105 protein-coding genes, 13 tRNA genes and 1 riboswitch (2 of these 119 cut by a window edge) are annotated in these 111,139 nt (G+C 66.3%); of the genes, 35 read left to right on the top strand and 83 right to left on the bottom strand.

Annotation, left to right across the window (positions count from 1 at the left end; genetic code table 11):
* From KXV01_RS03205 to KXV01_RS03190, 4 genes are all read left to right on the top strand, one after another.
* Window positions 1-222, top strand: the 3' portion of a protein-coding gene (locus KXV01_RS03205; RefSeq protein WP_263467504.1) for an alpha/beta fold hydrolase. The gene continues 705 nt to the left of window position 1, outside the view; 222 of the gene's 927 nt are visible here — the last part of the coding sequence; its start codon lies beyond the left edge, outside the window; the stop codon is at window positions 220-222.
* Window positions 213-289, top strand: a tRNA-Arg gene (locus tag KXV01_RS03200). Before KXV01_RS03205 ends, KXV01_RS03200 begins: the two co-directional genes overlap by 10 nt.
* A gap of 58 nt (window positions 290-347) precedes the next feature.
* A tRNA-Arg gene (locus KXV01_RS03195) sits at window positions 348-424 on the top strand.
* Window positions 425-456: 32 nt separating this feature from the next.
* Window positions 457-533, top strand: a tRNA-Arg gene (locus KXV01_RS03190).
* A 591-nt stretch (window positions 534-1,124) separates the two neighbouring features.
* Here the strand turns inward: KXV01_RS03190 and KXV01_RS03185 are convergent.
* On the bottom strand, window positions 1,125-2,045 hold the full coding sequence (locus tag KXV01_RS03185) for a LysR family transcriptional regulator (protein WP_099495516.1): 921 nt from the start codon (window positions 2,043-2,045) through the stop codon (window positions 1,125-1,127).
* Window positions 2,046-2,184: 139 nt separating this feature from the next.
* On the opposite strand from KXV01_RS03185, the gene KXV01_RS03180 reads away from it, so the two are divergent.
* A complete protein-coding gene (locus tag KXV01_RS03180) occupies window positions 2,185-2,886 on the top strand; it encodes a pirin family protein (RefSeq protein ID WP_099495517.1) in 702 nt (233 codons plus the stop codon).
* Between the two features lie 162 nt (window positions 2,887-3,048).
* A complete protein-coding gene (locus tag KXV01_RS03175) occupies window positions 3,049-4,188 on the top strand; it encodes an MFS transporter (RefSeq protein WP_099495518.1) in 1,140 nt (379 codons plus the stop codon).
* 81 nt (window positions 4,189-4,269) lie between these two features.
* On the opposite strand, the gene KXV01_RS03170 is transcribed toward KXV01_RS03175, so the two are convergent.
* Complete coding sequence (locus KXV01_RS03170) at window positions 4,270-5,388, bottom strand: alpha/beta fold hydrolase (protein WP_099495519.1); 1,119 nt, start codon at window positions 5,386-5,388, stop codon at window positions 4,270-4,272.
* 182 nt (window positions 5,389-5,570) lie between these two features.
* Between KXV01_RS03170 and KXV01_RS03165 the strand changes: the two genes are divergently transcribed.
* The 4 genes from KXV01_RS03165 to KXV01_RS03150 all read left to right on the top strand — a co-directional run bounded on the left by KXV01_RS03165 (window position 5,571) and on the right by KXV01_RS03150 (window position 12,451).
* Window positions 5,571-6,917 (top strand): cytochrome c, encoded by a 1,347-nt coding sequence (locus KXV01_RS03165; RefSeq protein ID WP_049439055.1) that lies wholly within the window; start codon window positions 5,571-5,573, stop codon window positions 6,915-6,917.
* Window positions 6,914-7,840 (top strand): c-type cytochrome, encoded by a 927-nt coding sequence (locus tag KXV01_RS03160; RefSeq protein ID WP_049414029.1) that lies wholly within the window; start codon window positions 6,914-6,916, stop codon window positions 7,838-7,840. Before KXV01_RS03165 ends, KXV01_RS03160 begins: the two co-directional genes overlap by 4 nt.
* 115 nt (window positions 7,841-7,955) lie before the next feature.
* On the top strand, window positions 7,956-10,334 hold the full coding sequence (locus KXV01_RS03155) for a TonB-dependent receptor (RefSeq protein WP_263467503.1): 2,379 nt from the start codon (window positions 7,956-7,958) through the stop codon (window positions 10,332-10,334).
* A gap of 8 nt (window positions 10,335-10,342) precedes the next feature.
* A complete protein-coding gene (locus KXV01_RS03150; RefSeq protein ID WP_263467502.1) occupies window positions 10,343-12,451 on the top strand; it encodes a phospholipase C, phosphocholine-specific in 2,109 nt (702 codons plus the stop codon).
* 108 nt (window positions 12,452-12,559) lie between these two features.
* On the opposite strand, the gene KXV01_RS03145 is transcribed toward KXV01_RS03150, so the two are convergent.
* The 4 genes from KXV01_RS03145 to KXV01_RS03130 all read right to left on the bottom strand — a co-directional run bounded on the left by KXV01_RS03145 (window position 12,560) and on the right by KXV01_RS03130 (window position 18,774).
* Window positions 12,560-14,155 carry an alkaline phosphatase D family protein gene (locus tag KXV01_RS03145; RefSeq protein ID WP_099495522.1) on the bottom strand — a complete coding sequence of 532 codons (1,596 nt, stop codon included), beginning with the start codon at window positions 14,153-14,155 and terminating at the stop codon, window positions 12,560-12,562.
* 10 nt (window positions 14,156-14,165) lie between these two features.
* The gene (locus tag KXV01_RS03140) at window positions 14,166-17,099 is read right to left on the bottom strand and encodes a TonB-dependent receptor (protein ID WP_263467501.1); all 2,934 of its coding nucleotides are present in this window, start codon (window positions 17,097-17,099) and stop codon (window positions 14,166-14,168) included.
* A 140-nt stretch (window positions 17,100-17,239) separates the two neighbouring features.
* On the bottom strand, window positions 17,240-18,262 hold the full coding sequence (locus tag KXV01_RS03135) for a FecR domain-containing protein (protein ID WP_263467500.1): 1,023 nt from the start codon (window positions 18,260-18,262) through the stop codon (window positions 17,240-17,242).
* Window positions 18,259-18,774, bottom strand: a complete 516-nt coding sequence (locus KXV01_RS03130; protein ID WP_049412859.1) for a sigma-70 family RNA polymerase sigma factor — start codon at window positions 18,772-18,774, stop codon at window positions 18,259-18,261. Before KXV01_RS03130 ends, KXV01_RS03135 begins: the two co-directional genes overlap by 4 nt.
* A gap of 321 nt (window positions 18,775-19,095) precedes the next feature.
* Here KXV01_RS03130 and aceE point away from each other — a divergent pair, with 321 nt between their 5' ends.
* A complete protein-coding gene (gene aceE / locus KXV01_RS03125) occupies window positions 19,096-21,771 on the top strand; it encodes a pyruvate dehydrogenase (acetyl-transferring), homodimeric type (RefSeq protein WP_111096401.1) in 2,676 nt (891 codons plus the stop codon).
* 51 nt (window positions 21,772-21,822) lie between these two features.
* Here aceE and KXV01_RS03120 read toward each other — a convergent pair whose 3' ends face one another.
* The gene (locus KXV01_RS03120) at window positions 21,823-22,305 is read right to left on the bottom strand and encodes a hypothetical protein (protein ID WP_049412863.1); all 483 of its coding nucleotides are present in this window, start codon (window positions 22,303-22,305) and stop codon (window positions 21,823-21,825) included.
* A gap of 221 nt (window positions 22,306-22,526) precedes the next feature.
* Here KXV01_RS03120 and KXV01_RS03115 point away from each other — a divergent pair, with 221 nt between their 5' ends.
* Window positions 22,527-24,857, top strand: a complete 2,331-nt coding sequence (locus tag KXV01_RS03115) for a TonB-dependent receptor (RefSeq protein WP_263467499.1) — start codon at window positions 22,527-22,529, stop codon at window positions 24,855-24,857.
* A gap of 120 nt (window positions 24,858-24,977) precedes the next feature.
* On the opposite strand, the gene KXV01_RS03110 is transcribed toward KXV01_RS03115, so the two are convergent.
* From KXV01_RS03110 to rlmE, 15 genes are all read right to left on the bottom strand, one after another.
* A tRNA-Ser gene (locus KXV01_RS03110) sits at window positions 24,978-25,070 on the bottom strand.
* A 78-nt stretch (window positions 25,071-25,148) separates the two neighbouring features.
* Window positions 25,149-25,352, bottom strand: coding sequence for a carbon storage regulator CsrA (csrA, locus tag KXV01_RS03105; RefSeq protein ID WP_004152909.1), 204 nt, complete (start codon window positions 25,350-25,352; stop codon window positions 25,149-25,151).
* 147 nt (window positions 25,353-25,499) lie between these two features.
* Complete coding sequence (gene alaS, locus KXV01_RS03100; protein WP_263467498.1) at window positions 25,500-28,148, bottom strand: alanine--tRNA ligase; 2,649 nt, start codon at window positions 28,146-28,148, stop codon at window positions 25,500-25,502.
* A gap of 109 nt (window positions 28,149-28,257) precedes the next feature.
* Window positions 28,258-28,749, bottom strand: coding sequence for a recombination regulator RecX (gene recX / locus KXV01_RS03095; protein ID WP_049412869.1), 492 nt, complete (start codon window positions 28,747-28,749; stop codon window positions 28,258-28,260).
* A gap of 110 nt (window positions 28,750-28,859) precedes the next feature.
* Entirely contained in the window at window positions 28,860-29,897 is a 1,038-nt protein-coding gene (recA, locus tag KXV01_RS03090; protein ID WP_049412870.1) for a recombinase RecA, read from the bottom strand.
* Between the two features lie 204 nt (window positions 29,898-30,101).
* Window positions 30,102-30,737 carry a transcriptional repressor LexA gene (lexA, locus tag KXV01_RS03085; protein WP_005412936.1) on the bottom strand — a complete coding sequence of 212 codons (636 nt, stop codon included), beginning with the start codon at window positions 30,735-30,737 and terminating at the stop codon, window positions 30,102-30,104.
* Window positions 30,738-30,940: 203 nt separating this feature from the next.
* Window positions 30,941-32,623 carry a 2-polyprenylphenol 6-hydroxylase gene (gene ubiB, locus KXV01_RS03080; protein WP_111097231.1) on the bottom strand — a complete coding sequence of 561 codons (1,683 nt, stop codon included), beginning with the start codon at window positions 32,621-32,623 and terminating at the stop codon, window positions 30,941-30,943.
* A gap of 34 nt (window positions 32,624-32,657) precedes the next feature.
* On the bottom strand, window positions 32,658-33,152 hold the full coding sequence (locus KXV01_RS03075) for a nicotinamide-nucleotide amidohydrolase family protein (RefSeq protein ID WP_049412881.1): 495 nt from the start codon (window positions 33,150-33,152) through the stop codon (window positions 32,658-32,660).
* 119 nt (window positions 33,153-33,271) lie between these two features.
* Window positions 33,272-34,582: a ribosome rescue GTPase HflX gene (hflX, locus tag KXV01_RS03070; RefSeq protein ID WP_111097230.1), complete on the bottom strand. Its 1,311-nt coding sequence runs from the start codon at window positions 34,580-34,582 to the stop codon at window positions 33,272-33,274.
* A 14-nt stretch (window positions 34,583-34,596) separates the two neighbouring features.
* The gene (hfq, locus tag KXV01_RS03065) at window positions 34,597-34,872 is read right to left on the bottom strand and encodes an RNA chaperone Hfq (protein WP_004152891.1); all 276 of its coding nucleotides are present in this window, start codon (window positions 34,870-34,872) and stop codon (window positions 34,597-34,599) included.
* Between the two features lie 97 nt (window positions 34,873-34,969).
* Complete coding sequence (miaA, locus tag KXV01_RS03060; protein ID WP_049439900.1) at window positions 34,970-35,923, bottom strand: tRNA (adenosine(37)-N6)-dimethylallyltransferase MiaA; 954 nt, start codon at window positions 35,921-35,923, stop codon at window positions 34,970-34,972.
* A complete protein-coding gene (gene folP, locus KXV01_RS03055; RefSeq protein ID WP_049412877.1) occupies window positions 35,923-36,819 on the bottom strand; it encodes a dihydropteroate synthase in 897 nt (298 codons plus the stop codon). The genes miaA and folP overlap by 1 nt, the downstream gene beginning before the upstream one ends.
* Before the next feature lie 590 nt (window positions 36,820-37,409).
* Window positions 37,410-37,595 (bottom strand): hypothetical protein, encoded by a 186-nt coding sequence (locus tag KXV01_RS03050; protein WP_049412782.1) that lies wholly within the window; start codon window positions 37,593-37,595, stop codon window positions 37,410-37,412.
* Between the two features lie 102 nt (window positions 37,596-37,697).
* Window positions 37,698-39,632, bottom strand: a complete 1,935-nt coding sequence (gene ftsH, locus KXV01_RS03045) for an ATP-dependent zinc metalloprotease FtsH (protein ID WP_005416038.1) — start codon at window positions 39,630-39,632, stop codon at window positions 37,698-37,700.
* Window positions 39,633-39,701: 69 nt separating this feature from the next.
* Entirely contained in the window at window positions 39,702-40,334 is a 633-nt protein-coding gene (gene rlmE, locus KXV01_RS03040) for a 23S rRNA (uridine(2552)-2'-O)-methyltransferase RlmE (RefSeq protein ID WP_005409014.1), read from the bottom strand.
* Window positions 40,335-40,399: 65 nt separating this feature from the next.
* Here rlmE and yhbY point away from each other — a divergent pair, with 65 nt between their 5' ends.
* Complete coding sequence (gene yhbY, locus KXV01_RS03035) at window positions 40,400-40,705, top strand: ribosome assembly RNA-binding protein YhbY (protein WP_005416037.1); 306 nt, start codon at window positions 40,400-40,402, stop codon at window positions 40,703-40,705.
* A gap of 13 nt (window positions 40,706-40,718) precedes the next feature.
* Complete coding sequence (locus KXV01_RS03030; protein WP_263467497.1) at window positions 40,719-41,093, top strand: Mth938-like domain-containing protein; 375 nt, start codon at window positions 40,719-40,721, stop codon at window positions 41,091-41,093.
* A gap of 168 nt (window positions 41,094-41,261) precedes the next feature.
* On the opposite strand, the gene KXV01_RS03025 is transcribed toward KXV01_RS03030, so the two are convergent.
* Genes KXV01_RS03025 through surE form a run of 4 tightly spaced genes read right to left on the bottom strand, consistent with a single transcriptional unit; the run spans window position 41,262 to window position 44,127 of the window.
* Window positions 41,262-42,044, bottom strand: coding sequence for a peptidoglycan DD-metalloendopeptidase family protein (locus tag KXV01_RS03025; protein WP_049412787.1), 783 nt, complete (start codon window positions 42,042-42,044; stop codon window positions 41,262-41,264).
* Complete coding sequence (locus KXV01_RS03020) at window positions 42,041-42,655, bottom strand: YqaA family protein (protein WP_005416033.1); 615 nt, start codon at window positions 42,653-42,655, stop codon at window positions 42,041-42,043. Before KXV01_RS03020 ends, KXV01_RS03025 begins: the two co-directional genes overlap by 4 nt.
* A gap of 18 nt (window positions 42,656-42,673) precedes the next feature.
* A complete protein-coding gene (locus KXV01_RS03015) occupies window positions 42,674-43,351 on the bottom strand; it encodes a protein-L-isoaspartate(D-aspartate) O-methyltransferase (RefSeq protein ID WP_049412789.1) in 678 nt (225 codons plus the stop codon).
* Entirely contained in the window at window positions 43,348-44,127 is a 780-nt protein-coding gene (gene surE, locus KXV01_RS03010; protein ID WP_049412791.1) for a 5'/3'-nucleotidase SurE, read from the bottom strand. Before surE ends, KXV01_RS03015 begins: the two co-directional genes overlap by 4 nt.
* Window positions 44,128-44,336: 209 nt before the next feature.
* Here surE and KXV01_RS03005 point away from each other — a divergent pair, with 209 nt between their 5' ends.
* Window positions 44,337-44,876 (top strand): Smr/MutS family protein, encoded by a 540-nt coding sequence (locus KXV01_RS03005; protein ID WP_099495004.1) that lies wholly within the window; start codon window positions 44,337-44,339, stop codon window positions 44,874-44,876.
* Between the two features lie 69 nt (window positions 44,877-44,945).
* Here KXV01_RS03005 and truD read toward each other — a convergent pair whose 3' ends face one another.
* The 10 genes from truD to KXV01_RS02955 form a co-directional block, all read right to left on the bottom strand.
* Window positions 44,946-45,977: a tRNA pseudouridine(13) synthase TruD gene (gene truD, locus KXV01_RS03000; protein WP_111097233.1), complete on the bottom strand. Its 1,032-nt coding sequence runs from the start codon at window positions 45,975-45,977 to the stop codon at window positions 44,946-44,948.
* Window positions 45,974-46,471: a 2-C-methyl-D-erythritol 2,4-cyclodiphosphate synthase gene (gene ispF / locus KXV01_RS02995; protein ID WP_005409005.1), complete on the bottom strand. Its 498-nt coding sequence runs from the start codon at window positions 46,469-46,471 to the stop codon at window positions 45,974-45,976. The genes truD and ispF overlap by 4 nt, the downstream gene beginning before the upstream one ends.
* Window positions 46,472-46,505: 34 nt before the next feature.
* Entirely contained in the window at window positions 46,506-47,204 is a 699-nt protein-coding gene (gene ispD / locus KXV01_RS02990; RefSeq protein ID WP_005409004.1) for a 2-C-methyl-D-erythritol 4-phosphate cytidylyltransferase, read from the bottom strand.
* Window positions 47,201-47,554, bottom strand: a complete 354-nt coding sequence (gene ftsB / locus KXV01_RS02985; protein ID WP_005412924.1) for a cell division protein FtsB — start codon at window positions 47,552-47,554, stop codon at window positions 47,201-47,203. Before ftsB ends, ispD begins: the two co-directional genes overlap by 4 nt.
* 4 nt (window positions 47,555-47,558) lie before the next feature.
* Window positions 47,559-48,851, bottom strand: a complete 1,293-nt coding sequence (gene eno, locus KXV01_RS02980; RefSeq protein WP_005409002.1) for a phosphopyruvate hydratase — start codon at window positions 48,849-48,851, stop codon at window positions 47,559-47,561.
* Window positions 48,820-49,113: a hypothetical protein gene (locus KXV01_RS02975; protein ID WP_181452416.1), complete on the bottom strand. Its 294-nt coding sequence runs from the start codon at window positions 49,111-49,113 to the stop codon at window positions 48,820-48,822. The genes eno and KXV01_RS02975 overlap by 32 nt, the downstream gene beginning before the upstream one ends.
* On the bottom strand, window positions 49,113-49,460 hold the full coding sequence (locus KXV01_RS02970) for a hypothetical protein (protein WP_049412798.1): 348 nt from the start codon (window positions 49,458-49,460) through the stop codon (window positions 49,113-49,115). The genes KXV01_RS02975 and KXV01_RS02970 overlap by 1 nt, the downstream gene beginning before the upstream one ends.
* Window positions 49,457-50,287: a 3-deoxy-8-phosphooctulonate synthase gene (kdsA, locus tag KXV01_RS02965; protein WP_010485995.1), complete on the bottom strand. Its 831-nt coding sequence runs from the start codon at window positions 50,285-50,287 to the stop codon at window positions 49,457-49,459. The genes KXV01_RS02970 and kdsA overlap by 4 nt, the downstream gene beginning before the upstream one ends.
* Before the next feature lie 89 nt (window positions 50,288-50,376).
* Window positions 50,377-52,041, bottom strand: coding sequence for a CTP synthase (locus KXV01_RS02960; RefSeq protein WP_005416023.1), 1,665 nt, complete (start codon window positions 52,039-52,041; stop codon window positions 50,377-50,379).
* A gap of 400 nt (window positions 52,042-52,441) precedes the next feature.
* A complete protein-coding gene (locus KXV01_RS02955; RefSeq protein ID WP_049435736.1) occupies window positions 52,442-52,675 on the bottom strand; it encodes a hypothetical protein in 234 nt (77 codons plus the stop codon).
* 171 nt (window positions 52,676-52,846) lie between these two features.
* Here KXV01_RS02955 and parE point away from each other — a divergent pair, with 171 nt between their 5' ends.
* The 3 genes from parE (at window position 52,847) to KXV01_RS02940 (ending at window position 57,048) form a co-directional block, all read left to right on the top strand.
* Complete coding sequence (gene parE, locus KXV01_RS02950; RefSeq protein ID WP_049416636.1) at window positions 52,847-54,736, top strand: DNA topoisomerase IV subunit B; 1,890 nt, start codon at window positions 52,847-52,849, stop codon at window positions 54,734-54,736.
* 126 nt (window positions 54,737-54,862) lie between these two features.
* Complete coding sequence (locus KXV01_RS02945; protein ID WP_111097232.1) at window positions 54,863-55,441, top strand: GNAT family protein; 579 nt, start codon at window positions 54,863-54,865, stop codon at window positions 55,439-55,441.
* 110 nt (window positions 55,442-55,551) lie between these two features.
* A complete protein-coding gene (locus KXV01_RS02940; protein WP_032954081.1) occupies window positions 55,552-57,048 on the top strand; it encodes a S10 family peptidase in 1,497 nt (498 codons plus the stop codon).
* Between the two features lie 463 nt (window positions 57,049-57,511).
* Here the strand turns inward: KXV01_RS02940 and KXV01_RS02935 are convergent, their stop codons facing one another.
* Both KXV01_RS02935 and KXV01_RS02930 read right to left on the bottom strand, forming a co-directional pair.
* Window positions 57,512-58,633, bottom strand: coding sequence for an inorganic phosphate transporter (locus KXV01_RS02935; protein ID WP_019658889.1), 1,122 nt, complete (start codon window positions 58,631-58,633; stop codon window positions 57,512-57,514).
* A gap of 13 nt (window positions 58,634-58,646) precedes the next feature.
* Complete coding sequence (locus KXV01_RS02930) at window positions 58,647-59,273, bottom strand: DUF47 family protein (protein ID WP_004152833.1); 627 nt, start codon at window positions 59,271-59,273, stop codon at window positions 58,647-58,649.
* A 292-nt stretch (window positions 59,274-59,565) separates the two neighbouring features.
* On the opposite strand from KXV01_RS02930, the gene KXV01_RS02925 reads away from it, so the two are divergent.
* Both KXV01_RS02925 and KXV01_RS02920 read left to right on the top strand, forming a co-directional pair.
* Window positions 59,566-60,870 (top strand): hemolysin family protein, encoded by a 1,305-nt coding sequence (locus KXV01_RS02925; RefSeq protein ID WP_049410714.1) that lies wholly within the window; start codon window positions 59,566-59,568, stop codon window positions 60,868-60,870.
* A complete protein-coding gene (locus tag KXV01_RS02920; RefSeq protein ID WP_263467496.1) occupies window positions 60,854-61,513 on the top strand; it encodes an exopolysaccharide biosynthesis protein in 660 nt (219 codons plus the stop codon). The genes KXV01_RS02925 and KXV01_RS02920 overlap by 17 nt, the downstream gene beginning before the upstream one ends.
* A gap of 112 nt (window positions 61,514-61,625) precedes the next feature.
* Here the strand turns inward: KXV01_RS02920 and KXV01_RS02915 are convergent, their stop codons facing one another.
* The 4 genes from KXV01_RS02915 to KXV01_RS02900 form a co-directional block, all read right to left on the bottom strand.
* Window positions 61,626-62,123, bottom strand: coding sequence for a pyridoxamine 5'-phosphate oxidase family protein (locus KXV01_RS02915; RefSeq protein ID WP_005416015.1), 498 nt, complete (start codon window positions 62,121-62,123; stop codon window positions 61,626-61,628).
* A gap of 69 nt (window positions 62,124-62,192) precedes the next feature.
* A complete protein-coding gene (locus KXV01_RS02910) occupies window positions 62,193-63,188 on the bottom strand; it encodes an LLM class flavin-dependent oxidoreductase (protein ID WP_049438818.1) in 996 nt (331 codons plus the stop codon).
* Window positions 63,189-63,379: 191 nt separating this feature from the next.
* A complete protein-coding gene (locus KXV01_RS02905) occupies window positions 63,380-64,147 on the bottom strand; it encodes a sulfurtransferase (protein ID WP_049410727.1) in 768 nt (255 codons plus the stop codon).
* Window positions 64,148-64,437: 290 nt separating this feature from the next.
* Window positions 64,438-64,803, bottom strand: coding sequence for a DUF6164 family protein (locus KXV01_RS02900; protein ID WP_049414256.1), 366 nt, complete (start codon window positions 64,801-64,803; stop codon window positions 64,438-64,440).
* Window positions 64,804-64,873: 70 nt separating this feature from the next.
* On the opposite strand from KXV01_RS02900, the gene KXV01_RS02895 reads away from it, so the two are divergent.
* Both KXV01_RS02895 and KXV01_RS02890 read left to right on the top strand, forming a co-directional pair.
* Window positions 64,874-65,308 carry an FKBP-type peptidyl-prolyl cis-trans isomerase gene (locus KXV01_RS02895; protein ID WP_049414258.1) on the top strand — a complete coding sequence of 145 codons (435 nt, stop codon included), beginning with the start codon at window positions 64,874-64,876 and terminating at the stop codon, window positions 65,306-65,308.
* Window positions 65,295-66,542, top strand: coding sequence for a TIGR03862 family flavoprotein (locus KXV01_RS02890; protein WP_049414260.1), 1,248 nt, complete (start codon window positions 65,295-65,297; stop codon window positions 66,540-66,542). Before KXV01_RS02895 ends, KXV01_RS02890 begins: the two co-directional genes overlap by 14 nt.
* 39 nt (window positions 66,543-66,581) lie before the next feature.
* Here KXV01_RS02890 and KXV01_RS02885 read toward each other — a convergent pair whose 3' ends face one another.
* The 4 genes from KXV01_RS02885 to KXV01_RS02870 form a co-directional block, all read right to left on the bottom strand.
* Window positions 66,582-67,043 (bottom strand): GNAT family N-acetyltransferase, encoded by a 462-nt coding sequence (locus KXV01_RS02885; protein WP_111096521.1) that lies wholly within the window; start codon window positions 67,041-67,043, stop codon window positions 66,582-66,584.
* A gap of 105 nt (window positions 67,044-67,148) precedes the next feature.
* Entirely contained in the window at window positions 67,149-68,771 is a 1,623-nt protein-coding gene (locus tag KXV01_RS02880; RefSeq protein ID WP_049414263.1) for an FMN-binding glutamate synthase family protein, read from the bottom strand.
* 55 nt (window positions 68,772-68,826) lie between these two features.
* A complete protein-coding gene (locus tag KXV01_RS02875; RefSeq protein ID WP_049438824.1) occupies window positions 68,827-70,113 on the bottom strand; it encodes a nucleotide sugar dehydrogenase in 1,287 nt (428 codons plus the stop codon).
* Between the two features lie 142 nt (window positions 70,114-70,255).
* Entirely contained in the window at window positions 70,256-70,690 is a 435-nt protein-coding gene (locus KXV01_RS02870; RefSeq protein WP_099495007.1) for a BLUF domain-containing protein, read from the bottom strand.
* 131 nt (window positions 70,691-70,821) lie between these two features.
* Here KXV01_RS02870 and KXV01_RS02865 point away from each other — a divergent pair.
* Window positions 70,822-70,908, top strand: a tRNA-Leu gene (locus tag KXV01_RS02865).
* Window positions 70,909-70,929: 21 nt separating this feature from the next.
* On the opposite strand, the gene hemN is transcribed toward KXV01_RS02865, so the two are convergent.
* Both hemN and KXV01_RS02855 read right to left on the bottom strand, forming a co-directional pair.
* Window positions 70,930-72,339, bottom strand: coding sequence for an oxygen-independent coproporphyrinogen III oxidase (gene hemN, locus KXV01_RS02860; RefSeq protein ID WP_049414268.1), 1,410 nt, complete (start codon window positions 72,337-72,339; stop codon window positions 70,930-70,932).
* 44 nt (window positions 72,340-72,383) lie between these two features.
* The gene (locus KXV01_RS02855; RefSeq protein ID WP_049414270.1) at window positions 72,384-72,824 is read right to left on the bottom strand and encodes a group III truncated hemoglobin; all 441 of its coding nucleotides are present in this window, start codon (window positions 72,822-72,824) and stop codon (window positions 72,384-72,386) included.
* A gap of 179 nt (window positions 72,825-73,003) precedes the next feature.
* Between KXV01_RS02855 and KXV01_RS02850 the strand changes: the two genes are divergently transcribed.
* Complete coding sequence (locus KXV01_RS02850) at window positions 73,004-73,291, top strand: hypothetical protein (RefSeq protein ID WP_099488513.1); 288 nt, start codon at window positions 73,004-73,006, stop codon at window positions 73,289-73,291.
* A complete protein-coding gene (locus KXV01_RS02845; protein ID WP_099488515.1) occupies window positions 73,288-74,337 on the top strand; it encodes a 4Fe-4S dicluster domain-containing protein in 1,050 nt (349 codons plus the stop codon). The genes KXV01_RS02850 and KXV01_RS02845 overlap by 4 nt, the downstream gene beginning before the upstream one ends.
* Before the next feature lie 9 nt (window positions 74,338-74,346).
* On the opposite strand, the gene KXV01_RS02840 is transcribed toward KXV01_RS02845, so the two are convergent.
* Window positions 74,347-74,583 carry a hypothetical protein gene (locus KXV01_RS02840; protein WP_005416001.1) on the bottom strand — a complete coding sequence of 79 codons (237 nt, stop codon included), beginning with the start codon at window positions 74,581-74,583 and terminating at the stop codon, window positions 74,347-74,349.
* Between the two features lie 358 nt (window positions 74,584-74,941).
* A complete protein-coding gene (locus KXV01_RS02835; RefSeq protein WP_014646673.1) occupies window positions 74,942-75,145 on the bottom strand; it encodes a hypothetical protein in 204 nt (67 codons plus the stop codon).
* 111 nt (window positions 75,146-75,256) lie between these two features.
* On the opposite strand from KXV01_RS02835, the gene KXV01_RS02830 reads away from it, so the two are divergent.
* Window positions 75,257-75,658: a helix-turn-helix transcriptional regulator gene (locus KXV01_RS02830; protein ID WP_005415999.1), complete on the top strand. Its 402-nt coding sequence runs from the start codon at window positions 75,257-75,259 to the stop codon at window positions 75,656-75,658.
* Window positions 75,659-75,680: 22 nt separating this feature from the next.
* Window positions 75,681-75,744: riboswitch (Fluoride riboswitch) on the top strand.
* Between the two features lie 81 nt (window positions 75,745-75,825).
* Window positions 75,826-76,218, top strand: coding sequence for a fluoride efflux transporter CrcB (gene crcB, locus KXV01_RS02825; RefSeq protein WP_049414276.1), 393 nt, complete (start codon window positions 75,826-75,828; stop codon window positions 76,216-76,218).
* A gap of 3 nt (window positions 76,219-76,221) precedes the next feature.
* Here the strand turns inward: crcB and KXV01_RS02820 are convergent, their stop codons facing one another.
* The gene (locus KXV01_RS02820; protein WP_049414277.1) at window positions 76,222-77,055 is read right to left on the bottom strand and encodes an AraC family transcriptional regulator; all 834 of its coding nucleotides are present in this window, start codon (window positions 77,053-77,055) and stop codon (window positions 76,222-76,224) included.
* Window positions 77,056-77,241: 186 nt separating this feature from the next.
* On the opposite strand from KXV01_RS02820, the gene KXV01_RS02815 reads away from it, so the two are divergent.
* Complete coding sequence (locus KXV01_RS02815) at window positions 77,242-78,318, top strand: hypothetical protein (protein WP_111096520.1); 1,077 nt, start codon at window positions 77,242-77,244, stop codon at window positions 78,316-78,318.
* 22 nt (window positions 78,319-78,340) lie between these two features.
* Here KXV01_RS02815 and KXV01_RS02810 read toward each other — a convergent pair whose 3' ends face one another.
* Window positions 78,341-78,610: a hypothetical protein gene (locus KXV01_RS02810; RefSeq protein ID WP_005415995.1), complete on the bottom strand. Its 270-nt coding sequence runs from the start codon at window positions 78,608-78,610 to the stop codon at window positions 78,341-78,343.
* Between the two features lie 218 nt (window positions 78,611-78,828).
* Complete coding sequence (locus KXV01_RS02805) at window positions 78,829-79,743, bottom strand: ADP-ribosylglycohydrolase family protein (RefSeq protein WP_111096519.1); 915 nt, start codon at window positions 79,741-79,743, stop codon at window positions 78,829-78,831.
* A 454-nt stretch (window positions 79,744-80,197) separates the two neighbouring features.
* On the opposite strand from KXV01_RS02805, the gene KXV01_RS02800 reads away from it, so the two are divergent.
* On the top strand, window positions 80,198-80,344 hold the full coding sequence (locus tag KXV01_RS02800) for a hypothetical protein (protein WP_238378423.1): 147 nt from the start codon (window positions 80,198-80,200) through the stop codon (window positions 80,342-80,344).
* Window positions 80,345-80,691: 347 nt separating this feature from the next.
* Here KXV01_RS02800 and KXV01_RS02795 read toward each other — a convergent pair whose 3' ends face one another.
* Complete coding sequence (locus tag KXV01_RS02795; protein WP_258390899.1) at window positions 80,692-81,567, bottom strand: hypothetical protein; 876 nt, start codon at window positions 81,565-81,567, stop codon at window positions 80,692-80,694.
* A gap of 252 nt (window positions 81,568-81,819) precedes the next feature.
* On the opposite strand from KXV01_RS02795, the gene KXV01_RS02790 reads away from it, so the two are divergent.
* Window positions 81,820-82,143: a transposase gene (locus tag KXV01_RS02790; RefSeq protein WP_099495013.1), complete on the top strand. Its 324-nt coding sequence runs from the start codon at window positions 81,820-81,822 to the stop codon at window positions 82,141-82,143.
* A 560-nt stretch (window positions 82,144-82,703) separates the two neighbouring features.
* Here KXV01_RS02790 and KXV01_RS02785 read toward each other — a convergent pair.
* The 3 genes from KXV01_RS02785 to KXV01_RS02775 form a co-directional block, all read right to left on the bottom strand.
* A tRNA-Cys gene (locus tag KXV01_RS02785) sits at window positions 82,704-82,777 on the bottom strand.
* 66 nt (window positions 82,778-82,843) lie between these two features.
* Window positions 82,844-82,919 (bottom strand) — tRNA-Gly (locus KXV01_RS02780).
* A 142-nt stretch (window positions 82,920-83,061) separates the two neighbouring features.
* Window positions 83,062-83,137: transfer RNA gene (locus KXV01_RS02775), tRNA-Gly, on the bottom strand.
* A 133-nt stretch (window positions 83,138-83,270) separates the two neighbouring features.
* Between KXV01_RS02775 and KXV01_RS02770 the strand changes: the two genes are divergently transcribed.
* Window positions 83,271-83,720, top strand: coding sequence for a hypothetical protein (locus tag KXV01_RS02770; protein ID WP_049414481.1), 450 nt, complete (start codon window positions 83,271-83,273; stop codon window positions 83,718-83,720).
* Between the two features lie 4 nt (window positions 83,721-83,724).
* On the opposite strand, the gene KXV01_RS02765 is transcribed toward KXV01_RS02770, so the two are convergent.
* The 6 genes from KXV01_RS02765 to KXV01_RS02740 all read right to left on the bottom strand — a co-directional run bounded on the left by KXV01_RS02765 (window position 83,725) and on the right by KXV01_RS02740 (window position 89,638).
* Complete coding sequence (locus KXV01_RS02765) at window positions 83,725-84,645, bottom strand: HlyD family efflux transporter periplasmic adaptor subunit (RefSeq protein WP_111096517.1); 921 nt, start codon at window positions 84,643-84,645, stop codon at window positions 83,725-83,727.
* Window positions 84,642-85,370: an ABC transporter ATP-binding protein gene (locus tag KXV01_RS02760; protein WP_111096516.1), complete on the bottom strand. Its 729-nt coding sequence runs from the start codon at window positions 85,368-85,370 to the stop codon at window positions 84,642-84,644. The genes KXV01_RS02765 and KXV01_RS02760 overlap by 4 nt, the downstream gene beginning before the upstream one ends.
* A 10-nt stretch (window positions 85,371-85,380) precedes the next feature.
* Window positions 85,381-86,520, bottom strand: a complete 1,140-nt coding sequence (locus KXV01_RS02755) for an ABC transporter permease (protein WP_111096515.1) — start codon at window positions 86,518-86,520, stop codon at window positions 85,381-85,383.
* Window positions 86,517-87,980, bottom strand: a complete 1,464-nt coding sequence (locus tag KXV01_RS02750; protein WP_111096514.1) for an efflux transporter outer membrane subunit — start codon at window positions 87,978-87,980, stop codon at window positions 86,517-86,519. Before KXV01_RS02750 ends, KXV01_RS02755 begins: the two co-directional genes overlap by 4 nt.
* A 360-nt stretch (window positions 87,981-88,340) precedes the next feature.
* Window positions 88,341-88,416 (bottom strand) — tRNA-Gly (locus KXV01_RS02745).
* Between the two features lie 115 nt (window positions 88,417-88,531).
* Complete coding sequence (locus tag KXV01_RS02740; RefSeq protein ID WP_111096513.1) at window positions 88,532-89,638, bottom strand: NAD(P)/FAD-dependent oxidoreductase; 1,107 nt, start codon at window positions 89,636-89,638, stop codon at window positions 88,532-88,534.
* Window positions 89,639-89,998: 360 nt separating this feature from the next.
* Between KXV01_RS02740 and KXV01_RS02735 the strand changes: the two genes are divergently transcribed.
* Window positions 89,999-90,448: a hypothetical protein gene (locus KXV01_RS02735; RefSeq protein WP_111096512.1), complete on the top strand. Its 450-nt coding sequence runs from the start codon at window positions 89,999-90,001 to the stop codon at window positions 90,446-90,448.
* A gap of 149 nt (window positions 90,449-90,597) precedes the next feature.
* Here the strand turns inward: KXV01_RS02735 and KXV01_RS02730 are convergent.
* The 13 genes from KXV01_RS02730 to KXV01_RS02670 form a co-directional block, all read right to left on the bottom strand.
* A tRNA-Gly gene (locus KXV01_RS02730) sits at window positions 90,598-90,673 on the bottom strand.
* A 250-nt stretch (window positions 90,674-90,923) separates the two neighbouring features.
* Window positions 90,924-91,550 (bottom strand): CDP-diacylglycerol--glycerol-3-phosphate 3-phosphatidyltransferase, encoded by a 627-nt coding sequence (gene pgsA / locus KXV01_RS02725; protein ID WP_099495020.1) that lies wholly within the window; start codon window positions 91,548-91,550, stop codon window positions 90,924-90,926.
* A gap of 18 nt (window positions 91,551-91,568) precedes the next feature.
* Window positions 91,569-93,413: an excinuclease ABC subunit UvrC gene (uvrC, locus tag KXV01_RS02720; RefSeq protein WP_111096511.1), complete on the bottom strand. Its 1,845-nt coding sequence runs from the start codon at window positions 93,411-93,413 to the stop codon at window positions 91,569-91,571.
* Entirely contained in the window at window positions 93,410-94,822 is a 1,413-nt protein-coding gene (locus KXV01_RS02715; protein ID WP_111096510.1) for a hypothetical protein, read from the bottom strand. Before KXV01_RS02715 ends, uvrC begins: the two co-directional genes overlap by 4 nt.
* The gene (locus KXV01_RS02710) at window positions 94,819-95,307 is read right to left on the bottom strand and encodes a low molecular weight protein-tyrosine-phosphatase (protein ID WP_111096509.1); all 489 of its coding nucleotides are present in this window, start codon (window positions 95,305-95,307) and stop codon (window positions 94,819-94,821) included. Before KXV01_RS02710 ends, KXV01_RS02715 begins: the two co-directional genes overlap by 4 nt.
* Window positions 95,304-96,077, bottom strand: a complete 774-nt coding sequence (gene kdsB, locus KXV01_RS02705; protein ID WP_111096508.1) for a 3-deoxy-manno-octulosonate cytidylyltransferase — start codon at window positions 96,075-96,077, stop codon at window positions 95,304-95,306. The genes KXV01_RS02710 and kdsB overlap by 4 nt, the downstream gene beginning before the upstream one ends.
* Window positions 96,078-96,152: 75 nt before the next feature.
* Window positions 96,153-97,172, bottom strand: a complete 1,020-nt coding sequence (gene lpxK / locus KXV01_RS02700; RefSeq protein WP_111096507.1) for a tetraacyldisaccharide 4'-kinase — start codon at window positions 97,170-97,172, stop codon at window positions 96,153-96,155.
* Window positions 97,172-98,920 carry a lipid A export permease/ATP-binding protein MsbA gene (msbA, locus tag KXV01_RS02695; RefSeq protein ID WP_100477858.1) on the bottom strand — a complete coding sequence of 583 codons (1,749 nt, stop codon included), beginning with the start codon at window positions 98,918-98,920 and terminating at the stop codon, window positions 97,172-97,174. The genes lpxK and msbA overlap by 1 nt, the downstream gene beginning before the upstream one ends.
* Window positions 98,917-99,339 (bottom strand): biopolymer transporter ExbD, encoded by a 423-nt coding sequence (locus KXV01_RS02690; RefSeq protein ID WP_019658998.1) that lies wholly within the window; start codon window positions 99,337-99,339, stop codon window positions 98,917-98,919. Before KXV01_RS02690 ends, msbA begins: the two co-directional genes overlap by 4 nt.
* Before the next feature lie 3 nt (window positions 99,340-99,342).
* Window positions 99,343-100,005: a MotA/TolQ/ExbB proton channel family protein gene (locus KXV01_RS02685; protein ID WP_049415858.1), complete on the bottom strand. Its 663-nt coding sequence runs from the start codon at window positions 100,003-100,005 to the stop codon at window positions 99,343-99,345.
* Window positions 100,006-100,008: 3 nt separating this feature from the next.
* Complete coding sequence (locus tag KXV01_RS02680) at window positions 100,009-102,408, bottom strand: DNA internalization-related competence protein ComEC/Rec2 (RefSeq protein ID WP_111096506.1); 2,400 nt, start codon at window positions 102,406-102,408, stop codon at window positions 100,009-100,011.
* Between the two features lie 59 nt (window positions 102,409-102,467).
* Complete coding sequence (locus tag KXV01_RS02675) at window positions 102,468-103,811, bottom strand: HAMP domain-containing sensor histidine kinase (protein ID WP_049415864.1); 1,344 nt, start codon at window positions 103,809-103,811, stop codon at window positions 102,468-102,470.
* A 1-nt stretch (window position 103,812) separates the two neighbouring features.
* Window positions 103,813-104,484 (bottom strand): response regulator transcription factor, encoded by a 672-nt coding sequence (locus tag KXV01_RS02670; protein WP_049415866.1) that lies wholly within the window; start codon window positions 104,482-104,484, stop codon window positions 103,813-103,815.
* Between the two features lie 176 nt (window positions 104,485-104,660).
* Here KXV01_RS02670 and KXV01_RS02665 point away from each other — a divergent pair, with 176 nt between their 5' ends.
* Window positions 104,661-104,945 (top strand): hypothetical protein, encoded by a 285-nt coding sequence (locus KXV01_RS02665; RefSeq protein WP_049415868.1) that lies wholly within the window; start codon window positions 104,661-104,663, stop codon window positions 104,943-104,945.
* Window positions 104,946-105,041: 96 nt separating this feature from the next.
* Here KXV01_RS02665 and KXV01_RS02660 read toward each other — a convergent pair whose 3' ends face one another.
* The gene (locus tag KXV01_RS02660) at window positions 105,042-105,182 is read right to left on the bottom strand and encodes a hypothetical protein (RefSeq protein WP_167692840.1); all 141 of its coding nucleotides are present in this window, start codon (window positions 105,180-105,182) and stop codon (window positions 105,042-105,044) included.
* Between the two features lie 182 nt (window positions 105,183-105,364).
* On the opposite strand from KXV01_RS02660, the gene KXV01_RS02655 reads away from it, so the two are divergent.
* Window positions 105,365-105,667: a hypothetical protein gene (locus KXV01_RS02655; RefSeq protein WP_049415873.1), complete on the top strand. Its 303-nt coding sequence runs from the start codon at window positions 105,365-105,367 to the stop codon at window positions 105,665-105,667.
* A gap of 126 nt (window positions 105,668-105,793) precedes the next feature.
* On the opposite strand, the gene KXV01_RS02650 is transcribed toward KXV01_RS02655, so the two are convergent.
* The 3 genes from KXV01_RS02650 to uvrB all read right to left on the bottom strand — a co-directional run bounded on the left by KXV01_RS02650 (window position 105,794) and on the right by uvrB (window position 108,172).
* A tRNA-Val gene (locus tag KXV01_RS02650) sits at window positions 105,794-105,868 on the bottom strand.
* A 98-nt stretch (window positions 105,869-105,966) separates the two neighbouring features.
* Window positions 105,967-106,041, bottom strand: a tRNA-Val gene (locus KXV01_RS02645).
* Window positions 106,042-106,147: 106 nt separating this feature from the next.
* Window positions 106,148-108,172: an excinuclease ABC subunit UvrB gene (gene uvrB, locus KXV01_RS02640; protein WP_049412758.1), complete on the bottom strand. Its 2,025-nt coding sequence runs from the start codon at window positions 108,170-108,172 to the stop codon at window positions 106,148-106,150.
* Between the two features lie 128 nt (window positions 108,173-108,300).
* Here uvrB and KXV01_RS02635 point away from each other — a divergent pair, with 128 nt between their 5' ends.
* Complete coding sequence (locus KXV01_RS02635) at window positions 108,301-108,837, top strand: GspH/FimT family pseudopilin (protein WP_258390898.1); 537 nt, start codon at window positions 108,301-108,303, stop codon at window positions 108,835-108,837.
* A gap of 73 nt (window positions 108,838-108,910) precedes the next feature.
* Here the strand turns inward: KXV01_RS02635 and KXV01_RS02630 are convergent.
* From KXV01_RS02630 to KXV01_RS02620, 3 genes are all read right to left on the bottom strand, one after another.
* Window positions 108,911-108,987, bottom strand: a tRNA-Asn gene (locus KXV01_RS02630).
* An 80-nt stretch (window positions 108,988-109,067) separates the two neighbouring features.
* Window positions 109,068-109,490 (bottom strand): type IV pilin protein, encoded by a 423-nt coding sequence (locus KXV01_RS02625; RefSeq protein WP_049416370.1) that lies wholly within the window; start codon window positions 109,488-109,490, stop codon window positions 109,068-109,070.
* 38 nt (window positions 109,491-109,528) lie between these two features.
* Window positions 109,529-111,139, bottom strand: partial view of a PilC/PilY family type IV pilus protein gene (locus tag KXV01_RS02620; protein WP_111096504.1) — the 3' portion only. Its footprint extends 2,136 nt past the window's final position; 1,611 of the gene's 3,747 nt are visible here — the last part of the coding sequence; its start codon lies off the right edge, out of view; it ends in the stop codon at window positions 109,529-109,531.

Here is a 111,139-nt window from a genome sequence, read left to right as displayed (position 1 = left end):
TCGATGCAGGCGTTGCTGGCGAAGCTGCCGAACGTGGACGCACAGCTGTGCGTGCTGTCGGCGCAGGAGCTGGGCACGCGCGCCGATCATTTCGCCTGGCTGAAGGCCCCGGACGCTGTGGCTGACCGATTTTTCATTCAGTTGGATGAAAATTTTCACAAAACTGTTGACGATCCGCGCCGACATCCGCATAATTCCGCTCCTGTCGCAGGGCGCCCGTAGCTCAGTTGGATAGAGTACCTGGCTACGAACCAGGCGGTCGGGAGTTCGAATCTCTCCGGGCGCACCACTCGACAGGTTTTCAGCATCCGCCGCTGGAAATGCTTTAAAATTTGATTGTGTACCGCGCGCCCGTAGCTCAGTTGGATAGAGTACCTGGCTACGAACCAGGCGGTCGGGAGTTCGAATCTCTCCGGGCGCACCATACACAGTCAACACAACAAGTTTATGTAATTGGCGCCCGTAGCTCAGTTGGATAGAGTACCTGGCTACGAACCAGGCGGTCGGGAGTTCGAATCTCTCCGGGCGCACCATTACACCGAAACAGCAGGCCTCGGCCTGCTGTTTTTTTATGTGTGTTTTTCGGCAGGGCTGCGCCCTGCACCTGCAGAGGCCACAGCCAGAGCCGGAGCAACAGCAACAGCGCGCATTCCGTGGGATGGCGGGGCGGTGTCGGAGTGCGGGGACGCCGCAAGTATGTCCATGCAGGCTTGGCAGCCGCATCCATGCGGCTGACACCCCGCACTCCGACACCGCCCCACCTCTGACAGATTTCCGCGATCTGATGGATCCACGCCATGCGTGGATGGATCTCCATCGAGTTCGAACATTTCGACAATTGATCGAAGAGCATCCACGCATGGCGTGGATCTACCGTGTCGACCAAGGTCGACACCCACCGACCGCACCAGCACCGACAGATCGCCGGAAACTGTCGAAGGCGGGGTGGGTCCGGTTGCGGGGGCGTGAGCCGCATGGATGCGGCGACCGAGACTCCATGGGCGGATTCACGGCGTCCCCCGCAACCGGACCCACCCCGCCATCCCTCAGGAAACCAGCTGTTGCTGTTGCTGTTGCTGTTGCTCTGGATCGTAGCGGGTGCAGGGCGCAGCCCTGCCAAACCCCTACCCCCTGGCCATCGCCTGCCACCACTCCGACAGCAGCTCCGGCCTGCGCAGGCGCTCCCGCCACCAGCGCAGGGCAGCGCCCTCCTCACCGGTGCGCCAGGCCAACCAGAACGTCTCCTCCGGCTTGTGTTCCTCCACCTCGCGGATCACCAGCTGGCCACGCGCCACCGCGGCGCGTGCACAGGGCTCGGGCAGGAAACCGAAGCCCACGCCTTCGCACTGCAGCTTCAATTTACTGGCCATGTCCGGCACCGTCAGCATCTCCTGCCCCATCAACAGGCCCACCGTGCGCGGCAGCAGCCTGCGCGCGGAATCGGAAACGGCGATCGCACAGTGCTCGGCCAGCTGTTCGCGACCGAGCACGCCGGGCACCGCGGCCAACGGATGCTCGGGTGCCACCGCGAACACGAACGCCACCGTGCCCAGCGGCTCCACCACGTAACCGCCGCCACTGGGTCCCTCGCCCGGCGCACCGACCAGCAGGTCGGCACGCCGGTCCAGCAGGGCCTCCCAGGTGCCGGACAGCGCCTCGCCGATCAGTCGCAACCGGGTCGGCGCCTCGGCTCGTCGAAATGCGGCGATATCCGGCCCAAGCAGCCAGGTCGGGAACACCGAATCCACCGCCAGGGTCAGTTCGGTCTCCCAACCCGACGCCACCCGGCGCACCCGCAGCTCCAGCTCGCGGGCCGCGCGCAGCAGGTGCCGGCCTTCGTCCAGCAGCGCGCGCCCGGCCTCGGTCGGCTCGGCGCGCGGGCCAACGCGGTCGAACAGCTGGACGCCCAGATCCTCCTCCAGCTTGGCCACGGTATAGGAAATCGTCGAGGGCACCTTGTGCAGGGCCTTGCCGGCGCCGGCAAAGGAGCCACGGCGGTCGATGGCATCCAGGATCTGCAGGGCATCGAGGCTGAGCTTTAGCATTCGAATTTTTCGATGATGACTGTCAAAACTATCCGTTTTTCAAACCCCGGGCGCAAGCGGATACTTCTCTCCAACGGGGAAACACAGCGGTAACCGACCACCCCGCCCCATCGAAACCATCGAACAAGGAGATTCCATCATGCTGCAGATCCGCAAGAGCGCTACCCGTGGCCTGGCCGAGCATGGCTGGCTGTCCTCGCGCCATACCTTCTCCTTCGCCAACTACTACGACCCCCGTTACGTCAGCTTCGGCCCGTTGCGGGTGATCAACGAAGACAAGGTGATCGGCGGCCAGGGCTTCGGCACCCACGGCCACAGCAACATGGAAATCATCTCCTACGTGCTGGGCGGTGCACTGGAACACAAGGACTCGATGGGCACCGGTTCGGTGCTGCGCTACGGCGACGTGCAGCGCATGAGCGCCGGCAGCGGCGTCACCCACAGCGAGTTCAACCACTCCGCCGACGAGACCGTGCATTTCCTGCAGATCTGGATCTTCCCGGACAGCGAGAACATCACCCCGTCGTACGAGGAGACCCACTTCTCGCCGGACAGCAAGCGTGGACAACTGCGACTGATCGCTTCGCCTGACGGTGCCGACGGCTCGCTGCGCATCCACCAGGACGCGCGCATCTTCGCCACCATCCTCGATGGCGGCCAGAAGCTGCACCATTCGCTCGGCAACGGGCGTGGCGCCTATGTGCAGGTGGCGCGTGGCCAGCTGCAGGTCAACGGCATCACCCTGGAAGCCGGTGATGCGCTGCAGGTCAGCGACGAAGCCCAGCTGACCCTGGAAAACGGCAACGACGCTGAAGTGCTGGTGTTCGACCTGCCGCTGTAAACACGCCCTGTCCTGAAGACGTGGCCCGGCGATGCGGAAAGGCATCGCCGGGCCCGCTGCGCATGGGCCGCAATCGTATTCGGCCTTCGGTGACCCGAATGCCCCTTGCCCGACACGACTGGAAACGCTTTCATGGCAGCGTTTATCCGGACCCGCCCTCGCATGACGCCTTCATCCCCGCGTGCCCAGCAGCACGCCACCCGTGCCGCCTTCTTCATTCCTGGATTCGCTACCGCCGCGTGGGCGCCGATGGTGCCTTACGCCAAGGCCAAGGCCGGGCTGTCCGACGCCAGCCTCGGCGCCGTGCTGCTGTGCCTCGGGCTCGGCTCGCTGCTGGCGATGCCGCTGGCAGGTGCACTGACGGGGCGGCTGGGTTGCCGCCGGGTGATGGTGATCACCTGCGCGATGATGCTGTGCGCCCTGCCCTTGCTGGTGCTTGCACCCTCGCCGGTGTCGCTGGGCGCGGCGCTGTTCGTGTTCGGTGCCGGCGTCGGTGCACTGGATTGTGCGATGAACATGCAGGCGGTGGCGGTCGAGCGCGATGCCGGGCGCGCGATGATGTCCGGCTTCCACGCCTTCTACAGCATCGGTGGATTCGTCGGTGCTGGCTGCATGACCGGGCTGCTGATCCTCGGCACGCCGCTGTGGCTGGCCGCGCTGCTTTCGGTGGTGGCACTGCTGCTGGTTGCGGTGCTGTCGGCGCCGCACTGGCGTCCGCAACGCATCCTGCACGAAGGACCTCTGCTGGCGCTGCCGCACGGCGTGGTGCTGTTCATCGGCGTACTGGCCTTCGTGGTGTTCCTCGCCGAGGGCTCGATGCTGGACTGGAGCGCCGTGTTCCTGGCCGAAGTGCGGCAGGTGCCGCGTGACCAGGCCGGGGCCGGCTTCGCGTTGTTCACCCTGGCGATGACGGCAATGCGCCTGTTCGGTGACGGCATCGTCGAGCACCTCGGCCGCACCTGCACCTTGGTCTTCGGCGGTATCACGGCCGCGGCGGGCTTCACCCTGGCCACGCTGGTGCCCTCGTTTCCGGTGGCGCTGGCCGGCTACGTACTGGTCGGGCTGGGCTGCGCCAACATCGTGCCGGCGCTGTTCTCGATGGCAGGCCAGCAGCGGGTGATGCCGGAAAGCATCGCCATCACTGCAGTGACCACACTGGGTTATGCCGGCATCCTCGCTGGCCCGGCGGCGATCGGCGCAGTGGCACATGCGACCAGCCTCGGCTTTGCCTTCCTGTGCGTCGCCATACTGCTGCTGGGGGTAGCCGCCTCCGCCCGCTCACTGGCACGACGCGTGACCTGACAGAAAAAGGGGACGGAGGGGATTAAGTCGCATCTGCCCCGAGTGTGCTGCAAACGACTTAATCCCCTCCGTCCCCTTTTTTCAGCCGTGTGCCAGCCATTCGGCCTGGGCCGGCAGCTGTGGGGCTGGGCACGCGCTCTGCGGGTGGTGCTCGTCGCGCGCCATCCAGTCATCGACCACGCCGGCCAGCAGGTCCAGCCGCAGCGGCAGGGTAATGTGGTCTTCGCCGCGCATCTCGATGTAGTGCGCGCGCGGGTTGGCCAGGGCGAGCTGCCGGCCCTGGCTGACCGGAATATGCTGGTCACCCTGCCCGTGCAGCAGCAGCACGCAGGCGCGGGTATCGGCCAGCGCACGCGCGACGTCGACGCGGTCCAGATCGACGTCGATGCGGCGGCTGGCGGCGGCGATCACCTGGTTGATGTCCTGGCCCCCATAGCGCCAGCGTGCGTACGACGCCATCGCCTGCGCCTTCAGGCCCTCCGGCTGCAGTCCCATCAGGTGCGGGATCATCGTGCGGATCGCCGCACCGGCATTGGCGAACGATTCCATCGCCACCACGCCGGCCACCTGGTCACCCAGCTTGTCGGCGGTGAACACCGCCGTGGCCGCACCATAGGACACACCGAACAGGTACAGCGGGCCGGTCACTTCGCCGCGCGCGCGCAGCTCGCCGATGACATCGACGACGTCATCCGATTCATAGGTGCCATAGCCGGACGGACCTGCACCGGACTGGCCATGGTTGCGCAGGTCGAGCGTGACCACGCGGTAGCCGGACTCGGCCAGCTGCAGCGACCATGGCAGCATCGAATCACCGTTCATCATCCACCCATGCAGCAGCACCACGGTGCCGCGTGGCGCCTGCGCGCGGAACGGCTGCGGCACGGCCAGACTCAGGCCGGTATCAAGAGGAAGGCCGTTCTCATGACGCTGCGGAAGGTAGTGGTACCGCGCGCCGTAGTCGCCGGGGTCGAACACGCGCCAGAAGATCGGCACGCCATCGCGACCCGCTGCGAAGCCATGGCGGTTGGGCAGCCCGGCAATGGCCGCGGCGATGCGCGGGCGATCGAGCAGGGTCGACACGCCGCCCGGTGCGATCAGCCGGTCGGCAAGCGAGGTGGACGAGGCGTTGATCGAGGATGAGCATGCAGCCAGCCACAGGCCGGCGCACGCCAGCAACAACAGCAGCAGGCGCTTCATGGGCAATCGGGAAAGGATGCGACAGCGTGGCAGGTTAACGACGCGGGCGTGGGCCATCTATCGCGCGTGGATGACGGCTTGATGACAATGCGGGATCGATTCAGGTTGTCACAATGGCGCGATCGACCTCGACATTGATCCGGATCAATGAATACGCCGGCATGCTTGCCCACAGTGCCCCCATGCGCACCTCGTTCAAGCTCGCCATTGCCCTGGCCGCCACGCTGGCCGCCGCCTATGGCATCGCCCGCAGCACGCCCTACTGGTTCGCACCTCGGCAGGCCGCGCAGGTCGACATCCACGACCCGGCGCTGATCGCACAGGGGCAGTACCTGTCGCGCGCCGCCGACTGTGCGGCCTGCCACACTGCGCCGGGCGGCAAGCCGTTCGCCGGTGGCCTCGGCATGCAGACGCCGATGGGAACGATCTACTCGACCAACATCACCCCCGATCCGGAAACCGGCATCGGCGCCTACGACTACGCCGACTTTGAACGCGCGGTACGTCGCGGCATCCGTCACGATGGCCAGCCGTTGTACCCGGCAATGCCGTACGCCTCCTATGTGATTGCCCGCGACGCCGAGATCAAGGCGCTGTACGCCTATTTCATGGGCTCGGTGCAGCCGGTGAAGCAGGACAACGCCGACAGCACGATTCCATGGCCAGCCAACATGCGCTGGCCTCTGGCATGGTGGCAACTGCTGTTCGCACGCCCACGCAGCTTCAGCCCTGATCCGTCGCTGGACGCCGGCCAGCAGCGTGGTGCCGAACTGGTGGAAGGCCTGGCGCATTGCGGTGCCTGCCACACGCCACGCGGGCTGGCGTTCCAGGAAAAGGCGATGGCCGATGATGGCAGCCGCCAGTTCCTGTCCGGTTCGGTGCTGGAAGGCTGGTACGCGAAGAACCTGCGCAGCGAATCGACCGGCCTGGCCAGCTGGCGCGAGGGTGAGATCGTGGACTTCCTGCGCACCGGGCGCACCGATCGATCGGCGGCCTTCGGTGGCATGGCCGACGTGGTCGAGCACAGCACGCAGTACCTGTCCGACGCGGACCTGCTGGCGATGGCCCGCTACCTGAAGCAGCTGCCCGCCCGCGAAGGACGCAGCGCACAGTGGTCGCCCGGTACCGACACCACCACCGCCGCACTGCGCAGCGGTGACTACCGCGTGGCCGGTTCGCTGGCCTATGCCGAGCACTGCCAGGCCTGCCACCGCGCCGACGGCCGCGGCATGCCGCGCGTCTATCCGGCCCTGGCCGGCAACTCGATCGTGTTCGCCGACGATCCCAGCTCGCTGGTGCAGGTGACCCTGATCGGCGGCCGCACACCACATACCCCGCACGACCGCATGGCCTTCACCATGCCAGGCTTCGAGCAGCTGCCGAACGCGCAGCTGGCACAGATCCTGACCTTCATCCGCAGCAGCTGGGGCAATCAGGCCAGCGCAGTGAGCGAGGTCGACGTGGCGCGCATGCGCCGGGTGGTGCGCGACAAGCCGGTGCACTACGTTCCGCAGGAGGCCGCACAATGAAGCGTTCGCGCACGCGTTCCCGCCTGCTGATCGGCAGTGCGATCACCCTGGTGCTGCTGGCCGGCGCCGGTACCCTCGCTTACCGTCATCTGTACCCGGATCTGGATGCCGCCGTGACCGGCACGATCGATATCCTCGATGCACAGGTCAAGGTGGTCGGCGCCTACCATGCGCCCAGCGCCGAAGAAATCGCCGGGCTCGGCAATGCCGAGTCGGTGATGCTCGGCCGCCGCCTCCTCAACGAAACCGCACGACTGCTGCCGGACAACGTCGGCAACGATCTGAACTGCAATTCGTGCCACATGGCCGAGGGCAAGCGTCCCTTCGGCAACCACTACTTCAACACCGGTGGCGGCGCCTATCCGCGTTACATGCCGCGGCCTGGCAAGGTGATCGGCCTGACCGAACGCATCAATGGCTGCCTGCAGCGTTCGATGAACGGCAGGCCGCTGCCGAAAGATTCGCCGCAGATGCGCGCGATGCTCGACTACATGGCGTGGCTGAGCAGCCCTGTGCCAGCGGGTGCAAAGGTGGCTGCCCCCAGTGAGGGGCCCATCGACAGCACGCTGACCCCGGATCCGAACCGTGGCCAGGCACTGTACGCCGTACAGTGTGCCGCCTGCCACGGCGACAACGGCGAAGGCCGGCGCGACGCCAGTGGTGACATCGCCTTCCCGCCGCTGTGGGGCGACCACAGTTTCAACATCGGCGCCGGCATGGCGCGCCTGTACAAGGCGGCCGGTTTCGTCAAGCACAACATGCCACCGGCAGTGACCCGTGAACCGCCACTGGGCCAGCAGGTGATGCCCGACCAGGATGCGGTGGACATCGCCAGCTATTTCATCAACCAGCCACGGCCGGACTTCGCCAACAAGGGCAAGGACTGGCCGCGCGATCCGAAACCCAAGGACGCGCGTTACTGATGCAGGCGGCAGCTGCCGGCCGTCGCACAACACGATTCCTGCATCGCCGCGTCATGCCGATGTCATTGGCGCTACCGACACTCCGGGACTTCCCTCTTCTGAAGGTCCGGTCTCGATGCGAACGTCTGCGCGCTTTCCCCGTATCTCGCTGCTTGCCCTGCTGATCGCTCCCGCACTGGACGCCCTGGCCAAAGCACCGCAGGGCGGGACGGCCGAAGCGCGCAGCAGCGATGCCCGCACCCTCGACCAGGTGCAGGTGATCGGCCAGGCCACCAGCTACGCCAAGACGTCGGTGCGCGCGGAAACGCTGAACCGGCAGACCGTGATGAGCAGCGTCAACGATGCACTCAACGAGGTGCCCGGCGTGGTGGTCAGCGAAGCCGATGCCACCGGCTCGTCGGTGTGGGGAACGCAGATCAGCATGCGTGGCTTCGTCACCAACCGCGACACACAGCAGATCGGCACTACCATCGACGGCCTGCCCAACGGCGGTTCGGGTTACGGCGGCGGCTCGCTGGCCAACCGCTACATCGACACCCTCGACCTGGAAACGGTGGAAGTCAGCCAGGGCACCGCCGATATCTCCTCGCGCTCGAACGAGGCCCTGGGCGGCACCCTCAACTTCCTCACCAGCGATCCGCTGCAGGACAGCCGCCTGCGCTTCGTGGTCGGCGCCGGTGACAACGAGGCGCGCAAGTACTACGTGCGCTATGACACCGGCCTGCTCGGCGGCCACACCCGCGCCTGGGTCAGTGCCTCGTCGGCGCGCGTGCATGACTGGATCGATGGCAGCGGCAAGACCAGCAATGACCACATCGCCGGCAAGTTCATCACCGAACTGGATCGCTGGACCCTGACCGGCTACCTGTCCTACAACGATGCGGACGAGCCGGAATACACCAGCGTCTCACCGAAGGGCTTCGCGACCAATCCGGATCGCGACAACCTGGTCGGTACCCTCACCGGCATTCCCTACCTGGACCAGAACTACCGTTCCGGCTCGCGTGCGCTGCGCGAGAACACCTTCGGCTACCTGCGCGCCGCCTTCGATGGCGGCAACGGTTTCAAGGCCTCGATGGCCGCCTACGGGCACCGCATGCAGGGCCGCGGTGACTGGCTGCCGCCGTACCTGGCGCAGGTCAGCGATGACGGAGCCGGTCGCCCGGAGTCGGAATACACCGGCGGCAAGACGGTGTACGGCGGCAGCAACCGCGGCCAGATCTTCTTCGTCAATCCCGATGGCAGTGCCGCCCAGCGCCTGGCCAGCTGCACTCCGCGTCTGGGCTTCACCGCCGAGTACGATCCAAACTGCTACGCCGGCAACGTGCTGGGCGCGCAGTCGTATCGCCACACCCACTACGACAACGACCGCATGGGCGTGACGGCCGACGTCGAGTGGCGCCGGACCTTCGGCGCAGTCGACAACACCATCCGTGGCGGCCTGTGGGTGGAGAAGCTGGACCGTTCGGCACGCCGCGACTGGCACCGCCTGCTCAACGTCGGCCAGGACATCGCCTTCGACCACCAGCCGTACTGGGTGCAGTTCGAGGACAAGTACAAGGTCGACGAACAGATGTACTACGTCGAGGACGTGGCGCGGTTCGGGCCGTTCAGCGCACGCCTGGGCGTGAAGCAGTTCTTCGTCGACCAGTCGCGCCGCCGCGTGATCGGTGCCAGCGAGCACGTCACATCCGATTCCAGGTCCGACCCGCTGCTGTCCACCGGCTTGACCTGGGCGCCGGGCGTGCAAGGCATGGAGCTGTTCGCCGGCTTCTCGCAGAACTTCGCCGCGATTCCTTCCGGCGTGCTCGGCGAGACCGACCCGCAGCGCTTCCGCAATGTCGAGCCGGAGACCGCCGACAACATTGAAGTGGGCATGCGCATCAGCCGCTGGCCGCTGACCGCCTCGGTCACGCTGTACAACATCAAGTTCGACAACCGCATCGTCTACCTGCCGGCCGGCTTCGTCAGCGGCATTGACTACCTGGGCGAGACCGACGGTGTGTACGAGAACTTCGGCGGCGTGGAAAGCAACGGCCTGGAAGCGGCGTTCGGCTATGGCTGGGACAACGGCTGGCGCCTCAACGCCGCCTATACCTACAACCGCTCCAAGTACCTGGGCAGTGGCGATGCCGCGCGTGATACCCAGCTGGGCATCGTCGACGGCGCCAAGGTGATCGGCCAACCCGAACAGACCCTCGTCCTGTCGGCGGACTGGCAGGGCGAGAACTGGAACTTCGGCCTGTCGGGCCGTTACCTGGGCACGCGCTATCTCGACGCCGCCAACGTCAACAAGCTGCCGTCGGCCACCGTGTTCAACGCCAACATCGGCTTCGACCTGCAGGGGCTGTCGCCGCGCCTGAAGGGCATGGGTGCCAACCTGGTGGTGAGCAACCTCACCGATAAGCGGTATCTTGCAGGGGTGGACGGGCGCGACAACGCCTTCATCGGCGCTCCGCGCACCGTCGGCATCTCTTTCCGCGTGGACCTGTGAGTGAGCCCGTGACCGATATCGGCCGACGCCGGTTGTTGCAGGCCGGCGTTGCCGGCGGCCTTTCTCCGCTGCTGCCCAGCATCGCCCGGGCCGCAGCGATCGCCCCCGCCGCGCAGGCGCGCAGCCTGGAAGACCTGCAGCACATCGTGGTGTTCATGCAGGAGAACCGTTCGTTCGACCACTACTTCGGCACGCTGCCGGGCGTACGTGGCTTCGGTGATCGGTTCGTCGCCCCGGCCGCCGCGCTGCAAGCAGGTGGCCGCGTCCGCAGCCTGTGGCTGCAGCCCGATGCCAGCGGCAAGCGCGCGATCGCGCCGTTCCCGCTGGATACCGCCGCGCACTTCGGCTACATGCGCGTGGAAGGCACGCCGCATACCTGGCCCGATGCGCAGCGCGCCTGGGACCAGGGTCGCATGGGGCAATGGCCGAAGGCCAAGCAGAACCACTCGATGGGCTACTTCCAGCGCAGCGACCTGCCGTTCCAGTTCGCGCTGGCCGATGCCTTCACGATCTGCGATGCCTACCACTGCGCAATGCAGGCCGGGACCAACCCGAACCGGGTGTTCCTGTGGACCGGCCACAATGATGCGCATGCGCGCGCCGGCGGCCCGGTGATCGCCAACTCGCACGACAATTTTCCTGAACAGGGTGGGCACCCGGTGTCGTACCGCTGGACCAGCTATGTCGAGCGTCTGCACAGGGCCGGTGTTTCCTGGCAGATCTACCAGGACATGGCCGACAACTTCACCGACAACCCGCTGGCGGGCTTCGAGGCCTTCCGCCAGGCCCACCGCGCGGCGCCAGGGCATGACCCGCAGCTGCGCGCGCGCGGCGTCAGCACGCGGGGCCTGGCGCAGCTGCGCCAGGACGTCATTGACGGGCGCCTGCCGCAGGTCAGCTTCATCATCGCCGACGCGGCCGGCAGCGAACATCCTGGTCCTTCCAGCCCGGCACAGGGCGCGGCCTATACCGCACGCGTGCTGGATGCGCTGACCGCCGATCCGGAAGTGTGGAGCCGCACCGCCCTGCTGCTGATGTTCGATGAGAACGATGGCTTCTTCGACCACATGCCGCCACCTGCCCCGCCTTCGCCGGTTGACGGTGGCTGGGCAGGTGCGTCCTCGGTCAGCACCGAAGGCGAGTACCACCGTCACCCGGCACCGGGTGACGAGAAGTACGATCTCGCCGAACTGCGTGGTCGCCCGTACGGTCTGGGACCGCGCGTGCCCCTGTACGTGATCTCGCCGTGGAGTCGCGGTGGCTGGGTCGATTCGCAGGTGTACGACCACACCTCGGTCATTCGGCTGATCGAACGCCGCTTTGGTGTGCCCGCACCGGACATCTCGCCGTGGCGCCGCGCAGTCTGCGGCGACCTCAGCAATGCGTTCGACTTTGCCCAGCGCGATACCCGCCCGTTCGTCCGTGGCCTGCCCGACGTGAGCGCGGTTGCCGCACGCGCCGCTGCCTTGCCGGGGCGCACCGTGCCCACGCTGCCAGAGGGGCTGAAGCCAGCGAAACAGGAAAGCGGTGTACGCCCGGCGCGCGCCCTACCCTATCGACCGCACGCATCGATTGCCGCAGTCGATGCCACGGGTGTGGATCTCACGCTGTCCTGCGAAGGCGCGGCGGCAGTGCTGCATGTCTACGATCGGCTGCGCCTGGATGCGGTACCACGCCGCTACACGCTGCTGCCAGGTGCGCCGCTGCGCGCGCGCTGGCCGCTGGACGCCCAGGGCCGCTATGACCTGTGGCTGCTTGGCCCGAACGGCTTCCACCGCCACTTCCAGGGTGCGGCCAAGGCTCCCGCCGTGCAGGCTTCGATCGAGCGCGCGGACGGCCAGCTGCGGCTGCACCTGCGCAATCTGGGTGACAGTGCACAGCAGGTGCGCGTGCATGGCGGCGCCTATGCAGGACACATGCCCGAACAGACATTGGCGCTGCCCGCGCATGCGCAGACTTCATTGGCGTGGGATGCAACGCCTACCGCCGGCTGGTATGACCTGCGCGCCAGCGCGGGTGGGAGTGTGCTGCGTTTGGCCGGCCGCGCCGAGGATGGTCGCCCCGGCACCAGTGACCCGGCGATGGGCACCGAGCCGCTTCGGTTCGAGCACGATTGAAGAATCCCTGTAGAGCCGAGCCCATGCTCGGCTGCTTTCGCCCCGGTCGCATTGCCCCGAAAAAAGCAGCCGAGCGTGGGCTCGGCTCTACAGCGCAGACCGGTAGACTCAGGCCTCCTGCAGCCCCGGCCGGCCATGCTCCACCGCATAGCGCTTCCAGCTCTGCAGCGCGCCATTGGGCTGCATCACGGTATCCAGCGTCTTCATGTCGCCGATCCACGCATCGCGGGTGACATCACACAGCACGTAGCCACGCTTGTCGGTAGTCGCCTTCAGATAGGGGCTGTGCGCAAGCTGGTTCCTGGCATACGCGTCCACGCCCTGGCCGTCAGCACCGGAAGTGATCGAGGTGGCGAGGAACTCGCTGGAGACCACGCCCGAGTCACGGTGGTCCTGCACCAGATCGCTGGCGTAGTGGCGATGCGCGTCGCCGCAGGCGGTCACCACGTTGCCGAAGCCCATCTTCTGGATGTGATCGAGCAGGCGCCGGCGGCTGTCCAGATAGCCCGACCACTGGTCGTCGGACGACTGCACTACCCCGTCCTTCTCGCGCATGTAATTGCCCAGCGCCACCTGGTGGGCGATGGTATGCCAGCGCGGCGCCGCATCGGCCAGGCCGTCGAACAGCCAGCGCTCCTGCTTCGCCCCCACAATGCTGCGCTCCGGCGATTCCACCTCCTCGCGCAGCGCCATGTTCACCTGCTTGCTGCGGTACTGGCGGGTGTCGAGCAGGTGCAGGTCCATCAGCGTGCCGTAGCGTGCGCGCCGGTACATCTGCATGCGGCCGTCGCGCGGGAACGCCGAACGGCGCAGCGGCATGTTCTCGTAGTAGGCCTGGAACGCCTGCGCGCGGCGCAGCAGGAACACTTCGCTGGGCGTATCGTCCTGGTCTTCGGCGCCGGCCCAGTTGTTGTCCACTTCGTGGTCATCGAAGGTGACGAACCACGGTGCCGACGCATGGGCGGCCTGCAGGTCGGCATCGCTCTTGTACTGGGCGTACCGGCGGCGGTAATCGTCCAGCGTATAGATCTGCGGGCCGACGTGGTTGCGCAGGTTGGTGAACGGCTGGCCGTTCATCTTCCGCAGGCCCGGCTGGCTTTCGCCTTCGTAGATGTAGTCACCGTAGTGGAAGACGAAATCGAGCGGTTCCTCGGCGATGCGTCGCCACGCGGTGTAGTGGCCTTCTTCGTAGTGCTGGCAACCGGCCACCACGAAGCGCACGCGATCCACCGCTGCCGTGGCTGCCGGCAGCGTGCGCGTACAACCCACTGCGCTGGCGTGGCCGCCTACGGTGAAGCGGTACCAGTAGGGCCGTCCGGGCGCCAGCCCGTCCAGCTCCACGTGCACCGCGTGGCCGAGTTCGGGATGCGCCATTGCCGAACCCTGGCGTACCACCCTGCGCATGCCTTCGTCTGCTGCCAGCTGCCACTCGACCACCATCGGCCGGGCCGGAATGCCACCGCCGAACACCAGCGGCTCGGTCGCCAGCCGTGTCCACAGCACCATGCCATCGGCCGAGGGATCACCCGAGGCCACGCCCAGGGTGAAGGGCGTGCTGGCAAAGCGCGGCGAGGCCAGCAGGTTGCGTGGGTTCAGTGCAGTGGCGTCGGACTGCGCGGCCAGTGCGCACGCCGTGCCCATCCAGGCGCCGGCAGCAGACAGGCCGGCCAAGGCCAGGAATCGCCTGCGATTGATCGTATCCACGGCGCTGCCCTCAGTTGTAGATGATGTGGAAGTAGAAGAAGCGGCCGTAGTCGTCGATCTCGGTTCGGAAACGCCCGTTCGGACCGGTGCTGTAGGTTGGCTGGGTGTTGAACAGGTTCTTGGCCTCGTACTTCAGGGTCACGTGCTTGCCGACCTTGTGGCTGAATGCCATGTTGAACGTCATGTATGGGTCGTAGTACGAATCCAGCCATTCGGTGTCACCGAAGTCGACCAGCATCCGGCTGCGGTAGGTTCCGGACAGGCGCAGCTGCGCGCTCCTCCACGGCATGCGCCAGATCACCGAACCATTGAGCGACCAGTCCGGCTGGTACAGCAGGCGATCCAGGCGGCGCGCGGTGCCATCGCTGATGCGGTAGTGGGTCTGGCCTTCCAGACGCGTCGCGTTGAAGTACATGTCGAAGCGCTGGCGGCCCCACTGCAGATTGCGATTGGCGACCGCGAACTCGATGCCACGCAGCGTGGACTCATCGGTGTTCATCGGCTGGGTGACCCGGTAGCGGGTGTCCCCCACGTTCTCGAACGTGGTCAGGGTGTAGATATCGTCCTTGATCACCTTGTCGAACAGCGCCACCGAGATCAGGCCGTTGTTGCCGCTGAAGTACAGGTCCCACGCCAGGTCGATGTTGGTGGAACGGCGCGGCTGCAGGTTGGCGTTGCCCTGCTTGATGGTGCAGAAGCCCCTGCCCTCCTCGTCATCGCCACAGCTGGTGCTGGTGGCCTGGGCGATGTTGCTCGGCGTCGGCCGGCCCAGCGTACGGCTGGCAGAGAAGCGCAGGCGCTGGTCCTCGCTCAGCTTGAACGTCGCATTCAACGAAGGCAGCAGGTTGTTGTAGCCGCCGCTCGTGTTGCGGAAGGCGGAGGTATACGTAGTGCCCCCATCATCGCTGAACGGGCTGTAGGCATCGAAGCGGGTGTGGTCGTAGCGCAGGCCACCGATCAGCAGCAGCCGGTCCCAGGCGTAGTGCGCGGATACATAGGCATTGGCGATGTTCTCCACGTACTTGTAGTCGCTGGTGAAGTTGGCATTCGGATACGCCGCATTGTTGTTGCCCAGCTTCGGCAGCAGTTCCTCGTTCCACTTGCGGTTGTCGATCAGCGGGAAGCCCGGCACGCTGCCCAGCAGCGTCGAACCCGGATACAGGTAATCGTTGAGCGTGGCACTACTCTTGAAGTAGTCGAAGTCGATGTCCTGCCAGATCTTCAGGTGGCGGTACTCGGCGCCGGTGGCCAGGCCGAAGCCACGCGCATCGGCGTCGATGTTGTAGCTGAAGTCCGCGCGCAGGTTGTCGATGCTCTCCTTGGCATCGCGCGGGGAGACATAGGCCTGCGCCGGATTGAGCTTGAACGCGGAGCTGGTCAGCAGGCTGGAATCAGAAACCGCTACCGCGTTTGGGAACCCGTGGCTGTCATTCTCGTAGTCGACGAACAGATTGCTTGGGTAGGCGCGCACTCCCCAGTAGACCTGGTTGTTGTGGAAGGTCTCTTCGGTGTGGCCACCACGCAGGGTCAGGCGCGAACGGTCGCCGATGTCCCAGTTGAAGCTGGCGATGGCGCCACGGTTGCTGCGGTCCCAGCGGTCGTGGCGGTTCTTGATGTAGATGCTGTTGATCTGGGTGGTACCGCTGTCCTCGGTCTGGTTGCGGATCGGAAACCTGGCGTTGCCATACAGATCCGTCTTGTTCATCGTCGAGTTCTCGTAGAACCGGTACGAGTACAGCAGCAGCGATGCGTAGAACGGATCATCCGAGGGCTTCCACTCAAGCTTGGCGGAGCCACCGAAGTTGGTGATGAAGTTGGTGTAGGTGCCGGTACTGAAGTTGCCAGGCGCACGCAGGCCGTTCCAGCCCTTGGCCTCGTCCGGACCCGTGGTGCCGTCGGTGAGGTATTTTCCAGCGTCGTTGTAGTAGTAGTTCGACTCCACCCAGCGCTTGACGCTGTTGCGTGAACGCTGCTCATAGCGTGCCACCGCAACGATGCCGAATCCCTGGTCGGCGCCGAACTGGTTGGAGAACACCATCTTGGCGCTCTTGCCGAAATGGCCCAGGGTCTCGTGGTTGCCGCCAGCGCTGCGCTCGACGTTGGTTTCGGCAGTGGAATAGATGCCTGCCACATCGGCAAAGACGTACTTGCCCGACCGGTCGAAGGCACTGCGGCTGATGATGTCGATCACACCGCCGATCGCATCCGGTGCCTGCTCCGCGCTGAAGCTCTTGTAGATGTCGGTGCGGGTGCCGATGTCGCTGGGAATCAGCTGCAGGTTGTTCATGCGCTCTCCGGAGCCACTGCCACCCACGCTGGCAATCGCGATGCCATCGATGGTGGTGTAGTTGAGGTTGGCCTGCACGCCGCGTACCGTCACATAGCGTGGCTCACCGGCATCCTCCACCGCACTCAGGCCTGGAGCGGCCATCAGGCTCTCGGCCAGGGTCTCGTCGCCGTAGCTGTCCATCTCGTCGTAGACCACCGAATCCTTGATCACCGGCGACAACTTCTTCTGGTCAATGACCTCATGTGCGGCAATCACCTTCACCGTGCCCAGGGTCGGCGCCAGCACCGCCCCGGCCTCGCGCGGCATCGGCGCGGCTGGCTTCGGCGCATTGCGTGCGGGTGCCGGATCGATGGCGATGACATTGCCATCCACCACGGTGTAGCCCAGACCGGTACCCGCCAGCAGTGCATCCAGCGCCTGCTTGACGGTGGCGCCACGCGGCACAGCCCCGGCCATGTGCGCTTCACCGCTGCCCGAGTACAGGAACTGCACGCCGGAACCGCGCGACAACTGCTCAAGTGCACGTGCCAGCGGTTGCGCCGGGATCGCCGCCGACACGCGGGCTTCAAGGCCATCGGCAGCGGCCGCGGCCGCCATTGGCACGCTGCAGGGAGACAGGGCGAGGATGATCGACAGGTAGAGCGTGTTGCGCATCACGGGTCCTTGGAAGAGAAAAGGCTGCGGGGTCGCCGCGTGACTTGGCAGCGGCTTCTTCCAAGTAAGAGCCCGCTTCCACCGAAGTGGAGAACACGGATTCGATGAATTTTTTCTGACAGCCCACGACCACGCAGGCGTCAGCGACTGCCAACCCGCACTGTGTCGCCTTCGCGCCTCACCACGAAGCGTGGGTCGCGTTCGAGGAAGGCCTGCAGCGCACCGATGCGATGCGCATCCAGGCTGCCGGACAACCGTGCCGATGCCGCGCCTTCGTCCAGCACGCGCACCTGCACCAGGTTGTGCCGGTTGAACGCAGCTGCTACCTCGTCCAGCCGCTCATCGAGGAAGGACACCTTGCGCTGCTGCCAATCCAGCAGCATCGACAGCGGCATGTCCACTGCCTCGACGGCATGGCTTCGCGCATCGACCTGCACCACCCGGCCCTGCTCCAACTGGGCCAGGCGGCGGGCACCCGCTCCCTGGCTCCAGACCTCGACCTCGCCGGAGACCACGCCGATGCGCGTGCTCTGCAGCCGTCGCGATACATCGAATACCGTGCCGATATCCCGGATCTCCAGGCCGTTCACTTCCACCTCGAACGGACGGCGGTCGCGGGCGATGTCGAACGTGGCCTCCCCCTGCAGCAGTTCCACCCTCCGGCTGAACCAGCCCATGCGTACCCGCAGTCGGCTGTCCGCGTTGAGCCGCACCTGGGTCTGGTCGGGCAGCACCAGGTCGCGGAGTTCACCATGCCCGGCACTGTGGAGCTGCTGGGTGGGCATCACCTGCGAAACCAGGCCCACGCCGATCAGGGCAACACAGGCCGCGGCAGCGGCCGTCCACCAGCGCACGCGACCGGGACGCAACACAGCGCGGGGCGGCGCCTGCGCACGACCGAACAGCGGCACCACCTTGGCGGCAACCTGCCGCGGTGGCACCAGCGCCTCGTCAGCCAATGGCGATTGCAGCGCTTCGCCCACCTGCCGGTGCAACGCGAGCGCGCGCATGTAGGCGCGAACATGCTCGGGCGAGCGCTTCATCCAGTCCAGGAACGCGACACGCCCGGCCTTGTCCAGCACCCCCTCGCGATTGCACAGGAACCAGTGCTCCGCCTCACGTGCGACCTCGTCGTCAGGCCTGCGTGATGGATACCGGTTCATGTGAGCTCCCTGGCGCCCAGCGCCTTCCTGCAGGCGTCCAGCCCCTTGCCGATATGCTTGCGCACCATGTGCACCGATACCTGCAGCTGCTGGCTGATTCCCGGGCAGTCCAGCCCGTCGCGGTAGTGCAGCTCCATCACCCGGCGCGTGGTCGCCGGCAGTCGTGCGATGGTGCTGCGGATATCGTTCCAGCGCTGCGCACGCTCGAATTCACCTTCGATGTCTTCTTCGCTTTTCAGCACTTCGGCCAGCAGGTCGACGTCTTCCAGAGGCGGCAGCGACGACCGCGCGCGCGCATGCTCGCGCGCCAGGTTGGCCGCCACGGTGAACAGGTAGGCTTCGGGATTGTCGACCGCGTCGGCATCCTCGCCGGTGCTGCGCAGCAGCCGCAGGTAGACCTCCTGCGCCAGGTCTTCGGCATCTTCGCTGGCTGAACCGCGGCGCAGGAAGAAGCCACGCAGCAGCCGGCGCCGCAGTTCGTAGCTCTTCTCCCAGATCCTCACGCTGTTCACGGCCGGCCAACCACCCCGAGGCTGGAAAGCCCAGCAGGGTGACGGCCATTGATGACAGGGGCGTTGCAGCAGACGAACGTACCAGGCATTCCCCGCCCGGCACATCGGCGCATGATACGGCGTGCCACGCCAAGCCTTGCTTGCCAGAGACCCAAGCCGGGCCCGCCTATCGAAGGCGCGAGGCCGGACCTACGCTTGCCTCCTCGGTGGCCGCCACGGCCGCCCTTCGCGTCACGGCTTTGCCGTTGCGACCCCGCTCCAGTGCTGTGCGCCCTGCCGGTGTTGTCGCCCAGGCAGAGCCGGCGCCCTCTGGAGACAGTCATGAACCAATCCCTGATCCCCTTCGATACCGATCCGCTGGAAACCCAGGAGTGGCGTGAATCGCTGCAGGCGGTGACGCAGGCCGGTGGCCGGCCACGCGCGCACTACCTGATCGACCAGCTGAGCGAGCTGGACGCCCAGCAGCACGGCGACCTGCATACCCGCGCATGGACGGCCTACGTCAATACCATCCCGCCCGAACGCCAGCCGGCCTATCCGGGCGACCTGGCCATCGAGCGCCGCCTGAACGCGATGATCCGCTGGAACGCGATGGTGATGGTGCTGCGTGCCGGCAAGCACTCCAACGTCGGCGGCCACATCGCCACCTACCAGTCGGCAGCGGTGCTGTACGACGTGGGCTTCGACCACTTCTTCCGTGGCCGCACCGACACCTTCGACGGCGACATGATCTACATCCAGGGCCACTCCGCGCCGGGCATCTACGGCCGCGCCTACGTGGAGGGCCGCATCGATCAGGAACGGATGGACAACTTCCGCCGCGAAGCCGGTCGCGAAGGCCTGTCCTCGTATCCACACCCACGCCTGATGCCGGAGTTCTGGCAGTTCCCGACCGTGTCGATGGGGTTGGGCCCGCTGACCGCGGCCTACCAGGCGCGCTACATGCGTTACCTGGAATACCGTGGACTGAAAGAACACCAGGGCCGCAAGGTCTGGGCCTTCCTCGGCGACGGCGAGATGGACCAGCCCGAATCGCTGGCGGCGATTTCGCTGGCCGGCCGCGAACGGCTGGACAACATCGTGTTCGTGGTCAACTGCAACCTGCAGCGCCTGGACGGTCCGGTGCGCGGCAACGCCAAGGTCATCCAGGAACTGGAAGGCACCTTCCGCGCAGCCGGCTGGAACGTGATCAAGCTGATCTGGGGCAGTGGCTGGGACGACCTGCTGGCCCGCGACCACAGCGGCCTGCTGCGCCAGCGCATGATGGAATGCGTGGACGGCGACTACCAGACCTTCAAGTCGCAGAGCGGCGCCTACGTGCGCGAGCATTTCTTCGGCCGTTACCCCGAGCTGCTGGAGCTGGTCGCGCACATGAGCGACGACGAAATCTGGGCCCTGGCACGTGGTGGCCACGATCCGCAGAAGGTGTACGCCGCCTACCAGCAGGCGGTGAACACCCGCGGCCGGCCGACGGTGATCCTGGCCAAGACGGTCAAGGGCTTCGGCATGGGCGAAGCCGGTGAAGGCCAGAACATCAACCACCAGCTGAAGAAGATGAGCGCCGACGCGGTGCGCGCCTTCCGTGACCGCTTCAAGCTGCCGGTCAGCGACGAGCAGCTGGAGGAGATGCCCTATCTGCGCCCGGAACCGGGCAGCGCCGAGGCCGCCTACTTCGCCGAGCGCCGCCGCATCCAGGGTGGGCAGCTGCCGGCGCGCCTGGCCAAGGTCGATCCGCTGCCGCTGCCGCCGCTGTCGATCTTCAACACCCAGCTGCAGGGCAGCGGCGATCGCGGCCAGTCCACCACCATGGGCTTCGTACGCATCCTCACCAGCCTGCTGAAGGACCCGGAACTGGGCAAGCTGGTGATTCCGATCGTGCCCGATGAATCGCGCACCTTCGGCATGGAAGGCCTGTTCCGCCAGATCGGCATCCACTCCTACCTGGGCCAGCTGTACACCCCGCAGGACGCCGGCCAGCTGAGCTATTACAAGGAAGCCAAGGACGGCCAGATCCTGCAGGAAGGCATCAATGAATCCGGTGCGATCTGTTCGTGGATCGCCGCCGGCACCGCCTACAGCAACCACGGCCTGGCGACGATTCCGTTCTACATCTTCTATTCGATGTTCGGCCTGCAGCGCGTCGGTGACCTGGCCTGGGCCGCTGCCGATGCGCGGACCCGCGGCTTCCTGCTCGGTGCCACCTCCGGCCGCACCACGCTGATGGGCGAAGGCCTTCAGCACGATGACGGCCACAGCCACGTGCTGTCGTCGGTGATTCCGAGCTGCTTGTCCTACGACCCGACCTACAACTACGAGCTGGCGGTGATCATCCATGACGGCCTGCGCCGCATGTATGTCGACCAGGAAGACATCTACTACTACATCACCGTACTCAACGAGAACTACCCGCAGCCGGCACTGCCCGAAGGCGCCGAGGCCGGCATCCTGAAGGGCCTCTACCTGCTGCATCCGGCAGCCGCCGACAACGCCTTGCAGCCACGCGTGCAGCTGATGGGCAGCGGCTCGATCCTGCGCGAGGTGGAAGCCGCAGCAGAACTGCTGCAGCAGGACTTCGGCATCGCCAGCGATGTGTGGAGCGCGACCAGCCTGACCGAACTGCGCCGCGACGGGCTGTCCGCCGAGCGCTGGAACCTGCTGCATCCGGCCGAAAAACCGCGCGTGCCCTACGTGCAGCAGTGCCTGCAGGGCCATGAAGGCCCGGTGGTGGTGGCCACCGACTACATGAAGATCGTCGGCGACCAGATCCGTCCCTTCATCAACGACCGCCGCTTCATCGCACTCGGTACCGATGGCTTCGGCCGTTCCGACACGCGTGAGTCGCTGCGCACGTTCTTCGAAGTGGATCGCCACTTCATCGTACTGGCGGCCCTGAAGTCGCTGGCCGACGAAGGCCGCATCGAGCGCTCGCGGATGCAGGAGGCGATCGACAAGTACGGCATCGACACCGGCAAGCGCGATCCGGCCGCCGCCGTGTAAGGCCGTTGCATTCACCACGCCTGCCCTGCGGGCGTGGTGAATGCAGCATCGCTACGGCATGCGCTTGAACAGGTTGGTCTGCAGGATCGGCGTACCGTCATGACCGTAGAACGCCTTGGTCTCGGTCATCGTTGCCTGGTCATCGGCGACGGTGTAGATACGGGTGGAGGCCGGCGTGCCGTGGTCCACCAGCTGCATCACCAGCGTGTTCGGCGCCGGCAGTTTCAGGTTGGCCTTGTCCGCGCCATAGGTGCCGGACAAAGGGCCCGGCGTACCGTCCAGCGCCAGCGTGCCGTCGGATTTCATGGTCTTGCCGTCGTGCAGGACGATGTCCACGTGCGAGCTCCAGCGGCCACCACCGGCATCCTTGAACTCGAGCACCACGTGCTTCGGGCGCTGCGCTTCGGGTAGCGCAGACGTGGCGATATCCAGCGACCAGCGCCCCAGCAGTGGGGAAGGCGAAGTCTCCACTGCCAGCGCCGGAACGGCGGGGAGTGAAAGCGCAGACAACAACACAGCGGACAACAGCTTCATACGTTGCTCCGTTCCAGTGAAGAAGATTCTGCGTGACGCGTTGTGGGGCGCAGCGCCTCGGATCGTGCCCGGCATCGTCGCCCGGCACAAGCAGGGCGCTGAACACGCGGCAACCTCATTCGCGCCCCCCGCGATTTCGGTCTGGCGGCAAGGTCTCATCCGTCCTTGCCGATACAAATAGTTACGTTATAACATTTCACTCCGCCTTCACGAGTCCTGCCATGCGTCGCCACCTGCTTGCTGCTGCCATCCTGCTCGCCGTCCACACCGCCCAGGCCGCGGACGAGCCCACCCTCCCCACCCTCCAGGTCCAGGCCTCGCAACCCTCGCGCATCGACAGCCGGGTCACCGTCGACAATCCGCAGGCGCAGAACCGCACCCTCGGCGGCCTGCTCGAGCGCGTCTCCGGTGTGCAGAGCACCGCCTTCGGGCCGAACGCGGGCGCCCCGGTCATCCGCAGCCTCACCGGCAACCGCGTGCAGATCCTGCAGGACGGCCAGTCGATTCTGGGCATGAACGCGATCAGCGGCGACATCAACATCCCGTTCGATCCGCTGTTCGTGCGCAGCGTCACCGTCAACAAGTCCTCGGACACGGTGCGCTATGGCGGCAATGCGATCGGCGGCAGTGTTGAGATCGATTCGGGCCTGATCCCGCGCAGCATGGAAGACAAGGACCAGTCGATGGAACTGGTCCTGCGCAAGGGCTTCAATGCCGCCGACGCGCAGGGCTTCCGCATGAACTTCAACAACCGGCGCAACCTCTCGACCAACCTGCAGGTCTCCCGTCAGCGCATCTCGCACTACGACATCCCGGGCAACAGCAAGGCCGCCGTCTGCAACACCCGCCTGTTCCCGCCGACCGGCGGCGTCAACTCGGCGCTGGCCGACAGCTGCCAGAAGGAAGCACGCGTACAGCAGATCTACAACAAGGCCTCGCAGCCGTACATCGACCAGTTCATGACCGAAAATCCGGACTGGGCCGATGGTGACTTCTCGTTCTACACCAACCATCCGACCTCGGTCTGGCAGCGCCGCACCTACATCAATCCGGCCAACCCGGCCTACGTGCCCGGCACGCCGTCGTACGTGCAGAAGCAGATCAACAACGATGTCACGCCCGACTACCATCACCGGCTGGGCAACAGCTACGCACGCAACTCGCAGGTGGCCTTCGGGTCGACGCTGTTCTTCGACCGCGGCTACGTGGGTGTCAGTATCGATGCCAAGGACAGCGAATACGGCGTACCGGGCTTCTCGATGCAGAACCTGGCGTTCGGTTCCAATTATGCCGATGGCCTGCCGGTGGGCGTGGTGATCAAACAGGAACGCTACGCACTGGAAGCCCTGCTGCGCGATCCGCTGCCGTGGTTCCAGCGCGCGGAGCTGCGTGCATCGAAGCTGGACAACACTTCGGGCGAGCGCCTGGGCAGCACCCGGGCCAATGACTACGACTTCGAGAGCAGCCAGGCCGAGCTCCTGCTCAGTCACCTGCAGCTCGGGCCGCTCAGCGGCCTGCTCGGCTTCAGCCACCAGTCGCGGGAGGTCACCGGCAGCGGTTCACTGCGCTACCTGCCCGACGTCGACACTCGCAGCAACGCGGTGTTCCTGAAAGAGACACTGGACGTCGGCTGGGCCACCTTCGATGCGGGTGTGCGCCACGAGCGCGTCGACCACGAGCTGCAGCCCAGCCGCTTCAGGACCGCGCGCAATGCCGCCAACACGAAACTGGATGATCGCGACTACCGGCTCAACAGCTACAGCCTCGGATCGTATGTCGAGCTCGGTCCGTTGTTCGCCGCCAAGGTGCGCTACTCGTCCTCGCAGCGCGCACCGGAGATCAACGAGCTGTATGCCAGCAACGCACACTATTCGGTGATGACCCAGGAAGAAGGCAACCAGAACCTCAAGCCTGAGCACGCGAAGAACCTGGAGCTGACCGGCCTGTTCCACATCGGCGGTTTCGAGCTGTCGGCCACCGCTTACCGGATGAAGTACGAGAACTATCTGTACCTGGGTCACTCCGGCGTGCAGACGGCCAACCGCCTGCCGCTGAAGTACTGGAAGCAGACCGACACCACGGTGAAGGGCTTCGAGATCGATGCCTCGCAGGCATTGGACCTGGGCCGCTACGGCACGTTGAACGTGTCCGCCTTCGCCGACCTGGTGAAGAACAAGGCCGATAGCCCCGATTCATTGCGCGCCCACAACGATGGCGAGTACCTGCCGAACATGCCGACCAACCGCTACGGTGCCAGCCTGCAGTGGCAGCGCGAAGGCTGGAAGGCGCAGCTGTCGAGCACCTACTACGGCACGCAGAAGTACCTCGGCCGCAACGTCAGCGAGGAAATCCCGCTGGATGCGTTCAACCTGGTCGACCTGCAGGTCAGCCGCGAACTGCCGGTGCGCAACAGCTACATCGCCGGCATGGAAGTGTTCGTCAACGGCAGCAACCTGCTGAATCAAGAAGCGCGTCCACACAACTCGCCGCTGAAATACATCGCGCCGTTGCCGGGGCGTGGTTTCCAGGTGGGTGTGACGCTAAAGCTCTGAGGAGAGCCTGATTCGGTCGCCATCCAGCGATCAATGATCGCTGGATGGCACGCCGGGACCCTGCGTCCGCGCAAAGAAAAACGCCTGCAGATCGAGGATCTGCAGGCGCTTCTTTGTATCTGGCGGAGTGAGAGGGATTCGAACCCTCGATAGAGCTTTTGACCCTATACTCCCTTAGCAGGGGAGCCCCTTCGGCCACTCGGGCATCACTCCGGGGTGTTCTCCGCGTCTGGTGCGTTGCACCTCAGCGGGGCGTGAATCATAACGTTAATCGAGTGCGAAGGTAAAGCGTTATTCGGCAGAATTTTCGCTACCGGTGCCACCGGCTTCATCACCACGCTGGATGCGCTGATAGATCTCTTCGCGATGCACAGCGACGTCCTTCGGCGCAGTGATGCCGATACGCACCTGGTTACCCTTGACGCCAAGCACGGTGACGCTCACCGAGTCACCGATCATCAGGGTTTCGCCGACGCGGCGAGTCAGGATCAACATTTTTGTAAGTCTCCATGGAACCGTGTGGAAGGGTATCCCCCACCGGCTTGACGCTCCGTCAAGAAGCGCTACCACGACAAAGGGAAAAGATTCGCAATGGTACCGTCAGCCGTCCCGCTCCTACAAGGAGGGGGACGGCCAGGTTCATCACAGGCGGGGGCTGACCCATTCGACGACTGCAGCCAGCGCAGTGGCAAGGGCGGGCCCGTCCTCGCCACCACCCTGGGCGAGGTCCGGGCGTCCGCCGCCCTTGCCCCCGATCTGACCGGCGATATGGGACAACAGTTCCCCGGCCTTGACCTTGCCCATTGCGCTGCCGTTCACGCCTGCGACCAGGGCCGCCTTGCCATCCTGGGCGCCGGCCAGCACGATGACCGCGTCGCCCAGCTGCTGCTTCAGGCGGTCCACGGCGTCACGCAGGGCCTTGGCGTCGAAGCCCTCCAGGCGGGCAGCCAGTACCTTCACGCCAGCAACCTCGACGGCCTGGCCGGACAGGTCGGCCGTGGCACCGGCGGCGACCTTGGCCTTCACGGCTTCCAGTTCACGCTCCAGCTGCTTCTGGCGCTGGCCAAGGGCTCGGATCTTCTCGACCACGTCGGTGGCGCTGCCGCCGAGCAGTTCGGCGGCCTCGGCCAGGCGGGCCTCTTCGGCGTCCACGTAATCCAGGGCGCCCTGGCCGGTAACGGCCTCGATGCGGCGCACGCCCGCAGAGACGCCGCCCTCGGAGGTGATCTTGAACAGGCCGATGTCGCCGGTACGGTTGACGTGGGTACCACCGCACAGCTCGGTGGAGTAGTCCCCCATCTTCAGCACGCGCACGTGCTCGCCGTACTTCTCGCCGAACAGGGCCATCGCGCCGAAATCCAGCGCCTCCTGCATGCCCATGGTGTGCACTTCGGCGGCGTTGTTGGCCCGCACCTGCTGGTTGACCTTGCGCTCGATCACGGCAAGCTCTTCCGCGCTGATCGGCTGGAAGTGCGAGAAGTCGAAACGCAGGCGGTCCGGAGCGACCAGCGAGCCCTTCTGCTGCACGTGGGTGCCCAGCACTTCGCGCAGGGCGGCGTGCAGCAGGTGGGTGGCCGAGTGGTTGAGGATGGTGGCGCCACGGCGCTCGCCATCGACCTGGCCGGAGAGCACGTCGCCGACCTTCAGGCGGCCTTCGGACAGGGTGCCGACATGGCCATGGAACTGGCCGGCGAACTTCTGGGTGTCGTCCACCGCCAGGCGCACGCCGTTGCCGGTCAGCACGCCGGTATCACCGACCTGGCCGCCGGACTCGGCGTAGAACGGGGTCTGGTTGGTGATGACGATGACTGCGTCACCGGCATCGGCCGACTGCACCGGACGGCCGTCCTTGAGCAGGGCCAGCACGCTCAGGCCGTCAGCCTGCAGGCGGTCGTAGCCCAGGAACAGGGTCGGGCTCAGCGTTGCCACCAGCTCGGCAGGCAGGGTCACGCCGCCGCCGAACTTGCCGGCTGCCCGTGCGGTTTCGCGCTGCTGTTCCATCGCGGCATCGAAGCCGGCGATGTCGACGGTCAGGTCGCGCTCGCGGGCAATGTCCTGGGTCAGGTCGAGCGGGAAGCCATAAGTGTCGTACAGGCGGAACGCGTCAACGCCCGGGATCACGCCATTGCTGGCCTTGCCGGCCACGTCCTCGAAGATCTTCATGCCGGCGTCGAGGGTTTCGGCGAAACGCTCTTCCTCGGCCTGCAGCGCACGGGTGACGGTGTCCACCGCCGCCGGCAGTTCCGGATAGGCCTCGCCCATCTGCTCGACCAGCGTCGGCACCAGCTTGCTGAAGAACGGCTGGCGCACGCCCAGCATCCAGCCATGGCGCAGGGCGCGGCGGATGATACGGCGCAGCACGTAACCCCGGCCTTCGTTGGAGGGCAGCACGCCGTCGACGATCAGGAACGAGCAGGCGCGGATGTGGTCGGCAATCACGCGCAGTGACTTGTTCTCCAGGTCGGCGGTGCCGGTCAGCTCGGAGGCCTTGCGGATCAGCGCCTGGAACAGGTCAATCTCGTAGTTGGTGTGCACGTGCTGCAGGATCGCAGCCAGGCGCTCCAGGCCCATGCCGGTATCCACGCAAGGCGCCGGCAGCGGCACCAGGGTGCCGTCGGGCTGGCGGTCGAACTGCATGAACACCAGGTTCCAGATTTCGATGAAACGGTCGCCGTCTTCATCCGGCGAACCTGGGGGGCCACCGGCGATATGGTCACCGTGGTCGTAGAAGATCTCGGTGCACGGGCCGCACGGGCCGGTGTCGGCCATCTGCCAGAAGTTGTCCGAGGCGAACGGTGCGCCCTTGTTGTCGCCGATGCGCACGATGCGCTCTTCCGGCACGCCGACCATGTCGCGCCACAGCGCATAGGCTTCGTCGTCGGTCTGGTAGACGGTGACCAGCAGGCGTTCGGCCGGCAGCTTCCATACCTGGGTCAGCAGCTCCCAGGCCCAGGCAATCGCGTCCTTCTTGAAGTAGTCGCCGAACGACCAGTTGCCGAGCATTTCGAAGAAGGTGTGGTGGCGTGCGGTGTAGCCGACCTGGTCGAGATCGTTGTGCTTGCCGCCCGCGCGCAGGCAGCGCTGCACGTCGGCCGCGCGCACGTAGCTACGCTTCTCCGCGCCGAGGAACACGTCCTTGAACTGCACCATGCCGGAGTTGGTAAACAGCAGGGTCGGATCATTGCCCGGCACCAGCGGCGCCGAGGGCACGATGGTGTGGCCTTTGCCCTTGAAGAATTCAAGGAAGTCGCTGCGGATCTGGGATGTCGTGAATTTGGCGGATGCGTTCATTGGGGGCTGGCAGTCTGCGGGCCGGCGGACCCGGACCACCGGCCGTGTTGGCCAGGGTCGCGAGGGACCGCCGAAAACCTAAAGGGTATCAGGCCCGGCGCCGCCAGTCTCAGTCATCCGGGTCGTAGCGGGTCGCACGGCGGATGCTGTCGCCGTCGAAGCCCCGTCGGGCCAGCAGATCGGCGGCCTTGCGCCGCTGCGTCAGATCCTGCGGACCGGCCTCGCCAAAGCGCCGGCGGACCAGATCACGGGCATTTTCCTGCCAGTCGCCATCGTAACTGTCCATCGCCGCGGCAATCGCGGCACTGTCCAGGCCATGGGTGCCCAGCTCGGCACGGACATGGATCGGGCCATAACCCGTATTGGCGCGCATCCGCACCAGGTTCTCGGCAAAACGGGTGTCGTCCTGCCAGCCCGCCTCGGTCAGCCTGGCGACAGCGGCCTGCGCGGCTTCGTCTTCGATGCCACGGGCGGTCAGCTTGCGGGTGAGTTCCTTGCGCGAGTGTTCGCGGCGGACCAACAGGCCCAGCGCCCGTTGCACGGGGGTCTGCTCACGCGGCCGGCGCTTGCGGCCGGTCGGAATGTCTTCGGCGTCGGACATCGGTGCTCCAAGGGTGGCGCCGTCCTTGGCGCCCTGCCCATCCCTGGGCGATTCGAACCTGCGGGACAGGGCGACGTCACTGACGGCGCCGCCCTGCCCCACAGCAAGCCTTACTCGTCGTCGCCTTCGTCGTCGCCTTCCTCGCGGGCCGCTTCGGCCGGCTGGAATTTCTCACGCAGCTCGGCCTCGAGCTTGGCGGCGACGGTCGGGTTGTCGCGCAGGTAGCCACGGGCATTGTCCTTGCCCTGGCCAATGCGCTCATCACCGTAGCTGTACCAGGCGCCGGCCTTCTCGACCAGCTTGGCATCCACGCCCATGTCGATCAGTTCGCCCTCGCGGCTGATGCCTTCGCCGTACAGGATCTCGGTGATGACCTGCTTGAACGGAGGCGCCAGCTTGTTCTTGACGACCTTGATCTTGGTCTGGTTGCCGATGATCTCATCGCCCTTCTTGATCGCACCGATACGGCGGATGTCCAGCCGGACCGAGGCATAGAACTTGAGCGCGTTGCCGCCGGTGGTGGTTTCCGGGCTCTGGCCCGGCATCATCACGCCGATCTTCATGCGCAGCTGGTTGATGAAGATCACCAGGGTGTTGGAACGCTTGATGTTGCCGGTCAACTTGCGCAGCGCCTGGCTCATCAGGCGGGCCTGCAGACCCGGCAGCTGGTCACCCATTTCGCCTTCGATTTCGGCCTTCGGGGTCAGCGCGGCGACCGAGTCGACCACCAGGATGTCGACCGAGCCCGAACGGACCAGCATGTCGGCGATTTCCAGCGCCTGCTCACCGGTATCCGGCTGCGACAGCAGCAGGTCGTCCACGTTCACGCCCAGCTTGGCGGCGTAGATCGGGTCCAGCGCGTGCTCGGCATCGATGAAGGCCGCAGTGCCGCCCATCTTCTGGCATTCGGCGATGGCCTGCAGGGTCAGGGTGGTCTTGCCCGAGGATTCCGGCCCGTAGATCTCAACGACACGGCCCTTCGGCAGACCGCCAATGCCCAGTGCGATGTCGAGCATCAGCGAACCGGTCGGGATGGCTTCGACGGGCTCGACCACGCGGTCGCCCATGCGCATCACCGAGCCCTTGCCGAACTGCTTCTCGATCTGGCCCAGAGCAGCAGCCAAGGCGCGCTTCTTGTTCTCGTCCATCGTATTGGTCCTTGCAGAGGTCATGTCGTTGGGGGTGCTGTCTTTGGGGGTCTTCTTTGCCATGGGTTCACTTTAAGTCGGACGTATCGCACAGGCTGAGATTCTGCCTGGCGCTCTGAAAAGAATTATCGGACATCCGTACCAACCTCAGTGGAACCAGAGAATCGCCACAAAAGACCGCGGGGTAATGCGCTATGGAGCGGGTCAACGATTGGGCCGAAGCAGGCCGCAATAGAGGCCTTCGATCGCAAAATCCTGGTCCGGCAGCACCTCGATCGGCTTGTAATCGGGATTGCGCGGCAGCAGGCGGATGCGGTCCTTGGCGATCTTCAGCAGCTTGACGGTGATCTCGTCATCGATTCGGGCCACCACGATCTGCCCGGAATGTGCGTCGCGGGTGCGGTGTACGCCGATCAGGTCGCCGTCGAAGATGCCCTCGTCGATCATCGAGTCGCCCTGCACCTTCAGCAGGTAGTCCGGCGCTGGCGAGAAGAACACCCGGTCCAGCACCACGAAATCGTCAGAGCCGATGTCGGCACCGATCGGCAGGCCGGCGGCGACCCGGCCCAGCACCGGCAAGCGCAGCACGCTGTCCGGAAGGCCCGGCTCGGCCAGCTTTTCGACCGGCGGTGCCTGCACCAGGCGGATGCCGCGAGCCTGGCCCGGAATGCGACGGATCGCACCAGCCTGCTCCAGGGCTTCCAGGTGGTACTGGGCCGCGCGCACGCCCTTGAAGCCGAACGCACGTGCGATTTCAGTCTGCGAGGGCGGCGCGCCTTCACTCTCGATACGCTCGGCGATCAACTGCAGGATCGCCTGCTGGGTGTCGGTCAGGTCCATGGTTAGTAGTATTACTACTAACGCACACAACTGCAAGTGCCGGGTACGACAAACAGGTGATGGGGATCTGTAGTGCCGAGCCATGCTCGGCAGTTGGGCGAATGGCCGGGCGGCAACGGCAGAAGCAGCCGACCAGCGGTCGGCCCTACAGGAATCGCGCAGCGATTCCGCGGTTCCCGCGGGGAACCGCTGCTGCAAGCACGCTATGTGTGCTTGCCGCTCTTCCAGATCGAGAACAGGATCCACACGCCACAGAAGCCGGCGCCGATGAAACCGCACACCCCCAGCGCCAGCAGCCAGCGACTGGAGACCCCGCCAACGCTGTGCATGACGATCGAGGACCCGATGATCAGCGCGGCAGTGACGATACCCATCACCAGCCGGTTCGCTGCCCGATTCACCTGTTCGCCGAAGCCCTGCAGCGCAGTGGTTTCCACCTTCAGCTGGAGGCGGCCGCGGCGTGCGGCCTGGACCAGCTTGCGCAGGTCGCGCGGCAATTCCCCGGCGAAGTCGACCAGCCCCAGCAGGCTGCGCCGGCCACGCTTGAGCAGCGCCCTGGGCGCATAGCGCTGCAGCACCACACGCTCCAGGAACGGGCGTGCGGCACTGGCCATGTCGAAATCCGGGTCCAGCTGGCGGCCCATGCCTTCCAGGGTCAGGAAGGCCTTGATCATCAGCGCCAGATCGGCCGGCAGGGTCAGGCTGTAGCTGCGCAGCAGCTGGGTAATGTCACCCAGCATCAGGCCGATGCGCAGGTCCTTCAGCGGCACGCCGCGATACTGGTCGACGAACTGGCTGATGTCGTGCTGCAGGCGGTTCTCGTCCACTTCCACGCCGCCGGCCCAGTCCAGCAGCACATCGGCCACGCCCTGCGGGTCCTGCTCGACCAGCCCGTGCAGCAGCTGCGCGACCTGGAAGCGGCGCACTTCGGACAACGCGCCGACCATGCCGAAGTCAATCACGCCGATGCGGCCGTCACGCAGGTAGAGGATGTTGCCGGGGTGCGGGTCGGCGTGGAAGCAGCCGTCCTCCAGCACCATCTTGAGCACGATGTCGGCACCGCGCCGGGCCAGTTCACGCCGGTCCAGGCCCGCCGCATCGACGCCGGCCAGGTCACGCCCGGGAATGCCGTCGACGAAGTCCTGGACGTTCAGGCTTTCGCAGGTCCACTGCCAGTGCACGCTGGGGATCAGGATGTCGTCACGACCACTGAAGTTGCGCGCGATGCGCTCGGCGTTGCGGCATTCGGCGGCGAAATCCAGCTCGCGGCGCAGCGACACGGTGAACTGCTGCACGACCTCGGCTGGACGATAGCGGCGCAGGTCCGGCAGCCGCGCCTCGACGATTTCGGCCAGGCGCGCCAGCAACCGCAGGTCGGCCTCGACCACGTCGCGGATACCGGGGCGCCGCACCTTCAGCACCACCTCGCGGCCGTCATGCAGGCGCGCGCGATGGGCCTGCGCCAGCGAGGCGGCGGCCATCGGGATTTCATCGAGGAAGGCGAACACGTCTGCAGGCGAGGCGCCCAGGTCGGCCTCCAGCTGCCCGCGGATCTCGGCGTACGGCAGGGCCGGCACCGCGTTCTGCAGTTCGGACAGCTCGGCAATCCACTCCGGCGGCAACAGGTCGACGCGCGTTGCCAGCACCTGGCCAAGCTTGACGAAGGTCGGGCCGAGATCCTGCATCGCGCTGCGCACGCGCACCGGCGCGGTCATCCGCAGCAGTTCCTGGCGATCCTCGTTCCAGTGCAGGAGGCGCCCAGCGCGCTCCAGCGTGGTGGCCAGGCCGATGCGCCGCACCACGTCACCGAAACCATAGCGGATCAGGACAACCGCAATTTCCTGCAGTCGGCCCAGGTCACGGACCGTGCCCAGCGTTTCCCACATCATGCGTGCTCCGGACGATTACCGGAGCAGCATGTCACAGCTGGGCGTCGATGCCGCGCAATGCCGCCGCCACGGTTTGCCGGCGGATGGCTTCGCGGTCGCCCTCGAACTGGAACAGCTCGGCGCGGGCGTAGCCGCCACGCCGCTTCCAGCCGATCCAGACGCTGCCGACCGGCTTGCCGGGGCTGCCACCGCCCGGACCGGCGATGCCGGTCACTGCCACCGCGATGCCGGCACCCGAGTTGACCAGCGCGCCGGAAACCATTTCCAGCACGGTTTCGCGGCTGACTGCGCCAAACTGCTCCAGCGTCTGTGCGCGCACGCCGAGCAGGCGCTGCTTGGCTTCGTAGCTGTAGACCACCATGCCGCAGTCGAAGAATGCCGACGAACCTGCGATGTCGGTCATGCACTTTGCAATCCAGCCGCCACTGCAGCTTTCAGCGGTCACCAGCTGCAGCGAGGCCTGCTGCAGGCGCTGCCCGAGCGCGGCGGACTGGGCATTGAGATCGGCGTCGGTGGGGATGGACATCGGCATGACGGTGGGGTGAAGAACCCCGTTGTACCGCAGATGACAGGCGGATGTCGCGCCCCTCCGGCACGGTTGCGTTGCCGGCCAGCGGCCGGCACTACCCGGCATCGGCCGCTACCTCACCACTCCGGCAGTTTTTCCGGCAGCAGCGCGCGGATCGGGGCGCCATCGGCACTGGCGGCCAGCTTTTCGGCTTCGGCGATCGGCAGGTCGACCTGCAGCAGCCAACCGTCCTCATCGGCCTGCTCGCTACGGATCACTTCCAGCTGGTGCAGGCGCGCGCGCAGGCGGCCCGCATCCGGCGGCAGGCGCAGTTCGCCGGTGACGTGCTGCAGTCCCAGGCGCTTGCCCAGCACCGCCTGCAGCAGGTCCAAGCCCTGCCCGTCACGCGCGGAAATCCACACCCGCTCGCGACGCGACTCGTCCGGGATACCGTCCTGGCCATCGTGGCGCACGTCGGCGCCTTCAATGCGGTCGATCTTGTTGAACACCAGCAACTGCGGCAGATCACCGGCACCGACTGCGGTCAGCACCTCGTCGACCTGGGCGATGCGCTCCTCGCGGTGCGGATCGGCGGCGTCGACCACATGCAGCAGGAAGTCGGCCTCGCGCGCCTCGGACAGGGTCGAGCGGAACGCCGCGACCAGATCATGCGGCAGATCGCGGACGAAGCCGACGGTATCGGCCAGCACTACGTTGCCGCCCGGAACCGCGATGCGGCGCACGGTCGGATCCAGCGTTGCGAACAGCTGGTCGGCGGCATAGGCCTCAGCGCCGGTCATGGCGTTGAACAGGGTCGACTTGCCGGCGTTGGTGTAGCCCACCAGGGCCACGCGCGGCAGCTCACTGCGCACACGCGCACGGCGCATCTGGGTACGCTGCACTTCGACCTTTTCCAGGCGCTTCTGCAGCTGCTCCACCCGCTTCTGCAGCAGGCGGCGGTCGGTTTCCAGCTGGGTTTCACCCGGGCCGCGCAGGCCGATCGAACCGCCGCGCTGGCGCTCCAGGTGGGTCCATCCGCGCACCAGCCGCGTGGCCAGATGCCGCAGCTGTGCCAGTTCGACCTGCAGCTTGCCTTCGTGGCTGTGCGCACGCTGGGCGAAGATGTCCAGGATCAGGCCGGTGCGGTCGATCACCCGGCGCTCGAGGAAACGTTCCAGGTTGCGCTCCTGGCCCGGGCTCAACGCATGGTTGACCAGGATCAGGTCGGCACCGCTGGCGTCGGCCGCAGCCTTGATCTCGTCCAGCTTGCCGCTGCCGATCAGGGTCGACGGATTCGGACGGTGCAGGCGCGCAGTGATCGTCGCGGCGATGCTGGCCCCGGCCGAGCGGGCCAGATCACCGAATTCTTCCAGCACATCGTCTTCCAGCTTGCCGAAATGGGGCTGGATCAACAGGGCGTGTTCGCCCTTTTTCGAGCGGTCAAACATTCACCGCTCCGGTATTACTCGTCTGCTTCATCACCTGCCTGACCACCTTCACCCGACTGCACGTACCCACCGCCCGGACCCACCTTCACGTTGCGTGCCGGAACGACGGTGGAAATGGCGTGCTTGTAGACCATCTGACTGACCGTGTTGCGCAGCAGGACCACGAACTGGTCGAACGACTCGATCGTGCCCTGCAGCTTGATGCCGTTCACCAGGTACACCGAAACCGGCACGCGTTCGCGCCGCAGTGCGTTCAAGAAAGGATCCTGCAGCGATTGCCCCTTGGACATTGCACACTCCTGATTATTGTTCTTATTGGGTTGCCGACGGTTGCCGCGGCCCCCGAGCCGCCCGCCGACCGATGGATGTTACACGGCTGGCGGGGATTCAGCGTGCGACGAAGGTCGACACCGCGCCGGCCAGGCGCTCGTGGTCGATATGGGGGTCGAACCAGCGCGCATCAAGCTCGCCGCGCAGCCAGGTCAGTTGGCGCTTGGCCAGCTGCCGGGTGGCGAAGATCGCCTTGTCACGGAAACGGACGGCATCCCCCTCCCCGTCCAGATACTCCCAGGCCTGGCGATAGCCGACCGCGCGCACGGCCGGCAGGTCCAGGGGCGCCGCCACGGCGGCCATTTCCGGCATCGCGCGCAATGCTCGCACCTCGTCGAGAAAGCCCTGCCCCAGCATGGCATCGAAGCGCGCCTCGATGCGCTGGTGCAGAACCGCCCGGTCGCGTGGGGCCAGGATCAGCTTGAGGGTGCGCACCGGCAATGGCGCCACACCCGGCCGGCGCTGCCATTCAGTAATGGGGATACCGGTCAGGCGATAGACCTCCAGCGCCCGCTGGATGCGTTGCGGGTCGGTGGCATGGATGCGTGCGGCGGCGGCCGGGTCGACCTTGGCCAGCTCGGCGTGCAGTGCCGCCCAGCCACGCTCGGCCGCCTCGGCGCTGAGCGCTTCGCGCATTGCCGGCTCGGCCTCCGGCATCGGCGACAGGCCCTGCAGCAGCGCCCGGAAGTACAGGCCAGTGCCACCGGCGAGGATCGGCGTCCTGCCACGCGCCACGATGTCGGCCACGACCCGCCCGGCATCGGCGGCGAACTCGGCCGCCGAGTAGGTCTGCCAGGGATCGCGCAGGTCCAGCAGATGGTGCGGCGCCTGCGCGCGCTCCGTCGTATCGGGCTTGGCCGAACCGATGTCCAGGTGGCGGTATACCAGCGCCGAGTCGACGCTGACGATTTCCCCACCCAGCTGCCGTGCCAGGGCGATCGCAGTGGCGGTCTTGCCACTGGCGGTCGGCCCCATCACGGCGATCGCCAGTGGCCGCCGATCGATAGCCATCAGTCTTCGTCCGGCCAGCGGATCGTCGGCGCAGCGTCGGCGCGCGGCGTCGGTACGGCTTCCACCGCCTGCCAGATCTTCAGCGCATCAACGGTGGCCGCCACGTCATGCACGCGCACGATGCGCGCGCCACGCTGGACTGCGATCAGGTGCGCGGCCACCGAGGCCGCTACCCGCTCGGACGGCGTATCGCGACCGGTCAGTTCACCGAGACTGCGCTTGCGCGAGAGGCCGGCCAGCATCGGCACGCCCAGTTCCAGGAAGCGCTCCGAACGCGCCAGCAGGGTCATGTTGTGGCCGGTGGTCTTGCCGAAGCCGAAACCGAGGTCGATCAGCAGGTTCTTCTTCGCGATGCCTGCCATCTCGGCAGCGAACAGGCGCTGCACCAGGAAGCCGTGCACCTCGGCGACCACATCGTCGTAGTGCGGATCGGCCTGCATGTGGCCCGGTTCGCCCTGCATGTGCATCAGCACTACCGGCACGCCGGTTTCCGCGGCGGCGTCCAGCGCCCCCTCCTGACGCAGGCCGAAGATGTCGTTGATCATGCCGGCGCCAGCGGCCACGGCCGCACGCATCACTTCCGGCTTGAAGGTGTCGATACTGATCGGCACGTGGGTCCGGACCGCCAGCTGCTCGATCACCGGAATCACCCGGCCCAGCTCCTCCTCGACCGATACCGGCGTGGCGCCCGGGCGGGTCGATTCGCCGCCGATATCGAGAAGGTCCGCGCCCTCCTCGACCAGCTTCAGCCCATGAGCGACTGCGGCCTCGGTGGTGTCGTGCGCGCCACCATCGGAAAACGAGTCCGGGGTGACGTTGACGATGCCCATGACCCGGGCACGGTCGAGGCGCAGGATGCGGCCGGCGCAATCGAGCTGGGGCGAGGTATCGAACATGGGCAATCCTGCAGGGACAACGGCGGGTAGTTTAGTTCGGCAGGGCGGCGCCCTGCACCCGCAGAGGCCAGAGCTACAGCAACAGCCGGAGCAACAGCGGGTTCACTGAAGAATGGCGGGATGGGTCCGGTTGCGGGGGCCGCTGCAAGTACGTCCATGTAAGCTCGGTCGCCGCATCCATGCGGCTCACGCCCCCGCAACCGGACCCACCCCGCCTTCGACAGATTTCCGCGATCTGTTGGAACGAATATCGGGGTCAGATCCGTTTTCCGGAGGAAAACGGATCTGACCCCATATTGATTTCGATATCTGACAGAGATTCATCCACGCATGGCGTGAATCCACCGTGCCGACCAAGGTCGACACCTACCGACAGCGGCCGGAATCTGTCAGAGGTGGGGCGGTGTCGGACTGCGGGGTGTCAGCCGCATGGATGCGGCTGCCAAGCCTACAGGGACGTACTTGCGGCGTCCCCGCACTCCGACACCGCCCCGCCACCCCACGGAATGTTGCTGTTGCTGTTGCTGCTGAGGTTGCCGGCCAGCGGCCGGCACTGCCACGGGTGCAGGGCACAGCCCTGCCGATACCCCTCAACGGCGCCTGCGCCTGCGGTCCACGTACAGGGTCCTGGCGATGCTCAGCACGATGCCGACACCAATACCCACCACGCAGCCCAGCAGCAGATTGTCGGCTCCCAGGCCCACACCCACGCCGACCACGGTGGCGATGACCATTTCGGCGGTGTGGGAAATCGGTTCGGGCTTCGGGGCGGACATGCGGGCTCCAGCGTCAGATCGGTTCTTCGGAATGGGCCGGTAGCCCGGAAACGACGAAGCCGGGTTGCCCCGGCCTCGTCTGGTGTCACGCGCAGCGGGCCGTCAGTGCGATTCGGCCGGGCCTGCGATCGGCGGCAGCGGGCGGGCGTCGCCGCCCTTGTCGTTGCCGCCATCCTTGTTCGACTTGCTCCAGCCGGCCGGCGGCGGCGGATCGCGGCCTTCCATGATGGCGTCGATCTGCGGCGCGTCGATCGTCTCGTACTGCAGCAGCAACTGGGACATCGCGTGCAGCTTGTCCAGGTTGGCCGTCATCAACTCGGTGGTGCGCGCGTAGGCTTCGTCGAGGATCTTGCGCACTTCCTCATCGATGCGACGCGCGGTGTCGTTGGACACGCTCTTGTGCTGGGTGACCGAACGGCCCAGGAACACCTCGTCATCCTCTTCGCCATAGGCGATCGGGCCGAGCTGGTCGGACAGGCCCCACTTGGTGACCATGTTGCGGGCCATCTTGGTGGCGCGTTCGATGTCGTTGGAAGCGCCCGTGGTGACCTTGTCGGCACCGAAGATCAGCTCCTCGGCCACACGGCCACCGTACAGCGAGCACAGCTGCGACTTGATCGCCACGCGGTTCATCGAGTACTTGTCGCCTTCCGGCAGGTACATCGTCACGCCCAGCGCACGGCCGCGCGGGATGATCGTGACCTTGTAGACCGGGTCGTGCTCGGGCACCAGGCGGCCGACGATGGCGTGGCCGGCTTCGTGGTAGGCGGTCAGGGTCTTCTCTTCTTCGCTCATGGCCATCGAGCGGCGCTCGGCACCCATCAGGATCTTGTCGCGGGCACGGTCGAAGTGGTCCATGCGGACTTCCTTCTCGTTGCCACGCGCGGCGAACAGGGCCGCCTCGTTGCAGAGGTTGGCCAGGTCCGCACCGGAGAAGCCCGGGGTACCCCGCGCGATCACCATCGGCTCGACGTCGTCAGCCAGCGGCAGCTTGCGCATGTGGACCTTCAGGATGTGCTCGCGGCCCTTCACGTCCGGCAGGCCGACCACGACCTGGCGGTCGAAACGGCCCGGACGCAGCAGCGCAGGGTCCAGCACGTCGGGGCGGTTGGTCGCGGCGATCACGATCACGCCTTCGCCACCTTCGAAGCCATCCATTTCGACCAGCAGCTGGTTCAGGGTCTGCTCGCGCTCGTCATGACCGCCGCCCAGGCCGGCGCCACGGTGGCGACCGACGGCGTCGATTTCGTCGATGAAGATGATGCACGGGGCGTGCTTCTTGGCCTGCTCGAACATGTCACGCACGCGACTGGCGCCGACGCCGACGAACATTTCCACGAAGTCCGAACCGGAGATCGAGAAGAACGGCACCTTGGCTTCGCCGGCGATGGCCTTCGCCAGCAGCGTCTTGCCGGTACCCGGCGGGCCCACCATCAGCACACCGCGCGGAATCTTGCCACCGAGCTTGGTGAACTTGGACGGGTCGCGCAGGAAGTCGACCAGCTCGCCCACTTCTTCCTTGGCCTCGTCGCAGCCGGCGACGTCGGCGAAGGTGACCTTGATCTGGTCTTCGCCCTGCAGCTTGGCGCGCGACTTGCCGAAGGACATCGCGCCCTTGGCACCGCCGCCACCGCCCTGCATCTGGCGCATGATGAACAACCAGAAGCCGATGATCAGGATGACCGGCAGGAAATTCATCAGGATCGCGCCCAGGGAGATGCCGCTGGACGGCTCCTCCTGCACGATCTCCACGTTCTTGGTGCGCAGCACGTTGATCAGGTCGCGATCGAACGGTGCGGTGATGGTGGATGTCTGCCCGCCGCGGGTGGTGTAGGTCAGCTGGCTGGTGCCGCCGCGCATGTCGCCGCCGAAGGCGACCTTCTGCACGTTGCCGCTGTCCACCTGGTCCAGGAACTGCGAGTACGACGCACCCTGCGCGCCGGCTCCGGAGGACTTCGGCGAGAAGCTCTGGAAGACCACCATCAGCACGACGGCGACGACCACCCATAGCAGGAGGTTCTTGGTCAAGTCGTTCATCCTCATTGGCTCCGGTGTTCCTCTCAGTGCTGGCGTTGCGTGGGGGTCGAACTTGCGTACATTGCGAGCTTACTTCATGTGGGCGCGTTTTCCCTGACCCAAGGCATATACCTCGGGAGAGCGCTTTCGCGAGGCTTCCGGCTTGCGGATGGAGACCTTGTCGTACCGGCGGCGCATGTCGCGCACGTAGTCGTCAAAGCCCTCGCCCTGGAACAGCTTGATCAGGAACGCCCCACCGGTCTTCAGGTGGTTGTCGGCAAAATCCAGGGCCAGCTCCGCCAGGTGCATCATCCGCGGCTGGTCGACCGCGCCCACACCACTCTTATTGGGGGCCATGTCCGACAGCACAAGGTCTACCGGCTGATCCCCGAGCATGGCTTCAAACTGCGATAGGACGGCTTCTTCCCTGAAGTCACCATGAAGGAACTCCACGCCGGCCAGTGGCGGCATGTCCAGGATGTCCAGGGCCAGCACGCGGCCGGTGTCGCCGATCTGTCTCCGAACCTGCTGAGACCAGCCACCCGGCGCCGCGCCGAGGTCGACCACTACCATGTGGGGTTTCAGCAACCGGTCACGTTCCAGCAGCTCTTCGAGCTTGTAGGCGGCGCGCGAGCGCATGCCTTCGGCCTGCGCCTTCTTCACGAAGGGGTCGGAGAAGTGTTCCTTGAGCCAGCGCTGGCTGCTTTTGCTGCGGGTAGCCATTGAAAATAGGGGCTGATGGGGTCCTCATGATACCCTGATCGCCCCATTCAACCGTGTTTTCCTGCATGTCCATCGCCCTGACCGCTTCCCAGACCCGTTTCCTGCGCGGCCAAGCCCACGACCTGAAGGCCCTGCTGCAGACCGGCGGCAAGGGTGTGACCCCGGCCTTCATCGCTGAGCTGAACGAAGTGCTGGAGCGCCACGAACTGGTCAAGGTGAAGGTCGCTGCCGAGGATCGCGACGCCCGTGACGTGATGATCGGCGAGATCGTCGAAGCCACCGAAAGCGCGCTGGTGCAGCGTATCGGCCACGTCGCCGTGCTGTACCGCCCGAGCAGGGAACAGCGCCAGATCGTGCTGCCGCGCGGCTGATCGCCCTACCGTCATGCAGCTGAACCACGAACCGCCGGATTACGCCTATAGCCTCCGTGCCGCCGATGGCCGCTCGGCCAAGGTGAATGACCAGGCGCTGGGCAGCAGTTTCTTCCTGACCCCGGACCAGCTGGTCACGCAATGGCCGGTGGTGAGCGCCGCTGCGCTGCAGCTGGCTGACCTGGAGCCGATCCTGGCGCTGAACCCGGCGCTGATCGTGCTCGGCACGGGTGAACGTCAGGTGTTCCCGCCGGCGGTGATGATGGCCGCCTGCCTGTCACGCGGCATCGGCCTGGAAGTGATGAACAATCCAGCGGCCGCACGCACCTTCAACATCCTGGCCGGCGAAGGCCGCAAGGTCGCGGCTGCTTTCATTCTGGAAGGCTGAGGTGGCGCCGCCGGGCATGGCCCGGGGCTCCCCTGGATCACACATATTCTGCAGCGCCCGAGCCCATGCTCGGGCGTCGTCGTTTGCCAGCGAAAAGCAGCCGAGCATGACTCGGCTCTACAGGTCAGGAACGCCAGGCATGGCCCGGCGCTCCCTGTTCCAACCGCGTCAACGTGCCGGCAGGTACTGCTGCGGATCGACCGGCTTGCCGTTGTAGCGAATCTCGAAGTGGACCATGTCGCGGTTCGCACCGGTGCGGCCCATTTCGGCGATCTGCTCGCCAGCCTTCACGCTCTGCCCTTCATTGACCAGGCGCTTGCGGTTGTGGCCATAGGCGGACAGCCACTGGTCGCTGTGCTTGATGATGATCAGTTCGCCGTAGCCGACCAGGCCGGCACCGGAGTACACCACCACACCGTTGGCGGTTGCCTTGACCGGCTGGCCGCTGGTGCCGGCGATGTCCACGCCCTGCTTGGTCGCGTCACCGGCCACGTAGCGGCCGACGATTGCGCCATCGGCCGGCCAGCGCCAGGCGATGTTGCTCTTCACCGGCCCGACCGGCGCCGGGGCCGGCGCGGTGCTGCCGCCACTGCTGCCAGCCGAACGCGGCGGGGTGACCACCGTGGTCGGCGCACGGCCGCTGGTGGCCCCCTGCGGATACAGGCGGATCACCTGGCCGGGATAGATGGTCGACGGGTTGTCCAGACGATTCCAGGCAATCAGGTCGGCCGGGGTGATGTCATGGATGCGGGCCAGCGCATAGATGGTGTCGCCCTTGCGCACCACCACGGTCTGCCCGGGCTTGGGTACCGAGGTCTTCGGCGTGGCCACGCCGCCGGCGTTGCCGCCGCCCGGGCGGACCACGGTGGCGGTACCGCAGGCGGCCAGTGTGGAAACCAGCAACGCCAGCGCGCCGATGCGCACTCCCTTGCTCAGACGATCAGGATTCATGCGAACTTCGACCTCCATACAAGCCAGGCGATCAGCACCACCACCAGCACGGTGGCGATCCAGCCCAGCGGTTCAATCCAGCGACGCAGCGCCGCTTCGGCACGCGCACCACCGATACGGATGACCGCGGCCAGCACGAACACGCGCTTGCCACGACCGATCAACATGCTCAACAGGTACTGCGGCATCGGTACGCCGACGATACCCGATGCCCACGTGAAGACCTTCATCGGGATCGGCATGAAGCCGCCCAGCACCAGGAAGGTGAACACCGCCCACGGCGATTCGGCCATCTTCGCCTGCACGGTGGTGATGCCCTGCTCAATCGCCGGAAGCATGCCCAGCGCCTCGAACACCGGCTTGATCGCCTCGAAAGCGTAATGACCCAGCGCGTAACCAACCAGCGCGCCGACCATCGAGCCAGCCAGGCTGAGGGTGGCGAACCACCAGCCACGCTTGGGCTGGGCCACGCACATCGGTGCCAGCATCACTTCCGGCATCACCGGGAAGATGATCGCTTCAAAGAAACTCAATACCGTCAGGTAGGTCGGCGCGCGTTCGTGCGCTGCCCACTTCATCGCCCGCTCGTACAGCGGCCCGAAAATCTTCATGCAACCCTGCTCCGTGGATTAGTCGAGCATGCCAGACAGCAGCGGCACGAACGTGACCGGCGCCAGCACGCGCTGTTCGATGCCGCCATCGGGCTTGCGGTCCAGCTGCACCAGCGACTGTCCGCCCGGGCCACCCACCGGCGCCACCAGGCGCCCTCCTTCAGCCAGCTGCCCGACCAGTTCATCGACCAGTGCAGGCGCGGCAGCGGTGACCACGATGGCATCGAACGGACCGTGCTCGGCCCATCCGGCACGACCGTCGTCATGCTTGGTGCGGATGTTCATGCCCAGTGCGCGGAAGCGCTTGCGTGCCTGCCGCAACAGGTCACCGATACGCTCCACGGTGTAGACCTCCAGGCCCAGCGCGCCCAGGATGGCGGCCTGGTAGCCCGAGCCGGTGCCGACTTCCAGCACGCGCTTCGGCGCGACCTGGAGCACTGCCTCGGTCATCCGGGCGACCACCCAGGGCTGCGAGATGGTCTGGCCATGGCCGATCGGCAGCGCGGTGTCCTCATAGGCACGCGAGGCCAGTGCTTCATCGATGAACAGATGCCGCGGCACTACCCGGATTGCGTTCAAGGTGGACTCGTCGACGATGCCCGCTTCGCGCAGGCGATCGACCAGACGGTCACGCACGCGCTGCGAGGTCATGCCGATGCCGACAGCTTCCGGCTGCAGTCGCAGGCGTGGACTCATGCCGGCCGGTCCAGCGCGGCGCTGAGGCCGCCCACCCAGCTGGCCACTTTCTCCAGCGCCTGGTAGCGGGTCAGGTCCACCTGGATCGGCGTGATCGAGATGTGGCCGGTGCGCACCGCGTGGAAGTCGGTGCCCGGGCCGGAGTCCTGCTCACGGCCGGCCGGGCCGATCCAGTACACGTCGTTGCCGCGCGGATCCTTCTGCGCGATGCAGCCTTCGGCACGATGGCGGTTGCCGAGGCGGGTGACCTCGAAGCCCTTGACCTCGCTCCACGGCAGATCCGGCACGTTGACGTTGAGGATGGTGTCGGCAGGCAGCGGATCGGCCTTGAGCCGGGCGACGATCTCCACCGCGGCCCGCGCGGCAGTGTCGAAGTGCTTCGGATCGTGGTTGCGGGTAACCAGCGAGACCGCCACGGCCGGCAGGCCGAGGAAGCGACCTTCCATTGCCGCCGAGACAGTGCCGGAATAGATCACGTCGTCACCGAGGTTGGCGGCGTTGTTGATGCCTGACACGACGATGTCCGGCTCGAATTCAAGCAGGCCGGTCAGCGCCAGGTGCACGCAGTCGGTCGGCGTGCCAGCCACCGAGACGGTGTAATGGTCGATGCGCTTGAGCCGGATCGGCAGGTCCAGGGTCAGCGAGTTGCTGGCACCGGAGCGATCGCGGTCAGGCGCGACCACCGTGACTTCGTGTCCGGCCTCGCGCAGGACCGAAGCAAGCATCCGGATGCCTGCGGCGTCGACACCATCGTCATTACTGACCAGGATTCGCATCTTCGATTTAACCGCTTGATTTTCCAAGAATTCGATTCCGTCACCGTGCAGTGTGGGCGGGACCGTCGTACTCCCCTGCGGAAGCCGTCGACCCTGCAAGGGCATCGTCTATTGTGCCGCATGCGAGCCGCCGGTCCTACCCTGCCGGCGGTCACGACCGACATCGAACCGTCATAGGCAGACCCGCGCCGGCGGTTTACCCTGTGCGCATGTCGCCCCCTGAAGACGAAGATCCCGCCGCACTGTTCCGTGCGGCCATCGGTGAAGTGACGCCGCTGCGCAAGGATGCCGAACCGGCGCCTGCTGCGCCCCGGCCGAAGCCGCGCGCACGCATGGCCGAACGCGACGAGGCCGACGCCGCGGGCGAGTTTGCGCGGCTGCTGCGCGACAGTACGCCGCTGGAAGCGGGCGACGTGGCCAGCTATCGCCGCGACAACCTGCCACCGCGCCTGTTCCAGCGCCTCAAGCGCGGCCAGTATTCGGTACAGGACGAGCTGGACCTGCACGGTGCCACCGCCGCGCAGGCCGAAGCCCTGCTGCGCCAGTTCCTGCTGGAAGCGCATGCCCATGAGTATGGGTGCGTGCGCATCATCCATGGGAAGGGACTGCAGTCCGACGGCGGCGCGCCGGTGCTGAAGAACCTGGTTGACCGCCTGCTGCGGCTGCGCAACGACGTGCTGGCGTTCCATTCGGCGCCGACCGGCCAAGGCGGGACCGGCGCGGTACTGGTGCTGCTGGCACGGCGCTGAAATAAGGGACGGAGGGAATTAAGTCGTTTGTGCCACAAACGACTTAATTCCCTCCGTCCCCTTTTTCTGTCAGGCCTGCGAGGCGTCTTCGAGGGGGCCGAGTTCGTGCAGCACGGCGGTGGCGTAGCAGCCTGGCGGCAACGCGAACGACAGTTCCAGCACGTCGTCGGCCAGCCACTGGTGCTGCAGCAGCGCGGGACGCAGGCGCAACGCGCGGCGCTCCTGCTTCAGGCGCGCGTCTTCCAGGCCAGCGCGCAGCGCCTTCGACTCCTCGTCGTCCAGCGCGGCCAGTTCCAGCTCGCGTGCCGCATCGGCGCTGCGCAGCTCGCCTTCACCCCACAGCGGTGCGCTGGGATGGATGTCGAACCGCGCGAGGCGCTCGGCCAGCACGTCGGTGTACGGCTCCGGGCCGAACACGCTGCGACTGCCGTCCAGCATCCACACCTCGCCGTCCAGTGGCTGATCCCAGTTACCCTGCTCCACGCGCGCGGCCAGCACGCGGTTGAACAGCGCCGAACGGGCTGCAGAGAGCAGCAGCGAACGCTGGTCCTTGCGCATGCGGCGGCCACCGAACATCGCCAATGCCGCAGGCACATTGCCGCCGTCGCGGCCGAAGCGCTGCTCGCCAAACCAGTTCGGCAGGCCGCGCCCGGCGATCTGCTGCAGGCGCTCGCTGATCGCCGCAGCGTCGCCCTGCACCTCGCGCAGCACCAGCCTGAAGCGGTTGCCGGCCAGTGCACCACGCTGCAGCTTGCGGTTGTGCCAGGTCGCTTCGAGCACTTCGATCTCGTCACTGGCCAGCTCGGCCAGGTCCGGCGCAATGCGCTTGGGCAGGTGCACGCTGAAACGCTGGGTGGTGACCGCGTGGCGGTCTTTCATGCCGGCGTAACTCACCGCCATTTCCGGCAGGCCCGCCCACTTGGCCAGCAGCTTGGCCACATGCACGGTGTTGGCGCCACGCTTGCGGATGTGCAGCAACAGGTGCTCGCCTTCACCGGTGGCCTCGAAGGCCGGCAGTTCATCCACCTGGAAATCGTCTGGCGTGGTGCGGATGCGCGCCGTCAACAGCGGCGCACCAAATGCCAACGGCAGCGGGATCATGCCGCCACCAGCAACACGACCGCCTGCGCGGCGATGCCTTCACCGCGGCCGGTGAAGCCCAGCTTCTCCGAGGTGGTGGCCTTGACGCTGACCGCGTCCAGCGGCAGCTGCAGCAACCCACCAATGCGCTCACGCATCGCCAGCGCATGCGGGCCAACCTTCGGCCGCTCGCAGATCACGGTGATGTCGGTGTTGCCAACGCGCCAGCCACGCTCGCGCAGCAGGCTGTCGCAATGGCGCACGAAATCGCTGCTGTCGGCGCCCTTCCAGCGATCATCGCTCGGCGGGAAATGCTGGCCGATATCGCCCAGCGCCAGCGCCCCGAGCATCGCATCGCACAAGGCGTGCAGGATCACGTCGCCGTCGCTGTGCGCCAGCACGCCGCAGCTGTGCGGCACGTTCACCCCGCCAAGCATGATGTGATCGCCTTCGCCGAAGGCATGGACGTCGTAGCCCTGGCCGATGCGGACGGGCGGGAACGGTGCGGTGCTCATGGATGCAACCCTTGCAACAGGGCCACGCGGACGGTCAGCCGGCGCGGCGGGAAAGTACGAATTCGAACCGGTCCAGATCGGCCGGGGTGGTGACCTTGAAGTTGTCCTCGCTGCCTTCCACCAGCAGCGGGCGCTGGCCCTGGCGCTCCATGGCCATGGCCTCGTCGGTGACTTCGACCCCGGCGGCAGCGGCGTCGGACAGCGCGCGGCTGAGCTGGTGGCGGCGGAACAGCTGCGGTGTCAGTGCACGCCACAGCCGCTCGCGCGGTTCAGTGCCATCGATGCCACCGTCGTCGCCCGCGCGCTTGAGGGTGTCGCGCACCGGTGCGGCCAGGATCGCCCCGACCGGATCGGTACGACCGACTTCAAGCAGGCGGCCGAGATCGGCCGGCGACAGGTTCGGCCGCGCGGCATCGTGGACCAGTACGAACTCATCAGCGCGCACCGTCTCCGGCAGCGCCTGCAGCCCGGCCAGCACCGAAGCGGCACGGGTCGCGCCACCGATGCAGGTCAGCACCGGCTTGCCCGCCCACTCGTTCCAGCCGGGCCAGTCGGCGTCGTCCTGGCCAATCACCACCATCGCCCCGGCCACGGCCGGGTGCGCCAGCAGCGCGTCCAGGGTATGGGCAAGCAGGATCTGTCCCCCTGCCTGCAAGTATTGCTTGGGCAACGGCGCGCCGAAGCGGGTGCCACGGCCCGCAGCCGGAACCACGACCCAGATGGCCGCACTCATGGCACGTCCGCCGGGTGGTCGCCAACCTGCGCACTGACACCTGCCGCAGGCTGCGCCGGGTGCACCGGCGCATCCTCGACCACACGATAGAACTTCTCGCCGGGCTTGATCATGCCCAGCTCGCTGCGTGCGCGCTCCTCGATGGCGGACTGGCCTTCCTTGAGGTCCTTCACTTCGGCAGCGAGCGCATCGTTGCGCTGCTGCAGACCCTCATTGTCCCGCTCCTGGTTGGCGACCTGGGCTTCGAGCATCATCACTTCGCCCGAATTGCCCGGACCGAACCAGAAGCGATACTGCAGCCAGCCCAGCAACAGGGCCAGCACCAGCAGCATCCAGCGCCAGTCGCGCATCGGCTCAGCGCTTCAGCGAAACGAACGCGTCACGACCGGCGTAACGCGCGCCGGCGCCGAGGGCTTCCTCGATGCGCAGCAGCTGGTTGTACTTGGCCACGCGATCGCTGCGGCACAGCGAGCCGGTCTTGATCTGGGTGGCGGTGGTGGCCACCGCGATATCGGCGATGGTGGTGTCTTCGGTTTCACCCGAGCGGTGCGAGACCACGGCGGCATAACCGGCGCGGTCGGCCATGGCGATCGCTTCCAGGGTTTCGCTGAGGGTGCCGATCTGGTTGACCTTGATCAGGATCGCGTTGGCGGTGCCCGAGTCGATGCCTTCCTGGAAGATCTTCGGGTTGGTCACGAACAGGTCGTCGCCGACCAGCTGCACCTTCTTGCCGATGCGGTCGGTCAGCAGCTTCCAACCCGCCCAGTCGTTCTCGGCCAGGCCGTCTTCAATCGTGATGATCGGGTACTGCGCGGCCCAGTCGGCGAGGAAGTCGACGAACTGCTCGGAGGTCAGGCGCTTGTTCTCGCCGACCAGGTTGTACTTGCCGTTCTCGAAGAACTCACTGGAGGCCACGTCCAGGCCCAGCAGCACGTCCTCACCGGCGGTGTAGCCAGCCTTGCCGATGGCTTCGAGGATGGTATCCAGCGCTTCGACGTTGCTGCGGAAGTCCGGCGCGAAGCCGCCTTCGTCGCCCACCGCCGTGCTCAGGCCATGGCCCTTCAGTACCGACTTCAGCGAATGGAAGATTTCGGTACCAGCGCGCAGTGCTTCGGAGAACGAGGTGAAGCCCACCGGCAGCACCATGAACTCCTGGAAGTCGACGTTGTTGTCGGCGTGCGCGCCGCCGTTGATGATGTTCATCATCGGCACCGGCAGCGACGGGGTCACGCCGGTCCTGGCGGCCAGGTACTGCCACAGCGCCTGCTTGTTCGATGCGGCGGCGGCGTGCGCGGCGGCCATCGAAACACCCAGCAGCGCGTTGGCACCCAGGCGGCCCTTGTTCTCGGTGCCGTCAAGGTCGATCAGGCGACGGTCGAGGCCGGCCTGGTCGGTGGCCTCGAAGCCCTTCAGCGCGGCGGCAATCGTGGTGTTGACGTTGTCGACGGCCTTGCGCACGCCCTTGCCCAGGTAACGGGTCTTGTCGCCGTCACGCAGCTCGACCGCTTCCTTGGTGCCGGTCGAGGCACCGGAGGGAACCGCGGCGCGACCGAACGAACCGTCCTCCAGGATGACTTCGGCTTCCAGCGTGGGGTTGCCACGGCTGTCGAGGATTTCACGGGCGTGGATGCTGCGGATCGTACTCATGGTCGGGCCGGTTACCTGTCTGGAGAGGGGGCGACAAAACGAATGCCGCGTGATTATCCCCGGCTGCCCGCCACTTGCCAAATGGCGTGGCCAGCATCAGCCCCAGCTGGACCCGATCACGATAAGGACCAGCGAGACCAGCATCACCAGAGCCGGCGGTGAAGGCCAGCACGCCCACCACCAGGGCCATCCAGGTCAACGCGGACAGCGCCAGCGCGATCAGGCCCCAGGGCCAGCCGCGCGCCGATGGGGTCGCATTCATCAAAGCCATCCGTAGAACAGGGTGCCGATCCACAGAGAAAGCAGGATGATCGCCAGCCCTGCCGGCACCTTGCCACGGTTCAATCGCCAGGCCAGCACAGCCGAAGCGACGCATCCTGCACTGGCCAGCAGCTCTCCGACCACAAGCGCAATGAAATACGCCCGAAGATCGAGCGCGCTGCTGCCATCACCCGGTGGCCGCACCGACGCAGCACCGATCAGTACCAGGCAGAACATGCCCACGGTGAACACCACGGACAGCCCCAGCGCGATCAGGCCCCACGGCCATTGTCTCCAGTGCCGGCGGTGACGCTGGGTTTCCAGCGCCACCCACGGGTCACGACTCACGCGAAGCGCGAAAAGCCGTGCTTCTTGGTCACCGCGTCGAGTTCCATCAGAGTCTCGAGCAGGGCCTCCATCTGGTCCAGCGGCCACGCATTGGGACCATCGGACAGGGCCTTTGACGGATCCGGATGGGTCTCGGCGAACAGGCCGGAGATGCCCACCGCCACCGCGGCACGGGCCAGCACCGGCACGTGCTCGCGCTGGCCGCCGGAGCTGGTGCCCTGCCCGCCCGGCAACTGCACCGAGTGGGTGGCGTCGAACACCACCGGGCAACCGGTCTCGCGCATCACCGCCAGCGAGCGCATGTCGCTGACCAGGTTGTTGTAGCCGAAGCTGGCACCGCGCTCGCAGACCATGATCTGCTCGTTGCCGGTGGCCTTGGCCTTCTCCACGACCGGCTTCATGTCCCACGGCGCCAGGAACTGGCCCTTCTTGATGTTGACCGGCTTGCCGGCCGAGCACACCTTGCGGATGAAGTCGGTCTGGCGGACCAGGAACGCCGGGGTCTGCAGCACGTCCACCACCGAGGCCACCTCATCCATCGGGGTGTACTCGTGGACGTCGGTCAGCACCGGCACGCCGATCTGCTTCTTCACTTCGGCCAGGACCTTCAGGCCCTCTTCCATGCCCGGGCCGCGGAATGCGGTACCCGAAGTGCGGTTGGCCTTGTCGAAGCTGGACTTGAAGATGAAGTTGACGCCGAGCTTGTCGGTGATCTCCTTCAGCTTGCCGGCGGTATCGAGCTGCAGCTGCATCGACTCGATCACGCAGGGGCCGGCGATCAGGAACAGTGGCTGGTCCAGCCCGACCTCGAATCCACACAGTTTCATGGCGTTTCCTTGTTGTCCGCAGCACCGGACGGGCCGGTGCGCTGGGGGTTGAAGCATGCAGGATGGGGGCCGAAGCCCCCATTCACAAGTCAGGCGCGCGCTTCGGAAAGCAGCTTGCCACCGGCCTTGCGCTCGCGCGCGGCACGGATGAAACCGATGAACAGCGGATGGCCGTCGCGCGGGGTGGACAGGAATTCCGGGTGCGCCTGGCAGGCCAGGAACCACGGGTGGGCATCGCGCGGCAGCTCGACCACTTCCACCAGGGTGTCGTCCATCGACTTGCCGGCGATCACCAGGCCCGCATCTTCCAGCTGGGTGCGGTAGCGGTTGTTGAACTCGTAGCGGTGGCGGTGGCGCTCGGCGACCACGTCCTTGCCGTACAGCTCGCGGGCCAGCGTGCCCGGCTTCAGGCGCTGCTCCTGCAGGCCCAGGCGCATGGTGCCGCCGAGGTCGCTCTTGTCGTCACGCTTCTCGACATCGCCGCTGGCGGTGCGCCATTCGGTGATCAGGCCGATCACCGGGTTCGGCGACTGGCGATCGTTCTCGGTGCTGTTGGCACCTTCCAGGCCGACCACGTTGCGCGCGTAATCGACCACCGCCGCCTGCATGCCGTAGCAGATGCCGAAGTACGGCACCTGCTGCTCGCGGGCGAACTTCGAGGTCAGCACCTTGCCTTCAAAGCCGCGGTCACCGAAACCACCCGGTACCAGGATGCCGTCGACATCGGCCAGTGCAGCCATGTCGGTGCCTTCCAGGTCCTGTGCTTCCAGCCACTTCAGGTTGACCTTGGTGCGCTGGCGCAGGCCGCCGTGCTTCAGTGCTTCGCCGACCGACTTGTAGGCATCCTGGTGATCGACGTACTTGCCGACCACGGCGATGGTCACTTCATCCAGCGGGTGCAGGGTCGCGTCGACCGCGTCTTCCCACATCGAAAGATCGACCGGACCGGCCTTGTCGGCCAGCTTCAGCTGGTTGACCACGATTTCGTCCAGGCCCTGTGCATGCAGGCCCGACGGAATGCGGTACAGCACGTCGACGTCCGGCACGCTGATCACCGCGCGCTCGGAGACGTTGGTGAACTGGGCGATCTTGCGGCGCTCCGAATCCGGCACCGCCTGCTCGGAGCGGCACAGCAGCACGTCCGGCTGGATGCCGATCGAGCGCAGCTCCTTCACCGAGTGCTGGGTCGGCTTGGTCTTCAGCTCACCGGCGGCGCCGATGTAGGGCACCAGGGTGAGGTGCATGAACAGCGCCTTCTCCGGGCCACGTTCGGTGCGCACCTGGCGGATCGCCTCCAGGAACGGCAGCGACTCGATGTCGCCCACGGTGCCGCCGATCTCGACCAGTGCCACGTCGTAGCCTTCGGTGGCTTCGTCGATGCAGCGACGGATCTCGTCGGTGATGTGCGGAATGACCTGCACGGTCGCGCCCAGGTAGTCGCCGCGGCGCTCCTTGCGGATCACGTTCTCGTAGATGCGGCCGGTGGTGACCGAGTTCTTGCGGCTGAGGCGGGTGCGCACGAAGCGCTCGTAGTGGCCCAGATCGAGGTCGGTCTCCGCGCCGTCGTCGGTGACATAGACCTCACCGTGCTGGAACGGGCTCATGGTGCCCGGGTCGACGTTGATGTACGGATCGAGCTTCATCATCGTGACCTTCAGGCCACGGGCTTCGAGAATGGCGGCCAGCGACGCGGCGGCAATGCCTTTGCCGAGCGAGGACACCACGCCGCCGGTTACGAAAATCAAGGGAGTCATGGCTGCAAGCATCCTGTCTGGAAATGGAAAACGGCAGCACCACGCGCACCCGGAGGGCGGGCATGGTGCTCAGAGGGGGTTTTCCGGTTCGCTGTGGCAGCGAGGGAGGTGCGGATCCGTGCGTCGGCAGGCGCCGGACGGGAACCATCGTGCGAGGTCGGGGCGACCGTGCCGGTCAAATCGACCGTCACCTGCGACCCGCCATGCTGGAAGCCACGCTTGGCCGCTCCAGCCCATTCGCAAAGGGTGGACACGCACTTACTCCCGGAAAGCCATAGTTTACAGATTGATGGCCGCCAACCCAAGGGGCAGACGCCACGTTCCTAAAAAGAAACGCCCCGCTGAGCGGGGCGTTCCGGAGCGCAACCCTTGTCGCAAGGGCGCTTGGCAGGCTGCGGGATCAGCGCTTCTTGCGCGCTTCCTCTTCCTCTTCCTGCTGCGGGGCCGGCTGGCCCTGCGCCTTCATCTGGGCATTGGCCTGGGCCCGACGCTTGGCCTTGGCATCGGCCTCGGCCTGCGCCTTGTCGGCCTGGTCACCCTGCTGCGGGGCCGGCTGGCCGGCGTTCTGCGCCACCACCAGCGGTACTGCAACGGCGGCAGCGGCCAGGATCGCAATGGTCAGCAACTTCTTCATGAGGTCCTCCTCGCGGTATGGCTTGGACGTTCAGACCCAACGGGGCCGCCGGCGTTCAGATTCCAGCGGCTGCCATTTTACCCCCTCTGCGTCGCCGAGACTGAACCGCAGGCGTGCAAAATCCCGTGCCAGACCCCACACTTGCCCGTCGCTCCAAGCTTTCGAAGACAGATGAACGCCCGCTATAACGCCGCCGATATTGAAGTCCTGTCCGGCCTTGACCCGGTCAAGCGCCGTCCCGGCATGTATACCGACACCGCGCGCCCGAACCACCTGGCGCAGGAAGTGATCGACAACTCGGTGGACGAGGCCCTCGCCGGCCACGCCCGTTCGATCGAGATCACCCTGTACAAGGACGGCAGCGTGGAGGTCAGCGATGACGGCCGCGGCATGCCAGTGGACATTCATCCGGAGGAGAAGATCCCGGGCGTCGAGCTGATCCTCACGCGGCTGCACGCAGGCGGCAAGTTCAGCAACAACAACTACACCTTCTCCGGCGGCCTGCACGGCGTCGGCGTCAGCGTGGTCAATGCGCTGTCGACCCTGGTGGAGGTGCACATCAAGCGCGACGGTGCCGAACACCGGATCACCTTCCGCAACGGCGACCGTGCCACGCCGCTGGAAGTGGTCGGCAGCGTCGGCAAGAAGAACACCGGTACCCGCGTGCGCTTCTGGCCGGACCCGAAGTACTTCGATACGCCGAAATTCGCGGTGCGCGCGCTGAAGCACCTGCTGCGCGCCAAGGCAGTGCTGTGCCCGGGCCTGACCGTGAAGCTGACCGATGAAGCCACCGGTGAAGTCGATACCTGGTACTACGAGGACGGCCTGCGCGATTACCTGAAGCTGGAGCTGGGCGATCGCGAGATGCTGCCGGCCGAGCTGTTCGTCGGCAGCCTGAAGAAAGACACCGAGATCGTGGACTGGGCCGTGGCCTGGCTGCCGGAAGGCGAGCTGGTGCAGGAAAGCTATGTCAACCTGATCCCCACCGCCCAGCACGGCACCCACGTCAACGGCCTGCGTACCGGCCTGACCGAGGCGCTGCGCGAGTTCTGCGACTTCCGCAACCTGCTGCCGCGTGGCGTCAAGCTGGCCCCGGAAGACGTGTGGGACCGCGTGTCGTTCGTGCTGTCGCTGAAGATGACCGACCCGCAGTTCAGCGGCCAGACCAAGGAACGCCTGTCCTCCCGCCAGGCCGCCGGCTTCATCGAAGGCGCCGCCCATGATGCCTTCAGCCTGCTGCTCAACCAGAACGTGGAGCTGGGCGAGAAGATCGCGCAGATCGCCATCGAGCGCGCCAGCGCGCGCCTGAAGACCGAAAAGCTGGTCGTCCGCAAGAAGGTCACCCAGGGCCCGGCCCTGCCCGGCAAGCTGGCCGACTGCATCAGCCAGGATCTGTCGCGTACCGAGCTGTTCCTGGTGGAAGGTGATTCGGCAGGCGGCAGCGCCAAGCAGGCCCGCGACAAGGATTTCCAGGCGATCATGCCGCTGCGCGGCAAGATCCTGAACACCTGGGAAGTCTCGTCCAACAGCGTGCTGGCCTCGGAGGAAGTACACAACCTGGCCATCGCCATCGGCTGCGATCCCGGCAAGGACGACATCAGCGGCCTGCGCTACGGCAAGGTGATCATCCTGGCCGACGCCGACTCCGACGGCCTGCACATCGCAACGCTGCTGACCGCGTTGTTCCTGAAGCACTTCCCGGCACTGGTCGATGCCGGCCATGTGTTCGTGGCGATGCCGCCGCTGTTCCGCATCGACGTCGGCAAGCAGGTGTTCTATGCCCTGGACGAGGAAGAAAAGCGCTCGATGCTGGACAAGATCGAGCGCGAGAAGATCAAGGGCGCCATCAACGTCACCCGCTTCAAGGGCCTGGGCGAGATGAACCCGCCGCAGCTGCGCGAGTCGACCATCCACCCGGATACGCGCCGCCTGGTCCAGCTGACCGTGGACGATGGCGAGCAGACCCGCTCGCTGATGGACATGCTGCTGGCCAAGAAGCGCGCGTCCGACCGCAAGGGCTGGCTGGAGTCGAAGGGCGACCTGGCTTCGCTGGAAGTCTGATCCCTCGCGGGGTCGGATCCGTTTCCCGCCGGGAAAGGGATCCGACCCATCCGCCCCGGGGCATTCCGCCCCCATCGGCAAACCCGGCGGCGCCATAATGCGCGTCCATCCGCGTGGACCACCGTATTGGCCAGCCACTCGCTGCTGTTCCCCGACCTGCCGCTGCACAGTGCACGGCTGGTCCTGAGCCCGATCCGCCGTGACGACGCCGCCGCGCTGTTCACGCTGCAGTCCGATCCCGATGTGATGCGCTGGTGGAATCATCCGGCCTGGACGCGACAGGCCGAGGCGCGCGAGCAGATCGACGATGATCTCGCAGCCCATGCCATCGGTACCCAGCTGAAGCTGGCCGTGCGCGAATCACTGGAAGGTCCACTGCTGGGCATCTGCGTGGTGTTTGCAGTGGACCGCACTGCAGCCCGCGCCGAGATCGGCTACCTGCTGGCACCGGACCGCCAGGGCCAGGGCTACATGCACGAGGCCCTGCGGCAGGTACTGGCCTACCTGTTCGGCACCCTCCACCTGCATCGCGTGGAAGCCGAGATCGACCCGCGCAACGCACCCTCCGCGCATGTGCTCGAACGCCTGGGCTTCCGCCGCGAGGGAGTGCTGCGCCAGCGCTGGCGCATCCAGGGGGAACTGGCCGACTCGGCCGTCTACGGCCTGCTTGCCGATGACAAAGCGGCAACCGCCCTGTCCGCTTGACCCAAGCTGGCCAATAGCGGCCGCAACGCCCGGCCATGCCTTTGGACACATACGGCATGGGCGGCCACCGCCCTAGCATCGGAATCCCCTTCCGCTGCCCACCCGGTGCCATGAAGTCCCTGTTGCACACTGCCGCGCTCTGCGTCGGCCTGCTCATCGCCCCAGCCAGCGTGCTGGCCGCGCCTGATGCCGACGCCAAGCCCGATCCGAAAGACGACAAGACCGAGGCACCTGCGTTGCCCGCAGACGCCTCGGCCCGCCAGAGCATGCGCCTGGCCGGCCGCACGCTGGACTACACCGCCACCGTCGGCACCCTGCCGGTACGCGATGCCAAGGGCAAGGTGATCGCCGACGTGGTGTTCACCGCCTACACGATGCCGGGCAAGGACCGGCCGGTGACCTTCGCGCTCAATGGCGGCCCCGGGGCATCGTCGGTCTACCTCAACATGGGCGCGATCGGGCCCAAGGTGGTGACCTTCGGCTCCGAGGGTGACAGCGCGTCGGCGCCGGCCACGCTGCACGACAACCCCGGCACCTGGCTGGACTTCACCGATCTGGTGTTCATCGATCCGGTCGGCACCGGCTTCAGCCGCGCTCGCATCGGCGACGATGAAGCGAAGAAGGCGCTGTACAACCCCAGCGCCGACATCGAATACCTGTCACGCTCGATCTACGACTGGCTGCTGCGCAACCAGCGCATGGCGTCGCGCAAGTACCTGACCGGCGAGAGCTACGGCGGCTACCGCGGCCCGCGCATCACCCACTACCTGCAGACCCGGCTGGGTGTTGCGATGAACGGCCTGGTGCTGGTCTCGCCGTACCTGAGCCCGACCCTGGAAGACAACGCCGATGTTTCGCCGATGGCGTGGATGCAGACCCTGCCGTCGATCGCCGCCGCGCACCTGGAGCGCCAGGGCAAGCTGACCGATGCAGCCATGCGCGAAGTAGTGGAATACACCCGTGGCGACTACGCCACCGCATTGATGAAGGGCCGCAGCGATCCGCAGGCGACCGAGGCGATGCTGCGCCGGGTGACCGAACTGACCGGACTGGACCCGCAGTTCGTGCGCCGTGCCGGTGGCCGGCTGGAAACCCAGGCCTACCTGCGGGAAGTGTTCCGCGACAAGGGCACGCTGGGCAGCCGTTACGATTCCAACGTGACCGCGTTCGATCCATTCCCGAACGATCCGGAGCAGCGCGCCAACGATCCGCTGCTGGACAGCATCATCGCGCCGACGACCACGGCGATGGTCGACTTCGTGACGCGCGTGGTCGGCTGGAAGGTGGACGCGCGGTACCAGGCGCTGAACTACGACGTGAACCGGCTGTGGGACCGCAATGGCGAGCTGCGCGATGGCGCGGTGACCCAGCTGCGCCAGGCCGTGGCGATCGACCCGCACCTGCAGGTGCTGATCGTGCATGGCTGGAACGACCTGTCGTGCCCGTTCATGGGTTCGATCCTGACCGTGGACCAGATGCCGACGATGGGCAGCAATCCGGACCGGGTGCAGGTGCGCAGTTATCCGGGCGGGCACATGTTCTACAGCCGGGCCGACAGCCAGGCGGCGTTCCGCAGGGATGTGCAGGCGCTGTTCCAACGGAATTGAGGAGGGTCGGCCGGGCCTGCGGCCCGGCACCCGCCGGATCAACGGCAACGGCAAAAGCAGGGTTTCCGTGGGCTGGCGAGGTGAGGTGGGGTTGCAGGACACGCCGTAAACCCCGCTCCGCGGCCCGGCCCAGCCGTTGGCGGCTGTGCGTTCGGGCGCTTGCGAAGCAGTGCTTCGCAAGCAAAGCGCCCTCACCCCTGGGGGCTCGATGGCGCCATCCATGGCGCCAACGGTCCTGCAACCCCACCCCACCCCGCCTTGGACAGTTTCCCGCTGCTGCTGGTGGGTGCCGATCGTTGGTCGGCACGGGGGCGGATCCCGTTGCTCGGCAACGGGCTCTGACCCTGGTTCTGCTCTGGTAGGTGTCGACCTTGGTCGACACGATGTGTGCGGAAAAATTCTTGCCCATGAAAAAGCCCGCCTGATATGGCGGGCTTTTCCGTTTGCAACCTTGGCGTGGCGATCAGGTCCAGCCGAACAGCTCGAACAGCTTCAGGATCAGGTACGCACAGCCGCCTGCGGCCGGAATGGTCAGGATCCAGGCCCAGACGATGCGCTCGATCACGCCGAACTTCAGCGAACGCGGGTTCTTGGCGAAGCCGACGCCCATGATCGCGGTGGAGATGCTGTGCGTGGTCGAGACCGGCATGCCGAAGTGGGCCGCCAGGGTCAGGATGGTGGCCGAGCTGGTCTCCGCGGCGAAGCCGTGGATCGGGTGCAGCTTGACCATCTTGTGGCCCAGGGTCTTGATGATCTTCCAGCCACCCGAAGCGGTACCGGCCGCCATCACCACCGCGCAGGTCAGCACGATCCACATGGCGATGCCGTCACCGGCGTGCGCGTCCGGGTGCATGAAGGCCAGCCAGGACGGCAGATCGTTCAGTGCGCCGGTGGCTTCGGCACCAATCAGGGTCATCGCGATGATGCCCATGGTCTTCTGCGCGTCGTTGTGGCCGTGGGCGAAGCCCATGTAGGCCGCCGAGGCGATCTGCGCCTTGCCGAAGAAGGCATTGACGATGCGCGGACGGGCCAGGCGGCCGATGGCGCCACCGACCTTGGCCAGGCCGGCGATCAGCGCCCACAGCAGCACCATCACCACGATGCCGAGCAGGAAGCCGGCGATCGGCGAGGTGATCATCGGCACGAACACCTTCCACAGCAGGCCCTTGTTCTGCGCCCAGCTGCCCAGGCGCTCCGACCAGATCAGCGCGTCCCAGTTGTTGTGGGCCGCGGCCAGGCCGGCACCGCAGAGACCACCGATCAGGGCGTGCGAGGACGAGGACGGCAGGCCCTTCCACCAGGTGATCAGGTTCCAGATGATGCCGCCCAGCAGGGCGCACAGGATCACCTGCGGAGTGACCTCGACCACGTTGGTGTTGAGCAGGCCCGAGGCGATGGTCAGCGCCACCGCAGTGCCGGTCAGCGCACCGATGAGGTTCATGAAGGCGGCCAGCATCACCGCCCAGCCGGGCGAGAGCACCTTGGTCGCCACTACGGTGGCAATGGAGTTGGCAGTGTCGTGGAAGCCGTTGATGAACTCGAAGACGAGCGCGGCCAGGATCACCACCAGGACAAGGGTCAACATGCGGCGGCGTCCGTCAGCTGTTCTTCAACACGATCTGGTACGCCACCACGCCGGCCTCGCGGCAACGGTCGATGGCCTTTTCCAGGATCTCGAAGAATTCCTTCAGCAGGAACATCTGCAGGTTGTCCAGGCGACCGGAGTAGATGTCGCGGTACAACTCGAGCATCAGGCGATCGGCCTCGTTCTCCAGCGAACGCAGCTTCTCGTTCAGCGCGGTCATCCGGTCCAGGTTCATGTGGCGCAGGTCGGCCACCATCTCCACCACTACGCCGGCGGCCTGTTCCAGCATCGCCGCGCGCGGCGCGAAGTCGATGTGCTCCAGGTGGGTCGTGGCCAGCGAATAGCGATCGGCGAACTTCTCGATCTGCTTCGGAATCTTGTACAGGGCCGAACCCAGCGCTTCGATGTCTTCGCGCTCGATCGGGGTCATGAAGCTGTCCACCAGCGCCTGGCTGATCTTGTCCGAGGCCGCGCGTTCGCGCAGGCGGGCCAGCTTGAAGGCGTCCAGCGCGGGCTGGCGGTCGGCCTCGCGCAGCATGGAATGCAGCGCCTTGGCGGCATCGGAAGCCGCGACGGCAGCCTCATCGAGCAGGGTGTAGAACTGTTTGCCGGAACCGAAAATGGTCTGCAGAGAGAACATTGAGAAACCTGTCAGCCGTCGCGGGAAGGACGGCACCAGAGCGAATTATGACGGCTAGATGACCATCACGGGTATCCCCGCACCCTTTCCGGGCTCTTGGAGCCCCAACCTGAACAGGCGGTTGCCACCCTGCCACGCCCCTTTGCTAAGATGCCAGCGCGCCTTCGGGCGCACCTTATGGACGACGACCCTAATCCCCCTGCGCCGCGCCGGACCCCGTTCCTGAGCGCCAGCCGCCATCGCAAGCACCCGCCCTCCCTGCCACCAACCGGGGACGACGCCCGTGTTTGAAATGATCCTGATTGTCTTCGCGCTTGTTCTGCTGAACGGCTTCTTCGCCATGTCCGAGATGTCGGTCATGACCTCGCGCAAGAGCCGCCTGAAGCAGATGGCCGCCACCTCCAAGCGCGCCGCCAAGGCGCTGGAGCTTTCGGAGAAGCCGGAGAGCTTCCTGTCCACCGTGCAGATCGGCATCACCGTGATCGGCGTGCTGACCGGCTACCTCGGTGGTGATGCGATCGGCGACGCGATCGCCGGCTGGCTGCAGGGCCTGATGCCCGGCTTTGCGTACGCGCGCGAGGTGGGCACCGCCCTGGCGGTCTCGCTGATCACCTTCATCACGCTGATCTTCGGCGAACTGGTGCCCAAGCGTCTGGCCTTGACCCGCTCCGAGGCCATTGCCGGCCTGGTCGCGATGCCGATGAGCTGGCTGGCCAGGCTGGCCCTGCCCTTCGTCTGGCTCCTGTCCAAGACCACCCAGCTGGTACTGAAGGTGCTGGGCCTGGGCAAGGACGAGGCCGCGCAGGTGACTGAAGAAGAGATCCGGATGCTGGTGGCCGAGAGCCACGAAGCTGGCGTGATCGACGCCCACGAGCGCGACATGATGAACCGCGTCATGCGCCTGGGCGACCGCACCGCCGACAGCCTGATGACCCCGCGCAACCGGATTGCCTGGCTCGACACCCAGGCCGGGCTGGAGCGCAATCTGGACATCATGGCCGAGCACGAGTTCTCGCGGTACCCGGTGTACCGCGATAACGACATGGACGTGGTCGGCGTGCTGGAGCTGAAATCGCTGGCCACGCGCATGGCGCGCGGCGACAACGCGCTGTTCCAGACCCTGCGCGAACCGCTGTACGTCTCCGAATCGACCCACGCGATGAAGCTGCTGGAGATCTTCCGCGAGGAACAGCAGTCGATGGCGCTGGTGGTGGACGAGTACGGCGAGATCCAGGGCCTGGTGACCATCAGCGACCTGATGGGCGCGGTGGTCGGCCGCCTGCAGGCAGTGGAAAATGCCGACGAGGATGCGCTGGTGGTGACCCGCGAGGACGGCTCGCTGCTGGTGGACGGCTCGCTGCCGATCGAAGACCTGCGCGAGCTGATCGGCAGCAACGAGCTGCCCGATGCCGAAGATGGCGACTACTACACGCTGGCCGGCATGTGCATCCACTACTTCGGCCGCATCCCGCACGCAGGCGAGTACTTCGACTGGGCCGGCTGGCGCTTCGAGGTGGTCGACCTGGACGGTGCGCGGGTGGACAAGCTGCTGCTGCGCACGTTGTCCGACGAGCAGGCCGATGAGCTCACCGCCTGAGGCCGGCCAGGGCCAGGGTGCGGAGCGCCCGACCTACCGCAACGAGGGCATCCGCACCCTGCTGGAGATGTTCGCCTCGGGCGATCCCGCCGAGCACATGCCACTCGGCCAGATCCTCAGCAACCTGCAGCAGAGCGCGTTCGGCGTGTTCCTGTTCGTGGCGATCCTGCCCTCGTTCATCCCGATCCCGGGCATGGGGGGGGCGGTCAGCGGCCCACTGGTGGTCCTGATCGGCCTGCAGATGCTGTGTTGCCTGCGCCGGCCCTGGCTACCCGGTTTCATTGCCCGACGCGGGCCGAAGCGCGGCACCATGCACCGCTTCCTGGACCGTATCGATCACCCGTTGCGGCGGCTGGACAGGATGCTGAAGCCTCGCCTGCCGCAGTTGCTGACACCGCTGCCCGCGCACGCCTTCAGCGGCCTGCTGCTGGTGCTGCTGGGCATCCTGCTGTCGTTGCCGATTCCGTTCACCAACTTCCTGTTCGGCTTCCAGCTGCTGCTGTTCTCGCTGGCGCTGCTGGAGCGCGATGGTGCATTGATGCTGTTCAACTGGATCGCAGCACTGGTGGCGATCGCGTTCTTCGGCTTCAGTTCTGGGCAGCTGGTGGGCTATACAGTGGAGCTGTTCCAGCGCTGGTTCTGAAGCGGCATCCGGTAGAGCCGGCCGCTGGCCGGCTGCCACGCTTCCAGGGTTGCCGGCCAGCGGCCGGCACTACCCGCATCCGCTAGATCCACGCCACGCGTGGATGCGGCAATCACCGAAGGTCGACGAATCCGTTGTCCGCCAGCGGTGCCGGATCATCCTGCACCGCCGACAGCACGAAGCTCAACGCCTTGCCCAGCAAGGTGCCCGGGCCGTCCCAGTATTCGGCGCTATCGGCGCGCACATGGATCAGGCGAAGGTTGGGGTCCTCCTTGCCGGCGGGGAAGAACAGCTTCATCGCCGGCGACCACAGCTCTTCGATCTTCGCGCGATCATCGACAACCCGCGCCCGCCCCGCCACAGACACATAGGTGTTCTTCGATGGCGAGGCATAGGCCACATTGACGCGCGGGTCGAGCGCGATCTCGGCCACCTTCGGGCTGTCGGCGGTGATCACGAACCACAGGTCACCGTCGAAGGCGACCTGCTGGGTGGCCAACGGCCGGCTGTAGAGTCGCCCGTCGACGCCGGTAGTGGTGAACATCGCCACCTCCACGTCCTTGATCAGTTCAGCCAGCTGGGCAATGTGTTCGGCACGGGTCTCGGCCATGGTGGGAACTCCAGAAGTGGGAGCTCCCATCAGACGCGGATCGGCCGCAACGGGCCGTGACGCGATTGTTCAGCCCGCGTGGCGGCCATGCCAGGCGTTCATCGCCAGCTCGAAGGAACGCAGGCGCGCACGGTGGTCATACAGGTTGGCAGTGAGCATCAGCTCGTCAGGCTTGTGCCGCTCAACGAAAGCGGCGATGCCCTCGGCCACCTGCTGCGGATCGCCCAGTACGGTGCAGGCCAGGGCCCGTTCCACGCCGAGCTTTTCGTGCGGCTCCCAGAAGGACTCGATGTCGTCGATCGGCGGCGGGATTTTGCCGGGCCGGCCGCGGCGCAGGTTGACGAAACTCTGCTGTTGGCTGGTGAACAGGCGACGCGACTCGGCTTCGCTGTCGCTGGCAACAACGTTCAGGGCCAGCATCGCGTGCGGCTGCTTCAACGTGGCCGAGGGGCGGAATTCGCGGCGGTACACCGCCAGCGCTTCGTCCATCACGTCCGGCGCGAAGTGCGAGGCGAATGCATATGGCAGCCCCATCGAGGCAGCCATGCGTGCGCCGAACTGGCTCGAACCGAGGATCCAGGTCGGCACTCGCAGGCCGCCCCCCGGAACGGCCTGCACCGCCTGTCCAGGCTGGACCGGCTCGAAGTAGTGCAGCAGCTCGCGCACGTCCTGCGGGAACTGGTCGGCACTGTCGAAATAGCGGCGCAGTGCACGTGCGGTCGGCTGATCGGTACCCGGCGCACGGCCCAGGCCAAGGTCGATGCGGTCCGGATACAGCGAGGCCAGCGTTCCGAACTGCTCGGCCACCTGCAGCGGGGCATGATTGGGCAGCATGATGCCGCCCGCGCCGACACGGATGCGCCGGGTGCCACCGGCAACATGGCCGATCAGCACGGCGGTGGCGGCACTGGCGATGCCGGGCATGTTGTGGTGTTCGGCCAGCCAGTAGCGGCGGTAGCCCAGTGCATCGGCGTGCTGGGCCAGTTCCAGCATGTTGGCGAAGGCGGCGGTGGTGTCACTGCCCTCGCAGACCGGGGCCAGGTCAAGGATCGACAACGGGATCATCAGGCGCTTTTCCGTCACAGGATCACCTCTGCATGGGGGCGGCCGGGCGCAGCGGCCAGTGACGGTGGCGGGATGCTGATTCCCGTAGGGCGGGTTCAGGACCCGCTGCGCTTGGTCCGGTAGAGCCGGCCGCTGGCCGGCGGGCAACGTGCCCTGGCAGCCGGCCAGCGGCCGGCTCTACCGGGCAAGCGTCAGAACGCGCTGGGGCGCGGTTCGGGCAGCGGCTGGTCGACCATCGGCTTCAGCTCGGCATCCAGCGCCACGCGCTCATCGAACACGAAGCAGCGGCCTTCGTAGCCTTCGCCGCCCACCTCCTCGAAGTAGCCGAGGATGCCGCCATCGAGCTGCAGGACATTGTCCATGCCGTCATTGACCATCCACAGCGCGGCCTTCTCGCAGCGGATGCCGCCGGTGCAGAAACTGACCACGGTGCTGTCCCGCAGCGCATCGCGATGCGGCGCCAGCGCCTCGGGCAGGTCGGTGAACTTGCGGATGGGCAACACCAGCGCATCCTTGAAGGTGCCGTACTCCACTTCCTGCAGATTTCGCGTATCGAGCATCACCACCGGCTTGCCGGCATCGTCATGCCCCTGCCGAAGCCAGCGCTGCACGGTGGCAGGATCGACCGACGGTGCACGCGGATAGCCCAGCGGCTGGCCGTCATCGCGGCGGAAGCTGATGATCTCGTCCTTGACCTTGGCCTTCAGCCGCGCGAACGGCTGGTGCTCGCTCAGGCTGGTCTTGACCCGCATGTCGGCGAAACGCGCATCGGCATGCAGCGCTGCATAGAAGCCCTCGACGGCCTCCGGGGCACCCGCCAGGAACAGGTTCAGCCCCTCGCCCGCCACCAGGATCGTGCCCCGCAGCTCCGCCGCCTCGGCGCGCGCCAGCAACTGGTCGCACAGGGCCTGGGGGGCGTCGATGACGGCGAAATGGTAGGCAGCGGTATTGGCGATCATGCCGCCATTTTAGCGCCTCCCGCCCGCACAGACAGATTCAGGGTTCAGTGCCCTCTGCGCAGCAGAGGGATCCGACCCCAAGCCCGGCAGACACCCGGAATCTGTCAGGGGTGGGGCGGTGTGGGCAGGCGGGGGCGCAGAGCACCATGGATGGCGCTCTACGAGGCACGCAGGAGCAGCTTTTGCCGTCCCCCGCCTGCCCACACCGCCCCACCCTCCCACTGAAGCCCGGCTTTTGACGTTGCCGTTGCGTCTGCGGGTGCGGGGTGCAACCCGGCCAGAAGCCCCCTTTACCCCCGCAACAACACGAACGGCAGCAGCACCAGCGCCGCCGCACCGGCCATCGCCAGCAGCACCAGCACCACGAACAGCGGCCGCCGCCGGAACAGGCTGCCGAACGTCTCCGCCGTGCCCTCGCGCAACGCCTGCTCACGCTGGGCACGGATGCGCGGCCCGCGTTCGGCCTGGTATTCCGCCATCAGCGCCTTCGCACGCGGATGATCAGCGTCGTCGCGCAGCCACAGGCCACCATTGGAAATGCCCCACGGGCTGGGTTCGGTGCGATACCAGGCGATGCCGTGCTGGTCGAGCAGCGTGCAGACATCGGCATATTCGTCGTCGCCGACATTGCGCAGATTGAGCAGGAGTTTTGCCATGGCGCCATGATACCCGGCGCCGATGCGCTACCCTTGCCGCCCTCGCCCCGCGCCCTTCTGGAGACGCCCGATGCGCCGCCTGCTGCTTCCCCTGCTGCTGTCCCTCGCCGCCGCTGGCTGCTCGACCGAGCCATCCGGCCCGCCGCCCGGCGGCACGCTGACCACCTTCGAGCGGATCGATACCGTGCCCGGCACCGGCGCCGAAGCCATCGCCGGCAGCAAGGTCACGGTGCACTACACCGGCTGGATCTACGACAACCGTACCGAGACCAGGCACGGCAAGACCTTTGACAGCTCCTTCAAGCACGGCGAGCCGTTCACCTTCGCGCTCGGCGCCGGCCAGGTCATCCGCGGCTGGGATGAGGGCGTGGCCGGCATGAAGGTCGGCGGCAAGCGCACGCTGATGATTCCGCCGGACTACGGCTACGGGGACCGCAAGGTCGGCCCGATTCCAGCGGGCTCGTCGCTGGTGTTCGACGTCGAGCTGCTCGATGTCAAACCGTAATGCCGCCATGCCCCGTCGGGTCGTCGTCATTGGCGGCGGCCCGGCCGGCCTGTTCGCCGCCGAACGCCTGCGTGCCGCTGGGCTGGAGGTCGACCTGTACGAGGCCAAGGGGTCGCCTGGCCGCAAGTTCCTGATCGCCGGCAAGGGCGGCCTCAACCTCACCCATTCCGATCCGCGGCCGTTGTTCGACAGCCGCTACCGCGAGCAGGCCGCTGTGGTCGGCAGCTGGCTGGACGGCTTCGACGCACAGGCACTGCGTGACTGGGCCGCTGGCCTGGGCGTGGAAACCTATGTGGGCAGCTCCGGCCGCGTGTTCCCGGTCGACCGCAAGGCGGCGCCGCTGCTGCGCGGCTGGGTGCGCCGATTGAAGGAACAGGGCGTGCGCCTGCACGCCAACCACCGTTGGATCGGCTGGAGCGACGACGGCGCCCTGCGCTTTGCCACCGATGCGGGCGAAGTCGATGTCCGCGCCAATGCCACCGTGCTGGCGATGGGCGGCGGCAGCTGGCCGCAGCTGGGCAGTGATGGCGCCTGGGTCGTGCCACTGCGGGCGCGTGGCGTGGACATCGCGCCGCTGCAGTCGGCCAACTGTGGCTTCGACGTGGACTGGACGCCGTTCTTTGCCCAGCGCAATGCCGGCGCACCATTGAAGCCGGTGGTCGCGCACTGGATCGACCTAGCGGGACAACCGCGGTCACTGCAGGGCGAGTGCGTGGCCAGCGAATATGGCATTGAAGGCAGTCTGGTCTACGCGTTGGCCGCCGACCTGCGCGAGACCATCAACCGCGATGGCCACGCAATGCTGTGGCTGGACCTGGTGCCCGGTCGCGACGAGGCACGCCTGCTGGCCGACCTGTCACGTCCCCGCAAGGGCCGAAGCTTCGGCGAGCACCTGCGCCGCCAGGCGGGTCTGGATGCGGTGAAGGCCGCACTCGTGTTCGAGATTCTTGGCAGGGAGGCCGGCAACGACCTGCCAGCTGTGGCCGCCACGCTCAAGCGCCTGCCGCTGCGCCTGCTGCGCCCCAGGCCGATGGCCGAGGTGATCAGCACCGCCGGTGGCGTGCGCCTGGATGCGCTGGATGACGGCCTGATGCTGCGGGCCGTTGCTGGCGTATTCTGCGCCGGTGAAATGCTGGACTGGGAAGCCCCCACCGGCGGCTACCTGCTGACGGCGTGCTATGCCAGTGGCCTGCGCGCCGCCGAGGGCGTGATCGGGTGGCTGGCCGGGCGGTGACGCCTGCCGTGTAGCGTCGAGCCCATGCTCGACGGCACATCACCACGGCCTGCGCATGCTCACCGAGGCCAGCGCCACACCGCTGGGATGCGCATAGGCTTCCTCACGCACGCTGACAAAGCCCTGCCGTTGATAGAACGGCACAGCATTGAGCGACGCCGACAGCACCACCTCGCGCTCACGATCGGCCATCGCCAACAGGCGCTGCATCAGCGCCTGGCCAATGCCCTGGCCGCCATGATCCGGATCGACGAACAACGCATCGACTTCATTGGCATCGGCATCAAACACGCCGAAGCCAAGCAGACTACCCTGCCCGTCCTCGGCCACCACGCAACCGCCCTGCCCCAGCAACCGCGCATACTGCGACGGTGGCGGCGAGGCCGACCACGGTGCAATGACCTCGGGAGGGTAATGGCTGCTGCAGGTTTCGCGCACACAGCGCGTGCGCAACGCCCACAGCGTGGCGACATCGTCGATGGTACCGGTCCTGAACTGCATGGCGCCTCCTTGTAGCGCCGAGCCCATGCTCGGCTCGGCTGTTCTTTGTTCCGACCTCGCAATGAGAGAAGCAGCCGAGCATGGGCTCGGCTCTACAAGGTCACGCTACCGCGACTTGCTGGCGCGCAGAGCCTGGATCTTCGGCGGCGGCTGGAACGAGTCGCTGCGCGCATCGGCCCAGAATGCATGGAACACCGCATGGTCGGGCACCGTGTGCAGCAGCTCGCCCGGTTCCAGGTAGCGGTAAAGCGACGCCAGCGAACGGATTTCCACCGGCGACACGCGACGCAGGATGTGCTCCGGCCCCAGCTCGGCAGGATCGTTCAGGCCCGCCGCGCACAACAGTTCCTTCAAGGCATGCAGCGTGTGCTCGTGATAGCTGTACACACGGGTGGCCTTGTCCGGTGCATCCAGATGCTTCCAGCGCGCCGGGTCCTGGGTCGCGATGCCGGTCGGGCACTTGTCGGTGTGGCAGCTCAACGACTGGATGCAGCCCAGCGCGAACATGAAGCCTCGGCCGGCATTGCACCAGTCGGCACCCAGCGCGATGGTGCGCGCGATGTCGAACGCACTGGTGATCTTGCCAGCGGCACCGATGCGGATGCGCTCGCGCAGATCCAGGCCGACCAGGGTGTTGTGCACCAGCAGCAGTGCTTCATGCATCGGTACGCCGACATGGTCGACGAATTCAGCCGGCGCCGCGCCGGTGCCTCCCTCGGCACCATCGACCACGATGAAGTCCGGCAGCAGCCCGGTTTCCTGCATCGCCTTGGCGATGCCGAACCATTCCCAGGGGTGGCCGATGGCCAGCTTGAAACCGACCGGCTTGCCACCGGACAGCTCGCGCAGCCGGGCCACGAACTGCAACAGTTCGACCGGCGTCGAGAATGCCGAGTGACGCGACGGCGATACGCAGTCCACGCCCATCGGAACACCACGGGTCACCGATATTTCGGCGGTCACCTTTGGTGCCGGCAGCACGCCGCCGTGGCCCGGCTTGGCACCCTGCGACAGCTTGATCTCGATCATCTTGACCTGGTCGTGGGTAGCGTTGGCGACGAAGCGCTCTTCGCTGAAACCACCCTTCTCGTCACGGCAGCCGAAGTAGCCCGATCCGATTTCCCAGACCAGATCGCCGCCCATCTCGCGGTGGTAGGGCGAAATCGAACCTTCGCCGGTGTCGTGGTAGAAGCCACCGCGCCGCGCACCTTCGTTCAATGCGCGGATCGCGTTGGCCGAGAGCGAACCGAAGCTCATCGCCGAGATGTTGAACACGCTGGCCGAATAAGGCTTGGCGCAGTTCGGGCCAATCAGGACGCGGAAATCATGCTTGGCAATGGAGGTGGGAGCCAGCGAATGGTTGATCCACTCGTAATCCACCGCATAGGTACTGCGCAGGGTACCGAACGGCACCGTGTCCATTTCGTTCTTTGCGCGCTGGTAGATCAGCGCACGCTGCTGGCGCGAGAACGGCACGTCCTCCAGGTCGCTCTGCACGAAGTACTGGCGGATTTCCGGGCCGATGGATTCCAGGCCATAGCGGAAATGCGCCATCACCGGATAGTTGCGGCGCAGCGTGCTGCGCTTCTGCAGCAGATCCCAGGTCCCCAGCGCCACCATCGCGGCAGTCAGGCCGACGCCCCAGTACCAGGCCGGCCAGATCGTGGCCAACCACAGGCAGATGGGAAACATCAGGATGGCGAGCAGGTAGACGATATACCGGTGCATGGCGTTCCTTGGTTGCAACTGCCTGCGAGTCTACCGCGCCGGCCATCACCGGCGTTTACAGGCGACCGTCAACCACGTTGCGCGGCCAGGCCGATTTCACGTCGTAGACGATGCCGCCGGGCGCCAGCAGCGCCTGGATTGCGGCGTCATCCATGGCTTTGAATCGGGCATGGGCCACCGCCAGAACTACGGCGTCGTAACTCCCCGCCACCGGCTCGGCCAGCCAGTGCACGCCCGCGTCGGCCAAGGCCGCCGGGCCGACCCACGGGTCGCTGACCTCCACCTGTGCGCCGCCATCACGCAGGCGCTGCGCCAGTTCCAACGCACGGCTGTTGCGCAGGTCCGGACAATCCTCCTTGAAGGTCACGCCCAGCACCAGGATACGCGACTGCGCAGGTGCGCGGCCGCGTTCGGCCAGCATTGCCAGCACACGCGACGCCACATGCTCACCGACGCGGTTGTTGACCTGCCGCGCGGTGTGGATCAGGTCCGGGTGGTAACCCACGCTCTCTGACTTGTGCAGCAGGTAGTACGGGTCCACGCCGATGCAGTGGCCGCCGACCAGGCCCGGCCGGAATGGCAGGAAGTTCCATTTGCTGCCGGCCGCGTCGAGCACATCCTGGGTGTCGATGCCGAGCCGGTCGAAGATCAGCGCCAGCTCATTGACCAGCGCGATGTTGACGTCACGCTGGATGTTCTCCACCACCTTGGCCGCTTCGGCCACACGCATCGACGGCGCCGGGAAGGTACCGGCGGCGATGATGCGCTGGTACAGGCCATCAATCACCGCAGCCACTTCCGGTGTCGACCCCGAGGTGATCTTGCGGATATCGGCCAGGCGCCGCTGGCGGTCGCCGGGGCTGACCCGCTCCGGGCTGTAACCACAGTAGAAGTCTTCGTTGAAGCGCAGCCCGGAAAGCTGCTCCAGCAGCGGCACGCAGACCTCTTCGGTGGTGCCGGGGTACACCGTGGATTCGTAGATCACCAGGTCACCCGCACGCAGGTGGCTGGCGATCAGTCGCGTCGCCGAACGCAGCGGCTCCAGATCAGGCTGCTCATAGGCGTCGATCGGGGTCGGCACGGTAACGATGTAGACATTGCAGGCATCGAGCAATGCCGGATCGCTGCCGTACTGCAACTGCTGTGCACTGGCCAGCTCATCGGCCTCCATTTCCAGCGTATGGTCCTGGCCGTCGCGGAGCTCGGCGATGCGATCAGCATCGATGTCGAAGCCCAGCGTCGGCCAGTGCCGACCGAAGGCCACCGCCAGCGGCAGGCCCACGTAGCCCAGCCCGATCACCGCGAAGCGCGGCGAAGCTGCTGCCGCAAGCGGCGCGCTCAACGCCGCATCCCATGCAACGGCTGAAATCGCATGCGTACTGCCATGAGCATGGCCGACCTACTCATTCGCTTTGCCACTCCGGGAAGATCCATGCCAGAAAGGCTACAGCCTAACGGCCCGGGTGCCCGGCCGCCAAGGAGGGTCAGGAGCCCAGTGCGACTGCGGCCGGCTCCAATTCACCATCGGCGCCGGTCCAGGCCTGCAGCAGGCGCTCGAAGCCACCGCTGCCCAGCACGAAGCCCGGCCATGAGGCGTCGACGATCTGTACCAGCAGGTCCGCATCAATGCGCCGGGTCCCCATCGACCAGCGCGGGAATGCCCGCTGCGCCACCGGCGCGCGGCACAGCACCTTCAGGTGTCCATGGCTGCGCGCATTGGCGATGCGCTGGTACACCGAATCGATGCCATCCTCCGGGCCTTCCAGGTACTGCAGGAAACGGCTGCCATCGAACATCAGCACACCCGTGACACCGGCTACTCGGTTGAATGCCGTGGCATCGGCCAGCAGGCGGTCAAGATCGGTTGTCTGCAGGTCGGCGCGGGCCTCGCTGGCATAGGCAATCGCGTGCAGCGACATCGGGTGGCTCCCCCCCTGGGAACGATGCTTTGGACTATGACATGAATGGGAGCGACAGTTAAGCACACCGCCGCTCCACTGCAATCCGGTCGGGATGCCGCAGCTGGGCTACAATCGGCGCCGCGCTGCAGGCCCGGATGGCGAAACTGGTAGACGCATCGGACTTAAAATCCGCCGGGGGCAACCCCATGCCGGTTCGATTCCGGCTCCGGGCACCATCGCACTTTTCACGACGAACGTCAGATCGCACGCGAGTAGCGCGGCTGCTCGCAGGCGGCACGCAGGTACGGGTCGAAGCACATCGCCAGCAGCCGCAGCAACGGCCGTCCAGGCTCGCTGGCGCGCACTACACCGTCACGGTACTCGGCCAGGCCATCTTCCTGCAGCCGCTGCACCGAACGCAGGTCTTCGGCGAAGTACTGCTCGAAATCCACGCCATGGCGCTGGCCCAGCACCGCACCATCCACTTCGCCCTGGCACATCAGCTGCTGGATCAGTTCTGCGCGCAGCTGGTCGTCGGCGCTGAGCGCCACGCCGCGCCACACCGGCAACTGCCCCTGGTCCACGGCATCCTCCCACGAAGGCAGGTCGCGCGGATTCTGGCTGTAGGTGGCACCGATGTGGCTGATCGCACTCACGCCCAGGCCAAGCAGATCGGTATCGGCGTGGGTGGTATAGCCCATGAAATTGCGATGCAGCTGCCCGGCGCGCTGCGCACGTGACAGATCTTCTTCCGGCAATGCGAAGTGATCCATGCCGATGTACTGGTAGCCGGCCGCAGAGAGCTTCTCCACCGCCAGGCCCAGCAGCGCCAGCTTGTCTTCCGGCGAAGGCAAGCGGCGTTCGTCGATCTGCTTCTGTGCGCGGAACAGATGCGGCAGGTGTGCGTAGCCGTACACCGCCAGGCGATCCGGGCGCAATGCCAGCACCCGTCCCAGGGTGCGGCCAAACCCTTCCAGGCTCTGTCCCGGCAGCCCATAGATCAGGTCGACGTTGACCGAACGCATGCCGCTGTCGCGGCATGCCTGCAGGATGTCCAGCGTCTGCTGCACGCCCTGCACGCGGTTGATCGCTTCCTGTACCTGTGGGTCGAAATCCTGCACGCCCAGGCTGGCGCGGTTGAAGCCCAGCCGCGCCAGCATGGCGACATCGCGGGTATCGATGAAGCGCGGGTCGAGTTCGATCGAGAAATCACGCTGCGGCGAATCGCTGAAATCAAAGCGCCGGCGCAGTCCTTCCACCAGCGTGGTCATCGCCTCGGCCTCGAGGAAGTTCGGCGTGCCCCCGCCCAGGTGCAGCTGGATGACCTCACGGCCGTCCTCGAACTGCGGCGCCAGCAGGTCGGCCTCGGCCAGCACGCGCGCGACGTAGCTGTGGCCACGGCCGCGGTCGCGGGTGATCACCCGGTTGCAGCCGCAGTAGAAGCAGGGGCTGGAACAGAACGGCACATGCACGTACAGCGACAGCGCGCGGGCCAGCTGGTTGCTGTCGGCGATTGCCTGGCGCAGTGCCGGCGCATCGAAGCCATCGTGGAAATGAGGCGCGGTAGGATACGAGGTGTAGCGCGGCCCCGGCCGGTCATGCCGGCGCAGCAGGTCGGGGTCGAAGGTCCAGGCAAGACCGCCGGCGGCGGGAGAGAACGTGTCCATGCCGCCAGCATCGCGCCGGGCGGACCCGACCGCCTTGACCCAGATCAATCGCGGGTGGGGATTCCCAGCACCGGCAGGCCGACCTGCGGCCAGCGCAGCATCTGGTAGCGCTTCCAGAAGGTGTCACCGATGCGCGCGGCGACGTCGTTGGCCAGCGCCTGCATGGGCGGGTTGCCGCACTCGGCGGTGGTGATCCGGAACAGCACCAGCCAGCGGTCGAACAGGTCCTTGTCCAACTCGATGGCCATGTGCTTGGACATAGGCGAGCCCTTGAAGCGGCGCGTGCCGCGCAGCATTGCCGACCAGAAATCGACCAGCTGCGCCAGGTGTTCCGGCCAGTCGTGGACGTGTGCCTCGAACACAGGCCCCAACCGCTCTTCCTCGCGCACGCGCGCATAGAAGTCGTGGACCAGGCGGGTTACTTCCTGCTCAGTACACAACCCGGGCGAGGCGACGGGCAGGACAGGCGGGGCTATTGCGTTCATCGGGGCACCCAAAGCTTGCCGGCAGTGTGCCGTAGCCGGCCGGCACCGCCGTTGATCCAGATCAATGTCGGCGCAGTCCGCTGCACCTAGTCTGGCATTCCTGCAGGAAGCATGCCCTGCGGATGCTGCGCCAGCCTCGGCGGAGTATACGCGCCGCCCTCATTCCGATCCGGGACAGCATGAACAGACCCTCTCCCAGCCACCGCCAGCAGCTGATCCACCACTGGGGCGCCATCCTCTGGCCCAGCTTCATCGCTGCAGGCCTGGCCAGCGTGGTGTTCTTCGCCTTTGTCGACCCGCTGCGTCTGCAGGCGATCAGCTTTCCGGGTACGGCGATCAGCCGCGAACTGGGCTATACGGCAGGATTCTTCATGTTCTGGTCGGTGACCGCACTGTCCAGCGCGGTCACCTGGTACCTGCAGCGACCGATGCCAAGCGACGACGACGACGAGCTGCCGCTGGGATGAGTACGCCCTGCACCGGAATCCCACGCCGCTGGCATTGGCGCGGCACGCTCAGCATGCTCTTGCTGGCCCTGTTCTATGCCCTGCCATGGCTGCGCTGGAATGGGCGGCAGGCCCTGCTGCTGGACATCAACGCGCGGCGCTTTGACCTGTTTGGCTGGACATTGTGGCCCGGCGATGTCGGCGTGCTGATCGGGTTGCTGGCGGTGCTGGCGGTGGGCCTGGCGCTGCTCACCCACCTCGCCGGCCGCATCTGGTGCGGCCACGCCTGCCCGCAGACGCTATGGCGCCGCGCCTTCGACTGGATTGCGCGCGCCATGGCCCGGGCCTTGCCAGCACCCGCCGTGCAGCCTGCCACCCAGGTGGCATGGGGGCTGCTGTCGCTGTGGACCGGCATGACGTTCGTCGGCCTGTTCAGCCCGATCGAAGAATTGGTGGCCGCCGCGCCGCATGCCGGCTGGAGCGGCTGGGAAACGTTCTGGGTGCTGTTCTATGCCGCCGCCACCTGGGGCAATGCTGGTTTCCTGCGTGAGCAGGTGTGCCGTTCGCTGTGCCCGTTCGCGCGCCTGCAGCCGCTGCTGACCGATCCGCATACACCACGCATGTTGTACGACGCGCGCCGCGGCGAACCGCGCGGCATGCGTCCGCCGGGGCTGGGGGGCGTGCTCGGACGCGGCCGTGGCCTGCTCGATCCGACCACCGCACAGGACTACGTGTTCCGCGCTGCACATCCGCTGCTGGCCGGACCGATGCCCACCTTCAGCGCCGACCGCCTGGGCGACTGCACCGATTGCGCTGCCTGTGTCAGCGCCTGCCCGATGCAACTGGATATCCGCCAGGGACCTCAGGCCGATTGCCTGGCCTGCGGCGCCTGCCTGGAAGCCTGCTCGCGGCAGCAGCACCAGGCCGGTTTCGGCCCGGGGCTGGTGCGCTACTGCAGTCCGCAGGCCATGGCCGGGCAACCGCGGCAATGGTGGCGACCACGGACCCTGGCACTGCTGTCGATGCTGCTGGCGCTGTTGGCCTGCGGCGCCTGGCGCCTGCTTTGAATCAACGGATCAACGCGGCCCGTTGGCGTGCGGCGGCACCAGCTGCGCACGTCGGACGATGCCCAGCTGCTCGATGATCAGCGCCATTTCATTGGTGACTTCGGTACGCTCGGTCCCCTGCGGGACCAGGCGGTCCAGCACCTGCTGGTAGGTATCCCAGAACGCCGGACCGCATCCGTGTTTGTGATAACTGGCTTCCAGTTCGCGGCGTACCCGTTCAGCCAAGCCATGCATGCCGTATTCCATACGACCTCCGTTGGACTTGTTCTGCATCGTTGACGGTCTACCGACTCACTTGCGAGCTACTGAAAGACTCCCGGGCTTCACGTCCGGTTGATCCCAATTAGTCATAGATTTCACGACAGGTCAATTACATGCCGCGACTTTCGTGATTGAAATTATTAATCGTTCACGAAACCACATACGGGGAGACGGGGTACCCGGATGGGTCGGACCCGACACACTGCCCGATTTCCCCGGCTCCGCTTTGGTAGGCGCCATCGATGGGCCAGCCCCGTTCCATCGAAGTTTCCAATATTGCTAAGCATACTTAGCAAATGCTGTTTAGAGTGCTATATGCGACAAACGGCGGCGCAGTTGAGGCTTATTCGCCCTGCGTAGCCTCAGTTGCCGGGAACAGGTTGGGATAGCGCTGATGCAGGATGTATTGGCGTAACGCAGGAATCGGGAAATCCTTGGGCCATTGCGACACTGCAGATCGGCTTATGCCAAAGAAGCGAGCCAGTTCGGCATCGGTCCGGAAACCCAGCCGGGTGCGCACCTGCCCCTTGCTCCAGAATTCGGTCACGGTCGGTCCCTCTGTTAACCAGACTTATTCTTGGAACAAGGGATCTTTGCGATCCACGCGTTAAGCTGGCTTGCATAGATGAATACTCTCGGCCAACGACTCGCCATTGCCATGAAGAAAGCCGGGCACCCTCGCCCGGCCGATCTGGCCCGCGCCGCCGATTCGACGACGGCAACCATCAGCAACTGGCTCAACGACCATGTCAGCCCCGCCCATGTGAAGGCCGAACAGCTGTTCCGCATCGCCGATGCGGCCAAGCTGGACGCGCGTGAACTGCTGTATGGCGTGAGCGGGCTTGGCGTCGGTGAGCGGGGCAATACCTATATCCCCAGCCAGGCCCATCTGGATGTCTGGCAGGACGCCTACGAACTGGTCAGCCATCTGGTGGAAGAGAAGGGCCTGGAGATCGACCATCGCCGCCACGCGGCCCTGGACCTGCTGGCCTTCGAACTGCTGATGGACGGCTTCAGCCGCAGCAAGGTCATCCGGGTGCTGACGACCTCGATGACGTGAATGCACTACCACTGGTAGCATGGTCGCCGATGGGGATGGGGCTCCCCCGATAACCGCCTGAAAGGGCTGATGGCTCCTGCCAGGACGAACCGGCGTTCGTCGATGGCAGGCCGTGCCTGCCCTCGGCGTTCGCCATCGAATCAGCGAACCCGTACCCGAGGCACGTGATGCACGCATTGAACAACTACTTGCTGGTCTTCATCGGCGGCGGGCTCGGCGCCTGCCTTCGCCATGCCTGCAACCTGATCGGTGCGCGGGTATCAGTCGGCAGCCCGTGGCCATGGTCGACCTTCCTGATCAACATCAGCGGCGCGCTGCTGATGGGCGTGCTGGTCGAAGCCTTCGCCCTGCGCAATGGCGCCTCGCCGCAGCTGCGCCTGCTGCTGGCCACCGGCGTTCTCGGTGGCTACACCACGTTCTCCACCTATGCGCTGGAAATCGGTGTGCTGCTGCAGCGCGGCCAGCACGGCCTGGCAGCGTTGTACGCCGGCGGTTCGGTGGCACTAGGCCTGGTCGGCCTGTTCGGTGGCATGAAACTGGCCCGGCTGCTGCTGGGCTGAGGTTCAGGCCGCGCCGGCGCGGGCCTGCCCACGCCACTCGCGCGGCGACTGCCCGGTGTGCGCCTTGAATGCGCGCGACAGCGCGGCTTCGCTGCCGTACCCCACATCGTCGGCAATCCGCTTGAGCGGTCTGCCCTGGCGCAGTGCCTGCTGCGCCAGGCCCACCCGCCAGCCCTGCAGGTATTGACCGGGCGTGGTCCCCATCGCCTCACGGAAACTGGCAGCAAACACGCTGCGTGACATGCCGGCCACCTCGGCCAGGTCTTCCAGAGTCCAGGACTGTGCGGGCGCTTCATGCATCGCCACCAGCGCCAGCCGCAGCCGCGGATGACCCAGCCCGGCAAACAGGCCACCACGCATTTCACCCCCTTCCATCAGCTGGCGCAGCACCTGGATCATCACCACCTCGAACAGCCGGTTGACCATCGCCGCACGCCCGCAGCGCTGCTCGAAGGCTTCCTCGAACAGCAGCTCCAGCGCTGCGTTGCCGCCGTACAGATCGGCCAGCGGCAGGCAGATGAAATCGGGCAACGCCGCGCTGATCGGGTTGAGCCGCCCGCCCTCGAAATGCAGGTTGGCGCAGGCCATGTCGGCGCCGTGCTGCGGATCGGTGCTGAACCGATGCGGCATCGGGCGCGGGTACAGCAGCAGGCTCGGCACCTCGACCTGGACGGTCTGCTGGCCATGGCTGACCTGCAGCGGGCCACGTCGCACCAGGTGCAGCTGCCCGGCGTCATCCTCGCCCGCCAGCGAGTTGATGCCGCACAGCGCGCCGGCATGGAACACCGAGGCGGTGACCGCAAAGCGTTCAAGCAGAATGGCGAGCCGGTCGACCATGACGGGACCCTGGGTAAAGTAGAAAGAGATCAAGGCTACACATCGTATCGGAATCCTCACGTATCGGACGTGATCGACTCGGGCAGCGGCCCCCCTCCCCCCAGCCCGTCCTTCCTGCGGCAGTGCAGCGCGCGCAGGCTGCTGGCGGGGCCTAAGCTGACGCCATTCCCGGATGGAATGCCCGTGATGTGTCGCTTGCTACGATGTGCCCTCACCCTCACCCTGCTATTCCCAGCGACACAGGTGATGGCCGCACCCGCTGCATCACCGCGCACGTTCAGTGGCGAACTGCAGAGGGCCCCGTGGCGCCTGGACGTTCCGGCTGACTGGAACGGTGACCTGGTGATGCTGGCGCACGGCTACGAGCCGGTAGGCGTGCCACGTGCTACGCCGATGGCCGCCAATGACGGCACCGCGCCACTGCTGGCTGCAGGCTACGCCGTCGCGCAGAGCGCCTATGCCAGCCAGGGCTGGGCGGTGGCCGATGCGATCACCGACATGGAACGCCTGCGCCGGCATGCAGTGGCTGAACTCAAGCATGTGCGCCATGTCTGGATGCTGGGATTTTCGATGGGCGGCGCCGTGACCCTCGCCAGCCTCGAGCGGTTCCCGCAACACTACGCCGGTGGTGTGTCGCTATGCGGCGCCAATCTCAGTGGCGAACAGATCGCGAGTGATCTGCTGACCACGCTGGTCGCTTTCGATTACTTCTTTGCCGGGGCCGAAGGCCTGCCGGGTGCGGGACTGCTCTCACGCGAAGCGGCGGCGCTGCCACAGGGCGAACTGTACCAAGGCATCTCCAATGCGCTGCAACGCAGCCCGTCACATGCCGCGTTGCTGGCACAGCGGCTGCAGGTGTCCGCTGATGCACTGGCCGGCACGATCAGCCTGCATGCACTGGTCCTGCACGAGCTGGCCACGCGCAGTGGCGGCATGCCGGTGGGCAACAGAGGTGTGGCTTACAGCGGCTTCGGTGACGACATGGCGTTCAATGCCGGCGTGCAACGTGTCGATGCCGTGCCTGCCGCGCAGGCCGCTGTCCGCAGGGAGCTGGCATTGAGCGGTGCGTTGAGGCGACCGCTGGTGATCCAGTTCAACAACAACGACCCGGCGATCGTGCCGCGCATGCAAACGGTGTATCCGCGGACGGCCGCACGGGCTGGCGCCCGTCCGCTGCCACAGGTGCTGCCGCCCGTTGGCGAAGGCCATTGTGGCTTCTCCGGCGCGCAGATCATCGAGGCGTTGAAGGCCGCGCAGCGTTGAGCAATCGCGGCCCGCGCGCAGCTCAGCCGCCCAGCGTGCCCATCGTGAACGTATAGCCCGAGCTCATCAGGAATTCGCGCATGCGCATTTCCGCGCGCCGTGGTGAGGCCAGGTTGGCCGGCGCATACAGGGCATACACCAGGCCCGACCCTTCGATATGCTCGCGGCGCACCCCGCAGCGGGCGGTTTCCGAGGCGATGACCCATCCGTCCTTAAGCCGATCCGGGCCAATGGATTGCCCGTTCTTCAAGCGGAAGGTCAACCAGCGCACATCTGCCGTGACTTTGCTCATTTCCGTTTCGCTCCGTGGCTGGAGCGAAGCGTGATGTCCTTGCTCGCCATTGCGGCTCCCTGAGACGTGGAACTCGACCATAGCGCCTTTCCATGTCGTGGCCGGCTGAGACTGGCGACCGGGGCGTGGCGAACTGCTGCAGGTGATGCAGCGCGGCCTCGGAACTGGCGACGGCAGAGAGCGCCCTGCCGGCGCAGTTCACAGGAACTGAATCCGCCTTATGCGGTGCGGGCGATGCTTTGGTTCAGGGCGTGCAGCGCATCGGCCAGCGCCTGGATTTCGGCACGCAGGGCCAGCCGCTGCAACCACCGCCCGGGGATTCCGCGCGCACCATGGAATGCGCCCGCCAGCTGCCCCGCGATGGCGGCCGTGGTGTCGGCGTCCTCGCCAAGATTGGCCGCCTCGAGTACGACGGCTTCAAAGGTGTCGTGGCGATCAAAGCACCAGAGTGCAGCTTCCAGACTGTCGACAACATAGCCATTGCCACGGATCTGCTCACGCGCGGCACCGCGGTAGCCGCCCGCCGCGATCTGCTGCAGCCGCGCGCTCTCGACGGGGACATTGCTGAGATCCAGCACCGCGTCACGGGTGCCACCTGCCAACGCCCGCTCCAGCGCGACCGCCAGCAAGCGGCACGCCTCCAGGCACTCCTGCGCAGCGTGCGTCGTTCGCGAACTCAGCGCGGCCATGGCCTGCAGGTCGGTGGTCCCGGCGTAGCGCAATGCCACCGGCGCCAAACGCATGATCGAGCCATTGCCAGCGCTGCGCGGGTCGTCACTACCCGCCAGCGGATGGCCATCCTGCAGGAACCGGTCGATCGCAGCCCGCGTTGCCATACCGATATCGAAGCACTCGCCGGTCGCACTCCAGTACCCATGCCGGTACCAGTTGGCGTAGCGGTTCATCTGATCGTGCACATCGAAGGTGTCACAACGCACCAGGCTCTCGGCCAGGCACATCGCCATGGAGGTATCGTCGGTCCATTGCCCAGGCTGCAGCTGGAACGGCCCACCACCCACCATGTCGGTGATCGGGGTGAAGCTGCCACGAGGCTTGAACTCCAGCGTGGTACCAACGGCATCGCCGCACGCGAGGCCGAGCAAGGCGCCGTGGAAGTGATCAATCTGGTTCATCGGACCAGTGTAGCGCCACCGCATCCGCCATGAGTGACTGCCAGGCCGCGCAACGATCGCGCGAGCGGGGAATCGATCGCAGCCAAACAAAAAGCCCTGACCGGAGTCAGGGCTTTTCAATTGGAGGCCTCAAGCGGAATCGAACCGCTGTAAACGGATTTGCAATCCGAGAACAGTTCTTAATTTTCAATTACTTGACATTGAGCGACACCCAATCTGTCTCCCGATTTCATCGCGTATCAGTCGAATCCAACGATAGTAGATAACGAAAATTTGGGGATTCGAAACCAACTTGCCAGCTGTTGATCGCTTCCATCCAAGGCCTCGCCTCCACTGCTGCCCGACGGCAAGCTGGGCACCTTCACCATCATCACCGGCGACAGCAGCAGCGTCTCAGCCGACATCCACGACCGCACGCCCGTCTGGCTGCAGGCCAGCCAAGATCGATGAGTGGATGGCAGCCAGCCCCGCCGACGCCTTGGCGGTGCTGCTGACCCGCGAGCCGCCGGCGAGGGAGGCTTACCGGGCCAGTCGCGCGCTGAACACCCCGCAGAACAACCGCAAGGACCTGCTGGTGCAACTCGAGCGACGCAGGGCGTAGCCCGACTCAACTCTTTCGCACGGCGCGGCTCAAGCGCTACGTTTGAGCTGCCTACTGCCTACCGCTTCGAAGTTGATCGACCTTATACGATGCGAATCGCGCTTTAGAAGCGCGGACTTCGAAATGCTACCATCCAGACGTCACTTCATAGGGATGTAAAGCATGGGTGGTTTCAGCATCTGGCATTGGATCATCCTACTGGCGGTCATCCTGATTCCAGTAGGCATCATTGCGGTAGTGCTCAGCATCCTGCGTCGCCGCAAGAAGTGAGCCGTCATTCACGAGCACAAATAGGGAGGGGCCGCGACTGCGACCCCTCCTTCTGTAGATGGTGATCTACCACTCCATCAACGGATCATGTATTCAACAGCGCAAACCTTAGCGACGCCGGCGCCGCTACAGGTAATCGCTTTGACAGTACCCGTTGAAGACGGACCAGACGCTGACATGGTTGCACCGAGGCCTTGGAGATGGGTGACCATACGCGCGAGATTCTCGCCGCCGTAATCGGTCCAAGTACCATTGACCTGCTGAATATCGGTCGGAATCAACTGCCCTGCAGCGGTTCGCTCACTACCGACTTCGGACTGTCCGTTCTGATGTTCGAGGTTAACGATAACAACAACCGAGGAGCCGTCCTTAAACACGACCTTCATAATGATGCGCGCCTGGTCGCGCAGACCTGTGTAGTTCGTAACGTGCTGGAGCAGGTCGGCCATTGCCGTGAAAACGTCGGTTCCGACTACTTTGGAAATAACATCCGTGCTCCCCGTCGCAGTTTCGACCATTGCACGGAGGTTGTAGTCCGATACGTACTCGTAGGCCGTCATCCCACTCGCGCTCGGATTGAGGCCAAGGGTCGCTATAGGCACGATGAACGTGGGGCGCAGTGTGCCACCACCAACGACCTGCACGCGATGAGCGCGATTCACCTCTTCAACTGCGCCCGCCGGTGGCGTCTGCCGCATAACCACAGGTCCGGCGGATCTCGGCTCAATACCGCCACCGCCACCAGAGCTTGTACCAACGTAGTACTGCTGAATCTGATTGTCAGTGACATTGAATATCAGGTGAGTCCCGGGCCCCAGGCGAACGGCCTCAGCGCGATAGTCACCATCAATTCGACAGGTTTCGCATCGTACAGCGGCAGCATTCACATCGGCGACAAGGACGCCAACCCCAACGAATCCAAGCATCCCAGCAAGAGCGTACTTCAACAGCATTGTCTCTCTCCATGTTAGACCAATCAGCTATCGAGGCTTCGGTCTCTCGAAAGCCCAATCGATACTATCCGAATCGCGCCGAAAGAAAGAATGGCCGCTAATCCCGCCGCTATCGCGAGGGCGCCATGGCCACAGCCAATTCCGGGTGCTGAGATCAACCGTGTTGCGGCGTGACCCACCCCGAAAAACCGGGCCAGCGTAAAGTAGAGACTTCGCCCCGCATGGGCCCCTTGGATCACGGGGAATCAGGCGATGAAGAAATCCTGTTTTACCGAGGAGCAGATTGCCTACGCGCTCAAGCAGGTCGAGCTCGGGGTGGCGGTCGGTGAGGTGTGCCGCAAGCTGGGCATTGCGGAGGCGACGTTCTACGTGTGGCGCAGGAAGTGCGGCGGGTTGGGTCCGCCCGAACTCAAGCGGCCGCGGTTGCTGGAGGAGGAAAACAGCAAGCTCAAGCAGTTCGTGGCCAGCCTCAGCCTAAACAAAGCACGCTGCAGGATGTGGTCACAAAAAAGCTCTGAGGCCTGCCCAGAAGCGTGCCTGAGTGGAGCTGCTGCAGGAGCGATTTGGCAGCAGTGAGCGGCGTGCGCTGCAGATCGTGTCGATGTCGCGCTCGGCATTTTCCTACACGCCCAAGGCGCGAGACGGTAGTGCTATCCGTCGGCGGTGCATGAGATTACTCAGACGCGGATTCACTAGGGCTGTGAGCGCGTGCACGTGATACTGCGCCGGGAGGGTTGGCGGGATAACCACAAGCGTGTGCATCGCGTCTACAAGGAAGAAGGCCTGTCTTTACGGCACTGCCGGCCGCGCCGCAGCCGGAGCAGTCGTCGCCACTTACCTCGGCCGGCGCACCGATAGCATCCGACGGCGCGCTACCGTCATGGAACCAAGCGCCAGACCGGGCGGGGCAGCAGCAGCCGCGCCAGCTTGATCGTGCACTACCAGTAGTCACACCGGCGTCGCTTGGTTGCCATCCCCTCTCAAACTCACGTAAACGCACTTGGCACGTTGTCAGCGCAAGCTTGCCACCTGAAAACGGGTGGAAGGCCAATGATATCCAGGCGCAAATCAAGGAATTCTGGCTGCGCCGCCGAACGCCAGGCAAAGAAAAAGCCCTGATAAATCAGGGCTTTATTTGGAGGCCTCAAGCGGAATCGAACCGCTGTAAACGGATTTGCAATCCGGTGCATAGCCACTCTGCCATGAGGCCAACGTACTGCGCGCCAGGAACGTAGCCCTGACAAGACAAAACCCCAAGATGGGGCCTGTCGGAACATGGAGCGGGAAACGAGACTCGAACTCGCGACCTCAACCTTGGCAAGGTTGCGCTCTACCAACTGAGCTATTCCCGCGTAAGCCGACATGCTACCGGAAATCCGGAAAACACACCAGCGATTTCACCTTTCTGACTGCGCGTAAAGGCTTGTGGCCCAACGCGCCCCGCCTTGCCGTGGCGGGAGAAAAACAAGGCCCCTACCGGGGCCCTGTAGAATCTGGAGCGGGAAACGAGACTCGAACTCGCGACCTCAACCTTGGCAAGGTTGCGCTCTACCAACTGAGCTATTCCCGCAGATTCCGTTCGACCTGCGTCGAAGGAGCGCTATTGTGTCCAAATTCCTTCACGCCGTCAACAGTCTTCACATCATGCGGTCACCGGCGTCCGCACTGGGTTACGCTGCCCTGCCCAAGCACGGACACCGCCGATGCCGAGACGCTACGTCCGCCTGTTCTGGTTGCTGGTCGCGCTGACCTGGTTGGCGCTGATCACCGCACTGGTCAATGCTGGCTTCACTCCGGACTACTGGCTGCTGCATCGCCTGGAAGGCGCCCAGCTGCCCTATCCGACCAGCACCGTCATCGTGTTCGCATTGCTGGGCACGGTTGAACTGGTGGTGGCGGCGCTGATCGTGCGCCCGTGGAAACTCAAACGCCTGTGGCTGCGCCTGCTGATCGCCTTCGCCCTGCTGCTGGTGTGGTCGATACCGTGGATGCTGTCGGCGATGCACCAGCCGCCGGTACAAGGCATGCACCTGCTGTGGTTGCTGCTGCTGGACGTGGGCCTGCTGCTGGCGCTGTGCGGGGTGTCGGCGGTGAGCGCATGGCGGGCGCTCTGGCGGCGTGGGTCACCACAGACTCCCCCGCCGCAGCGCTAGAGGCTTACTTCCGGAACTCCACCCGCACATGCTGGCCGAAGCGTGCCTTGGCCTCGCCGTCAAACTCCAGCACGCACTCCACCACCTTGGCCACGCCGCGCCCTGCGTCTTCAGGCAGGCGTGCCTGCGCGAACACCGGGCTGATGCGTACCACGCGTGCGGGCGGCAGCGTGCCCGTGTTCTCCGCACCATCACTGTCCGGCACGACAGCAGCCTTCATGCCCACCTGCACGGCATCGGCGTAGGCGGCGCTGAGTTCGGCGCGCACCTGCAGCGGGCGCGCCGGCAACAACGAGATCGCCGGCTTGCCGGCCTGCACGAAGGCGCCGACGCCCGGCACCTGGCCGACCACGGTGCCGGCTTCCGGCGCGCTCAACGACATCTGCTGCAGTCTCAGCTTCGCGTGCTCCAGCTTGTGCTGCGCCATGTCGACCTGCGCACCGGCCACGTCGACATCGGCACGCACACCGGCCAGCTGCTGTTTGGCCGCATCGGCCTGCTGGTTCGAGGACACACCTTCGCTGGCGCCCGTGGACAGGCGGGTGGCGTTGCGCTCCAGTTCGCGCAGCTGCGCCTGGCTGCCCTTCAGGCGGTCATTGGCCAAGGCCAGATCGGCGGTGGCCATCGCCACCTCCTGCTGCAGCAGGGCACCATCCAGCGACAGCAGCAGCTGCCCCTTCTTCACCGTGGCGCCTTCCTTCACCGGCGCTGCAGTGATCGAGCCATCCATCGGCGGTGCCAGTGCGATCAAGCCACCTTCGATGTCAATGATGCCCCGTGCCACGGCGACCTTGCCGGCGGCGGCAGTACCCGCCTTGCCTGAGGGTGCCGATGCGACGGTGGGCGCTTCCCTGGAACAGGCGCCGAGCAGCAGTACCGCGGACAGGGCCAGGCTGAGGGGAAGCAGATGCGACGTCTTGGTCATGGGGCGGACTCTACGGTTTCGTTCTGGCGGCGGTCATCACGGACCATGCCGTCTTCCATGGCGATCACCCGATCGGCATGCCGGATCAGGCGCGGATCGTGGCTCACGCACAGCACGGTGGCGCCATGCGCACGTGCGTAGCGATGCAGGATGTCGATCACGCGCTGGCCGTTCTCGGCATCCAGCGCGCTGGTGGGTTCGTCTGCGAAGATCAGGGTCGGCGACTTGGCAAACGCGCGGGCAACCGCCACGCGCTGTTTCTCGCCACCGGACAGCTGCGCCGGGCGCATGTGGCTTCGATGGCCGAGGCCGACTTCTTCCAGCGCCTTGCGGGCCAGCGGCTCGCTTTCGCGATTGCGCATGCCGCGGTAGCCCAGTGGCAGCTGCACCTGCTCCAGCGCGGTCAGTGCCGGGAACAGGTTGAAGCCCTGGAACACGAAGCCGACATGGTGCAGGCGGAAACGCTCCACTTCACTGCGGGTCATGTGGCCCACGTCCTGGCCCAGCGCGTGCACGCGACCGCCATCGGGTGCGGACAGGCCGGACAGCAGCGACAGCAGCGTGCTCTTGCCGCAGCCGGACGGGCCGGATACCAGGGTCAGCTCGCCGGGATAGATGTCCAGCGACAGGCCACGCAGCACCGGCACCTGCACATCACCGGACATGAAGCCTTTTTCCAATGCTTCGGCCTGCAGGGTCGGGGCGATGGCGCGTGTGGAAGTCATCGGCCGGTCCTCAACGCAGCAGCAACGATGGATCGGAGCGGACGACACTGCGCACCGCCATGATGCTGGAGAGCATGGCCATCATCGCGACCAGCGCCACGCAGCCGAGGATCACCATCGGCGTCAGCTGCACCGGCACGCGCTGGGTCTGCGCGATCAACAGCACCACCGTGCTGAACGCCGCCGCCAGCAGCATGCCCACGCCACCGATCAGCAATGCCTGCTCGAACACCACCCGTGCCAGCGCATAGCGGCCTGCACCGAGTGCATTGAGCGTGGCGTACTCGCGTACCGAGCCGGCCACCACCGAGGCGAACGACTGGTTGGTGATCACCGCACCGACGAAGCAGACGATGACGGCCATGAACAACACGGCGATACCTGCGCCGGTATCGAACAGCCAATACTGCTGCGAACGGCTGGCGAACGCCGGCGCGGTCCAGAACTCGACCGGTGTGGCCTGGCCCATCGACGCGGCCAGGCGGTCACGCACGCGGTCGGCCAGTTGCGGCGAGCGCAGGCCCGCCACGAAATAGGTGCTTCCCTCGTGTGGGTCGGTGCCGGCGATGGCGCGCGCGGTGTCCAGCGAGGCCAGTACATTGACACCGCCAAGGCCCCGCAGGCCCGGTTGTGCAGCGACCACGCGCACCGCCTTGCCATTGATCCAGGCACGGTTGTTCTGCAGGTCCACGCCCAGCGTATCCAGATCGGCGCTGTCGACGATCACCGCACCCGGCTCGCGCAGCTGCGCGCGCAGGTTGGCAGGGAGGATGCGCGCGAACATCATCGCATCGTCCCGGGTGGAGATACCGGACAGGTACACCGACACATTGCCGGTGCCCTGCGCGCCGGATCGCCATTCGCCATCGACCCACTCGTAGGGCTCGACGCGGGTGACATCCGGGTCCATGCGCAGATGGCTTTCTACATCCGCGCTGATTGCATGGCCGTAATTCACACTCTGGGTGCCGGGGAAACCAGCCCAGATATCAGCCGAGGACGCTTTCACATAGATCGCAGCGGTACCGAAGATGCCCAGCACCAGTGCGGCCTGCACGATCAACAGCACACCGGCAAAACACATCGCCAGCACCACCGGCAGGAACCGGCGCCACTCATAGGCCAGGGTCTTGCGGGCGAGTGCGATCATTGTGGTTCGCCCTCACCCTCGGCAGGCAGCGGGGCGCCGCCGAGGGCGCGGTACAGCGACGCAAAGGCCAGCACGCGCGCGCCCTGCGCAGCGATCAGGTCGGCCTGCGAGGCGAGTGCGGCGCGTTGCGTGTCGAGTCCGTCGAACTCGCTGGACAGACCCAGCTGCAGCTGCCGCGCCTGGCGCTTGACCTGCTGCCCGGCGGCATCGTTGGCCGCGCGCAGCGACTGGATGCTGCTGTCCTGCCGCGCCAGGCTGCCCAGCGCGCCTTCCACTTCGCTCACGCCTTCCAGCACCGCCTTGCGGTAACCCAGCAAGGCGGCGTCCAGCTGCTTTTCATCGGCATGGAAGCGCGCGCGACGCTGGCCCCAGTCCCACAGCGGAATATCGATGTACGGGCCGATCGACGGGCTCGAATCGGAATTGGAGCGGGCGTTCTGGGTGAGGTTGTACGCGTACAGGATGGAGCCGCCAAGGCTGACCCGCGGATACATCGCTGCGCGCGCCGAACCCTTGCTGGCCGCTGCCTGCATCACCTCTGATTCGGCCAGCAGGATCTGCGGGCGGTGGCGCAGCAGATCCGCAGGGACCTGCTGCAGTGAGAATGCACCGAGCTTCGGCGGCGCGCGGTATGCGCGCCAGGCGGGATCCGGCCCGTCACGCCCCAGCAGCAGCGCCAGCGCGCGGGCCGCGTTGTCCGCATTTTCGAGGGCCTGCGCCGTCGCTGCTCGGGTCGCCGCCTGGCGCGCACGCAGGCGTTCCAGCTCGCCCGGCTCATCCAGGCGCAGCCGCTGGCGGACCAGCGCCAGCTGTTCGCCGCGGTCGTCCACGGCCTGTTGTCGGGCCAGCAGATCCTGCTGGGCCTGGGCCACGGTCAGGTCCAGATAACTGCGCACTACGTCGGCGATCACCGCCACCTGTGCGGCATTGCGCAGCGCCTCGGCATTGCCGGCGGAGGCCTGCGCGCTCAACTGCGCGCTCTCGGCGGCACCGAACAGGCCCAGGTCCCAGATCGCTTCGATACCGGCATGGAAATAAGTGTCGACCGCGGCGGCGTCCTGTACCTGCTTGGCGCTGGCGGTGATTTCCGGCAGAAAGCGCGCGTTGGAGGCGCCGGCGACGATGCGCACCGCCTGCAGGCGCAACGTGGCCTGCTGCAGATCAAGGTTGCCGGCGATGGCCTGGTCGACCAGGCCGTCCAGCGCCGGGTCGGCCAGCACCTTCCACCACTGCCTGGCATCCACCGCTACGCCCTGGCCCTGCGGCACCTGGGTCCAGGTGCTCGGTGTGCGATCAGGCAGGTCCGGAGCCGGCACCGACATGCAACCTGCCAGCGCCAGGCTGGTCAGCAGCGCGCCCGGGCGCAGCACTGCCTGCAGGGAGAGTCCGCGCCCGGTCCTGGGCACTGCCACTGAAGTGATACGCCTGACCACCAGCCCGCCAACGTGTAGAAGGAGCATGAAGGCTACCGTGCGATTGTGGAGCGAACATGGAGAATTGGTCCGAAAACGGTCACCACACGCGTGCGGTTCAGGCAACGCCGACCCAGTCTTTCACTGCGCTTTCAACGCGTTCCCGGGACAGAACACTGGATGCTTTTCACGGCGCATTGCACATTGGGACGTCTCCCCGGCTCGACGTGCCACACGCGTGAACATCCTCGCCGCTGGCAGCCAATCGCTTCGATCACGGCGGTGGCTGTCGGTGCATCGTGGTCGCGCTGACCACTCCGCGGGCCTCGGACGCTCGCTGGCGACCCATGGGCGCATCCGGTCCGACAAACGAAAAACGCCCCCTTCCGGGAGCGTTTTTCTTGAATCTGGAGCGGGAAACGAGACTCGAACTCGCGACCTCAACCTTGGCAAGGTTGCGCTCTACCAACTGAGCTATTCCCGCAGATTTCGTTCGACCTGCGTCGAAGGAGCGCTATTGTGTCGATATCGCTGCACGGCGTCAACAGGAATTTTCGCCTGCATTGTGGGGAGGCGTTCAGGCCCCCAGGACCGATACCTCAGGTTCGCAGGCCACGGCGGTGGAAGTAGACCTGCTCGGCGATGCGCCGCGTGGCCGCCGTGTGCAGCAGTGCGTTGAGCGGCCAGTCGGCCTGCAGATGGTCCATCGCCCAGCGCAGCAGGCGCTTGCCATGGAATGCCGGCGCCACCTGTCGCGCCACCCGTTCCGCTTCCGGCCCTTGCCCACGCAGATGGCGGGCAATCGCCTCGCCGACCGCCCAGCCGTGCCGCCACGAAGAGTGGATGCCCCCGGCGGACAGCGGCGAGACGATGCCTGCCGCGTCGCCGGTCAGGATCACGCGTTGGCCGGTGAACGGCCCATCCGGCCGGCCGCACGGGACCAAGCCGGCGCGGGTGGCCGAGGGACGCGCCGAAGGCGGAATGCCGACCACATCGCGCACGTGGTCGAGGAAGCCATCGATATCCGGCGGCCGTACCTGTTGCGGGTCATGACGCAGCGCCAATCCCACCTGCAGCCCGGTCGGATTCTGCGCGACCCAGCCGATGTAGCCCGGTGCGTAGCGCTTGCTGACGAAGCAATGCAGTGCATCGCCCTGCGACACCTGCAGGCCGGCGAACTCACGCTCGACGCCGTAGAGGTTGTCACGCACCTGGCCAAGCCCGGTGCGTTGTGCCACGCGTGAGCGTGCGCCGTCAGCGCCGACCAGATAGGCGCACCGCCCTGCCCCTTCGACCTGCCAGCCGTCACCGCAGCGACGAGCGTCGGTGAAGGACTGCTGCAGGCGCAGGTCCACGCCATTCGCGCGCAGTTCGCTGGCCAGCCAGCGCATCAGGTTCGGCGTATCGGTGGTGAGGAAGTAATAGCCCGGCGCGGCCAGCAACACGCTGCGCAGGTTCGGCGTATACAGGCGCACGTTGGCAACGCGCTGCACGAGGTGCTCGGGCATGCGCCCCAGCCAGGTCTGCTCCATCGCCTCTTTCACCACGATGCCGGTGGTGTGCAGGCGCTCGCCGGGGTCGGCCTTGCGTTCCAGCACGCAGACGCGCAGACCGTACTGCGCGGCGGCCAAGGCGCAGGCGGCACCAGCGAAACTGGCGCCGACGATGACCACATCGTGGTCGTAGGCGGAAGGAGTTTGGGGCATTTCGGCATCGCCGTGGAGAGTCGGAGATGCAGCTTCGCTAGCGCGGATGGTAGGGCGATGGGGTGTGGGTGAAGTGCGGATGAAGCCATCTCCTCCGATCAGCCAGCAATTCAGAAAACTTGTATGGACTGAGTCAGGACGACCGTCGATATTTCACGGCCAGTGAACCACCAAGCCAGTCTTGGGCATTGCCAATCAAACCGGTACCCGTCACATGAGAACGGCAAGCTGCAGGTGAGCATTTGCAGAAGCGAACGTTGTCAATCGGCCGGCGGGGAACTGAGCACTCCACGCAACGTCTTCTCCCAATGGACATCGGGGACGAGCGACCAGCCCGGATCAGAATATTCGAGAACGCACATGGATCACTTTGACCATCTTGGTTACTACTACGGCGAAGAAGAAATCCAGCACCTTCTGATGGAGCTAGGCATAGTCGATGTTCCCGTGTTGGAATCCGAATGGACGGATGCCTACCTGTCGAATGAGTCACTAGGTATCGAGCTGACCCTCTCGGATTCTGAGTCTTTGGTCTCCCCTGCCCGCGACTATCCGACCAATGCGCTGGTGTTATCCAACTTCCGCTACTACGGACGGCAGATTGGGGACTTTTCCATTTACCAAGGTGCCTTGCCCCGCGACCTCACGTTCGGCCAAGGCAGGGACGAAATCCTGTCAATGTTTGGCGAACCAGAATGGAAGAACCCGGAAAACAGCCGCATGCGCTGGATATGCGGCAACTATCGAATCCATATGACATTCGACAAGCACGGAAAACTGGCGATCGTCTCCGGAGGGTTGCCGTTCTAGGCCCTCTTCCTGCAATGCACCTAGCCTCGCAAGCAGATGGTGATGCCCACCACATCAGGCCACTCCCAGACTCTGCTCGAAATCACCTCGGGGCACGTTGACGGCCCATAACGAAAAACGCCCCCTTGCGGGAGCGTTCTTCTTGAATCTGGAGCGGGAAACGAGACTCGAACTCGCGACCTCAACCTTGGCAAGGTTGCGCTCTACCAACTGAGCTATTCCCGCTTGGGAGGCGAAATTTTACCTGTTCCAAGGATGGCGTCAAGCGCTTTTTCTCAGGGTCTGCGAGGCACCTTGCATTGCGTATCCACGCATGGCGTGGATCTACCACGGCATCCCCGCAAACTGATGGATCCGCACCATCCGTGGACGCAGCATTTCCAGTAGATCCACGCCATGCGTGGATAGCGCATCGATGGGGTCAGAGCCCTTTCCTTCGGAAAGGGATCCGACCCCGGGGCTCACACCCCGGGGCTCAGTTGCCCAGCTTCTTCTGCCGCGCACGCTCGCGCGCCGCGCGCTCGTCATCGCGCAGGCTCGGCCAGGCGGCGTGCAGGTACTGCAGGCCCGACCACAGGGTCAGCACGGCGGCAATGGCCAGGGTCCAGTCGCCGATGCGGAACACCGGCCAGCCCATCCAGATGTCTTCCACCGGCACGTTCGGGGCCACCGAATACAGCAGGCACAGCAGCGCGACCATCTGCGCGGTGGTCTTGACCTTGCCGATCATCGCCACGCGCACCTTGGCGCGCTGGCCCAGCTCGGCCATCCATTCGCGCAGCGCCGACACTGCGATCTCGCGGCCGACGATCACCGCCGCCCAGAACGCCATCCACGGCGTCGGATGGCCCTGCACGATCAGGAACAGCGCCACTGCCACCATCAGCTTGTCCGCGACCGGATCGAGGAACGCGCCGAAGGCCGACTCCAGCTGGTAACGGCGTGCAATCCAGCCATCGAGCCAGTCGGTGATCGCGGCCAGGCCGAAGATCGCCGCCGAAGCGAAGTTGGTCCAGGTGTAGGGCAGGTAGAACACCAGCACCAGCACCGGGATCATCACGATCCGCAACAACGTCAGCCAGGTGGGCAGGGTCAACTTCATGCTTGCGTGCTTCTCTCTCTACTCGGCCGCATCAGGCGTGGCCAACCCGTGCAGGTTAGCGTAGATACGTGCCGCGAGGGCGTCATTGATGCCTTCCACCTTGGCGATTTCCGCTTCGCCAGCGGCTTTCAGGCCTACGAGGCCACCAAAATGCTTGAGCAGGCTGGCGCGGCGGCGCGGCCCGATGCCGGGGATATCCTCCAGCTTGCTGGTCATCCGTGCCTTCTGGCGGCGCCCACGGTGGCCGGTGATGGCGAAGCGGTGCGCCTCGTCGCGAACCTGCTGGATGAACTGCAGCGCCGGGTTGGCCGCGCCCGGGCGCAGCTCGCGGCCATCGGGCATCACCAGCGCTTCGTGGCCGGCGCGGCGCTCCACGCCCTTGGCCACGCCCACCAGCAGCACGCCTTCCACGCCCAGGTCGGCCAGTGCGGCCTGCGCCTGCGCCAGCTGCCCTGCGCCGCCGTCGATCAGCAGCACGTCCGGCAGCACGCCCTGCTCTTCCACCGCACGGCGGAAGCGGCGGTCGATGGCCTGGCGCATGGCGGCGTAGTCATCGCCCGGCTCGATGCCGCTGATGTTGAAGCGGCGATACTGCGCGCGCACCGGACCGGCGGCGTCGAACACCACGCACGAGGCCACGGTGGCCTCGCCCAGGGTGTGACTGATGTCGAAACATTCGACCCGCTTGACCGGCTCGGCCAGGCCCAGCATTTCGCGCAGTGCGTCGCTGCGCGCCTGCTGCGCGTTGCGGCTGTTGAGTTCGGTGGCCAGGGTCAGCTGCGCGTTGCGGCTGGCCAGTTCCACGTAGCCGGCGCGCTCGCCGCGCACGTTCCACTTCAGCTGCACCTTGCGCTCGGCCGAGGCCGACAGCGCGGCAACCAGCAGGTCGGCATCGGGAATCTCGCGGTCCAGCAGGATCTCGCGCGGCGGCTCGAATTCGATGTAGTACTGCGAGACGAACGCGGCCAGCACTTCCTCCGGGCTTTCCTCGCCGTTGGTGCGCGGGAAGAACGGGCGGGTGCCGAGGTTGCGGCCATCGCGGAACGCCAGCAGCAGCACGCAGGCCTGCGACCCCTGCATGGCCACCGCCAGCACGTCCAGGTCCGCGGCGCGACCGTCCACGTACTGGCGGGTCTGCATGCTGCGCAGCGAGGAAATCAGATCGCGCAGGCGCGCGGCCTGCTCGAACTCCAGCGCCTCGCTGGCGGCCTGCATCTGCTCGCCCAGCTCGCGGGTGAGCTCGTCGCTCTTGCCTTCAAGGAACAGAGCGGCGCGGCGTACCGACTCGGCGTACTCCGCTGCCGGCACCAGCTCCACGCACGGCGCGCTGCAGCGCCCGATCTGGTACTGCAGGCACGGCCGCGAGCGGTTGCGGAACACGCTGTCTTCGCAGCTGCGCAGCTTGAACAGCTTGTGCATCAGGTTCAGCGTTTCGCGCACTGCGGTCACGCCCGGATACGGCCCGAAATAGCGGCCGGGAATGGCGCGGGGTCCACGATGCAGTGCGATGCGCGGCCAGTCCTCGCGGGTCAGCAGCACGTGCGGGTAGGTCTTGTCGTCGCGCAGCGAGACGTTGTAGCGCGGCGATAGAGATTTGATCAGCTGGTTTTCCAGCAGCAACGCCTCGGCTTCCGAGCGCGTGACGGTCACGTCCATGTGCGCGATCTGCGAGATCATCGACATGATCCGCGCGTTCTTCGGGCTGCCGTTGAAGTAGCTGCCGACGCGATTGCGCAGTGCGCGGGCCTTGCCCACATACAGCAGGGTGTCGTCGGCGGCGTACATGCGGTACACGCCGGGCGCGGTGCTGAGCTGGGCCGCGAAGGCCTTGCCGTCGAAGGCCGGGGCGGGAACGTCGGTCATTCGCTGATCGGGACTTCGCTGAGCACGCCGCTGTCGGGATCGAAGCGCAGCACGGCGTGGGCGTCGGTCTCGGCGATCCACACCGCACCTGCGCCCACCGCCAGTCCAGCCGGGCCATGCAGGCGGCGCGGCAGCGGCTGGGTGGTCAGTTCACCGCCGCCCAGGCGCAGCGTGCGCAGGCGACCGTTGCCGGTATCGGCGATCCACAGCAGCGGGGCGTCCGCGCCCAGCGCGATGGCCTGCGGGAACTGCAGGCTGGCTTGGGTGCGGGGACCGTCTTCACTGCCGAAGCGCCAGGGCCCCTGCCCGACCAGGGTCTGCACCAGGTCGCCACGCAGCTGAAGCGCGCGGATCGAGGAACCCAGTGCATCGGCCACATACAGCACCTGCTGCACCACGGCCAGCGCGGTGGGCTGGGCGAAGGCCGCCAGATGGCCACTGCCATCACGCTCGTCAATGGAACCACTGCCGGCGCGCCATTGCAGGGTGCGCTGGCCCAGGTGGTAGCTCCAGATGCGGTTGTCGCCGGCCATCGCGATGTGCAGCTGGTTGTCGGCAATGGCCAGGCCGACCGGATGGTCCAGCGAGACCTGCCGCGCCTGCGCGACCGGCCCTTCCACCGGCGCACCGGGTCGCCCGTTGCCACACAGGGTGTCGACGATGCCAGTCAGCAGGTTGATACGGCGCACCGCGTGGTTGCCGGTGTCGGCGACGTACAGCGAATCGCGCTCCAGTACCAGCGCCTGCGGGCGGTGGAATGCCGCTTCGGCGAGGTTGCCGTCCATGAAATCGGCGGTGCCGAGGCCGAACTGACGCAGGATGCGGCCGCCATGGCTGCATTCGAGAATGCGGTGATGGCCGCTGTCGGCGATGTACAGGCGTTCGGTGCTGACCGCCAGCCCCTGCGGGAAGCGCAGGGCCTGGCGCGGTTCCGGATGCAGTTCGCTGCCGCCACGCGGCGGCGCCGAAGGTGCGCCCTGGCACAGCGCGTTCAAGGCGCGCTCCAGTTCACCGGGCGCGCCCTGCCCGACCAGCCGTTGCTGTTCGCGGCCCTGCGCGTCCAGCAGCACCATGGTCGGCCAGGCGGTGACGCCGAAGCGGCGCCAACCATCCCAGTCGGCATCGAGCAGCACGGGCATGCTCAGGCCCTGACGGCGCAGCAGCTTCAGTGCGGCCGTGGGATCGCGTTCGAAATCAAAACGCGGCACCTGCAGCACCAGCGGCTGCAGCTTGCCGGGATGGCGCGACAGCCATTGGCCGAACTCGGCCAGGCGTTGCGCACTCCAGGCGGAGGCCGCATTGACGAACAGCAGCGCGACCGGCCGGCCGCGCAGTTCGGTCAGGGTGCAGGGGGTGGCATTGAGCCAGGTGGCGAATTCGGGCAGGTCCGGGACGGGCTGGACGTTCATGACCTGATTATGCCGGAGTCGGCGTCATGCAACAGTCGTGCCACCGCACGTTTTGCAGCATCGTCGACCAGCGACCAGACCTGTTCAAAATGATCGCTGCCGCCGGTGTAGGGATCAGGGATCGCTAACCGCCCCTGCCCGCCCGACCAGGGCAGGTACAATGCCAGCCGTTCACGCTGGGCCGCCGATGCCAGGCGACCGGCATCACGCAGGTTGGCCTCGTCGGCACACAGGATCCAGTCGAAACGTTCGAAATCCTCGGCCTGCAGCTGACGTGCGCGCAGGTCGCCGATGTCCACGCCGTGCCCGGCCGCGCAGGCGATCGCGCGGCGGTCCGGCGGCTCGCCCACGTGCCAGTCGCCCGTGCCGGCCGAATCGACCTGCACCCGCCCGGCCAGCGGCGAGGCATCCAGGCGTGCGCGCAGCGCCCCTTCGGCCATCGGCGAACGGCAGATGTTGCCGAGGCAGACGACCAGCAACTTCATCGCGCGGCCATCGCCTGCAGCAACGCTTCGGCGCGCTCCAGGTCCTCGGGGGTGTCGATGCCGGGTGGGAACGGCTCCGGCGAGATCGCCACGCTGATCGGGAAGCCCGCTTCCAGCACGCGCAGCTGTTCCAGCGATTCGACCTGCTCCAGCTGGCCCGGCGGCATCGCCGCGAACTGCTGCAGGAAGCCGGCGCGGTAGCCGTAGATGCCGATGTGGCGCAGCCAGTGGTGGCCGTCCGGCAGCGTGTCGCGGCTGCGTGCGAAGCCGTCGCGGTGCCAGGCGATCGGCGCGCGGCTGAAGTACATCGCCTCGTTGCGCACGTTGCGCACCAGCTTCACGACGTTCGGGTCGAACAGGGTGTGCGCGTCCTCGACGGTCGTGGCGAGAGTCGACATCGGCGCAGTGCCAGCGACCAGCGCATCTGCCACCGCGCGGATGCCGGCCGCCGGTGCGAACGGTTCGTCGCCCTGCAGGTTGACCACCACCGTGTCATCGGCCCAGCCGGCAATGCGTGCGCACTCGGCCAGGCGATCGGTACCCGAGGCATGCGTGGTCGCGGTCATCGCCACCTTCACCTCGGCCAACCCGGACAGCGCATCGGAAATGCGTTGGTCGTCGGTCGCCACCCAGACCTCGCGGGCACCGGCCTGCAGCGCGCGGCGCGCCACATGCAGCACCAGCGGCTCACCGCCCAGCGGGCGCAACGGCTTGCCCGGCAGCCGCGAGGCGGCAAAGCGGGCCGGAATGGCGACGACGAATTCGGTCATGCGGGCGGTTCTCGGCAGGCTCGTTACAACGGGAATGCGGCCAGCGGCGCATGAATGCAAGCGCCGCCGCGCCAATCAGTTCGGTCGCAGCTTGTCCAGGCGATCGGTCAGCGCCACCCAGAACGCGGCGGGCAACTCGGCGCGCAGCGGAACCGCGTAGTGCCAGTCGTTGCCGAACGCCCGGCATTTCACCGCATCCTTTTCGGTCATCAGTACCGGCAACTGGCTGCCGAAGGACAGGTCCTGCGGCTGGTAGGCCTGGTGGTCGGCGAACGCATGCGGCACCACGCCGATCCCGCGCGCGCGCAGCATGTCGAAGAAACGCTGTGGATGGGCGATGCCGGCCACCGCGTGCACGCGCTGGCCCTTGAAGTACGTCAGCGGGCGCGCGCGGCCACCGGCCAGCGGCTGCGCACTGTCGATGTGCAGGGCCATTGGCCATTGGCCGAAGCCACAGGCCTGTGCCGCGGTCTCCTCATCGGCCTGGCCGAGATTGACCACGCGGAAATCGCATTCGCTGGCGCGGCTGACCGGCTCGCGCAACGGCCCGGCCGGAATCATCCGGCCATTGCCATAGCGACGCTGGGCATCGACCACCTCGATCTCGATGTCGCGCGCCAGCCGGTAGTGCTGCAAACCGTCGTCGCAGACGATCACATCGCAGCCGGCCTCGATCAGCGCCTTGCCGGCAGCAACCCGATCACTGTCCACGCGCACCGGCACGCCGGTCTTCCAGGCGATCAGCACCGGCTCGTCACCGCCCTTGGCGGTTGGCGTCTCGGCCCGCACCCACAGCGGCTTGTCGGCGTCTTCGCGACCATAGCCGCGGCTGGCCACGCCCGGCTTCCACCCGGCCGCACGCAGGCGTTCGACCAGCGCAATGGTCAGCGGCGTCTTGCCGGTACCGCCGGCCGTGATATTGCCGACCACGATGACCGGCACCGGCAGCGAATGGCGCTTGCGCCAGCCACGGCGATATGCGCGCCGGCGCAGCGCGGTGACACCTGCGTACAGCGGCGCCAGCAGGCGCATCGCCCACGGAACCGGGGTGCCGTCGTACCAGTACGGCGGGGTCTGGGTGCCCTTGCCGGCCATCAGTCCTGCCTTTCGCGGAACTGCATGCTGTGCAGATGCTGGTACAGGCCGCCCAGTTCGAGCAGCTCCTTGTGCGTGCCGCGTTCAACGATGCGGCCATGATCCATGACCAGTACCTGGTCGGCATGCTCGATGGTCGACAGCCGGTGCGCGATGACCAGCGTGGTGCGTTCGGGCATCAGGCGCTGCAGGGCGTCCTGCACCAGGCGCTCGGATTCGTTGTCCAGCGCCGCAGTGGCTTCGTCGAGGATCAGGATCGGGGCGTCGCGCAGGATCGCGCGGGCAATGGCCAGGCGCTGGCGCTGGCCACCGGACAGCAGCGCGCCGTTCTCGCCCACCGGGGTCTGCAGCTGCTGCGGCATGCGTGCGATGAACTCCCACGCGTTGGCGGCTTCGGCCGCCGCGCGGATCTGCTCGTCGGTCGCTTCCATGCCATAGGCGATGTTGGCGGCGATCGTATCATCGAACAGCATGACCTTCTGCCCGACCATTGCCACCTGCCGGCGCAGGTCGGCCAGCGGGTAGTCGTCCAGTGCCACGCCGTCGAGGGTGATGACACCGCCGCTGGGCTCGTAGAAGCGTGGCACCAGCCGGATCAGGCTGGTCTTGCCACTGCCGGAACGGCCGACAATGGCCGTCACCGTGCCTGGCCTGGCAACGAAGCTGATGTCGTCCAGGGCGATGCCGCTGTCCTCGCGGTAACGCAGCATGACGTGGTCGAACGCCAGTTCGCCCCGCACGCGCTGCACGCGTCGCTGCCCCTGGTCGCGCTCCACTGGCATGTCGAGAATGCCGAACAGGCGCTCGGCAGCAGAGACACCGCGCGAAATCGAGGTCTGTACGCTGGTCAGGCGGCGCAGTGAGGGAATGATGGCCATCATCGATGTCATCAGGCCCATGAACTGGCCGGCATTGAGCCGGCCGGCCAGGGCTTCGCGGGTCGACACCCAGACGATCACCGCCAGCGCCAATGCGGCCAGGAACTGCACCACGCTGGAGGCGGCGGCGCGGGTGACCTCGACCTTCATGTTCAGCGCCAGCATGCGGTTGGCCAGGCGCGAGTAGCGCGAGATCTCATGCTGCTGGGTGCCGTGCACCTTCACTTCCTGCTGCGCCGCCAAGGACTGCTCGGCAGTCTGCGCCATCGTGCCCATGCCGTCCTGGATGCCGCGGCTGATGCGGCGGTAGCGTTTGCCCACGTAGGACACGATGCCACCGATCAGCGGCACCACCAGCAACATCGCCAGGGTGACCTTGACACTCATCTGCAGCATCACCGCCAGCATCGCGACGATGGTGAGGGTATCGGCCACCACGGTCTTCAGCGCGTCGGCGCTGGCCTGGGTGACCTGCTCGGTATCGAAGTTCAGGCGGCTGACCATCACCGGCGTCGCTTCGGTATCGAAGTGCGACGACGGCAGGTGCAGGTACTTCTGCAGCACCTGCTCACGCAGGTCGCGGACCACGCTGCGGCCGGTCTTGGCCAGCGTGTAGTCGCTGACCCAGGTGGCCAGGCTGCGCATCAGGAACAGGCCGAGGATGGTCAGCGGCAGCACCACGGCCGCGCGCGGCTGCGGATCGACGAAACCCTCGTTGACCAGCGGCTCCATCAGCTTGGTGAAGTGGTAGCCGGCCAGGGCTTCGACCACCATGGCGATGACCGCGCCCACCATGAACACCCAGTAGGTGCGGGTGTAGCCCAGCAGACGTTTGTAGATCGGCCACACCGGCGCGTGATGGGAACTCATGGACGCACCTCTGGCGCAGTTGCAATGGCGATACGACGGAAACCGAGTTGACCGAGCGCGTCCTGCGCGGTCACCACGGCCTGGTAGGGAGTGCGTGCGTCGGCGCGCAGCAGCACGGGCTGGCTGCGGTCGCTGCCGGCGACCGATGCGATGGTCTGCTTGACCGACTCGACATCGCTGCGCAGCACTTCCTGGTCATTGATGAAATAGCGGCCTTCGGCGTTGATCAGCACGCTGAGCGAGCGCGGCGGCTCGTTGCTGGGCTGCTGGCTGGCGGTCGGCAGCTGCACCTGCAGCGTCGAGCGCGCATCGAAGGTGGTGGTGACCACGAAGAAGATGATCAGCACCAGGATGACGTCGATCAGCGGGACCAGATCGATATGCGGTTCATCCTGTGAGCGGTCATTGCCGATACGCATCGATCAGGCCTTCGCCGCAGCGGCGTTGGCCGGTCGCGCCGGCGCGGCCGGGTTCATCACCCCGGGGCGACCGTCGAGCGTGTCCAGCAGGGCACTGGCTTCCTGCTCCATTTCCACCACGTAGCCGTGGATGCGGCCCTTGAAGTAGCGATGGAACATCAGTGCCGGAATGGCCACGATCATGCCCGTGGCGGTGCACACCAGCGCCTTGCCGATACCGCCGGCCAGCTGGTTCACGTCGCCCACCCCATGGTCGAGGATGCCCAGGAACATCTGGATCATGCCGATCACCGTGCCCAGCAGGCCCAGCAGCGGGCCGGCCGAGGCAATGGTGCCCAGCGCGTTGAGGAAACGTTCCATGCGGTGCACCAGGTGGCGACCGGTGTCCTCGATGCGCTCGCGGATCTGGTCGCGCGGACGATTGCGGGCTTCCAGCGCGGCCGCCAGCAATGCCCCCAGCGGCGAGTTGGCACGCAGGGTCTGCAGGTGCGCCGGGTCAAGCTTGCCGCGTGCGGCCCAGTTGCGCACTTCCTGGCCGAGGCCGGGCGGCAGCACCTCCGTTCGCCGCAGGGACCAGAAACGCTCCAGGATGATCGCCAAAGCCAGTACGCCCAACAGCAGCAGCGGCACCATCGGCCAGCCACCGGCCTTGACCAGTTCCCACACGTTTCAACCCTCCGGCCCAACGGCCGCTTGTTCGTTCGGCGATAGGATAGCAGCCGACCGCGCCCGCCCAGCGGCATCCCACCACCGGGATGCGTGGATACGCTGTTCACGCAGCTGCAGCCCTTGTGCACCAAGCCATACGCGGATCGCGCCGGAGTCGGCCGTGGCCAGCACTTCCGCCCCCTGCGCCTGCCAGCGTTGGACCACGTCCTGGCGTGGATGGCCGAAACGGTTGCGGTGGCCGGCCGAAACCACCGCCAACCGTGGCGCCACGGCGGCCACCCACGGCGCACTGGAGCTGCCGCCGCTGCCATGGTGCGGCACCAGCACCACATCCGCCTTCAACGCCGCCGGAGACGCCCGCAGCAGCGCCTGTTCGGCCGGACGGCCGATGTCCCCGGGCAACAGGACCCCACCATGCGCGCTGGCCACGCGCAGCACGCAGCTGTCCTCGTTTTCAGCCCGCTGGCTGCCGGCATCCGGGTGCAGCACCTGGAAGTCGACGCCGTCCCAGCGCCAGCGCAGGCCGCGCTGGCAGCGCCCGGCCCCGGCAATCGTGCTGCCCGGCGGCGCCAACAGGGGCAGCTCCGGCAACTGAAGGCGCAGGCGCGGCAGGTTGCCGGCATGATCGAGATCGTCGTGACTGATCAGCACGCGGTCGGGCCGTGCCTGCCCCAGCGCCCGCAATGACGGAACCAGGACCCGCTCGCTGCCCTCCCCTCCGATCGGCGGTCCCACGTCGTACCAGAGCGCATGCCGCGCGGTACGCAGCAATACCGCCGTGCCCTGCCCGACGTCGTGCACCAGCAGCTCCAGCTCTCCCTCGGCCGGCCGCTCGCGCAACGGCCACAGCAGCGGCAGGCACAGCAGGAGGCCAGCCAGCCCGCCCCCGGCACCGCGTGGCAGCAGCCACCAGAACACGCCCAACAGCGCCGCCGGCACTGCCCAGGCCGGTGCCTCGGCCAACCACCACATCGCCTGTGGATGCGCCGCCAGTGGCTGCAGGGCCTGCCAGCTGATTTCGAACAACCACGCCGCTGCGCGCCACGCCCAGCATCCGGCGCCGTCATGCAGCACCTGCAGGGCGGTGCCCAGCAGCGACAATGGCACCACCAGCAATGCCCACCACGGGATGACCGGCAGGTTCACCAGCGGCCCCAGCCGGGCGGTGCCACCGAACAAGGCGATGCCCAGCGGCAACAGGCCGACGCTGGCCACCCCTTGTGCGGCCAGGAATCCGCGCAGGTTGGCGACCACGCCTCGCGGACGTCCCTGCGGCAGGCACCAGACCAGCCACAGGACGCCGCCGAAGCTGAGCCAGAAGCCCGCGGACAGCACTGACAGGGGCGCCGGCAGCAGCAGCGCCAGCGCCGCCAGTGCAAGCCCCTGCACGGGACCCAGTGGGCGCCGCCCGCTACGCGCCAGCGCCACCAGCCCGATCATCAGTGCGGTGCGCACGGTCGGCAATTCACCGCCGGCCAGCACCGCATAGCCCGCTGCGGACAGGGCCGCGGCGCAGGCCGCCGCCTGGGGGCGTGGCCAATGCCGGCCCAGCAGCGGGCACAGCCACCACAGCCCTTGGCACAGCAACGCCCCCAGCCCCGCCACCACCCCGACATGGAACCCGGAAATGGCCACCAGATGGGTCAGGCCCAGCGCCCGCAACTGGTCCCAATCGGCGTCGGACAGGCCACGCGTATCGCCCAGGGCGAGCGCCTGCACGAAGCGCGCAGCTGGATGGGCCACCTGCGCGGCGATGGCGGCGCTGGTGCGTTCACGCCATGCCGGCAGGCCATGTGCGGCCTGAAGCTCACGCGCGCTGGCCGGCGCCCGCACCGTGCCGTTGCCGGACACGCCGCGCAGCAGCGCATGGCGTTCACCGTCGAAACCACCGGGATTGATCCGCGAACGCGGCGCCCGCACGCGCAGGGCCAGATGCCACTGCGCGCCGGCCAGGACCCGATGGCGCCCACGCCCGGCGTCGGTGCCATCAATGGCACGCCAGGCGTCATTCCAGATGACCTGCAGGCGCTTGCCGCGCAGCGATGGCAGTTCGCTGCTCTCGCTGACCTGCAGCAGGAAGCGGGTATGCGCGGCCCCATGGTCCGGCAGATCGATGACCCGTCCACTGACCACCACATCCCGTGCTGGCTGGCCTGGCGGCAGCTGTTCCTGCATTGCCCAGTGCCCGTGCATCGCCGTCCATCCGGCGCCCAGCAGCACGACCGCGGGCAGGCGCCCCCGCCAACGCAGGCCCCACCCCGCCATGCCAAGCACGATCATCACCATGCAGCCCCACAGCGGCGGCAGCTGTGGCAGCTGCACGCAGGCCAGCGCCCCCAGTGTCAGCGCCGCAGCGGCGCCACTGCCCAGCAAGGGAGACGGGGAACGCTCGACAGCCATGGGTCCAGCCTGCCGCTACCGGCGGCAGGTTGCCTATCGGGACTTGCCCCGCAAACGCGTCAGCGCCGGACGCTACCGCGATGGAAATTGACCCGGAAGCTTGCGCCGCCTCCCGCAGCCTCACCGACACTGACCGAGCCACCGTGGTGCTGCACGATCTCCTTCACCAGATGCAGGCCCAGGCCACTGCCGCTGCCCGCCGCGCGCAGGCGATGGAACGGCTCGAAGATCGCCTCGCGGTCGCCCACTGGAATGCCCGCGCCCTGATCGCTGACTTCCAGCAAGCCACGCGTATCCAACCGCACGCAGATGGTGCCACGGCCACCACCATGCACGATCGCGTTGTGCACCAGGTTGGCAATCACCCGCCCCAGCGCCAGACTGTCGCCGTGGATCCACACCGGCGATTCCGGCGCGTCCACTTCGAATCCATAGCCGGCGCCCACCACCAACGGCGCCAGGTCCGCGGCGGCCTCACGCACCAGCAGAGCCAGGTCCAGCCGCTGCAATGCGCCGACATTGCGGTCAAGGCGCTGCAGATCGAGCAGGTGCTCGGCAACATTGCCCAGCCGCGCCACGTCGGTCAGCAACTGCGATTTCAGCTCACCCTGTGGCAACTGCGCCAGGCGCGCCTGCACCACGGCGATCGGCACGCGCAGCTCGTGCGCCGCGTCGGCGAGGAACTTGTCGCGCGCGGCGTAGCCCTGCTGCACCTTGTCGATGGCATCGTTGAACGCTTCCACCAGCGGCGCCACTTCCGTGGACACCAGCCGCGCATCCAGCCGCGCACCGGGCTGGCCGATGTCCAGTTCCTTGGCCTGCTGCGCAGAACGGCGCACACCGCGCATGGCACGGTGGATCACGGTCGGCATCACCAGCAGGGTGACCACGATCAGTGGCAGGAAGAACCACAGGCCGATCAGGCGCAGCACCATCAGCGCGCCATCCAGCAGCCCGCCCTTGGGCGCGCCACCGACCATCACGGTGATGCGGCGCCCGTCCTCGTTGCGGATCATCACCCGCGCCACGTCCAGGTAGGGGGGCACCAGCGAGCCCAGTTCCGTGGCGCCCACGGTCGGCAGCCGCGCCAGCATCGGCGCGTGGATCGCTGGGATGGTGCCGCGCTCGAGCCACATGCCCTTGTCATCCACCGCGGCGAACCAGAGATTTCCCCCGGCGTTGGCATCGAGCTTGTCCCAGCGCGCCTGGTCCAGCACCAGGCGGCCGCCTTCGCTGTGCACCGCCTTGGCCACCGCCTCGGCAACGAACATGTCCATGCCCCAGGAGTCCTTGTCACCCCAGGTCAGGATCAACGCGACCACCGCGAACAGTACGGTGAAGGCCTGCGCCAGGAACAGGCGCCAAGCCAGGCCAAGGGTGATCGAACGGATCGGACGGGCCATCTCAGGCCTCCGCCAGCAGGTAGCCGACGCCGCGGATCACGTGGATCTCCACCCCCGCCCCGGCCTGCTGCAGCGCTTTGCGCAGCTTGGAGATATGCGCATCGAGCGCATTGGACTGGATCTCATCATCGAACCCGTACACTGCAGCCTCCAGGGCACTGCGGGTAACCGTGCGGCCCTGCCGCATCGCCAACGCCTGCAGCACCAGCACCTGCCGACGCGGCAATGCCAGGGGCTGGCCCTCCACCTGTGCCTGCAGCGATTCGAAATCGAACTCGAGCCGCCCCAGCCGCAGGCTCGGCGTCACCATCGCCGAAGGCCTGCGCGATACCGCGCGGATGCGTGCCATCAGTTCCTCGATCGCCACCGGCTTGACCAGATAGTCATCGGCACCGACGTCCAGGCCTTCGACCTTGTCCGACAGCGTGCCCTTGGCGGTCAGCATGATCACCGCCAGATTCGGCCGCAGCGCACGCGCCGACGCGACGAATCCAGCACCATCGCCATCGGGCAGCTGGCGGTCGAGCAGCAGGAGCTGGTGCACCGGTTCGCGCAATGCGAGCGCGGCCTCGGCCAGGCTGCCGACCACGTCGGCGACCACGCCCTGCCGCTCCAGGCCCGATTGCAGGGCGCGGGACAGATCAGGATCGTCTTCGACCAGGAGGATGCGCATCAGGAACTCGTCTACCGGAAACGCTGCCGATCATAGTGCCTGGGGCCATGGTTTTGCGCCCATGCATGCCAGCGGTTGCAGGCGCAATGTTCTGACAATGTTGCCCCTTCAGCATGCGCAGCCATCACCCGCAACGTGGCCGAACGATGCTGTCGCTGCCCCTGACAAGGACCCCCATGGCCTCCGTCTCCCACACCGCAGACGCCCACGCGATCCTGCGTGCACCGGACCTGGACAGCGCAGAACGCGCCTATCTGGGACTGATGCCCGACCTTGAACATGTGAATGCACTGGCCCGCCGTGCAGTGGGCCTGTCACGCGTTGCCGACGCGGCACACGGCTATGCGTTGTCGATGACCCTGGTCGGACTGCGCCTGCAGGAGCTGGAGATGGGCGAGCCAACGGCCAGGGAACACCGCCAGGCCACCCTGCGCAGCCTGCGCCAGGCCTTCAGCGCCTGACGGCACGCGCACAGGCACTGCCGCCGCACCGGCGGCAGCGGGAGTCATCGGGTCAGCAGGACCCGCAACCCGGCAGGCCCGGCGCGGCAGCGTCATTCAGCGCAGCGTGGTCCACGCCAGCAGCGCGCTCAGGATTGCGACCCAGATCACTGCCTTGAACGTGCCTTCCAGCATGTTGCCGCCGAACAGGTGTTCCAGGAGCGGATTGGGCCTGGACACCGGGACGTGATCACCCATGCGGCAGTTCCTTGCAGTAATGGCGCAGTTGCGCAGCAGCGCCGAGTCTACGCCTGCGCGGCCCGGATTCATCGCCATCTGCCTGCCTTTGGCGGCCCAATCCCCGCCTTCGTCGCAGGCCGGCTGCGGTGCCCGGCCGACCATGCCAGCCTGCACGCACTTTCCCGCTGGAGCACCGTGCCATGCCGATGCTTGCCCTGATCCTGCTGTTCTCCAGCCTGTTCGGCGACGGCTGCGGGCCCACCGAGGATGCCCTGCGCAGCCAGATCCTGCGCACCGAGGATCGGCAGGCCATGCATGAAGTGCAGCCCCTTCAGCTCTATCACCTGCGCCAGGACCGCGTGCTGCGGCTGGGCAGCCAGCAATCGCCAGACGACACTGGCGCCAGCCCTCATCCTGCGCTGGCCCGGGTAGGTGTGGCGCAGCTGTGGGAACGCGTCGACGGCCAGTGGCGCATCCAGCGTTCGATCAGCATTACCCACTGATTTCATGCCACTGAACCGGCACGGATGCAGCTTCGCGGGAACGCCAGGCTCCCCGGAACGAAAAAAGCCGGCCTCGGGGCCGGCTTTCATCGTTTCCACCACTTCACCGGCAACGCCGGGAGCAGGTGGTGGGCGGTACAGGGTTCGAACCTGTGACCCCTACCATGTCAAGGTAGTGCTCTACCGCTGAGCTAACCGCCCATCGTGTTCTTGCCGCCCGAAGGCTGGCCTTGTTACGTAAAAACCCGGCGCCAGGGCCGGGCTTTGCATTTCACGACAGCCCTCTTCCGAGGACTTCGTGGTGGGCGGTACAGGGTTCGAACCTGTGACCCCTACCATGTCAAGGTAGTGCTCTACCGCTGAGCTAACCGCCCGTTTTGCTTCTGCATTTCCGCGATTGCGTCGGTGCAGGCCGCGTATATTACGGATGCGGGCCGTGAAGCGCAACACTTTTGTGAAGATGATGCTGCACTGCCACGTTCAGCCCAGGCTGGCTTCCTTCAGCTGCCGGATCTGGTCACGCACCCGTGCGGCATCCTCGAATTCCAGGTCCTTGGCGTGCTGGTACATCTGCTGTTCCAGCGCCTTGAGACGGGTCGCCAGCTGCGCCGGAGACAGCGAACGATAGTCGGCCGCTTCTTCGGCCACACCCGCCCGGCCCTTGCCCTTACCCTTCTTGGCTTCCTTTTCGGCGGCATCCGATCGCGCGCCTTCGAGGACATCGACGATCGGGCGCGCCACCGAGCGCGGCACGATGCCATGTTCTTCGTTGTACTCGACCTGCTTGGCACGGCGCCGGTCGGTCTCATCGATCGCCGCCTGCATCGAGCGGGTGATCTTGTCGGCGTACAGGATCGCCTTGCCGCGCACGTTGCGTGCGGCGCGGCCGATGGTCTGGATCAGCGAGCCGGTGGAGCGCAGGAAGCCTTCCTTGTCGGCATCGAGGATCGCCACCAGCGATACCTCGGGCATGTCCAGGCCTTCGCGCAGCAGGTTGATGCCGACCAGCACGTCGAACTTGCCCAGGCGCAGGTCGCGGATGATCTCCACGCGCTCGACCGTATCCACGTCCGAGTGCAGGTAGCGCACGCGGATACCGTGTTCGGTAAGGTACTCGGTGAGGTTTTCAGCCATGCGCTTGGTCAGCGTGGTGACCAGCACGCGGTCGCCCGCCTTGATGCGCGCGTTGGCCTCGCTCATCAGGTCGTCGACCTGGGTACCGACCGGCCGGATCTCCACCACCGGGTCGATCAGGCCGGTCGGGCGCACCACCAGTTCGGTGATCTCGTCACCGGCTTCACGCAGTTCATAGGGCCCGGGCGTGGCCGACACGTAGATGCTGCGCGGGCAGCGCTCCTCCCATTCCTCGAAGCGCAGCGGGCGGTTGTCCAGCGCCGACGGCAGGCGGAAACCGAACTCAACCAGGGTTTCCTTGCGCGAGCGGTCACCCTTGAACATGGCGCCGATCTGCGGAATGGTCACATGCGATTCGTCGATCACCAGCAGCGCATCCGGCGGCAGGTAGTCGAACAGGGTCGGTGGCGGCTCGCCGGCATTCTTGCCGGTCAGGTGCCGGGAGTAGTTCTCGATGCCGTTGCAGTAACCGACCTCGGCCATCATCTCCAGGTCGAACTGGGTGCGCTGGGCCAGGCGCTGTGCCTCCACCAGCTTGTTCTGTGCGTACAGCTGCTCCAGCCGCTCCTTCAGCTCCACCTTGATCGTCTCGATCGCCGCCAGCACCCGCTCGCGCGTGGTCGCATAGTGCGTCTTCGGGTAGACCGTGAAGCGCTGCATGTTGCGCAGCGTCTCGCCGGTCAGCGGGTCGAACAGGGTGATCTTCTCGACCTCGCCATCGAACAGTTCGAGGCGCAGTGCTTCGCTGTCCGACTCGGCCGGGAACACGTCGATCACTTCGCCGCGCACGCGGAAGGTACCGCGCTGCAGCTCGTACTCATTGCGCGTGTACTGCAGCTGGGTCAGGTGGTTGATCAGGTCGCGCTGGTCGATGCGCTCGCCCTTGGACAGGATCAGGCGCAGCGACAGATAGTCTTCCGGCGCGCCCAGGCCATAGATCGCCGACACCGTCGCCACCACGATCGCGTCCGGGCGCGACAGCAGGGTCTTGGTCGCGGCCAACCGCATCTGCTCGATGTGTTCGTTGATCGAACTGTCCTTCTCGATGAAGGTGTCCGACGACGGCACGTAGGCTTCGGGCTGGTAGTAGTCGTAATAGCTGACGAAATACTCCACCGCGTTGTGCGGGAAGAACGCCTTGAATTCGCCATACAGCTGCGCCGCCAGCGTCTTGTTCGGCGCCATGATCAGCGTCGGCTTCTGAATGTTCTGGATGACGTTGGCGATGGTGTAGGTCTTGCCCGAGCCGGTCACGCCCAGCAGGGTCTGCTTGGCGATGCCGGCCTCGAAGTTGCTGGTCAGCTTCGCGATGGCATCGGGCTGGTCGCCCGCCGGCGAATACGGCGAGACAAGTTCAAAACTGTCGCTCATGGTGTTGCCAGTTCCCGGGAAGGGTGAGTATACGGGGCGAGGAGTGACGGCCGGCTGAGGGGCTGCCGGGCAGGACGCTACGGGGTTTCCCGATGGCGGCCGCACAGCCGGGCGCGGAGGCTGGATGCATGCGCCCTCCCCGCTCTTCCGGTTGCGCCGCGTCGCGCGGCATGCACCTGATCGAAATCCTGGTCGTCACGGCGGTACTGGCCGTGCTGCTGGCCGCCGGCTGGCCCTCGCTGCAGGCGCTGCTGCTGCACCAGCGCGCGGAAGCCACCCGGTTCAGCCTGCAGGCCGCCCTGGCAACGGCACGCAGCCAGGCCATCATGCGTCGCGAACTGATCGGCCTCTGCGCCAGCGCGGACGGCCAGCGCTGCGGGGACGACTGGAGCCAGGGCTGGATTGCCTACCGGGCCGCAGGCGCGTGGCAGCCCCCATCCACGGCCGATGCCATTGTCCTGCATCAGGGCGGCCGCCCGGATGTCACGATCAGTGCGGCCAGCAGCAGCGGGCGACCGCAACTCTATTTCCAGCCGGATGGCCGCAGCCCCGGCAGCAACCTGACGCTGCGCGTCTGCGTGCGGGGACGCGAGCACGCGCGGGTCATCGTCAGCAACAGTGGGCGGGCGCGTTCGTCCACCCTGCGGGCCGGGCAAGCCTGCTGAACGTTGCCCTGCGCCCTCAAGCAGACAACAAAAAAGGCTTGCGGAAGTCCACAAGCCTTTGATGTGTAACATCTGGCGCCCGAAGTTGGACTCGAACCAACGACCCCCTGATTAACAGTCAAGTGCTCTAACCGGCTGAGCTATTCGGGCGGGGACGCGCATTGTAATCACGTCGAACAGGGAGTGCAACACTCCCGTTCACATGCTTGCGTCGTCTGTTTCCAGCAGTGTCACCAGCACTCGGACAGCGTGGTCTTGGCGGTCTTCACGTTGGCCTGGTTGAGCGTCAAGTTTCCACACTTGTCCTTCGCCTGCGCGTTGACCGCGGTGGCGGTGAAGGTGAATGTCGACTGCGCGGTCTGCATGGACAAAGTGTAGGCCGCCGTGCCGCCCTCGCGCGGGGAGTTGATCGAATCGGCATTGCCCGGGAACTTGAAACCGACATAGGTGTTGTTGACCGTATGGAAGCGCTCGGCCAACTGTGCATATTCGACCAGGTCGGCCTTGGCCTGGGCCCGGCGCGACTTGCGCACATGTTCGCTGTAGCTCGGGTACGCGATCGCGGCGAGGATTGCCACGACCGCGACCACAATCATCAGCTCGATCAGGGTGAAACCGCGGGCCAGACGACCCGCCGCGAAAGATTGGCGCATTGCACGGGCTCCTGCTGCCGGGGAAGAATGGACGCCGGTCACTGGATCTGCCTCCAGGACTGACGGCCGCAGGGGTACGGCAGGTACATCGGATCAGCACCGGCCACCGAGATCTGCATCAGGCACGCCTCGCCGGGCGGCTGCGGCGGCGGGTTGCCGGGAGTGCTGTCCGGCGGCGCCAGGCGCGGCACCACCGACGTCGTCACGTCCCTCACCGGCGCGTTGCCGCCCGTGTTGAGAGCAACGCCGGCCGTACCCGCCCCCGGCGATCGGCCGTCGGGGGCTCCGAAGCGCACCTGCGACATCGCGGCCTGGCCGGTGCTGGCCTGCAGGCCGAGCAACCAGTTCGCACCGTCCACCGAGCAACCCTGAGCATCGGACGGAATATAGGTCGGGAAGAACACCACGCCGGACACGATCCTCGGATTACCGACCGCACGCTCCTTGTTGGCCAGCACCACGGTCCAGCCGCGGCTGACCGTAGGCACGGTCCCGCCACGCAATGTCCGCACGCCGGAACCGATCTCGGCCGTATACGAGCTCAGGTTTGCCGAGGTCAGCGTCGTCGTCGGCTGGCCCGCTGCGGTGTCGTTGATACCGTACAACGCCTGCACCGCCGTATCGCTCTCGTCACCGTAGTAGGAGAAGCTGCCGGTGCCGAAGATCAGCATCACGCCACCGGACGGTCCGGTGGTCACCGTCATGCCACCGGTGATCGGCTGACGGTAGGTCCGGCGGTCGGCGGGATCGACATGGGTATCGGTGGTGAACAACGGTACGGTTGGCGCGGTGGTCCCGCGCAGGTCGAACTTCCAGATAACGCCACGCTTGTCGGCGCCATAGACCGTATCGGCCAGGCCATCGCGCACCTGCGCGTTCTGCCCGGTTCCGCCCCAGCGATCAACCACCACGATGTTGCCCAGCCCGTTGCTGCCCGACGGCAGGTTGGTACCCGACTCGATCGCCTCGATCATGCGGATGGTCGGCGTGCGGCCTGCCACCATGTCAACCACGAACAGTACCGCCTTGCCACTCCTGCTCTCGTAGCCGTTGCCGAAGATCGCCTTGAAGCCCACCGAACCGTCGGCATTCTTCACCGGCACGATCACCGGCTTGCCCAGCACATGGCCGATGTTGGCGCGCACAGCATCGTCAAGCGAAGCATCGAGGTCACTGATCTCCCACAGCAGGGAGCCGGTGGCGCCGAAGTTGCCCGGATCGGACACATCCAGCGCGAACACGCTGCGGCCGCCGGCACCGGCCGTGCCCACCAGTGACGTGGTCCACCCGTTGCTGCCGTAGGTGTCGCTGATCGTCACCGGGCCATCGACGTAGTAACGGTGCTGGAAACGCTGGGCGTTCTGGTTGGTCGGGTCGTTGGGCAGCAACAGGTTGCCCATGTGGCCCAACGCGGTCGAGGGAATGTAGGCGAACCGCTCCTTGCCACCGTCGGCGTCCATCTGGCCGTCGGCGCCCATGCCACCATCGAAGGCATGCAACATGCCGTCGTTGGCGCCGGCGTAGACCATGTAGCGGCGACCATTGCGCTTGGTGGTCATGTAGGCGGCGTAACTGCTGCCCATCGTGCCCGGGAGGCGGCCAAACCCATAGTCATCCAGAGGCGAACTCAGCACCGGGGTGGAGGTGAT

Source organism: Stenotrophomonas sp. Ps181, from assembly GCF_025697425.1.
Lineage (GTDB): Bacteria > Pseudomonadota > Gammaproteobacteria > Xanthomonadales > Xanthomonadaceae > Stenotrophomonas > Stenotrophomonas sepilia.
The sequence above is the reverse complement of the archived record's forward strand: the minus strand, read 5'-3'. Positions and strand labels throughout refer to the sequence as shown.

What these genes read in the sequence shown, in the direction of transcription:
- KXV01_RS02815 (WP_111096520.1), top strand. Translation starts at nt 77,242, where the DNA reads ATGTGTCGCTTGCTACGATGTGCCCTCACCCTCACCCTGCTATTCCCA.
- KXV01_RS02665 (WP_049415868.1), top strand. Translation starts at nt 104,661, where the DNA reads ATGGCCTCCGTCTCCCACACCGCAGACGCCCACGCGATCCTGCGTGCA.
- KXV01_RS02850 (WP_099488513.1), top strand. Translation starts at nt 73,004, where the DNA reads ATGAACAGACCCTCTCCCAGCCACCGCCAGCAGCTGATCCACCACTGG.
- KXV01_RS02715 (WP_111096510.1), bottom strand. Translation starts at nt 94,822, where the DNA reads ATGAACGTCCAGCCCGTCCCGGACCTGCCCGAATTCGCCACCTGGCTC.
- uvrC (WP_111096511.1), bottom strand. Translation starts at nt 93,413, where the DNA reads ATGACCGACGTTCCCGCCCCGGCCTTCGACGGCAAGGCCTTCGCGGCC.
- KXV01_RS03025 (WP_049412787.1), bottom strand. Translation starts at nt 42,044, where the DNA reads ATGAATCCTGATCGTCTGAGCAAGGGAGTGCGCATCGGCGCGCTGGCG.
- KXV01_RS02925 (WP_049410714.1), top strand. Translation starts at nt 59,566, where the DNA reads ATGATCCTGATTGTCTTCGCGCTTGTTCTGCTGAACGGCTTCTTCGCC.
- KXV01_RS02880 (WP_049414263.1), bottom strand. Translation starts at nt 68,771, where the DNA reads ATGCACCGGTATATCGTCTACCTGCTCGCCATCCTGATGTTTCCCATC.
- KXV01_RS03120 (WP_049412863.1), bottom strand. Translation starts at nt 22,305, where the DNA reads ATGAAGCTGTTGTCCGCTGTGTTGTTGTCTGCGCTTTCACTCCCCGCC.
- ftsH (WP_005416038.1), bottom strand. Translation starts at nt 39,632, where the DNA reads ATGAACGACTTGACCAAGAACCTCCTGCTATGGGTGGTCGTCGCCGTC.
- KXV01_RS03185 (WP_099495516.1), bottom strand. Translation starts at nt 2,045, where the DNA reads ATGCTAAAGCTCAGCCTCGATGCCCTGCAGATCCTGGATGCCATCGAC.
- KXV01_RS03140 (WP_263467501.1), bottom strand. Translation starts at nt 17,099, where the DNA reads ATGCGCAACACGCTCTACCTGTCGATCATCCTCGCCCTGTCTCCCTGC.
- KXV01_RS02935 (WP_019658889.1), bottom strand. Translation starts at nt 58,633, where the DNA reads ATGTTGACCCTTGTCCTGGTGGTGATCCTGGCCGCGCTCGTCTTCGAG.
- KXV01_RS02890 (WP_049414260.1), top strand. Translation starts at nt 65,295, where the DNA reads ATGTCAAACCGTAATGCCGCCATGCCCCGTCGGGTCGTCGTCATTGGC.
- KXV01_RS02735 (WP_111096512.1), top strand. Translation starts at nt 89,999, where the DNA reads ATGGATCACTTTGACCATCTTGGTTACTACTACGGCGAAGAAGAAATC.
- KXV01_RS02625 (WP_049416370.1), bottom strand. Translation starts at nt 109,490, where the DNA reads ATGCGCCAATCTTTCGCGGCGGGTCGTCTGGCCCGCGGTTTCACCCTG.
- KXV01_RS02765 (WP_111096517.1), bottom strand. Translation starts at nt 84,645, where the DNA reads ATGACCAAGACGTCGCATCTGCTTCCCCTCAGCCTGGCCCTGTCCGCG.
- KXV01_RS02805 (WP_111096519.1), bottom strand. Translation starts at nt 79,743, where the DNA reads ATGAACCAGATTGATCACTTCCACGGCGCCTTGCTCGGCCTCGCGTGC.
- uvrB (WP_049412758.1), bottom strand. Translation starts at nt 108,172, where the DNA reads ATGAGCGACAGTTTTGAACTTGTCTCGCCGTATTCGCCGGCGGGCGAC.
- csrA (WP_004152909.1), bottom strand. Translation starts at nt 25,352, where the DNA reads ATGTTGATCCTGACTCGCCGCGTCGGCGAAACCCTGATGATCGGTGAC.
- KXV01_RS03050 (WP_049412782.1), bottom strand. Translation starts at nt 37,595, where the DNA reads ATGTCCGCCCCGAAGCCCGAACCGATTTCCCACACCGCCGAAATGGTC.
- KXV01_RS02680 (WP_111096506.1), bottom strand. Translation starts at nt 102,408, where the DNA reads ATGGCTGTCGAGCGTTCCCCGTCTCCCTTGCTGGGCAGTGGCGCCGCT.
- KXV01_RS02760 (WP_111096516.1), bottom strand. Translation starts at nt 85,370, where the DNA reads ATGACTTCCACACGCGCCATCGCCCCGACCCTGCAGGCCGAAGCATTG.
- KXV01_RS02755 (WP_111096515.1), bottom strand. Translation starts at nt 86,520, where the DNA reads ATGATCGCACTCGCCCGCAAGACCCTGGCCTATGAGTGGCGCCGGTTC.
- KXV01_RS02660 (WP_167692840.1), bottom strand. Translation starts at nt 105,182, where the DNA reads ATGGGTGATCACGTCCCGGTGTCCAGGCCCAATCCGCTCCTGGAACAC.
- hflX (WP_111097230.1), bottom strand. Translation starts at nt 34,582, where the DNA reads ATGTTTGACCGCTCGAAAAAGGGCGAACACGCCCTGTTGATCCAGCCC.
- KXV01_RS02905 (WP_049410727.1), bottom strand. Translation starts at nt 64,147, where the DNA reads ATGATCGCCAATACCGCTGCCTACCATTTCGCCGTCATCGACGCCCCC.
- KXV01_RS02810 (WP_005415995.1), bottom strand. Translation starts at nt 78,610, where the DNA reads ATGAGCAAAGTCACGGCAGATGTGCGCTGGTTGACCTTCCGCTTGAAG.
- KXV01_RS03015 (WP_049412789.1), bottom strand. Translation starts at nt 43,351, where the DNA reads ATGAGTCCACGCCTGCGACTGCAGCCGGAAGCTGTCGGCATCGGCATG.
- KXV01_RS02885 (WP_111096521.1), bottom strand. Translation starts at nt 67,043, where the DNA reads ATGCAGTTCAGGACCGGTACCATCGACGATGTCGCCACGCTGTGGGCG.
- KXV01_RS02915 (WP_005416015.1), bottom strand. Translation starts at nt 62,123, where the DNA reads ATGGCCGAGACCCGTGCCGAACACATTGCCCAGCTGGCTGAACTGATC.
- KXV01_RS02790 (WP_099495013.1), top strand. Translation starts at nt 81,820, where the DNA reads ATGAAGAAATCCTGTTTTACCGAGGAGCAGATTGCCTACGCGCTCAAG.
- KXV01_RS02675 (WP_049415864.1), bottom strand. Translation starts at nt 103,811, where the DNA reads ATGGCCCGTCCGATCCGTTCGATCACCCTTGGCCTGGCTTGGCGCCTG.
- KXV01_RS02635 (WP_258390898.1), top strand. Translation starts at nt 108,301, where the DNA reads ATGCGCCCTCCCCGCTCTTCCGGTTGCGCCGCGTCGCGCGGCATGCAC.
- KXV01_RS02845 (WP_099488515.1), top strand. Translation starts at nt 73,288, where the DNA reads ATGAGTACGCCCTGCACCGGAATCCCACGCCGCTGGCATTGGCGCGGC.
- yhbY (WP_005416037.1), top strand. Translation starts at nt 40,400, where the DNA reads ATGTCCATCGCCCTGACCGCTTCCCAGACCCGTTTCCTGCGCGGCCAA.
- KXV01_RS03170 (WP_099495519.1), bottom strand. Translation starts at nt 5,388, where the DNA reads ATGAAGCGCCTGCTGCTGTTGTTGCTGGCGTGCGCCGGCCTGTGGCTG.
- KXV01_RS03180 (WP_099495517.1), top strand. Translation starts at nt 2,185, where the DNA reads ATGCTGCAGATCCGCAAGAGCGCTACCCGTGGCCTGGCCGAGCATGGC.
- KXV01_RS02800 (WP_238378423.1), top strand. Translation starts at nt 80,198, where the DNA reads ATGGCAGCCAGCCCCGCCGACGCCTTGGCGGTGCTGCTGACCCGCGAG.
- KXV01_RS03165 (WP_049439055.1), top strand. Translation starts at nt 5,571, where the DNA reads ATGCGCACCTCGTTCAAGCTCGCCATTGCCCTGGCCGCCACGCTGGCC.
- KXV01_RS02750 (WP_111096514.1), bottom strand. Translation starts at nt 87,980, where the DNA reads ATGCTCCTTCTACACGTTGGCGGGCTGGTGGTCAGGCGTATCACTTCA.
- KXV01_RS03075 (WP_049412881.1), bottom strand. Translation starts at nt 33,152, where the DNA reads ATGTCCATCCCCACCGACGCCGATCTCAATGCCCAGTCCGCCGCGCTC.
- surE (WP_049412791.1), bottom strand. Translation starts at nt 44,127, where the DNA reads ATGCGAATCCTGGTCAGTAATGACGATGGTGTCGACGCCGCAGGCATC.
- recA (WP_049412870.1), bottom strand. Translation starts at nt 29,897, where the DNA reads ATGGACGAGAACAAGAAGCGCGCCTTGGCTGCTGCTCTGGGCCAGATC.
- alaS (WP_263467498.1), bottom strand. Translation starts at nt 28,148, where the DNA reads ATGAACGCATCCGCCAAATTCACGACATCCCAGATCCGCAGCGACTTC.
- KXV01_RS03020 (WP_005416033.1), bottom strand. Translation starts at nt 42,655, where the DNA reads ATGAAGATTTTCGGGCCGCTGTACGAGCGGGCGATGAAGTGGGCAGCG.
- KXV01_RS02855 (WP_049414270.1), bottom strand. Translation starts at nt 72,824, where the DNA reads ATGAACGCAATAGCCCCGCCTGTCCTGCCCGTCGCCTCGCCCGGGTTG.
- recX (WP_049412869.1), bottom strand. Translation starts at nt 28,749, where the DNA reads ATGTCCGACGCCGAAGACATTCCGACCGGCCGCAAGCGCCGGCCGCGT.
- hfq (WP_004152891.1), bottom strand. Translation starts at nt 34,872, where the DNA reads ATGTCCAAGGGGCAATCGCTGCAGGATCCTTTCTTGAACGCACTGCGG.
- KXV01_RS02940 (WP_032954081.1), top strand. Translation starts at nt 55,552, where the DNA reads ATGAAGTCCCTGTTGCACACTGCCGCGCTCTGCGTCGGCCTGCTCATC.
- ftsB (WP_005412924.1), bottom strand. Translation starts at nt 47,554, where the DNA reads ATGCGCGACTGGCGCTGGATGCTGCTGGTGCTGGCCCTGTTGCTGGGC.
- kdsB (WP_111096508.1), bottom strand. Translation starts at nt 96,077, where the DNA reads ATGACCGAATTCGTCGTCGCCATTCCGGCCCGCTTTGCCGCCTCGCGG.
- KXV01_RS03135 (WP_263467500.1), bottom strand. Translation starts at nt 18,262, where the DNA reads ATGAACCGGTATCCATCACGCAGGCCTGACGACGAGGTCGCACGTGAG.
- lexA (WP_005412936.1), bottom strand. Translation starts at nt 30,737, where the DNA reads ATGGACCTGACCGACACCCAGCAGGCGATCCTGCAGTTGATCGCCGAG.
- KXV01_RS03030 (WP_263467497.1), top strand. Translation starts at nt 40,719, where the DNA reads ATGCAGCTGAACCACGAACCGCCGGATTACGCCTATAGCCTCCGTGCC.
- hemN (WP_049414268.1), bottom strand. Translation starts at nt 72,339, where the DNA reads ATGGACACGTTCTCTCCCGCCGCCGGCGGTCTTGCCTGGACCTTCGAC.
- truD (WP_111097233.1), bottom strand. Translation starts at nt 45,977, where the DNA reads ATGATCCCGCTGCCGTTGGCATTTGGTGCGCCGCTGTTGACGGCGCGC.
- KXV01_RS02975 (WP_181452416.1), bottom strand. Translation starts at nt 49,113, where the DNA reads ATGAATGCGACCCCATCGGCGCGCGGCTGGCCCTGGGGCCTGATCGCG.
- KXV01_RS03155 (WP_263467503.1), top strand. Translation starts at nt 7,956, where the DNA reads ATGCGAACGTCTGCGCGCTTTCCCCGTATCTCGCTGCTTGCCCTGCTG.
- ispF (WP_005409005.1), bottom strand. Translation starts at nt 46,471, where the DNA reads ATGAGCACCGCACCGTTCCCGCCCGTCCGCATCGGCCAGGGCTACGAC.
- KXV01_RS02830 (WP_005415999.1), top strand. Translation starts at nt 75,257, where the DNA reads ATGAAGAAAGCCGGGCACCCTCGCCCGGCCGATCTGGCCCGCGCCGCC.
- aceE (WP_111096401.1), top strand. Translation starts at nt 19,096, where the DNA reads ATGAACCAATCCCTGATCCCCTTCGATACCGATCCGCTGGAAACCCAG.
- KXV01_RS03175 (WP_099495518.1), top strand. Translation starts at nt 3,049, where the DNA reads ATGACGCCTTCATCCCCGCGTGCCCAGCAGCACGCCACCCGTGCCGCC.
- parE (WP_049416636.1), top strand. Translation starts at nt 52,847, where the DNA reads ATGAACGCCCGCTATAACGCCGCCGATATTGAAGTCCTGTCCGGCCTT.
- KXV01_RS02870 (WP_099495007.1), bottom strand. Translation starts at nt 70,690, where the DNA reads ATGTCGCTGCACGCGATTGCCTATGCCAGCGAGGCCCGCGCCGACCTG.
- pgsA (WP_099495020.1), bottom strand. Translation starts at nt 91,550, where the DNA reads ATGAAGTTGACCCTGCCCACCTGGCTGACGTTGTTGCGGATCGTGATG.
- rlmE (WP_005409014.1), bottom strand. Translation starts at nt 40,334, where the DNA reads ATGGCTACCCGCAGCAAAAGCAGCCAGCGCTGGCTCAAGGAACACTTC.
- KXV01_RS02690 (WP_019658998.1), bottom strand. Translation starts at nt 99,339, where the DNA reads ATGCGTATCGGCAATGACCGCTCACAGGATGAACCGCATATCGATCTG.
- KXV01_RS02900 (WP_049414256.1), bottom strand. Translation starts at nt 64,803, where the DNA reads ATGGCAAAACTCCTGCTCAATCTGCGCAATGTCGGCGACGACGAATAT.
- eno (WP_005409002.1), bottom strand. Translation starts at nt 48,851, where the DNA reads ATGAGTACGATCCGCAGCATCCACGCCCGTGAAATCCTCGACAGCCGT.
- KXV01_RS02710 (WP_111096509.1), bottom strand. Translation starts at nt 95,307, where the DNA reads ATGAAGTTGCTGGTCGTCTGCCTCGGCAACATCTGCCGTTCGCCGATG.
- miaA (WP_049439900.1), bottom strand. Translation starts at nt 35,923, where the DNA reads ATGGCTATCGATCGGCGGCCACTGGCGATCGCCGTGATGGGGCCGACC.
- KXV01_RS02920 (WP_263467496.1), top strand. Translation starts at nt 60,854, where the DNA reads ATGAGCTCACCGCCTGAGGCCGGCCAGGGCCAGGGTGCGGAGCGCCCG.
- KXV01_RS03115 (WP_263467499.1), top strand. Translation starts at nt 22,527, where the DNA reads ATGCGTCGCCACCTGCTTGCTGCTGCCATCCTGCTCGCCGTCCACACC.
- kdsA (WP_010485995.1), bottom strand. Translation starts at nt 50,287, where the DNA reads ATGAAACTGTGTGGATTCGAGGTCGGGCTGGACCAGCCACTGTTCCTG.
- KXV01_RS02795 (WP_258390899.1), bottom strand. Translation starts at nt 81,567, where the DNA reads ATGCTGTTGAAGTACGCTCTTGCTGGGATGCTTGGATTCGTTGGGGTT.
- crcB (WP_049414276.1), top strand. Translation starts at nt 75,826, where the DNA reads ATGCACGCATTGAACAACTACTTGCTGGTCTTCATCGGCGGCGGGCTC.
- ispD (WP_005409004.1), bottom strand. Translation starts at nt 47,204, where the DNA reads ATGAGTGCGGCCATCTGGGTCGTGGTTCCGGCTGCGGGCCGTGGCACC.
- msbA (WP_100477858.1), bottom strand. Translation starts at nt 98,920, where the DNA reads ATGAGTTCCCATCACGCGCCGGTGTGGCCGATCTACAAACGTCTGCTG.
- KXV01_RS02910 (WP_049438818.1), bottom strand. Translation starts at nt 63,188, where the DNA reads ATGATCCCGTTGTCGATCCTTGACCTGGCCCCGGTCTGCGAGGGCAGT.
- folP (WP_049412877.1), bottom strand. Translation starts at nt 36,819, where the DNA reads ATGTTCGATACCTCGCCCCAGCTCGATTGCGCCGGCCGCATCCTGCGC.
- KXV01_RS02930 (WP_004152833.1), bottom strand. Translation starts at nt 59,273, where the DNA reads ATGTTCTCTCTGCAGACCATTTTCGGTTCCGGCAAACAGTTCTACACC.
- KXV01_RS02960 (WP_005416023.1), bottom strand. Translation starts at nt 52,041, where the DNA reads ATGACTCCCTTGATTTTCGTAACCGGCGGCGTGGTGTCCTCGCTCGGC.
- KXV01_RS02655 (WP_049415873.1), top strand. Translation starts at nt 105,365, where the DNA reads ATGCCGATGCTTGCCCTGATCCTGCTGTTCTCCAGCCTGTTCGGCGAC.
- KXV01_RS02770 (WP_049414481.1), top strand. Translation starts at nt 83,271, where the DNA reads ATGCCGAGACGCTACGTCCGCCTGTTCTGGTTGCTGGTCGCGCTGACC.
- KXV01_RS02955 (WP_049435736.1), bottom strand. Translation starts at nt 52,675, where the DNA reads ATGAAGAAGTTGCTGACCATTGCGATCCTGGCCGCTGCCGCCGTTGCA.
- KXV01_RS02670 (WP_049415866.1), bottom strand. Translation starts at nt 104,484, where the DNA reads ATGCGCATCCTCCTGGTCGAAGACGATCCTGATCTGTCCCGCGCCCTG.
- lpxK (WP_111096507.1), bottom strand. Translation starts at nt 97,172, where the DNA reads ATGGCCGGCAAGGGCACCCAGACCCCGCCGTACTGGTACGACGGCACC.
- KXV01_RS03160 (WP_049414029.1), top strand. Translation starts at nt 6,914, where the DNA reads ATGAAGCGTTCGCGCACGCGTTCCCGCCTGCTGATCGGCAGTGCGATC.
- KXV01_RS02840 (WP_005416001.1), bottom strand. Translation starts at nt 74,583, where the DNA reads ATGGAATACGGCATGCATGGCTTGGCTGAACGGGTACGCCGCGAACTG.
- KXV01_RS02820 (WP_049414277.1), bottom strand. Translation starts at nt 77,055, where the DNA reads ATGGTCGACCGGCTCGCCATTCTGCTTGAACGCTTTGCGGTCACCGCC.
- KXV01_RS03005 (WP_099495004.1), top strand. Translation starts at nt 44,337, where the DNA reads ATGTCGCCCCCTGAAGACGAAGATCCCGCCGCACTGTTCCGTGCGGCC.
- KXV01_RS02895 (WP_049414258.1), top strand. Translation starts at nt 64,874, where the DNA reads ATGCGCCGCCTGCTGCTTCCCCTGCTGCTGTCCCTCGCCGCCGCTGGC.
- KXV01_RS02740 (WP_111096513.1), bottom strand. Translation starts at nt 89,638, where the DNA reads ATGCCCCAAACTCCTTCCGCCTACGACCACGATGTGGTCATCGTCGGC.
- ubiB (WP_111097231.1), bottom strand. Translation starts at nt 32,623, where the DNA reads ATGTGGGAAACGCTGGGCACGGTCCGTGACCTGGGCCGACTGCAGGAA.